The sequence below is a fragment of the Maribacter sp. PR1 genome (genome assembly GCF_028464145.1).
GTDB lineage: Bacteria > Bacteroidota > Bacteroidia > Flavobacteriales > Flavobacteriaceae > Maribacter.
In genome coordinates this window covers 115,343-199,288 of the sequence record NZ_JAQPCG010000010.1, presented here as the reverse complement: position 1 = coordinate 199,288, position 83,946 = coordinate 115,343, and the positions used below count along the sequence as shown (strand labels likewise).

Sequence of the window (83,946 nt, the reverse complement as noted above, 5' to 3'; positions counted from 1 at the left end):
TGGAACGGGTCCATGATCACCGTCAGGTACATCCATCCCTCACCGGTCCTTATGCGGGTCATGTCGGATACCCATACCTGGTTTTTCCTGTGTACCGTAAAGTCACGATCCAATATATTGGGCGCTATCGGATAATCGTGTCTGCTGTCCGTGGTGACCCTGAACTTTCTCTTTCTTTTGGCGAAAAGCCTGTTGGCCCTCACTATCCTGGCCTCCCTCGGTCTTGAGGCCCCATATCCCCTTTTCAAGAGCTCATCCTGGATCCTTGGTGCCCCGTAACTCCCAAAGCTGTCCTTGAAAATACCATGTATGGCCACCGTCAGGGCCTCGTTCTCCAACCATCTTCTGGAAGGCCCGGTTCAACCAATTGTAATACCCACTTTTGCTTATCTTGAACATTTTGCACATCTTCCCGACAGGAAATTTGAACCTGTGGTGTTTTATGAACCTATATTTTTCCTGTCGCCCTAGGAGAAGATGGCTATTGCCTTTTTTAGGATATCGCGCTCGATCTCCACGCTCCTCAGTTTTTTCTTGAGCTAGGTTTATCTCCCTTTGTTCATCAGTAAGCTTGGGGTTCCCCTTTCCGGGAAAAAACTGTTCTCCCCATTTTTTTTGGCCTCCCTGCGCCAGCGTCCCAATACCGAGGGGTTCAGCCCAAGTTCCCTACATACCTCTGCTGCATTGCCCCTTGCATGGCTCAGTTCGACAGCCTTTTGCTTGAACTCCATTGTGTACTCTCTTTTTTGTTTTGACATGTTTTCAAAGTTAATTCAAACAGTCAACATGCTCTTTTCTCAATGTCCAGTCAAATGTAGTAAGTCCAAAGCGAAAGGGAATAGAGACCAAACCCCTAGGGCAAGGCGCGTTGTTTTTCCAATATAACGGGAAATGAAGATTACGCATAGTGCCTGCCCGCATGGGGCTTGGCTCTCTCCCTGTTTTAAGTTCACTGTCTCATAAAGCCCAGCCCTATATATTTTAGAAAATCGGGGATAGAGGACCGCCAAAATGTCCAATCATGCCCACCATCAATGATGCGGAACTCATGGTCTATTTTCATGTTTCGTAATGAGACATGGGCCGCGGCATTACCTGTATATAGAAAATCATCATCGCCGATGTTAAAGTAAAGTCTTAATTTCAGGTTATCCTTTGCTATTGTATTAATCAATTTCATGGGGTTGTTGGCATCCCAATGGCTAGTATCCGGGTTTTCAGAATCTACATCCATCCCATAAAGGTTTTTAGCCAGTCCTTTCCACATGGGGTTTTTGGTCATTGGATCATCCATTGAAATAATTGCCGCACTGAGTGGCACACAGGTACCGAACATATCATGGTGTTTCACCCCATACAAAAAGGCGCCATAGCCACCCATTGAATTGCCTACAACGGCCCGGTGTTCCTTTGTCTTTTTAATCCTATAGGTTTTTTCGACCATTGGTATAAATTCTTGAAAGAACATATCTTCAAACCTTGAATTGCCTTGGAAATCATTGATGTAAAAATACTGCCCTCCATCAGGCATTATTACAATTGAAGGAGGGATTTGTGCCTTCTCAATGGCAGAATCCATGAAATGGTCTATAAGCCCATATTGTACCCAAACATTTTCATCACCCCCATAACCGTGCAAAAGATAGATTACAGGGTAGCTTCTTGTAGAGTCATCATAACCGGTTGGCAAATAAACGGTATAATCAACCTCTTTGCCCAAAATGGCGCTTTTTACCGACTGTCCTTCCAAAACTTTTCCCTGGCCAAAACAAAACATCGTGCTTAGTAGAGTTATGGCAATTGAAGTAATAGAACTTCTTGATTTTTTCATTTTTTGTTATTTATAGATTATCCAAGTTGATCTTTTTGCTGCCGAACAAAGGGGCATAGGTCCGAGCCTCGGCAAAAGTCAGTCGATTCCGCAAATAAACGATTTGGGCATGTACTCGTGTAAAAGGGGTGTCAATCTCAGGTGGGATATCATACCATTCGTCATCAAAAATCAAGATAACGCTTCTATTTCCAGGTAATGCGCCCGGGGTGAGCACTCCGTGCAACTTTGGGGCTGGGTCACCTTCGTTGGCATAATGGACATATTGGGGGCCTCGGGGGAACCACATACCTGCACCACCCGATGTTTCTACCATGAGTTGGCCCAATTGGCTGTTCGAAAGCTGGTTTTCCAGCGAACGTAGTGATCTGGCCAAGTGAAAGGCCCCCTGACTGTGTCCCAACAAAAGTACCCTGGTCTCTGTATCAATGATTTCGAGCACACTCTTTTCAATAGCGGCCTCCACGACCTCGTTGGTGGGCAAGATGATTTCAAGAGCATCCAGTTTTCCTCCTTTGGTGCCATTGTGTATGCCAACAACGGGGCGACCTGTAAATTCTGCAATTTCAAGCATGCTTTTGAACTGTCTTGTCACATCGTTGCCGGCACCGTTGATAAACCATATGGGTTCGTCGTTTGTGATTGTTTCTGGGTATACTGGGGGCACATCCAGAATACTGGTGGTCCGATAATCAAAAAGTAAGGTGTCCGCCCCTACGTAGTAACCATCAAATTGAATGTCTTCGGACATGTTGCCGAACAGCGATACTTTATCCGACTCGGTTAGGTTTTTGGAAGCATTCAGGTTTTCTTCCTCAAAAGATGTGTCCGAGCAGGAGGCGAACAATAGCAATGACAAAAATGCCGTTCCAAAAAATAAGCGATTGATTTTCTTCATAGTTAAATTGATTTATATAATTTTTGTTAAAATTCTAATATGTATAGGTCACTTCATTGGGCAAATACCCGATTCTATGGGCATTGATGATAAGTGTCTGTCCCTTTTCCAAATTAATGGTTTCTCCTAGGTAGATCTTCCATGGCTTGTGCACATCAACAAGTTCAATGGTCTTTTCTTGGTCGATTGTAAAACCAAAATCCCAACTTTTGGCCCTACGCCTTGATTTCGCGTCAAGGAGGTCACCTTGGTCAACTATGCGATAACCGATCGAAGCTCCTTTAGTAGCACATTCTATAGTAACCCCATTTTTGTTACCTATTATTTTCGGGGGAGATGTTTTAGGAGGTTCCTTTGTGTTTTTCCACCAATTGTTGAATACCATCTCTTTTTCGCCGACCGAGGATAGGTCGCCCACTTTTGTTATCCAATCAAAAAGAGTTTCTTTAAGTTCTTTCTTTTTTGCCGCATATTGGGGCTCTTCCGCAATATTTAACAACTCATTGGGATCCATTTTCGTGTGATAGAGTTCTTCGGAAGGTTTATTTCCGGCAAACCAGTCCAACAGATAGGGGTTATCTAAATTTCCCTCTTTATAGAGTTCCAATATTTCTTTCATCGTGGGTATGCCCTTTCTGTATTGCAGGTCTTGGTATTTGGGGAGTTCTGGCATAAAGTTGTACACATACCTGAAGTCACCGTCGCTCACAGACCGTACCCTATCATATTTATTTGCCATACGGTCTCTCGCCGCAAAGACATACTTTCTTCCTTCCGAAGATTTGTATGCCCCCAGAAAAGCGGTTCCCTGAAGATGGTCGGGAGGCTTGATACCCGCTATGGAAAGCATTGTTGGTGCCAAGTCCACTGCACTGATCAACCTATCGTCTTTGGTGCCGGAAAAACGGTTTTTGGGAAATTTAATGATTAAAGGTATATGCGTCCCCCTTTCAAGAATTTCCCGCTTGGTCCAAGGCATGCATCCACCATGATCGCTAAAAAATATCACATAAGAGTCATCATAGACTTGATCTTTTTTTAACTTGTCAACAATCTCGCCCACAGCCTGATCCATTTGTTCGATACGGGTATAGAGAACTGCCATATCTTTGCGCACAGTTTCGGTATCGACGTAATATGGAGGCAACTTCATGTCATTGGGGTCGAAAAAAATGCTGTCTGGCGACGCCATCAACTTTGATTCGTGTGTGACAGCCAAGTTGAACACACTGAAGAACGGAACGTTTTTAGGCCTATATTCATAAGAAGCCGCTGGGCTACTGTCATCCCAAACTGTAACCGGCACTTCAAACTGATAATCTTCTTTATAGTTGTTTGTCGTATAATAGCCCCGTGCCCTTAGATATTCAGGAAAAGCCTTTACATTGTCCGGCAAAACGGCTGAATAGCTTGGCAGGCCTTCCGGCATAAAAATTGTTGAGTTAGAAAGGGTGCGCATGTGTTGTGTGCCTATAGAAATTGCATGCATGCCGGTAATAATGGATGATCTACTAGGTGCGCATACCCCGGACGTGGTATATGCTTTTGTAAAAACAACCGCATCTTGAGCCAGAGCATTTATGTTAGGGGTTTTCGCAATTGAATCGCCATATACTTCCAAAAAAGGGGAAATATCCTCGCATACTATCCAAACTATATTCGGGCTTTGCTGAGAAAACATCACCTTACACATAAGAAAAACCAATAAGATGGCAACCATAAGCAACAACCTAGTCGTTCCTTGACCTATTTTTTTAAGATGACTTTTCATGTCTGCAGAGTTTTAACTTGTTGGTCGCCCATTTTTAGTAAGAGATGAAAACCCTTTTTTTATAGACATCATTTTTTGTTTTCTTGACACTCTTAGCCCTTTTGAGCTGGGCACCCAACTTCTCATATCATTAAAAAGTTAATTTGTAAAAAAATTTATCATTGTTATCAATTCTTTATTTTTTTTATACATTAGTTGCGATAATTTCAATAATGGGACATGATAATATTCCATTTACTAATTATGATTTTGTCAATCGGCAAATTTGCCATACCATTTGGATTACGGTATCAATGGGAAGAGAAAAAAAAATAGACCAAGTACTAGACTCTATAGAGAAACTGCTCTGGAAAGATCTGAAGAAAGGCTGTTTGGCATCTTTGGGGTCTCTATATGACCTTTACGTTGACAAACTTTTTGCCTATGGGTACAAAATCAGTGGAGATAGAGCTAAAGTTCAAGATGAAATCCACAATCTTTTTCTAGACCTTTATAGATACCACAAGAAATTATCGGATGTCAAAAACATAGAGGCCTATTTGATAATGTCCCTTAAAAGAAAACTCATTAAGCAAAGCGACCATAAGATCAAGAGTTTGGAGAGCGAATTGGAAACCTTTAACAATAGTTACTCTACTGCAGGCCTGACGGTTATTTCACATGAGGAAGAAATGATCGAAGATGAAAAAGAAAATGAACTGTCAAAGAGGCTAAAAAAAATAATGGTTAATTTAACGGATCATCAACGAAAGATACTTCGACTTCGTTTCGCCCAAGAAAAGACATATCAACAGATCGCCGGAGATTTGGGACTTTCTGTTGCTTCTGCCAGAACGCTGGTTTACAGAACGTTAAAAACGATCCGCGACACGGCCTTAACATTGTTCTTTTAAAAAAGCGTTTTTTTTTGTCTATAAATATCAAAAACTGCCCTCTTATATATGGACGGTAAGTTCCATTTACCCCATAATTACAAATAAAGTATGAACTTTAGCGAGAACGAACCACTTTCCGACTTAGAGCGGACAAAGCTTAAGAGCCGTATTATAAGATCGGCCAAACTTCTAAGAAAAAATGCAAAAAGGCAACGAAGGGCAACGTTGTTGTACGGTGCGGCGGCATCGATAGCGCTGTTGTTTGCTGTTTTTACCGTTTTTGACAAATCTAGCGAACAGTCATTGCAGGATTATATTGATGAAAATAAATCAATTGTTGACTTTGGCAGTAGCAGCCAAGTAATCGTGGTGCTCGGAGAGAGAGAAAAAATTCAACTAAATGAAAAGAACAACACATTAAGGTACTCGTCAACGGGAAAAGATCTGCACGTGGGAACAGGTGAAAAATATAGACAAACTATAGAAGATGAAAAAAAACCTGTATTCAACACGATACTGGTGCCCTTTGGAAAACGTACCGACGTGACCCTTTCTGATGGAACGAAAATATGGATAAATTCAGGGTCTAGGCTTATCTACCCTGCGTTTTTCAGGGATAAGGAGCGGGAGGTCTTTCTCGAAGGTGAGGCCATATTCGAAGTTGCACATAACCCATCAAAACCCTTTCGGGTGATCTCGACCAATCAGGAGATCAATGTATTGGGAACCGTTTTCAATGTCAGCACTTATCCCGATGATGAAATGGCTAGTACAGTTCTTAAGAGCGGCAGTGTTTTGGTGACCTATGACCATGATGACGAAAAGTCTTTTAAGATGGCCCCGGGCACAATGGCTGGCTATAATACCAAAACCAAAGAAATAGAAATGCACGATGTGAACATTGATGAATATTTTGGGTGGAGAGAAGGCTTCCTAAATCTGAAAAACCGTGATTTGGAATATATCACCACAAAATTGTCGAGATATTATGGTGTGGAAATTTTCATAAAGGAAAATCATTTAAAAACAGAAACATTTTCTGGAAAACTTGACTTAAAGGAAAATCTGGGGCAAGTCATACAAACTATAGGAGAAGCATCTAACTTTTTTGCGGAATATCAAACCGACAAAATCATACTGGCCTCCACCAAGTTAAATTTAAAAGATACAGTGCCTATGAAATAAAATATACAGAATGAAATGAAAACCGACAGATGTTGGCGCATCTGCCGGTAAAATGTATTACCGAAGTAATAACTAAACTGAACTCTAAAATTATGAATAATTACTTAAGTATTGCCCATGTTCTAGGCAAATTAAATGGTCAATCCATTTCAATAAAAATAATGAGGTCCTTTCTTTGTTACATATTATTGGGGTTAACCGCTCTCTATGCAAACCACTCTTACTCACAGACCAAGTTTAATCTTGACCTTAAAAATGTAAGTTTAGAGACACTATTCAACCAGTTACAGGATGAAAGCGAGTACATCTTTTTTTACAAAGATGGTATTTTGCCCAATGATAATTCAATTACTCTCAAGAAAAACAATATAACCTTACCTAACGTTCTTGACTCTTTATTAGAATCGTACGGTCTAGGTTACAATATTATTGGCAGACAAGTAACAGTCTTTAAAGATCAAACCTATCATATACCAAACACCGACGCCGTTTTTTTTCAAGATTTTACGGTCAGCGGAACGGTTTTGGATGATTCAGGAGTTCCTTTGGCAGGAGCAAATATCATCGAAAAGGGAACCACGAACGGCACCCAAACCGATTTTGATGGAAATTTTTCGATCAAGGTAACTGACGGTGATGTCATATTGACCGTATCCTATATCGGGTTCACTACGAAAGAAATCCCTGTCAACGGACAATCGGTTTTGAACATTGTTTTGCAGGAAAGTACTGCCGTCCTTGATGAAATCGTGGTTGTCGGCTATGGAACGCAGAAGAAAAGTGACTTAACTGGGTCCGTGGCGTCATTGGGTCAAGACGACATGAACCCGGGGGCGAACGTATCCGTGGACCAAATGATGCTAGGTAGGGCTGCTGGGGTACAGATAAACCAAGCCAGTTCAGCCCCTGGAGGTGGGTTGGCAATTAGGATCAGGGGCTCCAACTCTTTGAATGCCAGTAACGAGCCTTTGTATGTAATAGATGGGTTCCCGATTGACAACAGCCCCAACCTTGGTTCTGGCGGGGTGGCCGAAGTAGGTCAAAACCTGAGCCCTAGGAATCCCTTGAATTCCCTGAATCCAGCTGATGTGGAATCGATAGAGATTTTAAAGGATGCCTCAGCAACGGCAATTTACGGTTCAAGAGGGGCAAATGGGGTAATTTTGATCACTACCAAGAAGGGAAGCAAAGGCAAGGTAAATGTCACGTATGATGTATATGCAGGTATCCAATCGGTCGCTGAAAAAATCGATGTGCTTTCCACCTCACAATACATAGATGCCATAAACGACTTGTCAATTGCACAAGGAAACGCAGTGGTTTTCAACAATGAGGATATTTCAAGAATCGGCAGGGGGACCGATTGGCAAGATGAAGTCTTTCGCTCGGCTCCTTTGACCAATCACAACCTGGCTGTGAGCGGGGGCAGCGAAAACACAAACTATTATGCCTCATTCAACTATTTTGATCAAGAAGGTGTTGTAAAAAATACGGGGATAAAAAGATATACCGGAAGAATAAACCTTGAGACAAAAATTGGGAACAAGACCCAGATAGGCCTAAACTTCAACACAAGTTTGGTCAAGGACAACAACAATGTCGATGGCGTCAATACCAATGAGCAAGCAGGGCCTATTTATTCTTCATTGTTATATGATCCTACGGAGACCATATTTAATGACGATGGTACTTTTAGCCAGTCGGCGAATCTGACTGTCAACAATCCAGTTACCTTGATAAATGCCATCATTAGCGAGAGCGAGACCAATAGAACATTCGGAAGTGCTTTTTTGAACTACGATTTCACTGAAGATCTTTCAGGCAAGTTCAATTTCGGGACCGACAGACAAACATCGAGACGTGACATTTACAATACCACCCAGACCATTCGTGGCGGTGCCGCTGGCGGTATCGCGAACATCAACGTATTGGAACGCTCCAACTATCTGTTCGAGTACACGATGACCTATGACAAAGCTTTTAACGAAGACCATGCACTTACGGTATTGGGTGGTATCACCTTTCAAAAGTTCAGTTCGCGGTTCTTTTCCGGTAATATCAGCGGTTTTCCGACAGATGATATCAAAACTAACAATTTGGCACTGGGCGACACCAATACGGATGTACTCTCTAGTGGCAAGGAAGAAAATACCTTGTTGTCATATCTAGGCAGGGTGAACTATAACCTTTTTGACAAATTTTTATTTACCGCCTCAATAAGGGCGGATGGGTCATCAAGGTTTGGAGAGAACAACAAATGGGGTTATTTTCCATCCTTTGCCTTGGGCTATAAACTTGACCAAGAAGAATTTATTCCCGATAGTTTCAGCCAGTTCAAGCTACGGGCGAGTTGGGGTCAGACAGGTAACCAGGAAATTGGCAACTATGCATCGCAACTGACCTTTGGAACAGGACCCAACGTAGTGTTTGGTGGCACCATTTCAGGCAGTGTCTCCCCCCAGCGTATTCCAAATCCAGACCTTAAGTGGGAAACCACCGAACAACTCAACATCGGTCTTGATTTCGGTATTTCAGGGGGCAGATTCAGTGGTAGTTTAGATTATTTTTCAAAAGAATCGAAGGATTTGTTGTTTGACCTTCCATTGCCATTTGCTTCCGGTTATTCATCAATATTGACAAATGTAGGCGAAGTTAAGAACAGTGGGGTTGAGTTTCTTTTTAACTCGACCAACATAGTGACCGATGATTTTAAATGGGATACTTCATTGAATTTTTCCGCCATTAAGAATGAAGTGGTGGATTTGGGACGAATTGAAAGTATTGTGACGGGAAGTGTACAAGCAGTGGGCAACACGGCGATCATTCAAGAAGGTGATCCCCTGGCCTCCTATTATGGATATGTTGTCACCGGCATTTTTCAGGAAGGTGACGATATAGCCAATTCACCACAGCCCACAGCCCAGCCAGGCTTTCCAATTTTTGAAGATAGAAATGGAGATGGGGCCATTACGCCTACCGACCAGACCATTATAGGCACCCCATATCCTGATTTTACCTATGGTATACAAAATTCAATTTCCTACAAGAATTTGACGTTGGACTTCTTTTTTCAAGGTCAGGCAGGTGTCGACCTATTGAATATCAACCTGATAGAGTCTCTCTATCCTGCAAACTTCAGAAGAAACCGACTTGCGCACCAAATATTGGATCGATGGACGCCCCAAAATACAGGTGCTAAATGGCCATCAGGGGTAAACCCCAATGCCTATGGTGCAGGAAAAGTGAATACCCTGACCATTCAAGATGCATCTTACCTGCGTTTGAAAAATGTCAGGCTATCGTACAACGTTCCAGTTCAAAATATTGATTTTTTGAACTCACTTCAAGTCTATGTGACCGGCCAGAACCTGTTTACAATTACTGATTATGTGGGATTTGATCCTGAGGCTAATTCATTCGGTAGAAGTAACGTTAGGATCGATTATAGTAGTTATCCCCTGGCAACAACCTATATGTTGGGTCTTACTGCCAATTTTTAGGTCAAACAATTAAAAAAATCATAATTATGAAAACTTATTATTATAGAATAGCTCTCACTATAATGCTGTCTGGCCTGCTGGGCTGTGAAGAACGTTTGGAGGAAGAGGTGTTCTCTGAGCTCTCGCCCTCAACACTTTTTACCTCTGAGCAAGGTCTCAGCTCCTTATTGAATGCAGCTTATGCCTATTCGCATAGGGCTGGGGATGATGAATCCTGGTCCCCTTATTATTTGGGAACCATGCCAGCCGGTGAGGTATGGGGCGCTGGTGGGTCGATTGAAAGTGTATGGCAATCATTGATCGATTACAATTGGGACAGCAACCATGGCCAATTGATTCCTGTATGGATAGTGTACTTTAGTTCCATTCGTGATGCGAATCTGGTCCTGGACAACCTGGACAATGATTCTTTTTCGAATGATTTTAAGCAGAGAACGGAAGCCGAGGCCCATTTTATAAGGGGATGGGCCTATTCGGAGCTTTACAAGCTTTTTGGTAGGGTGCCGATTTATCGGTCTTCTACTGATGATCCTTTGCTGCCCCGATCAACTGACGAAGAGACTCAGGCCTTTATAGAGCAGGAACTGTTGGGGGCAATAGCCACTTTACCCAACCAACCTCCGGCCTTTGGAAAAGCATCCAAAGGCGTGGCCATGTCGGTCTTGGCAAAGTTTTACCTGAACACCAAGCAATGGCAAAAAGCGGCCGACATGTCCTCGGGCGTTATCGATTTGGGACTGTACAGTCTTTTACCCAATTACTCAGACGTGTTTGAAATATCGAACGAGGGCAATGCCGAGGTCATTTGGGCACTTCCCAAAGATGCTGCTGGGGCGGGCCAGTTTATGAATGCGCTGATTTTCCCACCGGATTATCCAAGACCTTTCCCGAACAATTCTGTATTTGCTGCACGCACTTACTTATTTGATGATTTTGTAAACTCCTTTGAGGCGACAGATACTAGAACCAGCCGTATAATAACCGAATGGCAGAGTACGGCAACCGGTGAACTGGTAATGGGGTTGGGCAACGATCAATCACACCCCTATAAATTACCTTTTGACCCAAATGCCGTGGGAGCGTCAGCTGGCAATGATATTATTGTCATCAGGTATGCGGACATATTGTTGACAAGGGCAGAAGCACTCAATGAACTCAATGGTCCCACCCAAGAGGCCATCGACCTGATCAACGAGGTCAGGAACCGGGCCGGTGCCACCCCCTTGAATCTGGGAAGTTTTGGCAAAGATTCCTTAAGAGATGCCATATTGAGTGAAAGGGAGTGGGAATTTTACTTTGAAGGAAATGCGAGGGAAGACCAAATAAGACACGGGGTCATGATTTCTAGGGCCCAAGCAAGGGGGAAAAATGCCCAGGATTTTCATGTGCTCTATCCGATTCCCCAAAGAGAACTGGATGCCAATTCAAATTTGGAACAAAATCCTGGATATTAAAAACATCAGTGTTCTTTTTGGGAGTCGAGAATATAATATATAATGAAAAGAAAAGTATTCCAGATTAATTTAATGGTCGGCCTACCTCAAGGTTTCTTCCAACCTTTTCGCTTTACTGAAGTCTATCTTGGTAGACTTCTGTGGATTTACCAGGCCTTGCTTGAATATTAAAAATTAAATTTAGATGAAAGTAAATACGATTAGATTCATGAACATAAAGCTGTTTTTGACACTTGCCTTCTTGTCATGGGTTGGCACCTGCACGGGACAACAAGCCAATGTCGACCAAGTTACACAGAGAGAAGACGTACCTCCGAACTTTGTTGTCATTTTTGCCGATGACCTTGGGTATGGTGATTTAAGCTCATATGGGCACCCTACAATACACACCAAAAACCTGGACCAAATGGCGGTCGAAGGCCAAAAATGGACGAACTTCTATGTTGGGTCGAGCGTATGCACACCCAGCAGGGCAGCATTGATGACCGGGAGATTGCCCATCAGAAATGGAATGACCAGTAAGGTGAACCGTGTTCTTTTTCCCGATTCCCATAAAGGATTGCCGCAAAGTGAGATAACCTTGGCCGAACAATTAAAAAAAGTCGATTATGTGACGGCTTGCATTGGCAAATGGCATTTGGGACATAAAGAGGAGTATTTGCCAACGAGCCAAGGGTTCGACTATTATTTTGGTATTCCTTACAGCAATGACATGGACAACATTATTCCATTCAGGTCAACTCAAGGGTATATTGATTTTTGGAAATCGGAAGAGAGGAAAGATATAAATACTTTCAATGTTCCACTGATGCGCAATACGGAGATAGTGGAGCGCCCAGCTGATCAGAACACATTGACAAAACGTTATAATGAAGAGGCGGTACAGTTCATAAGGAAGAACAAGGAAAAACCTTTTTTCCTTTATTTGGCCCATAATCTTCCACATGTGCCCCTTTTCGCATCAAAGGACTTTCTGGGCACCAGCGATAGGGGGCTCTATGGCGATGTTGTTGAAGAAATTGACCATGGGGTGGGACAAATATTGGCCGAATTAAAAAATAGTGGCCTAGATAAGAATACAATTGTAGTCTTCACCTCAGACAACGGACCATGGCTCATCATGAACCAAGAAGGTGGAAGTGCAGGGTTATTGAGGGAAGGAAAAGGATCTACATGGGAAGGGGGTATGCGTGAGCCATGTATTTTTTGGGGACCAGGCCGAATCCAACCTGGTTTGGTCACCCAAATTGGCACCACCATGGATTTGTTTACCACTTTCAGCAAATTGGCAAACGTGCCATTGCCCGAAGATCGACAGATGGATGGAAATGACCTTGGGCCAACACTCTTTGAAAAAAAACCAAGTGAGAGAAAAGAAGTGTTTTATTACAGGGGAGATGAGCTTTATGCGGTTAGGCTGGGAGCCTTCAAAGCCCATTTCATAACGGAAGGTGCCTATGGCCCACCGATGCGTGAAGAACATGACCCCCCACTCCTATACAATCTTGAAGTGGACCCATCTGAAAAATATAATGTTGCCGAAAGTAACCCTGATGTCATTGAGCAAATCAAAGCCTTGGTCAAAATCCATAATTTAAATTTGGTCAAAGGGGAAGATCAGTTGAAAGACAGGGGTTGACCTTTGAATTATCAATTAAATTTCAAACTAGTTTTAATTTATCAATATACAATATATATATGAAAAAACGAGGTCAAATTCAATGTGTGGTTATTTTATTGCTTCTATTAGGCGGGGGCATAGTAGCACAGGACCAAAAAAGCAACTATTCGCTGGTGGAGATTCCGGCTCCATCACTTAAGGATAATTTAATAGGCACGAAAGATGTGCAAAAGATTGGGGTTTATTTACCACCGTCTTACTTAGACTCAGATCAATTGTTTCCAGTTGTCTATTTTTTGAACGGTTATACCGTTGAGGCTGGCGAATATCCCAAAACGGAGGCTTTTGACAGTTATATGAAGAATAGTAAAGAACACGAGTTCATCTTAATAGAACTCAACGGCCATAATCTGTTTGAAGGGTCGATGTATGCCAATTCACCTGTTTCGGGAAATTGGGAAGATTTTATTGTAAGAGATGTCATTACTTATGTTGACAGCCATTACAAAACTTTGGCGAAACGGGAATCTCGTGGAATAAGTGGACATTCAATGGGCGGAGGTGGAACAATCAATATCAGCTTAAGGCATCCCGAGGTATTTTCTGTGGCCTATGCCATGAGTCCTGCCGTTTTGGCAAATGATAATTTATTGAATGGTATGTTTAAGAACGATTCGACCTTGGTGCAGGTTCAGAATTTATCCGAAAAAATGGTAAATGTGAGGGATGAGGATTTTTCTGAAACCTTGCAACAAGAATTAAAATCGTATGACCGAAAGATAACGAGCATATTTGGTATTCTTGCCTTTGGATCTGCATTCTCTCCCGATCTTTCACAACCCTTAAAGATTGCATTCCCGTTTACGATGAATGCCGATGGCACCTTTTCCAAGAAAGAAGAAGTCCTAGAGAAATGGGTAGCTGGTTTTGGGAATTTGGAAGAAAAAGTGAAAAATTACAAGAACAATTTAACCCAGTACAAAAAAATTGCATTGAGTTGTGGCTATCAGGACGAAACTCCCGGATTGCTCGAAGGTTCAGTTTATTTCTCTACATTGTTGAAAGAGGAAAAAATACCACATAGCACCTGCTGGTACACCGGCAAACATAGTGACAAGGTCAGTGAGCAACTCATCGGTGAGGTATTTCCGACTATGTCCGCTTACCTACATGGTGAAAAGTAATATGATAGGTTGATTTTGAGTTAGTTTTTTTAAGGGAGCGCAGCTTGTCTGCGCTTTTTTACTTTTGCTTCCAGTTCCTGTCCTTATGCTGATTTTCTTATTATGAACTAATACATTCACACCGTGAAACCAACAGATTCGAAAAAGACTTTTAAGTGGGATTGTAAAATGCCACACCTGAAAGTATTGGCTTTTTTATTTATTTTTTTGACATTTTTCTTTACAGTCCATGGCCAAGGTTCTGAGTTACTTTGGCTCGAAAATGATTCCATTAGGGTATCAATAAGCAAAAAAGGGGCTGAACTTCAAAGCATAAAAGGCAAAATCAGTGAGTTTGAGTACCTATGGCAGGGCAATGGTGAATATTGGGCGGACAGGGCTCCCATAATGTTTCCAGTAAATGTCAGATTCAGGGACAACGAATTTTATTTTCGGAACGTCAAATACGATATGCCGAAAATGGGAATTTTAAAAGAGCGCTTTATGACAGTAAAACATAAATCAAATGATGAGGTTACATTAAGTTTTGTTCCCAACAAAGAAATATTGCATGAAAACTATCCCTTTTTGTTCAAAATTTCAGTTCGATATAAATTGACCGATAATACCATCTTGAACGAATACGTCATCAGAAATGACGATACCCATAGCATGTATTTTGCACTTGGGGGGCATCCTGGGTTTAATCTGTCACTTGGTCAACCAAATGATAGAAAAAAGCATGAGTTGTTTTTTTATAAATCCCTTTCTGCCCAAAGAGAACTAATTAAAAATAGTCTTCTGAAAGATTCGGTAGCCCCCTTTTTACAAAATGAGACAACTCTTGGATTTGATGATGACAGGATACCTAATACTGGGATTTTCATCAAAGATTCAGTTATCACTAAAATTGGTCTGGCCAAATCTGGCCAAAAACCATACATAAGTTTGATTCTGGGTAATTTTCCGAATGTCAATATTTGGAGCCCTCCAGGATATCCGTTTGTGTGCATTGAGCCTATGGCCTCACATCATGATTTTGAGGATTCTCCAAAAGATATTGAAAAAAAGTCACACCTCGTCACATTGAAACCGGGCGAAACCGTTAAGTATTATTTTTTAATACAAATAGACCAAAGCCTTTAAACAACAATCTACATATTATCAAAACATGGTTTTGCATTTGCTTCTAATGCCTAATTATGTAACGAATTTATGGTGTTTTGTGTTTCGTTTCTGCTTTTCTAAAGAAGGTAATTACTGGCAGTGCCTGTTGTCTTTGGCGTTACTTTAAAACATGAAATATTACATTTGAGGTTTATTGAGAAAATTTGATAAGTTTTGGAATAACCATTTTTCAATATAAGTCATAAACACGACCTTGCTTCAGTAGGTTATTTTGCATATGAAGTGATTTAAACTTTTTTTGGACGAGAGATAGTGTAAGGTTCCCCTAAAGCAAAGCGTCCATAAATATACTTTCTTTTGTGAAATGGCTGTCCATTAGCAATTAGGGAAAGCTGGATTTCCCTCGGCTTTCCAAAATTTTTTCGGTGGCCTGTTGCCCAATGATTCATGTGGTCGGACATTGTTGTATTCCCGGAACCATCTCTGGGTCTGGTCCCTGACCAGATCAAGCTCCGTGAACAGATAAGCATCCAAAACCTCTTTACGGTAGATGCCGTTGAACCTCTCGACCAAAGTGTTCTGGGTCGGTTTTCCCGGTTGGAAATACCGGATCTCGACACCGTTCTTTGTGGCCCATGTATTGAAAATGGCCGAAGTGAACTCAGGGCCATTGTCCACGCGGATGGTCTCCGGTGAACCCCTCCATTCGATGAGCCTGTCCAGTTCTCTTGTTATCCTCCTCGCACTGAGCGAAGTGTCGACGGTGGACACCAGGGGTTCCCTGTTTAGGTCGTCGATTACGTTGAAGACCCTGAACGATTTTCCGTTGGTCAAGGTATCCTGCATGAAATCGGCACTCCATGTGATGTTACAGTCCACGGGGTGTATATGTGGGCTCTTTACCCTTTCGGGCAACCTTCTCTTTCGCTTTCTTCGAATGTTCAGCCCCATCAACACATAGACCCTGTAGACTTTTTTGTGGTTCCAGCCGTGGCCCATTGCCCTGAGCATATGGAACATCTTTCTGAACCCGTAGGTCGGGTGACCTTCGGCCAGCTTTTCCAAAGAATCCATAATCACTTCGTCTTCGGGCTTCCTCTTGAAACGGTAATAATAGACCGACAGACTAAGGCTCACCGCCCCACAGGCCGCCTGATACTCAACCCTACCTCTTTGGCCAGGTATCCGACAGCTTCTCGCTTCTCGGCGGGCTTAGCTTTTTTCGATAAGGTTCTTCAGGGCGTTGTTCTCAAAGGCAAGATCGGCTTACATGCGCTTGAACTCGGCAAGTTCCGACTCCATCTCCTTCATCTTCTTGAGTTGGTCTACTCCCATGCCCCCCTTATTTTGCCTTCCAGTTGTAAAAGGTCGGTTGGCTGATACCGTGCTCGCGGCATATCTCGGCAACGGTCTTTCCCTTTTCTTGTGCCGTTAGGACCTTGATGATCTGTGTCTCGGTGAATCTGCTTTTTTTCATTGCCTCAAATTTAAACGTTGAACTCTAATTTCCAACGCTTCGTTTTTCAGGGAACCTTACAGACTTCTGAGATCAGTGTTACCATACTTAAATTCCATAGTCCATGCACAAAGTACACGATAAAGATACTATTGAAATGGAGATAGTTCCGCAGATTTTTCTTTCCCAAAGTGGTTTTCCACCGACAGCCCCGATTTCTGAAATTATCAATGCCATCCTAGTCTAGTTGAAGAGCGGTGCGTAAGGAAAGGAAGAGGCGCAAAAATGACCAATGCACTTTATCTGATCGCTAGGCGAGTTTATGGGCTAGCTCGTCAAGTTTTTGTTTGTAATTGTCCCTGTCCCTGTCCTAAGGATGGGGGCAATTATAATACATGACGGTTGTCAGTCTATTTTTGGATAAACCTGTTGGTGTAATCTTCGGTTACAATACCTTTTATGGTGTTGATTATGAGATGTTGTAGAATCTCGTGCTGGGTATATTTATCAAACAGACTGGTTTTACCAAAAGCGATAGTGTTCAAATTCAAAAAGTACAGTTCACAAACCAATCTCAAGTTCACCTCATTTTGAATAAAGCCCAATTTTTGTGCATCGACAAAGAGTTCGTAAATAGTTTTATTTACCAAATCATTTCGAAAGCTATAATAGAGATCATAGGCCTTAGGGTAATATTTCTTTAGTCCGAAAAGGAACGTGGGACTGAAAAATTTTAAATGTTCGAAACCCTTTTTGTATATCAGTATTATCTTTTCCAGAGGATCTTTACAGAAAGCAATCTCCGATTCTTGGATCTCCCTTGAATATCTTTGCAGTAGATAGACCGTACTCTCTTGAACCAATTCTTCTTTTTTCCTAAAATAATTGTAGATGGTCTTCTTTGATATGCCAAGCTGATTTGCCAACTCATCGAGTGTGAACCGTTTACTCCCAAATTGAGCGAAGTTTAAGGCGGAGCATGCAACAAGTTCGGATTTACAGATCATTGGGTTAAATTATTAAGGCAACATAAAGTTACGTATTTATAACGATAGCGAAATATGATAAAGATCACCAAAATGATAAATAATATTAGGTCGTTAAACCTTTTGTTTCGGTTCTTTCTAGTCAAATATAACTGGTCTTAAATTTCAATAGCATTTTGGATAGACCAAATAATGCCGGGTACTTTAAAATCCCAAATTGAGGCACTTAACTTCCATCTTCTTTGGCTCCATAGCCAAAGTTCCGGCGATTTAAAGATCACGTTTTCCAATGCCTCTGCATAGTCTTCTATAATCCCATTGATTCTCACGGAAACGGGACTTTCCGTTATCAAACTAAAAATGTAGTCCATAGTACCCTCTTTTTATTTTTTTGTAAGAAGGGAACAAAACAACTTCACTGGTTTTTTTGGCAAGCTTTTCGGCCCCTAGAAAAAAGCTGTTTCCCTGTTCAAAAAATGGCAGCAATGTTTGGTACTGATTCTGACAGGGCTTTGATCGCCGATGATGCAGTTCAACATAATGACATTCTTTCGTTCAAGGTCGATAATGGTCCTATATCCCTTGGTGGATTCAATGCAATGGACACCAAATCGTTCTCTGATAATTTTAAATAGGCTATTGAAATAGTGGTTTTTAATTGGTTTGTATAAAGTGTCTGATCGGTAAGGAAAAAAAGTGGTAGGAATATCAACCATTCCCAATTTCCCTGATGGGCAGTGTAAAGCAAAATATTTTTATTCTCGCTTAAATAATGTTCTACCAAATCCGGATTCTCTATACGCAAACGTTTCATTGCCGACCTTTTACTGATGGTCAATGTCTTAATCGATTCGACAAGTATATCACAGAAATGCCGATAGAAGTTCTTTTCAATTTTTCTCAGTGTAATTTGTGGTTTTTGAGGAAAGGATTTTTTGATATTGTCCGAGACTAAGTTCCTTCTATACTTCATGAGGTAATAGACCACTACAAACAATATGTCCGATAACAGGTACAGAACAGGCATCGGCAGGGTCGAGATGGCATAAAAAGGCAAATATCTAATCTTGGGCAGCATCTTGTTTTTCATTACAAAAAAATTATAATGGCACAGGCAACAAATAATTAGTTTCCTTTTTTCTAAAGGCCGGCCTACGATTTATTTTTTGATTCCTTTCACGAACATTTTTAATGCGCTTTCATATTGTCTCTGCAATAGAGAATACTCAATTTCCGTGATATTTATTGTGTCTTTTTTAATAAGTACATTGTGCCGCAACCCTTGGAAAATGGCAATGAACAATTGCGAATAATAAGCAATATCAAGATTTTCAAAATCTTGGGCGGCAATACCTTTTTCCAATATTTTACTCACAAGTCGTATTTCTTCTTTGCGAAGGTTTTCGAATAGGCGGGCGTAAACGGGTTTTAAACTGTTTATAGATTCCAGGCTCAAAGAACTGAGGTGTGCAAAATCGCGAAAGTAGATCAGTCGCCTTTCTAGGTAAATATGGAATAACTCTTCTGCAGGGACAACCGAAGAAAGAAGACCTTCAATCTCGTTTAAAAATGTTTTATGTTCTTGCTTTACTACTTCCTTGAAAAGTTCTTCTTTAGTGGAGAAGTAGTAGTATAGGGATGCTTTTGATAGACCTATATCCCCGGCAATCTCCGTCATTGTTGTTTTTTTAAGGCCATAACGGCAAAATCTTTTTTTGGCGGAATCAAGTATTAACGAAAAATTATCGGTACTTTCAATATTGAACATTTGACTTTTTTAGTTAGAAAGTCTAAAATAATATTTATTTTAGCAAAAAAAAAATCTTTTAATTTTTAAAATCTGACCAATGCAGGAAATAGGGCAAGACGACTATTTGTTTTTAAAGCATGCTATTGAAAACATGATGCCGGCCAATAAAATATTCGGGTTAGAAATTATGGAAATCAGACTTGGGTACGTGTGCATCAAAGTCCCTTTTAAGAAAGAATTCATAGGCGACTATCTGCAAAAACGATGGCATGGAGGAATTTTGGCCGCTATGGCCGATACGGCTGGAGGAGCTGCCGGAGCGACGACCCTCGATTCCTTACAGGACAGGATAAATACCTTGGATATGCGGATCGATTATCTCCATCCTACCGTTGAAGGGGATATTTTGGCCAAGGCAAAGATTGTTAAAAGTGGTAAATCCATCAACGTGGTGGACGTGGAACTTTTCCAAAGTGGACAAAAAGATTTAGTGGCTTTGGCAAGATGTATATATAGCATCCATAGAAACGGCTCCTAAACTTTAGGTAATAAAGAATTATACATAAAACAAGAGGATCTTAAAAAACCCTATAGGACATCCTAAAATTTCTCCCCCATTAAATACGTATCCGTTTATGATCAAAAAAATTTTAAGCATTTCCCTTTTATGCCTTGTTTGCGTAGCCAATGCCCAGGAAATAAAGCAGCTTAGCCTAAAGGATGCCGTTTCCTATGCTCTTGAATACAAGGCCGATGCACAAAAATCGAAGCTGGCCATTGAAAATAGTGAGTACCAAATCCAGGAAGTTCGTTCGCGAGCATTGCCACAGATCACAGGAAATGGTAGTTTGGTCTATAATCCCATCCTACAGACCAATGTGATCGATGGAAGTTCCTTTGGGCAACCGGGCACCGTTATACAGGCAACTTTGGGGCAAAAATGGAATTCGGTCTTTGGTGTTTCGTTGAACCAGAACTTATTTGACCAATCGGTTTACACAGGTTTAAAAGCAGCAAAAACTACCCGTGAGTTTTATCAGATCAATAATCGATTAACTCAAGAGCAGGTAATAGAAAAGGTAGCCAATAGTTACTATCAAGTATATCTACAGCGTTTAAACCTTCAGGTACTTGATAGTACGTTGGCAAATACGATCAAGGCGAAAAATATCATTGAGGGCCAGTTTCAAAATGGGCTAGCGAAGAAAATCGATTTGGACAGGATTATTGTTAAAATTTCAAATCTAGAGACCCAACGGCTCCAGATAAACAATGCGCTACAACTTCAAGAAAATACCCTGAAATTTTTTATGGGAATGCCCATAACCGCCCAAATCGAAATTCCGGAAATCGAGTTCGAATTCAGACCAAGCGAGGTAGTTTCATCCCCGGATACCGAGAATCGATCGGAGTATCTGCTTCTCAAAAAGCAGGAACAATTGTTGACTTACCAGAAAATGGCGGTCAAGGCGGAATATTATCCAACGCTTTCCCTAACAGTTGGGTACAACTATCTTGGCCAAGGCCCGGACCTTCCCTGGTTCAAAAAGCCTGAGGACAAGGTATATTGGTCCGATTTTTCATCGATAGGATTGAATTTGAAAATTCCCATTTTCGCAGGTTTTGGTACACGTTCCAAAGTAATGCAGGCCGATATAGATCTGCGGATCTTACAAGAGGATATCAAGGATACCGAATTGGCCTTAGATCTTGATTACGAAAATGCCCGAACCCAAATAAACAATAGTATTGCGACCGTCAACAATCAAAACGAAAATGTCAGGTTGGCACAGGCAGTTTTGGACAATACCAGAAACAATTACGTCCAAGGTTTGGCTCCGCTAACGGATCTATTGGATGCGGAAAACGCCTTGACCGAGGCTAGGAACAACTTTAACTCCGCAATTTTACAATACAAACTGGCAGAAATCCTGTTGTTGAAGTCTAAAGGGGAATTAAAGTCACTAACAAACTAATAAGCACGATGAAAAAGAACATAATATACATACTTACAATTTTAGTGGTATTGGCCCTGATTGCCTTCATCTTAATGAACAACAAACAAGAAAATCAAGCAAAAACGGATATAGTTGCACAGAAAAATGCTAGTGTCACTGTAAAGGTTGATACGGTAAAGATGGAAACTATTCCCCTCAATTTTACCGCCAATGGAAACTTCGAGCCCTTTAAAGAACTGGATTTTTCTGCGGAAAAGCCAGGTAGAGTCGTTAGGGTATTGGTAGAAGAAGGTGATCATGTCAGAGTGGGCAAGACTTTGGCAGTTGTGAGAAGTGAGCAGGTATCGGCAGAACTGCACGCGGCCGAAGCGGCCTATCAGAATGCGTCCAAAAATTTCAACCGTTTTGAAAATGCCTTAAAAACCGGTGGAGTGACCGAACAACAAATGGATCAGGCCAAGTTGACCTTGGTTACTGCACAATCGAGACTGGAACAAGCGAGGGTAAATGCGAGTGATGTCAGCATAAAAGCTACGATAAAAGGAGTTGTAAATAAGCGTTTTATCGAACCAGGTTCTGTTCTGGCAACAGCAACACCAATGTTCGAAATTGTCGATGTCTCCAAACTTAAACTTAGGGTTACGGTCAACGAGTCCCAAGTGGCCAGTTTAAAAACGGGTGCCCCGGTAAATGTAAAAGCCAGTGTCTTACCAGACAGGACATTTGCAGGGAAAATCACGTTTATAGCACCGAAATCGGATAGCAGTTTGAATTTTCCTGTGGAAATCGAGATATCGAACAATCCGGACAACGCCTTGAAGGCGGGCATGTACGGGACGGCATCCTTCACCTCGTCAGACCGGGAAAGCGAAAAGATACTGGTGGCCCCTAGAAATGCGTTCCTGGGAAGTGTAAGCAGTAACCAGGTTTTTGTCGCTGAGGATGGAGTTGCAAAACTGACCGGTGTAACGGCTGGAAGAATATTCGGTGATAAGGTCGAAATATTAGATGGTCTGGACAGCAATGAACTCGTAATAGTTACCGGGCAGATCAATCTACAGAACGGTTCCAAGATAGACATCATCGACTAGAACCGGACAATAACCTGAAACATTTTATTCCATACTATGAAATTAGCGGAAATTTCCATAAAAAGGCCTTCATTGGTCATTGTGCTATTCACCATACTTACCCTTGGGGGCCTGTTCAGTTATAACCAACTGGGGTATGAATTGATACCCAAATTCGACCGAAATGTCATAACCGTCGCCACTATCTACCCCGGTGCCTCGCCCAGCGAGATCGAAAATACCGTGACAAAAAAAATAGAGGATGCGGTTGCCTCTCTGGAGAACATCAAAAAAATAGAATCCCGTTCTTATGAAAGCCTTTCCACGGTTGCGATTACCTTGACGGATGATGCCAATGTTGATATTTCCCTAAACGATGCACAACGGAAAATCAATGCCATTATCAGTGATCTGCCCGATGATGCCAAAACACCCTCCTTAAGCAAATTTTCATTGAGCGACCTTCCGATTATGACAATTGGTGCTAATGGCACTATGGATGAAATTAAGTTTTATGACCTGATTGATAAAAAAATTGCCCCTTTGCTTTCCCGGGTCAATGGTGTGGCACAGATAAATTTGATCGGGGGGCAAGAAAGGGAAATCCAGGTAAATTTAGACGCCGACCGACTTCATGGATATAACCTTTCCATACCCCAGGTCCAACAGACCATCCTGGCCTCGAATTTGGATTTCCCCACAGGAAATATTCAGACCAGGCAGCAAAAAATATTGATCCGGTTGGCCGGAAAATATAAAAATGTTGAAGAGCTGCGCAATCTGGTAGTCGCTGATAAAGATGGCATCCAAGTGAGGCTCAGTGATATTGCGGATGTTCAGGACAGTCAAAAAATACCTGAAAAAATTGCACGGGTAAAGCAAAAAAGTGCCATCCTACTGCAGGTGATCAAGCAGTCCGATGCCAATGCCGTAGCTGTAAGTGAAGATATATTAAAACGGATAGCACAGCTCGAGACCGATTATAAAACCATAGACCTCAGTCTCAATGTCGCCAATGACAGTAGTGTTTTTACCCTAGAGGCGGCCGATTCCGTAATCCATGACCTATTGATCGCCGTGTTATTGGTGGCGATCGTAATGCTGTTCTTCTTGCACAGTGTAAGAAACTCGCTAATTGTAATGGTGTCCATACCCGCATCGTTGGTTGCGACATTTATAGGCTTTTTGTTGTTGGATTATACCTTGAACTTAATGAGTTTATTAGGATTGTCTTTGGTCGTAGGCATCTTGGTGGACGATGCCATCGTTGTACTCGAAAACATTTACCGGCATATGGAAATGGGCAAAAACCGTGTCCGTGCGGCCTATGACGGTACCGCTGAAATCGGGGGCACGGTAACATCCATAACGCTGGTAATCGTGGTCGTCTTTTTTCCCATTGCCATGAGCAGCGGTCTGGTGTCCAAAATCATTACCCAATTTTGTGTGACCATAATTATTTCGACCTTGTTGTCCCTATTGGCATCGTTTACCATTATTCCTTGGTTATCGTCCCGTTTCGGAAAATTGGAGCATATCACAGGTAAAAACCTGTTCGGTAGGCTTATCATCAAATTCGAAACACAATTAAAACGTTTCACGAATTGGATCTCCGGCTTATTGACCTGGTGCCTGGATCATTATAAAACCACGCTGTCCATCGTTTTGGTTATCTTCTTTGCTTCGATCGCCTTGGTAGCGGCAGGATTTATTGGAGGCGAATTCTTTGCCACATCGGATAGGGGCGAGTTTTTGGTGCAGATAGAACTACCAAAAGATGCCTCATTGGAAGAAAGTAATTTTATGGCCCAAAAAGCAGAGGCCTTTTTGAATACACAGGAAGAAGTCAAGAGCCTTATCACCACTGTAGGCCAGACCAGCGAAGGCTTAGGAGCTTCACAGGCTACAGCTTACAAGGCGGAAATAAACGTCCAAATGGTTGATGAAAATGAAAGGCAGGACGATTCTTATGTATTTGCCGCCAAAACAAAACGTCGTTTAGAGAAAATTTTGGTCGGAGCCAAGGTGAAAACCGTCCCTATAAGTCTTTTGGGAGTGGCGGAGGAAGCCCCGTTGGCCTTGGTAGTGACCGGACCTAGTTTGGATAGTGCCATGGTCTTTGCCAGAAAGGCGGAGGCGGAACTGCATAAGATTCCTGGGGCCACGGAAATTGAATTGTCCGTAGAAACGGGAAATCCTGAAATCAATGTTCAAGTAGATCGGGATAAAATGGCCTCCCTGGGATTATCGTTACAAACGGTGGGGTTGACAATGCAAACAGCATTTAACGGGAATACCGATGGCAAATTCAGGGCAGGGGAATATGAATATGATATTAACATTCGCTACAATAGTTTTGATAGAAAAAGCATTGTCGATGTAGGGGATTTGATCCTTACTAATGACCAAGGGCAAGAGGTAAAACTCTCACAGTTCGCCGACATCACCGAAACGTTGGGCCCGAGCCAATTGGAACGCCGGGATAAGACCGCGTCGGTTACCGTAAAAGGGCAGTCCGTTGGCAGACCAGCTGGTACGGTCGCGGATGAATGGGAAGCTGCCTTCCAGGATGTCGAACGGCCCACGGGGGTCGATTACGTATGGGGTGGGGATAAAGAAAGGCAATCGGAAGGGTTCGGAACACTGGGAATTGCTATGTTGGCAGCTATTATATTGGTCTATTTGGTAATGGTTTCCCTGTACGACAGTTTTGTGCACCCGTTCGTAGTTCTTTTTTCCATTCCCTTATCGTTCATCGGAGCTTTGCTGGCATTGGCGTTAACGAACAATTCCCTGAACATCTTTACCATTCTTGGTATAATTATGTTGATCGGGCTAGTGTGTAAAAACGCCATTATCCTGGTTGACTTTGCCAACGAAAGGGTCCGGTCAGGGGAAACGGTCAGGAACGCCTTGATACAGGCCAACCACGCACGTCTCCGCCCAATTCTAATGACTACCATTGCCATGGTTTTCGGGATGCTTCCCATTGCGTTGGCCTCAGGCCCGGGATCGGGATGGAAAAATGGTCTTGCCTGGGTTATCATCGGGGGATTGATAAGTTCGCTTTTCTTGACCTTGATAATAGTACCGGTAATATACAATTTAATGGAAAAATTGGTACATAAGTTTACCAAGGGAACAAAAACTGATTATGAGGAGCTTATGGTGGCCGATTACGAGCATAAAAAATTGGTAGATGGCTTTAACCCAGACCACACGCTGTGATATGCTGGCCGTGTTCCGGTTGTTGAGCTTTATCGACATCTAAAATGCTATCCCCATGGCGGTCCTTGGCGACCTTTTTGTTAGATTTGAATCGATGTTCATCATTATAATGTACAATGATACACCAAGTGAAATCTTGGATAAGTAACTAACTACTGACCTCTAAAAATTAATACTTAATTACTTTCAGACAGAGTTTAATTTGCAGACCCGTTTTTTCTTTGGTTTTATCATGGAAATCGTGCCTCAAAAAATACAATTAAATCGATTTTGGTGATTGTTCCATTTTTAAAAAATTCTTACCCAATATAATGATTTACCCAATGGTGATTTTGATGCTAAAAAACCTTCTTTAGAAGATGCCTATTTTAAAATTTTAAGCGAACACTAAAATGAAAACAATATTTTCCATAGTAAAAAACGAGCTAAGACAGCGTGTATTTAGTTGGGTTACCCTTGTTTTCTTTCTCATGCTTGCCTTTCAGATGATATGGTATACCAAGGGATCGTTTGATTTCTTTTCCAACGAAGGGGTGCTTATGAACGCTTCGAGCATTTTGTATAGAAACTATGCGGCCATGGGTATGCTTATGATCATCATCATTGCCATAGCTACCGGAGGTGTGCTTTACAAAGAGATCAGGTATAAATCCGCGGAGTGGACCTATGCACTGCCCATCAATGAAAAACAATTTTTTATAGGCCGCTTTTTGGCCGCTTTCCTATACCTTGTCATTCTAAGTACGGGTATGATTGTTGGGCATTTGTTGGTGCCGTTTTCCGGCATTGGCGAGGCTGGTCGTTTTGGTCCGGTTCAATGGGGCCCTTTGTTTCACGGTTGGATCATGTTTACCGTACCCAACCTCTTTTTTTATGTATCCGTTGTATTTTTTGCCATTGTGTTTACCCGTAGAATGACCACAAGTTATTTGGCCGTATTCTTGGTGGTCATTCTATTTTTAATCGCCCAAACTTCCTACGAAACCGGGGGTGGGGATAATCTAATGGCTTACATCTTGGCGGATTCGGGAGGCTATGTAGCGGCACAGCACTATACCGAACTGTTGAGTCCCACACAAAAAAATACCGAACTGTTCAAACTGACCGGCTATGTTTTAAAGAACCGATTGCTTTGGATGGGACTTGCCATGGTGTTTGCCATAGCGGCATATCTACGCTTCTCTTTCAAGTACGTCATACAGGCCGGTACCGATAAATCCAAAAAAATCAAAGAAGGCAAGAAAGTGTCATTTTCTACGGCATCCATAAAATTGCCAGAGGTCGTGAAACAATACAAAGTACCTAATTTTCTCACTAAACTATGGTCACTCTCAAAATTGGAGTTCCTGAACATTGTTCGCCCTACTTCCTTCAAAATAATCCTCGGTATTATCTTATTGATGGTGTTTTTGCAAAATGTTACTTGGAATGCGGCTTATTATATTGGTAATGAATATCCCATCAGTAGCAATATGACCTATTTTAGGTTGCAATGGGGCGTTTTTATAACCATGTTGATCATGATTTGGGCCGGCGAGTTGTTTTTTAAGGACAAGACGGTCAATATTTGGCAAATAACAGATTCGTTGCCCGTTCCTGTCTGGGTTACCCAACTTTCCAGATTGGCAGCGATTATTGGACTGTCTTTTATATTAAGTGTGAGCTTTATTGTAGTATCCGTGTTTACCCAAGTGTTGTTGGGTGGAGCTTCTTATATAGATTTAGGACAATTTGCAGAGGACCTTTTGCTCTATCGTTGGGCCTTTTTGAACTTTGTACTTTGGGCGTCTTTGGTGTTTTTTGTGGGAGCTTTGACCAGCCATCGAATTTTCACACACCTTCTTTGTGTGGCCATTTTCATCTTCTTGATTGTTTCCTTTGATATGGGCATCATTGAAGATTTAAGGCTAGGATATGGTTTTACTCCTGGAGTTGAAGATTATTCGGAAATGAGCGGTTATGGTATATTTCAAGAATCGGCCAATTGGTTCTTCCTATTGTGGTTGGCTTTGGCCATTACCTTGGTCATGACCGGTGTTTGGCTATGGAAGCGGGGCTCGGATAAAAAATGGAAAAACAGACTTTCGTTGAAGAATATGCAACTTAGCATGGTTTCCAAAGGTGTGATGGTGTTGTTTTTTGGGGCATTCTTGTTTTTGATGTCGTTCATCACCAAAAATGTGTATGATAATGGCAACTTTATCCCAGATGCCGAAGAGGAACGATTGGATGCCTAGTACGAGATAAAATACAAGTATCTGGAAACCAAACCACAGCCCAAATATGAAACAATCGATGTAAAATTGGATCTATTTCCTTCAAAAAGAAGGGCAGAATTTACTGCTGATATCACATTGAACAACGAAAAGGGGGCAGATACCTTGTTTTTCAATACCAAGGATTTTGTCCAATTATCCAATGTGAAGCTGAACGGACAAGAATTGACCATGGGAAAAGGGGATGTCGAGCAAAACCTGACCGCCTATCCAATCCCGTCTACCTTACAAAAAGATAGCGTGTTGCAGCTTTCCTTGGTAGGGAGCAAACAATATGTCGGTTTTGTGCAGAGCGATTTTCAGGCAGATTTGACCAAAAAGGGAAGTTTTGGTAGTCTTCAGGATTTTTTACCTGTGAAAGGATATGATAGCGACAAGGAGTTATTGGAAAACCGGAAACGCCAAGAACAGGGATTGGAACGTCTGGATTCCAGAATGGCCACTGTTGATAATGCCTTTGCCCTTACCCAAAATGTGTTTGCTACGGATGCCGATTGGGTTACAGGTAAAATTATTATTAGTACCGAAGAAGGCCAAATTCCGTTTACGGCCGGAGCCTTACAAAAAATGGAAACTGAAGATGGTAGAACCACTTCCATCTATACCATTAAGAAACCCCAAGTGTTCAATTGGCAGGTAGGATCATCAGACTATAGCGTTGGCAAGGGCAAGGCCGGGAATATAGACTATTCCATTCTGCATAAACCCACCCATTCGTTCAATGTGGACCTCTATCAAGAAGCATTAAAAAAAGGGGTTGCTTTTATGCAAACCAACTTTGGGGCCAATTCGGTCGACAATCAACTTCAATTGGTAGAAATACACCGTTGGCAAGACGATCGGTATACCTTTGCCAATACCATTGCACTTTCTGAAAAAGAAGGTTGGGTGGCCGATACCGAAGGTTTACAGGAAAAAGCCTATCTCTATCAAACCATCGGTAGTGGATTGGCCAAACTGTGGCTGCAAAAAAACTTGACCATTGCCAATGTGCAAGGGGCGGATATGCTTACAATAGGGTTGCCAGAGGCGTTGGGACTCTTGTATGTGAAAAATGAAATAGGTGGGGAAGCGGTAATCAGCTTATCAAGAAAAGTTGGAAAAGTATGGCAAGGACAAAAATAACGAGCCCAACCAAGAACCACCATTGCTCTATGCCGATGGAGCGGAATATCTTGAAATCAATAAAGGGGCCGTGGCATTTTATAAGCTGATCCAAACCATGGGTTTTGAAGGATTCAATGGATATTTGGCAGAATGGGTCAACGGTAACCTGGACAATCCTACATTGTTCAATGACTTTTGCCAAAAAGCAGTAACTCATATAAAATCATCCGAAAAAAGGGAGATAAGGGCACTTTTTGAAACCAACGAACCGTATACAAACAATACTACAAACAGTAACTAGGACAGATTGATTTTTGGGTGATAACTTATATGCATGTGCATTACACTTATTGGAAAATTTAAGTAATGTCGATTGGGTTTCTGTTATTTCTTCTTTTTGACAGGAAAGCCAGATAAAGAATATGTCAAAGCAGAATGCAATAACAGTCCCTTATAGAATTCAGTGGGAATGTCACAGTATAGGAATATGACAAAACAGTGAGTTTGTTCCCAATTTGATATCAACATCCTCTGGATCACTCATAAAAACAAGAGGACGCTTTATCGCCCTCTTGCATTTATTCTCTCACCGCTACCAAAAAGATTTCTCCATTCCGTTAAATTGGTTGTTTCCCTACAAGAAACCATTGTGTTTTGGTCATGGAAGGTGGCGCCCTGTCGGGCGCTCTTTTGTGGAAAGGGAGAAAGAAGAAAGGATTGGAAATCTCTTTGGATTTCCTATGTTCCTAATCGTATAATCCAAATCACTTAATATTGAATTACATGTAGGTATCATGTTCTTGGGCCATTTAACCCTTGTCTTGTCCTAGAATAGGTTGTCATGATAGAAGCAATAATTTAAATTTAATCATGAAAAGTGTAAACTCCTATTCGGACGATTTTAAACGAAAGGTTGCCTCCCACTATCTGGGATCGGATCTCAGCATGGCGGCAACGGCAAAACTGTATGGTCTCAAAACACCTTCATCCGTGCAACAATGGGTGAAAAGGTTCTGTCCGGACCAGGCCCTGCCGAACGACGGTACCACCAAGGAACCGGCCTCAACTGTCCTACCGGACTCCCCGGAGGGGATGCTGGCCAGGATCAGGGAACTTGAGTCCGATCTGGCAAGCGAGAAGCTCAAAAATCTGGCCGCCAACAAAATGATAGACATTGCGGAAAGGGACCTTAAGATCAACATCAGAAAAAGTCTGGTGCCAAACAGTCCAAGAAATGAAAGAGACCATGCCCAAAACAAGTGTTGGGACGCTGTGCGGACTGTTTGGCAAAACGAGACAGGCCTATTATAAGTTTTTGAGATACGAGTACAGGACACTTGCCGAAAAGCAGTTGGTGCTCGAGATGGTTCAGAATGAACGCGCCATACTTCCCGGCGTGGGCGTGCGCAAGCTCCACAGCATCATCTTCGGGCCATCCTGCCCACAACAGGTTTCAATGGGCATGGATGCGCTCTTCGCCCTCCTGCGGGAAAACTCGATGCTGCTGCGACGCTCCAGAGGCAGGGCAAGGACCACCAATTCACACCATTCGTTTCGGCGGTACCCCAACCTGGCAAGGGAGATGACGGTCGATGCCCCACACCAGCTCTGGGTCAGTGACATAACCTATATCGACACGATGGAGGGATTCATGTACCTTTCGCTCGTCACGGACGCATATTCCAGGAAGATAATAGGATGGGACATATCCCCAAAACTAACGGCCTCCGGTGCGATCGGCGCCCTGAACATGGCCATATCACAGTTGCCGCATGGGACCGGTCCCAAACCGGTGCACCATTCGGACAGGGGCATCCAGTACTGCTGCGACAGGTACATAAGCATCCTTAAGGGTGCCGGCATCGGGATCAGTATGACAGAAAAGGTGGATCCCTTGGAAAATGCAATAGCCGAAAGGGTGAACGGCATACTGAAGACCGAATGGCTCAAGAACAATAGACCAAGGCTCAAAGTGGAGGCAATAGATATGTTCGGGGACATCGTCTCCTCTTACAATGGCCGTAGGCCCCATCTAAGTCTCAATATGCAGACCCCCGATTCGGCCCACATGTCCCACGGACCGATACCAAGGGCATGGAAAAATTATTGGAAGGAAAGACATAAATATGATCAGGGAACAAACCCCTGCATGATAACAAAGGGAACCTTGGGTGTAAACCTGACCTAAGATTATTGAAAAATGTGTAAACTCGTTATAGTATCAACCGCTTTAAGTGACAACTTTTTTCAGGACGAGACACATTTTTTGTACGATCGTACAAATGTATGATCATTTAAATGATCATGTGCTCCAAGGAAAATAAAGGAGGATTAAAGTAAAATATACAGGAAGGAAACTGGACAAAAGAACACTGGTAATCATCGTATAGAGGTAAGGATTTTTCAAAACGCTAATAAATTTGTCTTGATGATTTGCTATGTTAAGGCTGTTTGCGGATAAGGTGCCAAGCCTCATTATTGAACAATCACCATTTTTAAGTTCCCTTTCCTCAATGTCATACCCTTTCTGTTTTTTCCCTTTCCACTATTGGCCCAAACGGGCTTTAAAAATCAGTTTGGAAAATGACAATTGGACAACTGGTAAAGAGATTAAAATTAAGGGTATATTCATACATTGACCATTTTTCTCCCTTTCCATAGAAACTCACCCCTGTGATTTCGTCCAATTCCTTATTTCCAACACTGGATAAATTTACCGTACATATAACTCTGTACGGCAAATCCCTTGTAAACAATCAATAGACAATAGGTTTGTGGTATAGTTGATCGGAGGTCACGGAGCAAGTTGTGTTTTTGTAAACAAAAACTGCGCACTTCGTTTACAAATGACCTTTAGAACAATACCAAAACCATAGAAAATGGCAAGACCTAAAAAGGACATATCAAAAAAAAGGACGATTGTCATCGCCTTTAGGGTTTCACAAAGTGAATACGTGATCATTACCAATAATGCGGAGACCATTGGGCTGTCAGTCGCCGGGTATATCCGAAGAAAATGTACGGGAAAATCCCTGCCAACGAAAAAGGTAGATCCTTTGGACCGGAAACTGTTTATCGAACTGAGCCGGATGGGAAACAACCTGAACCAACTCACTAGGGTCTCGAACTCAGGTATCCGTGACCCTTTCAGCATTCATAAACAATTGGAGGAGGTAAAAATGCTATTGAAACAGCTCAAATCAAGTATCTCGAACAATGATAGGTAAGATAACAATAGGGAAAGATTTCTATGGTGTTCTGGTCTACAATGAAAAAAAGGTAAACGAAGGAGTAGGATATGTCATCGATTCCAATATAGAGCCTTCCACAGCGGTAAACATGACACAGGAATTCAATTTGATCAGGCAAATGCGTCCGGGACTTGGGAATGCGGTCCTTCATGTTTCCTTGAACCTGCCCTACTCAGATGAATTGAACGATAAGGAGTTTGCTTCATTCGGATGTGACTATCTAATGAAGATGGGCTTCGATAACAACCAGTTCATTATGTACCGTCATACGGACACGGAACACGAACACATCCATATAGTGGCCAATAGGGTCAGGTATTCAGGCAGGATAACGAGTGACAGTAACATTAAAAGAAGAAGCCGGGAAGTGCTCAATGATTTGGAGAAGAAATATGGATTGACTCAGATTTCAACAAAAATTGGTGGAAAAAAATCACTTGACCAAAAGGAAATAGAGAAAACCCTTAGAACAGGCGATGTACCTATCAAACTTGTCCTACAGGAGCGAATCGGTTCGGCAATCTCAAAAGCAATGGACACAACAGAATTTATCAAGTTGCTACAAGAGCAAAATATCTCGCCAAGATTCAACGTAAGCAAAACCACAGGCAGGGTTTCGGGGATATCTTTCAAATATCAAGATGTGGTATATAAAGGCAGTACCCTAGGCAAAAAATTCTCATGGAACAGTATTGTAAAACAAATCGATTATGAGCAAACAAGAGACCGTTCAGTTATATTATCGGCTAATGGAAAAGAACGGGGAACTGATCAAGCTCACGAAGGAAACGATGAAGGAACAGTCAAGGTTGAACCAAGAAATAATGGGACTGCAAAAGGCACTCGAAATTCTGCTCAACAATCAAAAAGTCATGTGGGAGAAATTAAGGAAAATGGAATGACCGGGCCTTTATTGGATGAAGCGGAGTGGAATCCTTTCAAACTGGAACTCAAAGATGATATTAATAAGAAGAAGTCCAAAAGAAAGAAGAAAAGGAAAGGGCTGGGCTTCTAGAACTTGAACTTATGGAAAATAACAACAAGCAAAAACCTTCAGGAATGACCCCCTCCGAGATCCAGGTATTGGAGATGATACGCAGTAAAAGGTTCCTGTCCATCAAAGTGATCATCAAGAACGGGGAGGTCGATGCTATTGAAGGTCTGGAACGATTGGACACAGGGGAGCGTATCATCGATATGTTGAAACAACATGATTTTCAGAACCTGGAAATCAAACAAACCAATGGCAAGATTGTTTGTGTAAACAGGATATTCAGGAAAAAAGTCTCCCCTCTGGCAAAAACAAAAAGAAGTTAACCAACCATTGATATTCAAGGAATAAAATTGTCATCCGATACTGGATTTAAATAGTTAAAAAGGGTAAATTAAAGCCTGCTTATGCAAATACGGTGGTGACCTTACAACATGAAGGAGCTATTGCTATTTAACGGAAATGTCAAACCCGATAATCGAGCTAAAGCGGAAAAACAGAACATTCAACAGTACATGGCTCAAGACTTATAAAGGTTTTGAAGACTGCCAGGAGGAAGAAGCGAAAAAGATCGTGGAACAACTCCGGGAATTCGCCAACATAGTTTGCCGCCATGTCCAAAAAGGGAACATATGAACTTAGAGGTATTTGATCAATTTGCCAAAAGGGAAAAGGGAAGGATTATAGGGAAAAACAATACGGCCGTTATCTACACCCGTGTTTCAAGTAAGGAGCAATTTGACAAAAATGCCAGTCTAAGCACTCAACTTAAATATTGCCAGGAGTATGCACTTCGAAAAGAATTGGAAGTACTGGAATATTTCGGGGGAACCTATGAATCCGCAAAGAGCGATGAACGTAGGGAATTCCAAAGGATGTTGAAGTATGTCAAAAGGAGAAAGAACATTGGCTATATCATTGTCTATTCCTATGATAGGTTTTCACGTACGGGCGCGAACGGTGCCTATATCAGCGAGCAGTTAAAAAAGCAGGGAGTGGCCGTTATATCCGCCACCCAGGAAATCGATGTAACCACGAGTGCGGGCACCTTTCAAGAAAACCTCTATCATATGTTTTCCCACTTTGACAATCAGGTCCGTAGGGACAAATCAATTACTGGAATGCGGGAAAAGTTACGAAGGGGCCATTGGACAGGAGCCTACCCATTTGGATACACCAATACGAACCCCGGTAAAGGAAAGACCCCCAATTTTGTAATCACCAATGAAGGAAGATTGTTGAAGCAGGCTTTTTTATGGAAGGCAAATTCCAATATGTCCCATGTCGAGATTGCAAAACGGCTCAAAGAAAAGGGTCTGGACATAAACGCAAAAAAATTGACCGATCTTTTTAGAAACCCGTTCTATTGTGGACTTATTGTCAATAGCCTAATTCCTGGAGAAGTGATTCAAGGAAAACACGAGGCCCTGATATCGAAAGAAATCTTTTTAAAGATCCATAATCTACTTCACGAGGGAGATACACCCAAGAAATATTCGTACGACGATGAAAATCTGCCATTAAAACAGTTTGTCAGATCTTCGGTTTGTGGGACACCTTATACTGGGTTTATTGTGAAGAAAAAGGGGCTATATTATTACAAGAACAGGCGTAAGGGAAGCAGGGAAAGTAGAAGCGCAAAAAAGCTCCATGAAGAGTTTATAAATGTTTTGAACAGGTATACCATAGCCGATAAAAAGTATATCGAACCTTTGACCGATATCATACACGATACCTTGTTGGCTTACAATCAAGAAGCACTTAACGACCAAAAACGATTGACCAAAGAACTCGCTCAAATCGGAGAGCAGATAAATACATTGGAAAGAAGGTATGTAGTGCTGAACGAAATCACAAAGTCCCAATATGATCTTTTTATGCCTGAACTGAAAGCTAAACAAAGGGAATTGGAGATGAAATTGGAGAATAGCGGGATAAATAGTTCAAACCTCAAAAAGTCAGTAAAAATGGCACTCGATTACGCTTGTAACTTACCGTATTTATGGAAGTTAGGGGATTTGGAAACAAAAAGGGCCATACAATATATGGTGTTCCCTGACGGGATTGTGTATGACTTCAAAAACAAAGCAGTTCAAACTTTTCGGGTCAACGAAATTTTTGGCACAATCGGTTCGTTTTCAGGTAATTTGAAGGAAATAAAAAACGGGAAATTCCACTCAATTTGTGAAAAATCCCGTTTAGTGACCCCGGAGGGATTCAAACCCCCAACCCTCAGAGCCGAAATCTGATGCGCTATTCAGTTGCGCCACGGAGCCAATGTATTCTAAGCGTTTAATTTTTGTTTTACTATGGTTGATATCATTTTACCATCGGCCTGGCCAGCCAATTCCTTCGAAACAATACCCATAACCTTACCCATATCCTTCATACCGGTAGCACCTGTGGCATCGATAGTTTGCACTACCACTTTTTCTACCTCTTCTTCTGTAAGCTGTTCCGGTAAAAATTGTTCTATAACCGCAACTTGGGCCAATTCCGGATTCGCCAAATCTTGTCTACCCTGTTCAATAAATATTGCGGCACTGTCCTTTCGTTGCTTAACCAATTTTTGAACAAGCTTAACCTCATCTTCCACACTTATTTCAGAACCTGAACCACTTGTACTGGCCAATAATAGGGCAGATTTAATAGCACGTAAAGATTCCAAGGCTACAGTATCCTTTGCCTTCATCGCTACTTTCATTTGCTCCATTACTTTTGACTGTAAACTCATGGTCTATAATTTTGGATTGCAAAGATAAAGAATAAACCCGAAAACATATTTTGTTTCCGGGTTTAAAACTTTATATATGGATTGATTTTAATCTACGTTATCGTGTAAAAATGAATTGTTGGACCTAAGTTGAATTTCATCGTTGCTATCATCGCTTAGACTCGTTCTGGAAATTTTTTTTTCCTGTGGATTATCGTTTAGGTTTACCCCTTGTCTCTTATAAGCCGGCTCCTTTTCTATCTCATCGATGTTACTCAAACTATTTTTAAATTTATAGTTAAAATCCTTAAGCTTTCTTCGACGCTCATCCGCCCTTTCCTTCAATAACTCTTCTATTGGAGTTTCCATGGGGTCAACAGAAGACTCCTGAGGTCTTGTTTCTTTCTGGGAAATGGTTTTCTTTTCAAAAATCAACTCATCCTCTACAATTTTGGGCTCAAATTCCTCAGCTTTTGACTTTGCTCCCGTCAATTTATTCTCCAATTCCATATAGTCATCCAAACTATATCGCGTCTCTCCTTTTTTGTTGTATTCCAAAACAGGTATAATTTCAACACTATCCTTAACATCCAAATCCTTTACTTCATCATCTAAATTGAATAATACGACATTTTCACTTTCCTCATCTTCCAACGGCATATCAAAACTCATGGCAACTTGATCTTCTTCCTCTTTTTGTTTTAAGATTTCCGGCTCTACTACCTCGATATCCCTCAATTGAGCAGTAGATTCAATTATTACAAAATCCTCATCCGAAACATTCTCAGCTACAACTTCATCATAGAACACGTTAAAATTCCGGATATAATTGGTAGTTGGAATTAAATCGAAATCTCCCTCATCCAGAAATTGATATCTCGCCATTGGTTTTTCAATTTCTTCCTCCTCTTCCTCAACTTCTAAGGTGTGGACCGTTTTATTGTTTGAGAGCAACTCCCTTTCCGCTTTTTGGCTATCCTCAAGGGTGTGAATGATTTTTTTTGCTTCTGTATTTACAATATCATCCTGTTGCTCTACATTAAAACCCGTGGCTATGACCGTAACAGCAATTGCTTCACCCAAAGACTCATCTTCACCAACCCCCATAATAATATTGGCTCCGTAACCTGCTTCAATTTGTATGTGATCGTTTATTTCCCCTATTTCATCAATGGTAATTTCCTGTGCTCCAGAAACGATTAACAGCAATACATTCTTTGCTCCAGTTATCTTATTATCGTTCAATAACGGAGAATCCAATGCTTTCATTATCGCCTCGTTTGCCCTTGCGGAACCGGAAGCTATGGCAGAGCCCATGATGGCCGTACCACTATTGGAAAGTACGGTTTTGGCATCACGTAAATCTATATTCTGCGTATAGTGGTGTGTGATTACCTCCGCAATACCCCTAGCTGCCGTTGCCAACACTTCATCCGCTTTGGAAAAACCAGCCTTAAAACCAAGGTTTCCATATACTTCCCTTAATTTATTGTTATTGATTACTATTAAGGAATCCACATTTTTACGCAACTTCTCTATTCCAAGTTGTGCCTGATCACATCGCATCTTACCTTCAAACTGAAACGGCATGGTAACGATACCCACAGTAAGAACGTCCATTTCTTTCGCGAACTTGGCGATAACGGGAGCAGCACCAGTCCCAGTTCCTCCGCCCATTCCAGCAGTAATGAATATCATTTTAGTGGTTTTATCCAACATACTTTTGATGTCTTCCATACTCTCCATCGCAGCCTGTTCTCCCACCTCCGGGTTGGCACCAGCTCCCAAACCTTCGGTTAACGAAACACCAAGTTGAATTTTATTTGGGACCGGACTATTGTCCAAAGCCTGTGAATCCGTATTACAGATGACGAAGTCTACCCCATTGATACCGGCCTGGAACATGTGGTTAATGGCATTGCTACCACCACCTCCTACACCGATGACTTTTATAACGTTGCTTTGATTTTTTGGAAGATCAAAAGAGATGCTATCAAATTCGTTTTGCTTACTCATACTTGCTATTGTTACTGGTTATTATGTGCTTATTCTTAATTTTTTTATTACTCGGCATTGTCTAAAAAGTCCTTTAATTTTTCAGACCATTTATCAAAAACCGATTTCCTTTCCCTTTTCAAAGGTGTTCCCATTACGTCTTCTTCGTGACCAGCCATAACGGGCTCCATTTCCTCCGAATCCATTGGTACTTCTTTAGGAGCTGCCTTTTTTTCCTGATTATTAATTGCATTCATCAATAGACCAACCGCAGTTGCATACAGTGGACTTGCCACTTCCTCTTCGGAATCACCGGCCAAATGCTCATTAGGATAACCAATTCTAGTATCCATACCGGTAATGTACTCCACCAATTGTTTCAAATGCTTTAATTGACTACCGCCTCCAGTCAGGACTATACCGGCAATCAATTTTTTCTTTTGCTCATCGTGGCCATAATTCTTTATCTCCACATATACCTGCTCAACTATTTCCACAACCCTTGCGTGGATAATCTTGGAAAGATTTTTTAGTGTGATTTCTTTAGGTTCCCTACCGCGAAGACCTGGTATGGAAACGATTTCATTGTCCTTATTTTCTCCTGGCCAAGCTGAACCAAATCTTGTTTTTAAGGTTTCGGCCTGCTTTTCTATAATGGAACATCCCTCTTTTATATCCTCTGTAATTACACCTCCACCAAAAGGAATTACCGCAGTATGTCTAATAATACCATCCTTGAAAATGGCCAAATCCGTAGTGCCTCCCCCTATATCGATTAAGGCAACGCCGGCCTCCTTTTCTTCATGGCTTAGAACAGCATCAGATGAAGCCAGGGGTTCTAAAGTAATATTACCCAAATCCAGACCAGCACTTTTAATACAGCGACCCACATTCTTGATAGAAGTGACCTGACCTACGACTACGTGGAAATTTGCTTCCAAGCGACCTCCGTACATTCCAATGGGCTGTTTAATTTCTGCTTGTCCATCCACTTTATACTCCTGCGGCAAGACGTGAATAATTTCCTCACCAGGAAGCATAATCAGTTTATATACCTGGTTACACAAAGAATCCAAGTCATCCTCATTAATAACTTCTTCGGAATCCTTTCTCGTAATGTAGTCACTATGTTGAAGACTTCGAATATGCTGACCCGCGATACCCACTACTACAGAACCAATCTTGAGTCCAGAGTTGGTCTCTGCCTGCTCAACAGCTTGTTGTATAGATTTGATTGTTTGTGTGATATTATTAACAACACCCCTATGAACGCCCAGGCTTTTGGATTTACCTATTCCTAAAACCTCGATTTTACCATATTCGTTCTTCTTACCGATGATGGCAACAATCTTAGTTGTTCCAATGTCTAAACCGACTGAATAATTACCTTGTTCCATTGTTGTTATATTTTAGTGCACACTACCTGGTTATTGAATTCCAAACTAACTACCGCAAAATCCTCTAAGGTTTTGTCCTTATTGGCTTTAGCGTAAAATGCTTTAAAGTTGCTGAACTTTGCTTCCAAATTTTCAATACCTCCTAAATTCACTACAAACTGATTCAGCCTAAATTTCAATTGGTAATCATCCTCCGCTTTGATATGAATACCAATTATATTTTTTCGTAAAAAATCGTCCTCGTTTATAAACTCCAATATTTTATATACATCCTCCAGGCTTCTACCGGTGATATCCCCTGTGATAATAGGAACCCTCGCCGAATAATTGGACGAAAACGGCATCCGTTTTCCTTCATCATCCAGATAGAATTTTGAATTCCCCTCTATGCGTCCGATTGGTTTACGTTGAACAATTTTTGACGTAAGCTTACCATCTACAGTTAGATAGACTTGGGCACTTTTCACCATTTCATTGGCCTCTAGGGCCTTTTCTATAGTATTCAAAACTAATTTTTCTTTAGGCACATTTTCTAGGCGTCCATAATTTTGTATTAACAATTTATTAACCGCTCCTTCAGTGATATACAAATTCTGATCTCCCAAAAACTCGATTTGGGTCGTGGTTACATTTTTGCTGCGATTTCTATTGTTAGAAAATGCGTAAAGACCCATTATTACTAACACTAGCGCAACCATTTTAATTAAGTTCCAATTAACGCGCATACTCTAATTCCTTTTTAACTTTAATAATTTCCAATCCTATGTCCCCGGCTCCCATCATTACAAGAACCTCAGGATTTTGGGATTTAATCTCAGAAACCAATTCACTTTTATTAATGATTTTTTTATATGAATTGGTCATTTTTTCCATCAACCAAGCCGAATCGATACCCGAAATGGGTTCCTCCCTGGCTGGATAAATTTCTAATAGGACAACACTTGGAAATCGCGATAAACTTTTAGCAAAATCATCACCGAAATCCCTGGTTCTGCTATATAAATGGGGTTGAAAAACCGCTAATACTTTTTTATTGGGATGCATTTCGCTTATAGCATCAAAAACAGCATCTATTTCGGTAGGGTGATGTGCATAATCGTCAATAAATACGAAGTCCTCATTTTTTACTCTATAGGTAAACCTTCTTTGAACCCCTTTAAAAGTGGATAAAGCCTCAGCTAGGCGATACGGTGGGGAACCTGCTTGTATCGCCATAGCAAAAGCAACCAAACCGTTCAATAAATTATGTCTTCCCGGCTTGTTGAACTTAACACCGGAATATGTTTTTTCCGGCGTTCCCAAATCAAATATGTAGGCACCATGTTCTACTTTTATATTTCGGATACAATAGTCCGAATCATCTTCTATACCATACGTAATACCTTCTAAAGGCAATCCGTTCCTAACAAACAGTTTACCGCCCGGTTTTATACGGTCGACAAACTCCAGAAACGACTTGTTTAATTCTTCGGCATCACCGTAAATATCCAAATGGTCTGCATCCATTGAGGTTATGCAAGCTACATTAGGAGATAACCTTAAAAAAGAGCGGTCAAACTCATCGGCTTCCACCACGGAATAGTCGGTTCCTTCCAATAGGAAATTGCTATTAAAATCTTCTGAAATTCCTCCTAAAAATGCTGTTAAAGGAGTTCCTGTTTCCTTTAATAGGTGTGCGAGTATACTTGAGGTTGTGGTTTTACCATGCGTACCTGCAACGGCAAAACAAAAGGAATCCTTAGTAATTAGCCCCAGAACTTCCGAGCGCTTTTTAATTATAAAATGGTTTTTCAAGAAATATTGATACTCCTTGTGGGAATTCTTTACCGCTGGAGTATATACAACCAGTGTTTCTTCAGCATTTAAAAAATGACCAGGTACAAGCGCCAAGTTATCTTCGTAATGAACAGATATACCATGACTCGATAAATCATCGGTCAGCGGTGTTTCGGTTTTATCATAACCAGCTACTTCCTTACCGATAAACTTAAAATAACGAGCCAATGCGGACATACCGATTCCTCCTATACCGATGAAGTAAACCCTATGTATGTCCGTTATTGTCATTGTAGCTAATTCAATAATTTTTCTATTTCATCACAAATGTCCTTGGTCGCGTTTGGTAAAGCCAAAGCGCTGATATTTTTAGAAAGCTCTTCCTTTCTTGCTGTTGAATCCAAAATTTCCTGAAAGTCGATTTTAAATTTTTCATCCAAATCCTCTTCCCTAATCATAATAGCTGCATCCTCCTCTACTAGAGCTAGGGCGTTTTTAGTTTGATGATCTTCTGCCACCACGGGAGAAGGAATAAAAATTGTTGGTTTACCTACCAAACAAAGTTCCGATACGGCTCCGGCACCAGACCTGGAGATAATAAAATCCGCTGAAGCATAAGCCTTGGCCATATCGTTTAAAAAGGCATGCACTTTAACGGTTTCTGAATTCAGATGTTTATAGGTTTCTATATACCCTTTTCCACATTGCCATATCAATTGAATTTTCAATGACTTGAAGAAATCCAAATTTTCGGCGATCAAACTATTTATTCTTTTAGACCCGAGACTTCCCCCAAGCACTAACAAGGTTGCTTTTTCTTGGTTTAAACCAAAAAAGTCCAAGGATTCCTTTTTATCCTCCGATAAGGAAATTAAATCTGCCCTCACCGGATTCCCAGTTTTAACGATTTTGTCTTTTGGAAAAAATTGTTCCATTCCATCGTAGGCGACACAAATCTTGGAGACCTTATCCTTCAGTAATTTATTCGTGATACCTGCGAAGGAATTTTGTTCCTGGATCACACAGGGTATACCCCTACTTGAGGCCACTTTCAATAAAGGTCCACTCGCAAAACCACCGGTACCCACCACGGCATGTGGTTTAAATCTGGTCACTATTTTGCTTGCCTTTATCAAACTACTAATCAATTTTATTGGAAACATTAAATTTTTAAGGGTCAGTTTCCGTTGTATCCCTGTTATCCACAATCCTTCAATTTTGTATCCCGCTTGGGGAACCTTCTCCATTTCCATCCTATCCTTTGCTCCCACAAAAAGGAATTCGGCATTCGGATATCTTCGTTTCAGTTCATCGGCAATTGAAATTGCCGGATAAATATGACCTCCTGTTCCCCCTCCGGAAATGATAAACCTATAATTGCCCACTCAATACTTCTAAGGGGTTACTCTCATCGATATCCACAGTACTTTCCTTGGTCTGCGCCGTATTTTTATTGCTTGCGCTCAAAATGATTCCTATGGCCAAACAGGTCATCCAGCTAGAGGTTCCGCCACTACTGATCAGTGGCAAATTCTGTCCCGTAACCGGAAACAGCTCCACGGCAACGGCCATATTGATCAATGCCTGAAATACGATGGGCAGACCCACGCCTAACACCAAAAGCTTACTGAAAATAGTGCTACATCCATTGGCCACTACCACAATCCTAAAGAGCAAAAACAGATAAAAAAACATTAATGCAAAACCACCTATCAATCCATATTCTTCTACGATGATGGCATAGATAAAATCCGAAGAACTTTGCGGAAGAAAATTCTTCTGTACGCTTTTACCGGCACCTTTACCCATAACCCCGCCAGTGGCAATCGCTATTTTTGCCTTTTCTATCTGATAGTTGGCTTCCGTATCTTCAGGATTGCTAAAACTATCGATTCGGCTCATCCAAGTATCTACCCTATTCGGAAATAAATTGGGAGCTGCTTTTGCTATGAGTACAAATAAGGTAAGACACCCTATCCCCGTACCTACGATACCTAGTAAATATTTCAATGGATAACCTCCCAAGAAACACAACATTAAGACCATGGAAAAAATAATTCCTGCCGTTGAAAAGTTGGCCGGTAATATTAGAACCACAACCAAAAAGACAGGAAGCCAAAGTGGTAAAATACTCTCCTTAAAAGTAACTTTGATTTCTCTAATTTTGGATAGGTAACGTGCAACATAAATCATTAATACTACAGCTGCCAAATTGGATGGCTGAAAACCAAACCCTACTAAGGGAAGACGAATCCAACGACTTGCATTGGTTTCACCAGAGGTAGTCCCCTGGGCCAATACAAATACCAACAATACAATTATTATAGGCATGGCAATCAGGGAAAGTCCTTTAAAGAAATGTGTAGGTATTTTATGTACACCATAAATAATCCCAAAACCTAAAAAAAGTAATAGCGCATGTTTAATTAAATGCCCCGCTGTGGTTCCATTACCCACGACGTACACCAAATTACTGCTGGCACTATATACCGGCAAAAAAGAAAACAGGGCTAGAAGTGCTGCGATGGCCCAAATGGCTTTATCCCCATTAATATTTTGCAAAAGATTACGCACTATTTATAGATTTTTTACACAATTTTTAAACTGATTCCCACGATCCTCGTAGTTGTCAAATAAATCAAAACTGGCACATGCAGGAGATAATAGCACCGTATCACCTCTTTCGGCAATCTTATAGGCCACTTTTACCGCTTCTTCCATCGCATACGTTTCAACCAAAAGGTCAACAACATTCCCAAAGGTTTCCTTGATTTTTTCGTTATCAAGACCAAGACATACTATCGCCTTGACCTTTTCTCTTACCAAAGGCATTAATTCCTTGTACTCATTGCCTTTGTCAACACCGCCTACAATCCAAACAGTTGGGGTCTTTACGCTATCCAAGGCATAATATGTAGCATTAACATTCGTTGCCTTGGAATCGTTAATATATTGGACATGGTGTATTTTTAATACTTTTTCCAAACGATGCGGTGCACCTTGAAAATTAGAGATACACTCCCTAATGGTTTCCTTACGGATGCCCACCAACTTGGCTGCCAATGCCGCTGCCATAGTATTTTTTACATTGTGCTGTCCTTCCAGCGCTAAGGTGTCTTTCATCATTTCTATAGTGTCTTCTTGAGTTGTTATTTTAATTTCGTCGTTACTTGTATAAGCCCCTTCCTCAAAGATTTTTTCCAAGGAAAAAGGTAATAATCTGGATTGTATTGGGTGCTTATCTAACCAGCCTACAAGTACTTCATCGTCCGCATCATAAATGAAATAATCGCTGGACAATTGATTCTTGGTAATTAGAAATTTAGAGGCTATATACTTCTCGAACTGGTATTCGTACCTATCCAAATGATCTGGCGTAATATTCGTAATTACCGAGATATGAGGTTTAAATTCCCGAATACCGTCTAGCTGAAAACTACTGATTTCCAAGACGTAGTAGTCAAATTCTTCCTCCGCGACCATCTTGGCGAAACTATCCCCGATGTTACCTGCCATGCCTACATTCAAACCCGCTTCCTTTAAAATATGGTAGGTAAGCATAGTCGTGGTGGTCTTCCCGTTACTTCCCGTAATTCCAATAATTTTAGCATCGGTATATCGAGTTGCAAATTCAATCTCAGAAATAACCGGTATATTCCTTTTTACCAATTCCCTTACCAAGGGAACGGCATCCGGTATACCAGGACTTTTCATGACCAAATCTGCCTTCATGACTTTATCCGCTGTATGTTTGGATTCCTCCCAATCAATCCCAAAATGTTTAAGAACGTTTTTGTATTTATCCTTTATTTTTCCCTTATCGGATACAAATACTTCATATCCCTTTTTCAATCCTAAAATGGCCGTACCCACACCACTTTCACCACCACCGAGTACAACCAAATATGGCATCTATCTAACTTTTAGTGTCACAATGGTTACAATGGCCAACATAATACCTACTATCCAAAATCGGGTTACAATCTTACTTTCGTGATAGCCTTTCTTTTGATAGTGGTGATGCAATGGCGACATTAAAAATATTCGCCTGCCATCACCGAATTTCTTCTTGGTATACTTGAAGTACCCCACCTGAAGCATTACCGATATGGATTCCGCGAAAAATATTCCACATAACAAGGGTATTAACAGTTCCTTTCTAACTATGATAGCTATCACTGCAATTACTCCTCCAATCGTAAGACTTCCCGTATCCCCCATAAAAACTTGTGCGGGAAAAGTATTATACCACAGGAAACCGACCAGAGCCCCCACAAAAGCCGTAATAAAAACCAAGAGCTCCCCAACCCTAGGGATATACATAATATCCAAGTATTCGGAGAAAATTATATTACCCGAAACCAACGCAAAAACACCGAGGGTAAATACAATTATAGCAGAAGTACCTGCGGCCAAACCATCGATACCATCAGTTAGATTAGCCCCATTGGATACTGCTGTAACTATCAAAATAATTATGGGTATGAATATTAGCCAAGCGTAATCCTGGGCTTCTTCATCTATCCACCCAATTAAGTTGCCGTAATCGAACTCATTGTTTTTAAAGAAAGGAACTGTGGTCATTGTAGATTTTATTTCCTGACCTCTTACCTCCTCAACTGTAAATTGTTCTGTGATAATGGTTTTATCATGGTCTCTCATGGTTACATCCGGATGAAAATATAGGACCGCACCTACGATTAGACCTAGAACAACTTGCCCTAACACTTTAAACCTACCCTTAAGACCTTCCTTGTTCTTTTTAAATACTTTAATATAATCATCCAGAAAACCGATAACCCCCATCCACAAGGTTGTAAATATCAATAAGATGATATATATATTTTCCAACCTTGCAAAAAGCAACACTGGAATTAAAGTTGCCAAAATGATGATTATGCCGCCCATTGTAGGCGTACCTGCTTTTTGTTTTTGACCTTCCAAGCCCAAATCCCTTATGGTCTCCCCTACTTGTTGTTTTTGAAGAAATAGAATGATTCTTTTACCATAAGCAGTTGCAATTATCAACGAAAACAAAATAGCCATGCCTGCGCGAAAAGTACTGAACTGGAACAAACTTGCTCCAGGCAGCTGATATTGCTTTTCTAAATATTCGAACAGGTAGGTTAACATATTTATTATTTCGTCTTTTTATAGCATTCTTACTTCTCCAAAGTCTGCAATAGCTTTTTTACAATTTTAAAATCATCAAAATCCACACGCTTGCCATTTGTTTCCTGATAGGTTTCATGACCTTTACCGGCAATAAGAATTATGTCGTTGGTGTTTGCTAATTGGCATGCCGTCTTTATGGCTTGTTCCCTATTTTCAATGGATAAAATCTTTTTAGTATGCTGCGGCTCCACACCACCTTCCATTTCAGAGATAATAGCACTAGGGGATTCCGTTCTGGGATTGTCCGATGTAAATATTATTTTATTGCTCATCTCCGAAGCGATATTGCCCATTACCGGACGCTTAGATCTGTCTCTGTCGCCACCACACCCCACAACGGTGATGACGTTTTCATTTCCAGTCCTCAACGTGTTGATTGTCTCAAGCACATTTTTTAAAGCATCCGGCGTATGGGCATAATCAACTATAGCCGTTATTTTATTTTCTGATATATAATATTGAAATCGTCCATCTACATTTTCCAACTCGCTTAAAAGCCGCAATGTTTCCAATTTTTCCAAGCCTAATAAATCAGCCGCCGCATAAATGCAAAGCATATTATAGGCGTTAAAGTGACCTATCAACTTGGTCCACAATTCATTGTCATCAATCTTTAATAATTGGCCATCAAATTGATTTTCCAAAATCTGAGCTCGGTAATCCGCATAATTCTTTAAGGCGTAAGTATATTTCCTGGCCTTGGTATTCTGCAGCATCACTAAACCATTTTTATCATCGATATTGGTAAGTGCAAACGCTTTTTTAGAAAGATTATCAAATAATATTTTCTTGGTATCCCTGTACTCATCAAAGGTTTTATGATAGTCTAAGTGGTCATGCGATAAGTTGGTGAAAATGGCACCTTCAAAAACTAGTCCCTCCGTTCTTTTTTGATGAATTCCATGGGAGCTTACCTCCATAAAACAAAATTCAACTCCTGCATTGTTCATCAATTTCAAATGATGATTGATTACCAAGGCATCCGGAGTAGTATGGGTAGTTGGATATTCGGTATCGTCTACCATAATTTTTATGGTAGACAGTAATCCAACTTTATAACCCGCTTTTTTGAATAATTGATACAAAAGACTTGAAATGGTCGTTTTGCCATTCGTGCCTGTTACTCCGACCAACTTCAAATTTTTAGAGGGGGTATCATAGAAATTGGAAGCCATGATTGCCAACGCCTGATGTCCATTTTCAACTTCCACATAAGTAACCTCATCTAGCATTTGCTTAGGTAATTCCTCACATACAATTGCCCTTGCCCCAGAGTCTACGGCCTTTTCAATGTATTCATGTCCATCTGTAATGGTCCCTCTGATTGCTACAAATGCATCCCCTTTCTGGATTTTTCTAGAATCGAAACATACCGATGCAACCTCACAATTAGTTGTTCCACTAACTGCAGAAATGTGTACACCGAACAATATGTCCTTTAACATTTTCATGATAACTCCAGTACTATTTTTCTAACTTTTTTCAAGTCGGTTCCTTTGGAAATTGACTGACTTTTAACCCTTCCATTCCCTTTTACCTCTACTTCCAAGCCAAGATTTTCTAAGATTGATACAGCATCCATTCCGCTCATTCCCCGTACATTTGGAACTTCCTTATGCTGTTTCTGAACACTGGCAAAATAACCTTGATAAGCTTCTTCCAACCTGTTTTCCAACGTATCCTTTACATCTACTTCATCTATTAAAGGAGATGTGGCATATATTTTTTGAGCTACCGACTTAAATACAGGACCTGACACGTCGGCTCCGTAATACCCGACGCTTTTATCGGGTTCGTGGATGACCACGATACAGGAATACTTAGGATTGTCCGCGGGAAAATAACCTGCAAAGGAGGAAATATATTTAAGTTTGTCGGGATCCTTGCTGACATAATTCTTCTGACAAGTTCCCGTTTTCCCTGCCATTGAAAAATTCGAAGAATATAATCCATGCCCAGTTCCATGTTTCTTTTCAACAACATCTTTTAATAATTGTTGAACCTTTCTTGCCGTTTCCTTGGAACATATGGAAGGATTTAATACTTCCTTATCAAACTTTTTAACTGTTTTGTTCCATTCCTTCACCTCTTTAATCAACCTAGGTTTGATTAATTCTCCATCATTTGCGATGGCATTGTAAAAAGCCAAGGTTTGCAAAGGTGTCATGGCCACTTCGTAGCCGTAGGCCATCTGAGCCAAGGACAACCCGGACCAGCCTTTATCGCCCGGATACCGTAATACCGGTTTACCCTCACCCTTTACTGGAAGCCCCAACTTCTTATGGATATCCATACTCATTAGGCGGTTCACATATTTTTCAGGGTTTTCCTTATAGTTATTGTGTATAATTTTTGCGAAAGCTGTGTTCGAAGAAACCTCGAAAGCCTTGGCTACGGATATTTCTCCGTACCCACCATTTTTGGAATCACGAACGTAATGGTTATAAATTTTCCACCGACCCTTTTCCGTATCAACAACTGTACTCGTATCTATTACTTTATCCTCGAGCGCTGCCACAAGGTTTACCAACTTGAATGTAGATCCAGGCTCATGAGATTCTCCAATAGCATAATTTAATCGCTCATAATACTTGCCTTCCGAAGTTCTCCCTAAATTAGAAATGGCTTTGACCTCACCCGTTTTTGTCTCCATTACAATAACAGACCCATGATCTGCCTTATAATGTTCCAATTGTTTTAGCAAGGCATGGTGAGCAATATCCTGAATATTGATATCTATAGTAGAATAAACATCATAACCATCTTTAGGTTCTACTATATTATCATTACCTATGGGCTTCCATTGATTCTTGGCAATTTTTACTTTCGTCCTCTTGCCTTCTACTCCACTTAAATATTCACTAAAAGCACCTTCCATACCCACTCTGGTTCGATAGCCATTTTCATCTACCCGTTCGTACCCTACACTGCGCTCCGCTATTTTTCCTAAAGGATGTTCCCTTTTGGTTCGCTGCTCAATGACAATACCGCCCTTAAAAGGTCCCTTTTCAAATAGTGGAAAGCCCTTGACGGCCATATAGTCCGAATAGTCTAAATTTCTAGCAATAAGGGCGTACCTATTTTTGTTTTGCCTGGCCTTTCTAAGAATTTGTTGATAATGTGACGATTCACTATTGAATAATTTCGCGAGTGCATCTGACAGTGGTTTTACATTTTCCGTAAAATCCTTTTCGCTAACCGTAACGGCATCAAAATGAATATTGTATTTAGAAACTGAAGTCGCCAATAAGCTACCATCATCGGAATAAAGATTTCCCCTATTCGGAGCGATGGTGAACATTTTTGTGGTCCTAGTCTCGGCCAAAGCTATATACTTCTCCCCATCCACTACTTGTATGGAAACCAGTTTAAACAGGACGGCACCCGCAAAAATCACTAAGCAGGCTGCTACAATATACAGTCTGGACAATATGGATTTTTCGGTTGCAGGCATTGTTATTCGGAAGCTTTTAAGGATTTAACTTTAATTTTTTTTGGCGGTGTTTCAGAAGGATATAAATTTTTCTTGAGCACCGTACTTGTAATGGTCGACTCCAACTTTAATTGTTGCAAGTCTGAGCGTGCATCCACGAATTCATTTTTCAACTCTTTTACGTTTTCGTTCAATGCCGCAATCTTGTGAACCTTTTTATCGGCACTATGGGAACTACTGATCATGATGGCGGCCAAAAAGGAAGTAAAAATGATAAAGCGCCAGTTTTTTAACGAATCTCCATCCACCAAGAACTTGCCCTTTAAAATATCCAGTATGCCCTTTTTTACTTTCATCCTATAGTATTATATCCGTTTCGCTATTCTTAACTTGGCACTTCTTGCCCTACTATTTATTGCTATCTCCTCTTTAGAAGGAACAATCAACTGACCTGCTTTTTTTAATGGAACATCTATATTTCCATAAAAATCCTTTTCCGGCTCCCCTTCAAATTGTCCGGATCTTATAAACCTTTTCACCAAACGGTCTTCTAAGGAGTGGTAACTAATCACGCTCAATCTTCCACCTTTCTTTAACAACTCGGGAACTTGTTCCAAAAATTCCTTTATCACCGCTATCTCTTGATTCACTTCTATCCGAATGGCCTGATAGATTTGAGCCAAAATCTTATGTTTCTTATGTTCTGGCAGGAACTTCTTCAACACCTCCTTTAATTCTTCCGTAGTCCTAATGGGGTTGATTTCCCTAGCTGAGATAATTGTGTTTGCTATGGCATTTGCATTTCGCAAATCACCATAGACAAAAAACACTTTCCTTAAATCGTCATAGGAATACCTGTTTATGACTTCATTGGCCGAAAGACTGTTTCGCTTGCTCATCCTCATATCCAATTCCGCATCAAAGCGGGTCGAAAAACCCCTGACCGCTTCATCGAACTGATGCGAGGAAACCCCAAAATCAGCCAAAATCCCATCTACTTTCCGAATGCCATAGAACTTCAAGAACTGGGTGATATATCTAAAATTCTCACCTATAAGAACAAACCTCTCATCATCTAGACGATTACTTTGCGCGTCCTCATCTTGATCAAAGGCGAACAACTTTCCTTTTTCGCCCAATCTTTTTAATATTTCCTTGGAATGACCTCCTCCGCCAAATGTCACATCAACATAAACACCATTCTCCTTAATCGCCAGACCGTCTACGGACTCTTTTAGCAATACGGGATTATGATACATCTCCCCCCGGCTTTTCAGCATACTTGACTTCATAAGCCAACTGCTCTCTTTCCTCAGGAGAAGATTCCACATCTCCGTCGTAAGTCGCCTTGTCCCAGATTTCCAGATGTCTATCCATGGGAGACAGCACCACTTCTTTTTTAATACTCACCAGCCCGATAACATCTTTAGGTATCAACAACCTTCCCGTTGCATCGATTTCTACCTGCCTAAGTCCCGAGGTGAACTTCCTCTTAAACTCACGGTCCTTTCTACTGTCACCCAGTTTTTCATTGAGTTTTTTAACCTCAGATTCCCACTCATGCTTGGGATACAATTCCAAACACTCATCGTAATAGGACTTCTTTACATAAAAACCATTGCCCAACATTGGAGCCATTTGATTCCTAAGGGATACGGGTAACATTACCCTTCCCTTGGCATCTGCCTTACAGTTATAAACACCTGAAAAATAGATTTCCAAAATTGATGGTCTTTCTTATATAACTCAAATATATAAATATTATTACCACATTTTACCACAAAAAACCACTTTGTTAATAAAATAGTAAATTTTTACCTCAATATTGTCCCAAGTTGATCTCAAAACATCAAAAAATAGGTTGCTTGGACCTAACACGATAAAGATGAATCTAGAATTGAATCTAATTTCACCCGAGTTAAATGATAGTATGTATTCTATCTATTTACCTATATTTGCCCAAATATCAGAACCCTAGTAGATGGAGGACGAAATAATCAAAGACGGAAAATTCAGGTATATAGAAAAAGGGGAAGGTTCCCCTATTATTATACTTCATGGGCTCATGGGCGGCCTAAGTAATTTTCATGGTGTTACGGACCATTTTCCCAAAAAGGGATATAAGGTACTGGTCCCTGAACTTCCCATCTATGACATGCCCATGTTAAAAACCAATGTAAAAAACTTTGCGAAGTATCTCGAGAAGTTTATTGAATACAAAGGTTTAAAAGATGTGATTCTTTTAGGTAATTCATTGGGAGGACATATTGGATTGCTCCATACCAAACTATACCCTAAAATGGTCAAAGCTTTGGTAATTACAGGGAGTTCAGGTCTATATGAAAGCGCCATGGGTGACGGTTACCCAAAAAGGGGCGACTATGAATTCATAAAAAAGAAGGCACAAGATGTCTTCTATAATCCAGAAGTTGCCACCAAAGAGATTGTAGATGAAGTCTTTGCAACAGTGAATGACCGAGTGAAATTGGTAAAAACTTTAGCTATTGCAAAAAGTGCCATTCGTCATAATATGAGCACGGATTTACCGACCATGAATACACCTACCTGTATTATTTGGGGAGAAAACGACACGGTAACCCCTCCTGATGTAGCCGAACTTTTTCACGAGCTTTTACCTGATTCCAATTTATTTTGGATCAAGGAATGCGGACATGCCCCAATGATGGAACACCCAGAAGAGTTCAATACTATTTTGGACAACTGGCTACAGGAGCGTAATTTCTAAACTTACACTCATGAAGATTAAGTCGGCAGACTTTGTGATGAGCAATTCGGACGTCGAGAAATGTCCCAATGAGCCTATTCCCGAGTACGCGTTTATAGGAAGGTCCAACGTAGGTAAATCTTCCTTAATAAACATGTTAACGGAACGTAAGAGTTTAGCCAAAACCTCAGGCAGACCTGGAAAAACCCAGCTTATTAATCATTTCAAGATAAACGAAAATTGGTTTTTGGTGGATTTACCTGGTTATGGATATGCTAAAGTTTCAAAAAAAGAGAAAAGAACGTTTCAGAAGTATATTACCAATTACTTTTTACAACGTCAGCAGTTGGTTTGTTCATTTGTCTTAATTGACATAAGGCATAAACCACAACCTATAGATTTGGAGTTCATGCAATGGATGGGGGAAAACGGAATACCCTTCGCCATTGTTTTTACTAAAGCGGATAAATTAAAGCCACAGGCAATACAAAGGCAAGTTTCCACGTATTTACAGTACTTATTGGAAGATATTTGGGAGGAGGCCCCACAATATTTCATAACCTCATCTAGTAAAAAAATGGGTAGGGATGAGCTCTTGTCCTATATAGAAGCTATTAACCTGGAATTCTTTGAAGTAAATAAAAATAGTCCGGTTTAAAGGGTTTTAAACTGCCCCCTTCACTTTTTTAAATCTAATTTTTCAGCGAAATATGCGCAGAAATCCTTCATAGTGGCCGTCATTTTTTCATCTTGGGTTGCCCTCATAAAGGTATCCGACAAGGATACCAATGTTTGATGAAAAAATATTTTCATTTCCTCTACAGGCATATCTTTTGTCCACAAATCAATTTTCAATGACTCTTGGTTTTTACTGTCCCAAACGGAAAGCAACATTGCCTTGGCCTCCTCATTATCTATCCCCCCATCCTGAGCGGACCAATAAAGCTTTTCAGGCACTCGATTTTCATCAAGTCCTACTCTCAGTTTTATTTCCGACTCATGTAAATCTGCCATTTAACTTCTTGGTTTATAATTAGACTTTTTAAATATTTCTTCAGCAGGCATGGCCAATAGTTGTTTTAGATTTACATCATTATTGTCCATAAATGCCTTAACAATCTGCCAGCCAATATATCTACCTAGGCGTCCAGGAGATTCGTTATCAAGTTCCAACCCAAATTTGGAAAATGGTGCCGGGTCCAAAAAACGTTGATTCAATTTTGCATCGGTACTATATAGATATTCATTTTCAATAAAGTTTCTCCAAATAGGTTCCTCATTGGCAACGGCCCAGTTCATTTCATTCTCGGTATAGCCTATTTTTATTTCGTCTTTTGTATCGGGCATCAACTTATCCTTCAAATACAGTTCTTTTCCAAAATATACCATCCTAGCTAAATAAGCTCTGTCCCTTGGCCTTGGAACCACCTTTTTAGCAAAGGCACTGGCAACATCGCTAACCATAAACTTCCTATCCAACACTATGGCCACGTAGCGCTGAAAACCACCGTAATACTTATGTTGTGATCCCAAATAATTATCCAGACCAATAAAAAGCAGCGTATCGGCCAGTATAATTCTATTCTCATAATCCACATCATTAGTGACCGTGATGATTTTTGGTGTTTTCTGTTCAGGGAAATAATATTTAATGTGTTTAAACAGATTTAAAAGCCCAACCTCTTCATCTTCAAAACTACTGAATGTATTTCCTACCTGCTGGAATAGTTCAATTTGAAGGGAATCGTTCATTTTGGCAATCCATACACTATCGGGAGCTGGAAACAGGTAAGGATACATTTTGCGAAGTTTGGGAAGGCCATCTTCATCAGATTCGGCGAATTGCCTATCGAACCTATTTACTTTCAAATCCAAAGGAATATTGGATATTTCTTCCTCTACCTTGTCACTGTCATTACATCCAATAAAAATCAGTAAAATTGACAATACAATAAAAATGGGTTTTCTCATACCAAGTATTTCCGGATACATTTTATTTTTAAATAAGTACAACTTATTTTTAGGCAAAGTTAATCGATCTAAACAAATATTATAAGGGTATGCAAACGGAAAAAGTAATTGATCATATTGTAGGTTGGCTAAAGGATTATGCAAACGATGCACACCAAAAAGGTTTTGTAATAGGTGTTTCTGGAGGAATTGATTCTGCCGTTACCTCAACGTTATGTGCAAAAACAGGTTTGGACTTACTTTGTTTGGAAATGCCCATCCACCAAGCCGAAAACCAATCAGACCGAGCTTCCAGACATATTGATTGGCTACAAAATAATTTTCCCAATGTTAAAAGGCAACCCGTAAACCTTACACCTGTATTTGATAGCCTTGTAGCTTCTTTTCCAAAAGTTGAAGATGAGGAAGAACGCTTTATGTCACTTGCCAATACGCGAGCCAGGTTAAGAATGACCAGTCTTTATTACTTTGCCGCACTCAATAAGTATCTGGTCGCAGGGACCGGAAATAAGGTTGAGGATTTTGGTGTTGGTTTCTATACCAAATATGGTGATGGTGGAGTAGATTTAAGCCCGATTGCAGACCTGTTAAAAACCGAAGTTTATGAGATTGCCAAAAAATTGGGGGTTAATGAGGAGGTAATAAAAGCTGCTCCAACCGATGGTTTATGGGGTGACGATAGAACAGATGAAGATCAAATTGGGGCCTCTTACCCCGAGCTGGAATGGGCCATGAAAATGAAAGACAAAGGAAAAACACTAGAGGATTTTACCGGTAGGGACAAGGAAGTTTTTTCTATATTTCTGAGGTTCAACACCATGAACCAACATAAAATGCAGCCTATACCAGTTTGTGTCATTCCAGAATCGATAAAATAACCACTCACCTAATAATCAGGTTAATAAATCGAATAATAAAGGCGATTTAATGCCCTTATGGAAAAATAGTACATCTTTGTCTTCTAATTTAGATTATTTAGTCCTACATTGCATGTACTCTTTTTCACATAGAGAAATGGCCTAAACTATCTTGAAAAATCAACATAATGATAAAAGTTTTAATTGCGGATAATCATCCTATAATCCGTATGGGTGTTAGGAATGTATTGGAATCCGCATCTGGTTTTGAAATGGTGGACGATGTTGCCACCACTGAAGAGCTTTTCAAAAAACTACAGAATGTAACCCCCGATGTTGTAATGCTTGAAATGGATATTCCTGAGATGAATGGAATAGCCGCTTTAAGAAAAATTAAAAAAGAATATCCCAACGTAAAAGTGCTGATGTACAGCGGACAATCCGAGGACGTCTATGCGCTAAGTGCTATTAGGGCAGGTGCATTTGGATACTTATCCAAATCTTCTGGCGTGGATTATATTTTATCGGCGGTTAACAAAGTTAGTGAAGGTAGTATGTTCATTACCAATGAATTGGCCCAAAGACTGGCCTTTGACGAAGGAACAAAAAAACCAAGAAGGTTCTTCAGAAAATTATCCACTAGAGAAGTTGAAGTATTAAAACTGCTTGCCAGTGGTAAACGTAACAAAGAGGTTGCTCAAGGATTAAACCTTAATGAGAAAACCGTGAGTACCTACAAAGCACGATTAATGAAAAAGCTTAATGTAGATAATATGGTAGATCTATTGCAACAGGCAAAAGCATTGGAGCTATATTAAAAATCCTTTTTAAAATAAAAATAAAAGACCCGCAATTGCGGGTCTTTTATTTTTTAAAGTGGTTACGAATGTACTAGGTGAGAACCCTATTTAACTTTTGGTTCAACAATTTATTCAATTGTAAATAGTTCATAATCTCCTCCAATATTTCCTTATTATCAACTCGCCCATTCTCTGTTTCATGCTGTAATGATTGCATTCTTTTCTTGATTAAGTAGCACCTTAATGTAAGAATTGTTTCACTGACCAATTGAGCGACCCCAATACCTTTAGTCTTGGGATAAATATCCTTCCGTTCCCAATTATCTAACGTATAGCGTTCCTCCTCCATTAAGATAGAAGACACTTCATTAGCCATATCCTGTTCTAACTCGGCAATAAAGTCACTTACTTTAAATTCCTCGCTTTCATTCAAAGAAGCAATCAATTTATAATATACATCCCTAAAATTTGTGTTTGCTAGCTCTATTTCATCTTCTTGTAAATCCAAATACACTTTTTCATAAACCTTTATTTCTAACGATTCTGGTTCCAGAACTAGGTCACCACTCTCATTTTCCTTTAAAATAAGGTCTTCAAACTCTTCCTTTTGATCACCATAAAGCAAAAGACTTTCAATAATTTTTCGCTCTAATTCATATTGCACATCTACCTTCTCACTGACGGGTTCATTCCTAACCACATCGAAAGCCTTTTGTTCCTGTCTTTCTTTCTTAATGGCATCCGCTTGATTTTTTTTACCTATTTGCGCCAATGTACTAAAAAGGACATTTTCAGAGACATTCATTATTTGGGCACATTCCTGTACGTATATTTCCTTTTTAATACGATCTGGTATCTTAGAAATACTATTGACTATATCCCGTACCGTATCGGCTCTTTTTATTGGATCGTTCGAAGCTTCCTTAATCAATAGTGATGCTTTAAACTGAATAAAATCCTTGGAATTCTCCTTTAGATAGCTTTCAACCTCTTCCAGATCATTGTTTTTGGCAAAACTGTCCGGGTCCTCACCTTCTGGAAAGGTGCATACTCTAACATTCATCCCCTGCTCCAAAATCAAATCTATACCACGTAATGAAGCTCTTAACCCAGCTGCGTCACCATCAAAAAGAACTGTGATATTTTTGGTCAAACGGTTTATTAAACGAATCTGTTCCGGCGTCAAGGCAGTTCCGCTCGAGGAAACGACATTTTGTATTCCTCTTTGATAAAATTGAATTACATCCGTATAACCTTCTACCAAATAGCAATTATCCTCTTTGGCAATGGCTTGCTTTGCAAAGTAAATACCATAAAGCACCTTACTTTTATGGTAAATTTCACTTTCGGGCGAATTTAAATATTTGGCGGCCTTTTTTTCATTCGTAAGAATACGACCTCCAAACCCCAAGACCCTTCCACTCAAGGAGTGTATAGGAAACATCACCCTACCTTTGAAACGATCAAACTTTCTGGGGTTATTTGGATTGTTTTGATCTTCTTTTACAATCGTCAGTCCAGTTTTTTCAAGATAATCCAATTTATAACCTTTGTCTAAGGCCGCCTTAGTAAATCCGTCCCATTGATCGAGACAGTATCCCAGACCAAATTTTTCAATGGTCTCATCCGTAAACCCACGTTCCTTAAAATAACTAAGACCTATAGCCTTGCCCAATTCTGAAGTCCATAAAATATCCCCAAAATATTTCGCGGCATATTCGGACACCAAATACATACTTTCGCGTTCATTGGCCTGCTCCTTTTGCTCATTGGATTGCTCTGTCTCCTCTATTTCAATATTATATTTTTTCGCCAAATATTTTATGGCCTCAGGATAGGTAAAATGCTCATGCTCCATTAAAAAAGCGACCACATTCCCTCCTTTTCCACTGCTAAAGTCTTTCCAGATCTGTTTCACTGGGGAAACCATAAAGCTTGGTGTACGCTCATCTGAAAACGGACTAAGGCCCTTAAAGTTGGAACCAGATTTTTTTAGTTGTACAAAATCTCCAATTACCTCCTCTAAACGAACAGTTTCATATACTTGGTCTATGGTGGTTTTGGAAATCATCCTTCTATTTTCATCAATGGACTACGAGCGTAAATAGCCTTTAAAATTAGTACATTTGGTGAAAATAAGGGAAAATAATGATTCTTTTCTTTGGAACACGACCTGGCAAATCCGAAACGAAATCCCTCGATGGTGTTTCTTGTCCATACTGTAACCAAACCAGTACCCTAAATGCCTTTATTTCCTCGAACTACTTTCACCTATTTTGGATAAAGCTCTTTAAAATTTCCTCATCCAAAGTAGTGGAGTGCAGTCACTGCAAACGGGTCTTTTACCCGGAAGAATTTAGTGAAGCAATGAGCACCGCCATTGAAAATTAAAAAGGACATACCTTTTCTGGATATGTCCTTACTAACTCAAATAAACAAAAAACTTAATTCTTAAAGATCAAACCTCAATCCTAGGGATACATTTCTTTGCTCAATATCTGCATTATTAAAAATAGGGTTTAAATCATATTTTAAATATAGCAGCACACCGTCAAAACCTGCATAAGCACTTAGTCCGTAGATTAAATCATTGGTATTATAGTCCCGCTTCAATTTATCCTTTACACCATCCCCATTTTGGTTATACTTAAGTTTTTGTCGGGTTCCCAGGTTAAAACCACCGTAAGCACCTATTCCCAAGCGAAACTGATTGTGCAACGAATATCTCATGGTCTTTTCCGTCTTCTTAAGTTTTGATGGACCGAATTCCAGATGAATAGGAAAAACAAGATTATCCATTCTAAACTTCGCTTTTTGCAGTTCTAAGTCAAAATCCTGTAGTTCTGCATTCCCTTCATCATTTAACACAAAATATTGGTTGTCCTTAATCTTAAGTCCATTGAACTGAAACGAAAAACCATAATTCAATCTTAGAAAATTTGTGTTCCGAAAAACGCGGGTACGCCATTGCCAGCCCATTTCAAAAAAACGACTACCCCCAATCTTATAAGGCGATTCGTCCAAGGATTGCCCATCTATAATTGCATTATTTAAGCCAACCGCAAGCACAAAATCAGAGTAAGTTCTGCGATCATATTTTATTTCCCTTTTCCAGGGCTTAGAATTAAAAATAAAACTCTCAGCAGGCTTACCCCCGATATCGATGCCAATTCGGATTTGTCCTTCCTCAACGGAATCTACTTTAATATCGGTTAATAGCACACCCTCATTTCTTTCCAAAAGAGCAATTTGGTTATCAATAATCATTAACCTATTCTCTATATTTAAAGCTCGTTTTTCAGCCGCAGCTTCTTTTAATGTTTTAGCTTCCTCTATGGATATTAGTCCATCTTCAAGGCGCTCATTAATATCGGCAACTTCATACTTTAAAGCACCTTTTTCTTGTTCGGTAATTTTTATTTTTTGACTCTTTAACGCTTCAATTTTTTTTTCGTATTCCTCTTGAGCACTTAATGAATTCACTACGAACAAAGTGAAAAATAATAAGGCAAATGTTGTAATTGTTCTCATTTTTAATTGATTTTGATTTTTGATGAATAAAACTCCAGTCCCACTCCCCATAGTAAATTATGGAGCTTAAGGTGATTTAAATGGTATTGATTATTAATTATTTCGGTCCGCGACAGCAGTCCTTACTTTTAGAAAACCGGCTTTGAGCGATTCAAAAATTTGGTCTCGGAAGGATTGATCAAGTTCATCCTCAACCTCCGTTAACAAAGCCATGGCATTAACGGTTCTATCTTGATTGAAAAGCTTTTCCCTTAGAATATCTTTTTGGGCATTTAACAATAAAGAATCTACTTCCCCATCGGATACCTTTCCATTTGCTTCAATAGCATCTACCTGTGCAATGACCTCAGCAATTTTGGCATTTAAAATATCTTTTGGCAGTACAAGCTCTAATGTTTTTTCCGGTAGTTCTATTCTATCTGTATTTGTTGCCAAAGAATTGGTGTCGCTTAAATCCTCTTGAACCAAATCCAGCTTTGGTAGTAAACCGTTGCCTTCACTTTTGGAGTTGACAGTGCCTTTTTCAGTTTCCTTTTCCATTACAACAGCATCCGGAGCTTCCTTGACCAAATTGATGGTTCTATCTTCCTCTTTAATTTTGTCATTGGAATCGGAATCTTCGGTATTTACCACTTTATTATTTTCTACACCCTCAATTTCATTCGATGAATTAAAATAAAATAAGGAAAGACTTACCAAAATCAATAAACTGGCTGCAATCCCCATCCAGAAGTACTTAGGCTTACTTTCTTTTTTTGAGCTATTAAGCTGACTGGAAATTTTATCCCATGCTTCATCCGAAGGGGAAATTTCCCGTTCTCCCATCTTGTTTTTAATGTACTTTTCGAATTTATCTGGTTCCATAACCGATGATATTTTGTTTCTGTAAATTTTCTTTAAGAATTTTTCTCGCCTTAAACAGTTGTGATTTGGAAGTGCTTTCCGAGATGTCCAACATATCTGCAATTTCCTGATGCTTATATCCCTCTATGGTATATAGAACAAAAACCATTTTATATCCTTGTGGCAGGGCATCTATGAGTTGTTGAATATGCTCCGTATCCATTTCTGTTGTTAGTCCAGAGTAAGAGCCTTGATTGTTTTCAAAAATCCCATCATCGTACACAACAAATTGCTGCTTTCTAAGAAAGGAGATACTCTCCCGAATCATAATTCTCCTAACCCATCCTTCAAAACTTCCCTGAAATTTAAACGACTCTAGATGATTGAACATTTTCACGAATCCCTGTATCATTACATCTTCAGCAAAGTGAATATCCTTTACATACTGCCTACAAACACCCAACATTTTAGGGGCATGTTTGGCATATAAAGTCTTTTGGGCTTCCCTGTTCCCATCAATGGCTTTCTTTATAAGTTGCCGTTCGTTTTTATAAAAAGGTATAATCTTCAAATCTTTTAAGGTCTTCTATTTATATAGACGCATAGAGATACGTTATAGTTGCCTAGTAATCGAAAATATTATTTAATAAACTATAAATCAATAATTTATGTGGTAAAAATAAAGAGAAAAATTATTTTTTACGCTCCACAACGTAATTCACCATAAGTTCTAGAGCGTCCTTGTAATCGGATTTGGGGTAGGTGTTGAGCAAGTATAGCGCCTCATCTTTAAACGCTAGCATTTTGGTAACCGCGTAATCCAGTCCACCAATTTTTTTCACAAAAGCAATTACCTCTTTGACCCGCTTTTTATTTTTATTGTGGTTCTTAATGGAGTTTATCAACCAGCTTTTTTCTTTTTTAGAGCAGTTATTCAAGGCATAGATTAACGGTAGTGTCATTTTTTGTTCCTTGATGTCTATCCCAGTAGGTTTTCCTATTTTCTCTTCTCCATAATCAAATAAATCGTCCTTTATTTGGAATGCCATGCCGCACAATTCCCCAAATTTCCGGAAGGTTTCTACATCATTACTATCAGGTTTAACGGAACAAGCGCCTAAACCACAACATGCGGCAATTAAGGTTGCCGTTTTTTGTCGAATGATATCATAATAGACCTCCTCGGTGATATCCAATCTTCTGGCCTTCTCAATCTGTAAAAGTTCTCCTTCGCTCATTTCGCGAACAGCAACTGATATAATCCGTAGTAAATCAAAATCACCATTGTCAATTGAAAGAAGAAGGCCCTTTGACAGAAGATAGTCCCCTACTAAAACAGCAATCTTATTCTTCCATAATGCATTGATTGAGAAAAACCCCCTTCGCTTGTCACTTTCATCCACAACATCGTCATGTACCAAAGTAGCGGTATGTATCAATTCTATGACGGAAGCCCCGCGGTAGGTACGCTCATTGACCTCTCCATCATTCAACAATTTGGCTGTAAGGAACACAAACATAGGTCGCATTTGTTTTCCTTTCCTATTGACGATGTAATACGTAATTCTATTAAGTAGCGCAACTTGTGAAGTCATGGACTCCCGGAATTTGGATTCAAAAAGTTCCATTTCCCGGTTTACCGGCTCCTTTATTTGAGATACAATTTTCAAGCAGTTTGGCTTAGACTTTCAAAATTAGGGAAAAGTGACCAGTGTACAGTAATTCGTAGCTTAGATATTAGTTGATAGGAGAATTTTTTTAGTTTTAAGCCAAATGGTATCGATAAATGGATAGGCTCCGACCACCCTGGATAATAAGCCGCACCAATTCAAATTCAGCCCTTAGGACTTATTAGCCAGTTGCCCACAGGCAGCGTCTATATCTTTTCCCCGAGAACGTCTTACCGTTACCGTAATTCCGTTTTTTTCAAGTTGATCTACATACATCTCTATGGCCTTTTTGGATGCTTGTTTAAATTGACCATCATCTATTGGATTATATTCTATCAGATTAACTTTTGAGGGCGCAAACCTACAGAAATCGACTAAAGCGTCAACATCTTCCCTTTTATCGTTGATTCCTTCCCAAACCACATATTCATAGGTAATACGGCTATTTGTTTTCTGGTACCAATAAACCAAAGCTTCCCTTAAATCTGACAATGTGAAGGTTGCATTAAAAGGCATAATAGAAGTCCTAGTTTCGTCTATGGCGGAATGCAGTGAAACCGCCAATTTAAACTTCACGGCATCATCTGCCATTTTTTTTATCAATTTAGGAACACCGGACGTTGATACCGTTATTCTTTTTGGAGACATGCCCAATCCTTCTGGAGACGTAATTTTTTCAATGGCTTTAAGTACATTGTTATAATTCATCAAGGGTTCTCCCATTCCCATAAAAACAATATTGCTTAGCGGTCTTTCAAAATATAAACGACTTTCATTGTCTATAGCAACTACTTGATCATAGATTTCGTCCGGATTTAGATTGCGCATTCTCTTTAATCTTGCCGTTGCACAAAACTTACAATCCAAACTACACCCAACCTGGCTGGACACACAGGCGGTAGTCCTTGTTTTCGTTGGGATAAGTACCGACTCCACAATTAAATCGTCATGTAACCGAACTGCATTCTTAATTGTACCGTCCGAGCTTCTCTGCATTTGATCAACCCTAATATGGTTGATTACAAAATTATCCGCTAACATATCACGTGTCGCCTTGGAAAGATTGGTCATTACATCAAAGGAATGGGCCGATTTTTGCCATAACCACTCGTATACCTGATTGCCTCGAAAAGCTTTGTCTCCGTTAGATACGAAAAACTCCCTTAATTGGTCTCTAGTTAATGCCCGTATGTCCTTCTTAGCTTTCATCCGACAGTAATATAGCTATAAAAAATCCCGCTTTTCAATATAATGACAAAGCGGGATCTATATATTTTCCTTCTCTTAAGAAGGTCATTGTAATTATCTCAAAATCAACATAGCATCACCATAGGAATAGAACCTATAGCCTTCCAAAATCGCCTCCTTGTATGCTTTTTTCATTAAATCATGACCCATGAATGCCGAAACCATCATCAGCAAGGTTGATTTTGGCAAGTGAAAATTAGTTATCATAGCGTTGGCAATACTAAATTCATAAGGAGGAAAAATAAACTTATTCGTCCACCCCTCAAAAGTATTCAACGTATGATTGGAAGATACAGCACTTTCCAGACCTCTCATAGCTGTTGTGCCTACCGCACAAATTCTTCTCTTTTCTATTATAGCGTTGTTTACAACCTCTGTTGCCTTCTCTTCTATAACTAATTCCTCACTATCCATTTTGTGCTTGGAAAGATCTTCTACTTCGACCGGATTAAAAGTCCCTAGCCCCACGTGGAGTGTTAGTTCGGCAAAATCTATACCTTTTATCTCAAGTCTTTTTAAAAGATGTTTGGAAAAATGAAGACCGGCAGTAGGGGCAGCCACCGCTCCTTCATGCTTCGCATAAATTGTTTGGTATCGCTGTTCATCTTCTGGCTCAACTTCCCTTTTAATATATTTGGGAAGTGGTGTTTCGCCAAGCTCCCGAAGTTTTCTTCTGAAATCCAAATAGGCCCCATCATACAAAAACCTCAAGGTCCTACCCCGGGAAGTTGTATTGTCTATTACCTCGGCCACTAAACTTTCGTCTTCTCCAAAATATAGTTTGTTCCCTATTCTAATCTTACGCGCTGGGTCAACCAAAACGTCCCACAGGCGTTGTTCTTCATTAAGTTCCCTCAACAAAAACACCTCAATGCGAGCACCTGTTTTTTCTTTATTTCCGAACAAACGAGCAGGAAATACCTTTGTATTGTTAAGTACCATTACATCACCTTCATCAAAATAATCGATCATGTCCTTGAACATCTTATGTTCAATCTTACCGGTACCGGCATGTACGACCATTAACTTGGATTCATCCCTATTTTCTGATGGATGCTCTGCCAATAATTCCTTTGGAAGTTCAAAACTAAAATTGGATAATTTCATCTATTTCTTTTTATGAAGCATTTTGCGGCTGCAAATATACAATCCGCAATAGGGGGTTGTCAAGTAAATGACGAATTATAATTCCTTTACCTGAAATTGAAGTTTTTGTAAGTCGCTCCAAAAATCTGGATAGGACTTGGTAACCACCATAGCATCATTTATTACAATGGAGGTCCTCATGGCCAATGGAGCAAAGGCCATTGCCATTCTATGGTCATTATAGGTATCTATAGCCACATCCATATTAATAGCATTAGTAATATTTAAAGTGAGTGATTTGTCCGTGACTGAAATATCGGCACCTAATTTGGTTAATTCTGTATGTAAGGCCTCCAACCTATCTGTCTCCTTTATTTTTAATGTATGTAAGCCAACTAAATGACAACTTAAACCTAAGCCAAAACATGTAACTGCAATTGTTTGGGCTATATCCGGAGCGTTTGCCAAATCGCATTGGATTTTTGACTGGGAAGCTTCAGCAATTTTTTTTATCGCAATTTGATTTTCTCCAAATGAGGTTTCTACTCCAAAGTCTTTATAAACTTCCTGTAGAACACTGTCTCCCTGAAGACTGTTTTCCTTATAGGCAGAAAGTATAATTTCCGTCCCTACTTTAGAAAGTGCCACTATGCTATAAAAATAGGAAGCTGAACTCCAATCGGATTCCACTACCAGAGTAGTTGAGTTTACGTCGCTTTTTGTTTCTACCTTAATAAGATTTCCTTCAAAACTGCTCTGAACTCCTATTTCGGACAATAATCCCAAAGTCATTTTTATATAGGGGACGGAGGTTATTTTACCAACCAATTCCAGTTCTAAACCATTTTTCAGACTAGGAGCAATCAATAGCAGGGAAGAAATATATTGACTGCTAACATTAGCAGGTAGGCTCACTTTGTTTCTTACAAGTTTTTTACCTTTTATACGTAAAGGTGGATACCCCGCTGCTTTGACATATGAGATATCCGCACCTAATTCTTTTAATGCGTCAACCAGAATACGAATGGGCCTCTCCGTCATTCTTTTTGAACCCGTAAGTACAATATCACTTCCTTCTAAAGCGGCGAAATAACCCGTAAGAAAACGCATGGCCGTACCCGCATGATGAATATCCACAGTACCTTCCTTTATTCTTAATCCTTTTTCCATGACTTGGGCATCATCGGAATTGGAAAGATTTTTAATTTCAATTCCTGGATACAGGGCGGACAACAACAAAGAACGATTAGATTCGCTCTTTGAACCTGTTATTTTTATAGTCGCTGCGAGTAATTTATTATTTGGTCCGGAAAGGTGAATTTTCAAGGTAATTGCTATTATAAACGAACCCCAAAGATAGTACTATTTCAGCTTTTTATTATTGTGGTGACGGTCATGATCACGCTTTGTTTTCAAATCTAACTTATTGTCAAAAGCCTGTTGTAAATCTATACCTGTTTGATTGGCCAAACAAAGCAGAACAAACAATACATCTGCCAATTCCTCACCAAGGTCCTTAGTTTTGTCCGATTCCTTTTCGCTTTGTTCCCCGTACCTTCTGGCGATGATTCGAGCGACCTCCCCCACCTCTTCAGTAAGTTGCGCCATATTGGTCAGCTCGTTAAAATATCGTACTCCATGCTCCTTAATCCATTTATCTACGGCTTGTTGTGCATTTTCTATGTTCATTATACCCGTATTTAAGACCTGTTATATTTTCTCCAAAACTATTAAAGAATGTGTTTGTATATCGACTCCTTCACTAAAAAAATCTCTAATCATTTCAAAATTTTGACTGTCAAAATGGGTTGAATTTAAAGCAAAGCTAAATACCATGTTAATTGTTCCTGAAGCATTTTCATTAATGTTAAATTTTATCGCTCCAAGATTATCGGGTAAAGCTATATTTTTGGACTTAGGTAATTCTTTTAACCTATAACCCTTCGGAACCTCAACATTAAGAAAATATTCATAATTTCTTATAAAGCCGAAATCAATGGGGTAGCTTCTTCTTGTACTTAAAAAAGGGTTTTTGTCAAAAAATTTAAATAAGAAAGGGTTTAAATAGATATTGGATGCTTGAAATCCTTCCTCAACATCAAATTCAAAACGCTCCACTAATTTTTTTTCGCCGGAGTATTCATCCTTAATAGCATATGAATTAACGTAAAACTCATTACCAATAGTTTTTTCAAATTCTTCAAGGTATTTTTCACGGCTCATAGATTCCAACAAATCCCGTCGGGATACACTTTGATAACCAGAATTAATTAAATCTAGAATCCCTTCCATTTTTCTTTCTTTAGGATTTAATTTTATCTGCATCCTAACACTTTGATTGTTTCTCCCCTCCGGTATTATATCATACCAATAGCTTTCCTTATCAAAATCCATTACTCGCCCATAATAATTTAAACAACGATAAGGTAACATCCCAAAAGGCAGATTCCTTTCCGTTGCATCCAACAAATAAGTAACCCCATCAATATCCACTTTTGCCACTATATAGTTGAAGTCTGTCATTACCGGATGGGTTTTTTTAGGAAGTCCTCTTTTTCGAGTTGCCATAAGCATTATATTGGCGTTAAATCCCCTGGCATTCAACAAATTAATCAGTGCAATGTTGATTTCAGCAACATTGCCACTTTTTTCCTCAAAGGCATCCTTAACCCTGTTATTATGCCATATACCGTACTTTTCGTTCCAAGTAAAATGATTCTGGACAAACGAATAAATCTTTTTTGCCCTATCTAATGGTTCTCCAACTGTAAACAATGTAGGGTCCACATTTTTTTCAAAGAAATTCCTTTTCCTTAACTGACTTCCAATATCCTTATCGGTTTTAAATTCTGTATCCACATCTTTCCATGTTTTTGTAAACTTTTCAGTACCTCCCCTAAACATTTTGTATTCAGATAATTCAAATTCCAATCTAGACTTATAATTATTTGAGGATAACATGAACTCTTCAGATTCTTCATATGCAGGAATATCCTTCATGATATATTTTAAAACTTCGCAACTGGCCTCGTTCGTTCCTCCCGGAATCGAAAAACAATATTTTTTCACCTTTGCCTCATTAAAATCCAGCTTCCTTTCTCCTATCAAGGCCCTGTTGTAAACCCAATTACCTGGTATCCTTGCATTATATTCCGAATAGATTTTGGGTATATCCGATTGAAAATCCCACCCTTTAAGATTAAAATGAAATGGAGACTGAATCTCATAAGTATATTCCAAAATTGACCCAACCTTGACATTAGGAAATGTAAATCTTTTTTCTGACCAATTCTCACTGACATCAATATCAAAAATTTCACTTTTTTTAACTCCCATGGAAATCCCTGAATTATGTGTAAGAGCCTTCAAATCATTGATTTTCTCGGTACTTTTATCAGTATGGTAATAAGGCACTTCAATTATGGATTGATCAATCCCTTCCAAGGTTAAAACTTTGATTTTAGCATGGTATTTTGTAATTAGCCAAATTCTATTATCTCTTACCTCAAAATAATTATCCCCGTATTCGTATAAATAAACGGCGTCGGCCAAACTATCTTTTTCGTAAGAATTAAAATTTAAATCAACATTGGAAAGCCTTCCAAATTCAACGCTATTTTGTGCAAACGAAATGGATACAACCATTAAGAAAGTACAAATTGCGAAGAATATTTTATTGATAACTGACATAGCATTTAATTTTAAAATGGACTATTCCATGGTTAAGAAGAACCTTTTAACTATTTAAATCGTTTGCAGGCTTATTTTCCCTCCTTAAGTTCATTAATTGATGTTTCACCTATGACTTTGGTTAGAACAACTTTCTCCACCTGCTTTTCAACAACTTTACTATAGAGTTCTTTTAAGCCTCCATATTGTTCAGTACCGACAACGGCCTGGTTCATCATTAAATCCACACTTAACTGTAAGCTTGTCCCCCTAAGCATTATTTGATATTTGAAGGACCCCATATTGTTTGGCATTACCAGGCTTATATCTTTAGGTTTCGAAAGAAGATGATAACCTTCCGGAATATTTACGTTGATGATGTACTTTTCTTGCCAAGGATAAGAAAAATCAACGGGATAGTTTCTTTCGTTTAGTTTGAAAGGGTTCTCTTCGGTTGCCATAAAGAACATGGGAGAAAAATAAATCTTGTCATTTATTACGTCAACCTGATTGTCCAAATTAAAGGCATAGCTCTCAGTAATAGGTTTTCCTACCGTCTTTTTGTTCTTTATTCTATAATCAGAAATTTCCATACCATGATTTCGATTTTCAAGTTTTTCCAGATAAGAATCTTCAGAAATTGCAATGTTTGTATTTCTAAATTGGTAGGCATTATACTCATTGTAAACCTTGCGTAATTTGCCATTCAACTTGCCTTCGGATGAAAGGTCTACCATCATTACAGTATTCTCCGCAGAAATGCTCTGAGGTGATAAATTTATTGTTTCATAAGTTTCATCCTTTTTTATTAACCTACCTAACCAATTCAAGGCTCTAGTAGGCAGTAAATTAGGCTTGGTATATTTGTTAGAGGCATCCAAGAGAACTGTGCCCTCTCCTAACTGAACCGAAGCAATTACATAATTAAAACCTTCCATTGTAGGAAAAAGAGGCACACCATTACTTCGCGTACTAATCAACACCGGATTAGCTTCCAAACCTGCTTCTTGTAGAATAGCAAGTAATAACAAATTAATATCTGCAATATTTCCTGTTCTCTCCTTATATGCATCTTTAATTCCCTTATCAACATAATATCCAAAATATTTGTTCCAGGTCATCCTTTCCTGTATATGCTTAAAAATAGATAATGCCAATTCAGATTGGGAGCTACTCGCATTCTTAAGTTTCTCCAATTCTTCATTGAAAAAACGGTTTCCTTTTAACTGTCCTCCAAAACTCTCACTCTTATAAATGTTCTTAATAACACTTTCCCATGTAGAGGTATAACTCTTTATTGGTGCGTTGGGAAATTTCACATATTGTAGCTCATATTTTACTGCACTCCTATAATTATCCATGTAATTTACATAGGGTTCTTCTTTTAATGCCGGAACATGCTCCACGTTATATTGAACAGTATTTACCTTATAATCAATTTGACTATTGGAATACTTGGTATTTTGTATATTACGAACCGATTGAGACCTACTTTTTGATTGGATATTTATAGTACCGCTGTTTGTGCTATATTTTGGCTGAATCATTAGATATCCTTTCATAAAAGGCTTAAATACAAAATATTCAGGTGTAGCGATACTTATTTCCTCCTTTTTTATCGGTATATCATACTGTAGCGCAATCTCGGCTATATTGTAATAAAAAGGGGAATGGATTTCATATTCGTATTCAACCACGCTTCCTTCTTTTATATTGGGTAATGTGAATTTTTCTTCATTTCTATATTTGTTCAAAGAGGTTTGAAACTGTCCTGACTTTTCCAGTTTATCCTTTACAATCTTATCATCGACCAGATTGTATGTAAATGCCTTTAGACCTGAAAGGTTTTCAGCGTCGGTGCCATTCTTATATAATTGCTCCGCTTTTGTAGCATAATCAAAACCATCCTTATTATAAATTTTTATTCTTTCATGTACATTGGTAACTACCTGAAATCCTGATTTTTGATAATACTGGAACCATATTCTTTCATTTCTATACAGAACAACTGCAGCGGCGGAAGAATCCTTTGGATAATATTTTTCTTCCAGTTCCTCTTTGGATACTTTTCCAAACTTATAGTCCTGTGCATTTAAGCAAAGACCAAATAATAGTAAGGTAATGGATATTGAATTCTTAATTTTTTTCATGGTTTGATTGGTTAATTTTTTAAAGGCGATTATTTTTTTACGAGTACTATTTGACTATTATCCATTTTGGCAGTCATTTTTCTAAACTCACGGTAATCCCCGTATTTCTCCTTAGGGTAAAATCCATTTTTGATAAATAGGCTTCTTTTATATACTATTGAATGGCCTTCTTCCTTTGGTTCGAAGCTAACCTTATAATGGCCGAATTCATTTTCTTCGTTAAACGCTTCCGGGACTGCTTCAATCTTATACCCGTCCGGTAATTTAATCAGTAGAGTATCCTCATCTAAATAACCTCGTGTAATCTCAAAAGGAAATTTTCTGTTCCTATACCTATTTGGAACAAAACTGTTATTATTGAAAGCATTTACGGAAAATAAGATTCGGTTTCCACTTATCGATGCATAATTGGAAGCTTTGAAAGTGACGGTTTCCGTAAACAGAACTTGGTCCTTATCGTTTTCAAAACTGTAGTCGTCCAATTTTAAATTATTGATATTGTTCCATGTGTTTTGATAATATTTGACCACATCCTCTGGTGATTCTTTTTCCAGCCCAAAGCGATTGTCATATTGAACTCCTTTGGTAGAGATTTTAACAAAACCTAATATATTGCCTACGGGATCCAAAATATATTCACCATTGATTCCCTGGAAATTTTGTTCGTTAAGGTAACTCGCAGTTTTTATAAGTTCACCTCCTTCTGGTTTAACTACCAAGGCTTTTCTATCGTCCGTAAAATCACCCAAAAACCCAAATGGATGAACTTGAGAAGTACAGTCTATCCAATAATATTCGTTTTTGTAAGGAATAGTTAATATGGCATGGTTACCCTGAAGACCTGCAAAATCCTGTTCAAAATCAATTTTTCCATTCCCAGCTTGTATTACAGTGTAGTAAGACTCGACTCCCGCTGCCTTTAGTAATGCACGGGTGTAGTTGGACAATCCTTTACAATCACCGTATTTGACCTTATCGACATCCAATGCACTAATCGGTTTCCAACCGCCTATTCCAATCTGTACACTTATATACCTCGTATTGTCCTGAACATATTTATAGATGATTTTTGCTCGCTCCAAAGTATCGGACACCCCACTAACAAGACTTTTTACCTTACTTGTTGTCTCCGCATTAAGATTTGACCTGTCTTTTAATAGGGAGTTATTGACCCATAAACCAAAATCTTTCCAATCATTAAATTCTGCGGTTTCACCTTTTAAACTAAATTGTTTCAGCTGCACTCTTAGTCTTGGGATTATTTTGGAAAAAGAAGGAGCCATTTGCTCTGGTCGATACGCCTTAATATCCGCAGCTTCATAGGTGATTATACCTTCACTTTCTTTTTTAGAAACTTGAATTTCTTCTAGGTTATATTCTTTAATTTGAGGTTTTATACCATAATCACTATAATTAATGGTGTATCTACTTTCTTCTACACTCACATTATAATCCGACACAAAATACCATTGAGGAAAGAATCCCGTATCACTAGTTTCAATAGTGTAATGCAAGGCTATGGTACAAGGATAACTAACAGGAGTGTATCTATTTACTAGCATCCTATCATCATTATACAGCGATATTCCGTCATTTACACTAACATCCTCAAAATCCCTCTTTTTTATATGGTCTATTTCATTACCCAGATTATCATATATGTATACCTCTAGGTCCTTTATCTTCTTCTCCTTATCATATCCAACTCTATTAACTCCAAAGCTATTCCCCTTGGAATTTAGAATAGTAACCACTTGATTAACCTCATAGGACATTTCATTATAAGATGATAAATGAATATTCATTTCATCAATTCTTACAATGGCATTTGCATTATCGGACAATGAACTATCCAATAAAAGAGATTGATATTTTTGATTTTGAGCAGTGCCTGTTAGACATAGGAACAGGAAAAAAATACGGAAAGTCAATTGCATTGGTTAGTTTAAGTAGGCTAATTTACTAACGGCAATATATTATTTTTCTTACAAAAGTTACAAAGAAAAACGTTTAAAAACTTTATTCCTTGTTCTTTGTATCTATTAAAATTGTAACAGGTCCGTCATTAACTAGCTCTACTTTCATATCGGCTCCGAAAATACCAGTGCCTACTTTTTTACCTAATTCATTTTCCAGTTTTTTTAAGAAATTTTCATAAATAGGAATTGCCACATCGGGTTTTGCAGCCTTTAAATATGAGGGTCTATTCCCTTTTTTAGTAGAAGCATGTAAAGTAAATTGGCTCACAACAATGATATCGCCCCCTACATCCATCAAGGACTTGTTCATTACTCCCTCCTCATCATTGAAAATACGAAGGTTTACTATCTTTCTTATGAGCCAATCCATATCCTCTTGAGCATCCCCATTTTCAATTCCCAATAATAGCAACAAACCATTATCCATGGATGAAATCACCTCACGATCAACAGTTACACTTGCCCTGGAAACGCGTTGAATTATAGTTCTCATTTTCTTTCTCCGTGTATATCTATTCTATAGTTCTCTTCCTCCCCGGTAATCATTTGCAAATAGCTTCGATATCGACTGTATGAGACCTTTCCTTCTTCTAATGCATCTTTTACCGCACACTTGGGCTCATCTAAATGAATACAATTATTGAACTTACAGTCTTGCTTCAACTCAAATAGTTCTGGAAAGTAATCTCCAATTTCCTCCCGCTCCATATCCACGATCCCAAATCCTTTTATACCCGGGGTGTCAATTATTTGTGCTTCAAAACTAAGATCAAACATTTCTGCAAATGTGGTGGTGTGCTGACCTTGCAAATGTTGTTCCGATATCTCCGCGGTCTTTATATCCAAATTAGGCTCGATTGCATTGATCAAAGTGGATTTTCCTACCCCCGAGTGCCCAGCGAACATTGAAATTTTTCCGGTCATCATTTCTTTTATCCTGTCAACATTCTTTCCGGTCTTGGCCGAAATACCAATACAGGTATACCCTATTTCACGATAAAGTGCTGCTAAAAATTTAACCTCGTCCATTTCTTCCTTGTTGTAGGTATCAATCTTATTAAAGACTAAAACCACGGGAACTTCGTACGCCTCTGCAGTGACCAAAAATCTATCTATAAAAATGGTGTAGGTCGTTGGGTTGTTTAATGTAATCAGCAAAAACACCTGATCAAGATTTGCCGCTATGATGTGCGTTTGCTTGGACAAATTGACCGATTTTCGAATAATGTAATTTTTACGGTCATCAATACTATGGATTACACCCACATGCTCCTCGCCTTTATCATCCAGTTCAAAATGGACCTTGTCGCCAACTGCTATTGGGTTGGTACTTTTAATGCCTTTTATCCTAAATTTTCCCTTAATTCTACATTCATAGAACAATCCATCCGTGGCTTTTACGGTATACCAACTTCCTGTCGATTTATAAACTGTTCCTTCCATTTATATACTTGTTGATACAAAGAAACAATAATACTTTCAGAATTAGAATAAAACCAAGGCATAAGGGAATTTCTAAATATGTTGCTATATATATAACAGTCGTACATTTTTATTTTAATTTTAGAAAGTAATCACTTTATCCTTTTTATAGAATTCAAAAACCATGAAGAAAGCACTAGTCACCTTTATTTTAGCCTTAACAGCAACGATTGGCACCCATGCCCAGGAATACAAAATTATTACAACGGTTGAATCCATAGTCCCCAGTGGTCTGGGCAGGTCCCGAATTATTGATGCACAGGAAGAAAAAGATTTTGAAGAATATACTTCCGAACAAACTGCCGATGACAATACCCGAAACAAATCTAAAAGAGGAGATATAAGAGTAAAGGATTTTGAAGAAACCAAACTACTTAACTTTTATAATATCGCTGGAATTAGATTTCAAAATATTGCGGCCAATGATGCCCTTATTTCTTCAAAACTCACCGCTATGGCTGCAGAAGGATGGGAGTTGATATTTGTTACCAGTGGTGTAGAAGCTGATGCTGGCGAAAAAGATGGACAGGGAATCTTTGTAACCAGATTTATATTTAAAAAATAATTAAAAGCCCCGGTTGTACCGGGGCTTTTAATTTTATCCGTTCACAATCTTTTCTTGATGATTGATGGATTCTTGATGTATTGCCTTGAACATTCTCAAAACAAATTCCTCACTAAGCCCTTTAGTCTCACCTTCCAAGATCATAGCGCCTAAAATCTGGTTCCATCTATTGGATTGTAATACGGCCACGTTTTTTTCTTTTTTAAGTTCGCCAATACCATCGGAAATCTTCATTCTTTTTCCTAAGGTTTCTATGAGCTGATTGTCAATAACATCAATCTGTGCTCTTAGGTTGCTCAATTTTGAATTGTATTCCGCTTCAGGGTCAGATTCCTTTCTAATTTTTAAATCCTTCATGATCTGTATCAATTTTTGGGGCGTCACTTGCTGGGCAGCATCGCTCCACGCATTATCTGGATCATGATGCGTTTCAATCATAAGTCCGTCAAAATTTAAATCCAACGCCGTTTGGGAAACATCAAAAATCATATCTCGCTTGCCCGTGATATGTGAAGGGTCGTTGATCAAAGGTAAATCCGGGAATTTATCCTGGAATTCAACGGCCATTTGCCACTCCGGAATATTTCTGTATTTCGTTTTTTCATAGGTAGAAAAACCTCTATGTATGGCTCCTAATTTTTTTATCCCAGCAGTGTACAGCCTTTCAATTCCGCCCAACCAAAGGGCTAAGTCAGGATTTACGGGGTTCTTTACCAGAACTATTTTATCGGTTCCTTCCAAGGCATCTGCCAATTCTTGCATAATGAACGGACTCACCGTTGAGCGCGCACCTATCCATAATAAATCAACATCATGTTCCAGTGCCAGTTCAACGTGAGCTCTGTTCGCAACTTCGGTAGCTGTTTTTAATCCAGTTTCCTCACGTACCTTTTTCAACCATTTAAGGCCTAAGGCGCCCACTCCCTCAAAATTACCAGGGCGGGTTCTTGGTTTCCAAATACCAGCACGGTAATAATTTACATCGGTATCCTTTAATTCATGTGCAATTTTTAAAACTTGCTCTTCTGTTTCAGCACTACATGGTCCTGCAATTACCAATGGGTGGTCCAATGCCATGTCGTCTAACCAGGATCTCATTTCTTTACTATTCTCCATTACTTTTTATTTAGCGGTATTCCCTTTAAAATTGATTTTATTTTATTTGTGTTGTTCATTTCATTATAAATACCCTCAAAATCATCTTCCTCCAATAGCTCTCTAAATTCCATTAGATTTTGAATGTACTCGTTCAAGGTTTCGATAACGTTCTCCTTATTCTGCTCAAAAATGGGTGCCCACATCGCTGGCGAACTTTTGGCCAAACGTACCGTACTTTCAAATCCACTCCCGGCCATATCAAAAATATCACGTTCATTTTTTTCTTTTTCGATAACGGTCTTTCCTAACATAAATGAGCTGATGTGTGACAAATGCGAGACGTATGCAATGTGCTTATCATGTGCCTTGGGATTCATGTAGCGAATGCGCATTCCTAACAATTGAAAAATCTCCAATGCCTTTTCCTGCAACTTAAAAGCTGTCTTTTCCACCTCGCAAATAATGTTGGTCTTGCCATTATACAAACCATTAATAGCCGCCGAAGGTCCCGAGAATTCGGTACCTGCTATTGGGTGACATGCTAAAAAATTTCTTCTTTTAGGATGATCGGCCAATACTTTACAGATTAGTTCCTTGGTGGAACCGGCATCACACACAACACAATCATCGTTTACGGCATCCAAAATCTTGGGTAATTCCTCGACCGTGGCATTTACGGGTATGCTTACAAAAACGAAGTCCGCTTGGTTTAGATCATCATAGGTCGCTTTATATTCAATGAGGTTCAAAGCCTGAGCCTCCTCCATATGTTCAGGATTTGCATCTATACCAAAAACTTTAGTTTCTGGCATATTAGCCTTTATATCCTTTACAAAGGAACCACCTATTAAACCTATACCCACTACAAACACCTTCATTTTATAATCTATCTATAGCTTCCTGAATTTTATTTTTTGTTACACACAAGGAAAAACGAATATAACCTTCTCCATTATTGCCAAAAATTGTACCTGGTGTGATGAAAATATCCTTATCGTGTAGAATATTATCTATAAATTCCTCCGAAGAATCAATACCCATAGGCAATTTGGCCCAAACGAACATCCCCACGGCATGCTCATCATAACTACACCCTAATTTCTTTGCAAGTTTAAAAATAAGATCTCGCCTTTCCTTATATACTTCATTGAGGTTGCTATACCATTCATCTGTACTTTCCAAAGCCGCAATTGCTCCTTTCTGTATTCCATAAAACATCCCGGAATCCATATTACTCTTCACCTTTAAAATTGCTTCAATGTAAGCCGCATTCCCAAGAACAAAACCAACCCTCCAGCCAGCCATGTTAAAGGTCTTACTTAGTGAATTTAGTTCCAAACAAACATCCTTGGCTCCATCGATACCAAGAATACTTATAGGCTTAGGATTGAGCACAAAGCTGTAGGGGTTGTCGTTGACCAATAAAATATCGTTTCTTTTGGCGAAAGCAACCAACTTTGAAAATTGTTCCCGAGAGGCCGTTGCCCCTGTTGGCATATGGGGGTAACTTACCCACATTAATTTTACTTTACTCAAATCTTGGGACTCCAAAATATCCAGATTAGGAAACCAGCCGTTCCCTTCCGTAAGATTGTAATATACAGGCTCAGCCTCAACTAATTTGGTTACCGAGGTATATGTGGGGTAACCTGGGTCCGGAACCAATACCTGATCCCCTTTGTTTAAAAAGGCCATGCTGATATGCATAATCCCTTCTTTAGAACCCATTAATGGAAGAATTTCATGGGATGGGTCCGCATTGACACCAAATCTATCCTGGTAAAAAGTAGCTATTGCAATTCTTAGTTCGGGAAGTCCTTGGTAACTCTGATATTGATGAGCTCCTTCCTCCAATATGGCGTTTTGCACACTACGAATCACCTCTGTAGATGGTGCTAAGTCCGGACTTCCAATGCCCATGTTGATAATTGGCTTACCCTGTGCCATTAAACCACGAACTTCTCTGAGTTTTTTAGAGAAATAGTACTCCTGTACGGATTTTAATCGTTCTGCCGTCTTTATCATAACATGGCATTTTTATATTCCCCTAAAATCTTCATATCCTCCAACATGATATTCAACAGCAATTTAGCTTTATCAAAATCACCATATTTATTAAAAGTAACATCTACAAAAAAGGCGTATTTCCAAGGCGTTTCAATTACGGGCAAAGACTGAATCTTCGTAAGGTTCAAATTACAATCGCTCATAACGTTAAGCACAGTAGCTAAACTGCCACGCTTATGGTCCGTGAGAAATCGCAAAGAAGCTTTATTGATTTCTTCCTTTGGAAGCTCTTTATTTTTTGTTTTTACAATGATAAAACGAGTAGAATTATTTTTAATGGTTTGTATGTTATCCGCTACGATGTCCAAATCATATAATTCCGCTGCGACCTTTGGTGCAATTGCCGCCACGTGTCCCAATTTTTGCTCGTGTATTCGCTTTGCGGTTTCAGCAGTATCCACATCCTCTACTAATCTTATACTGGGGAAATCCTTAAAGAATTCCTTACATTGTAATAAAGCCATGGGATGTGAACTGACTTCCTTGATATCCTCAAATTTTTGGCCATTCAATACCATCAAATTGTGATGGATATTTAAATAATACTCTCCAATAATATGTAAGTTATTTTGGTGTACTAGGGCGTAATTTGGAATTATAGAACCCGCAATGGAGTTTTCAATGGCCATAACACCCTTATCCGCTTTTTTCTGCAGTAATTGATCTACGACAGCATCAAACGAAAGGCATTCAACCATTTCAACCTCCTCATCAAAGTAGTTCTTTGCTACTTGATGATGATTGGAACCTTTTATTCCCTGTATGGCAATTCTCAATGGCACGATTTATACTAAAAAAAAAGTCCCGTTTTTCACGGGACCTTATGAGTTATATTTTCATCAATATACTACAACAGTCCCTCACCTCTTTGAAAAAAGAAGTAAAAATAGAAACCGTTCCAGAAATATTGCTTTATCATAATCTTTAAAACAGGGGCTAATGTAGTAATTATATTTAAATACCCAAGAAATGTCCGTAGAGTTTTTTAAAATTTTATGGCAAACATTGAAAATCTTATTTTAAAGTCTACTAAAACTTCAATGCCAATCCCACCCCGTTTTGATTGCTCGTTGGTACCAATTTAAAGGAAGTACGATTATCAAACTGTTTGTTATAGGTAAGGATGGCCTTCTTGGCGTTTTTGTTTGCCGAATGCAAAAAAATTAATGCAATCGTAGCAAAACCAAGAGTGACTCCTAGCGGAGCAATAGTCTCATTCGGATAATCTGTATTTAATTTGGATGCCAACCAAAAAGCACCAACACCTTCGCTTAGCAGGGATACATAACCCAACGTAGAATAGGTATTTGACTTTTTCCAATACTCCTTAACTTCCTCGTTTTTATCAAACATTTCCCTTAGTTCCTGCTTGGTTATTCTATTATCATCTTGATAATATTCAACACTCCATAAACCGGGAAAAAAAGTTATTTCCTGAGCCTGCGCTTCAATAAAGAGAAAGACTGAAAGGGCAATAAAGAAAAATGTTTTCATAAAATTTTTTTGGATTTAGAAATCCAATATCTGAAAAACAAATTAACTTAGGCCGACTCTAACTTAAAATTTCGAAAAACGGTTGCCTAGAATTTTAATGCCAAGCCTACTCCCCTATCTGCAGGAACCAATCTATAGGTGGTTTTACCAAGACTATCATTAAACTCTAATATGGCATTTTTCTTGCTCTTATTGGCCAGACAGTAAAAAATTGAACCTACAACAGCAGTGCTGGCAAAGCCAATGATTGGCGCCGTTGTTTCATTGTCATTATTTTCATTTACCAAGTACCAAATTCCAAATCCCAGATTTGCCGTGGCTGCTGCAAATGTTACCCCAAATTGCTTTTTGGATTTTGACCAATAAACTTCCGAGGCAGGATTTGAATCCATAGCCATACCAAATTCCTTCCAGGTCATTTTATCCTTATCCTGATAAAATTCATCTCCCCACATGCCTTGGAAGACGGTTATCTCCTGAGCATAAAATTGATTTGCAAAAAATAGTAGAGATAAAAACGATGCTAGGTGTATTACTTTTTTCATGTTATTTTTTGTTTAAATGTAAACATCATTAATTAAACAAAATAAAAATAAAGCATCTTTAACACGTTTTTAATAAGCACTTTAGGTAGAATCACAAACAGAAGCAACCCTAAGAATTAATCCTTAAAAATCAACCGACCGTTAAAAATTTCAGTAACATCGACAACTTCGGGACGGTTATAGGAAATAACATCGCCATTTCCACGAATAGTTCCAGAAATAGATGCTTGGGGGTTGACCAACATATCATTGCTTCCCCGGTGATTAATTGAAACCGTTTGGGCCAGTAACTCTTGTGCCTCAATCCTTGAATCACCCGCAGCTATATTAATATTGAAGTTTTCAGAAGTCCCTCTTAATTTAAAATAGGCAATACCATTAACAACAACTCTTAAAGTACCCGTATTTAATTCCAGATCAAATTCTCCATCGGTTGTTTCAGCTTCCGGAACTGTAAAACTTTCTGAAAGTAAAGTCAAACTTGGATAGGCCAACACACCATTACTTTTTATGGGAAGCCCAGTACTGCTTCTTAATTCAGTTATATTTGGAGAGGTGACATAAACGGTAGTTAAACCATAATCCCTAAATAAATTACATCCATTTTCATTTCTAAGGATAAGGCGGTCACCTTCCACCGAAATGGATACTTCCTCCCTTAGGTTTTCACCTGTCTCGAGTTCCACTTTTTGGGCTTCCCCTTCAGAAAGAACAAGGGCAACTTTTTCGAATACTGTTATTTTGCTGAATTCTGGGACTGCTATTTCCTCCCGAACCAAATCCCCTGCTGTTTGTAAACAATCCGATGCATTTTCCGAATTACAGGAGATATTTGTACTTAGTATCAAAACCACCACAACCTTCTGTATGGTAATCAAACCTCTTTTCCAGTATTTCTTCAACTTTCCCATGAATTAAAATCTAATTCCTACGCCAAATTCAACGGCTTCAGCTGCCGCACCATGAGACTTTAGCGTAATAGCTCCAAACAACTTGTCTCCAAAATACCGTTTTAAACCGATTCTATTATACATTCTACCTTCAAAATCAAACGGATAATATACATAATAGCCCAGTTGGGTAATGACCGACATACTGTTTATAAACAACTCATGACCCAGAAAAACACCTACCCTTTTAAAATCATCATCGGGCTGTACGCCCATTTCAGGAAATGAAGTACCTTGAAAACGAATCAGTTCCTTGAGGAAATTTGAAAAGAAAATATCACCACCCAATTGTATGGCACTCTTTCTTCCCAACCTTTTATCCGCATAAGCGGAGAAAATTAAGAATCCGTATTGTCCGGAATCGATAACATCACTCTCATTAAGACCACCCCTTAAAACTAAATTATATTTTATCGGCTCTCTTATTTTTTTCCTATCTGCATTGGTTATGTATTCAAGTTCCTGACCTCCGTCCAAATCATAGGTAAGGCCCAAATTCAAGGCAAATGTATTTGTAGAAGTATTTGGCGACCTAAAATTACCATTGGAATAATGAATAACGGACACTCCAGCCTTTAACCCCAACCCCCCAATAATGTTCTCCTTATGATAATTGAGCATCAGATAGGTTGAACTCATAAAATCAGAACCATAAGCATTGTTTCTAAAATTTTCTACTTTATCATAGGGGTTGGTCGTGTAGGCAATACCCTGACCTATTCTAAACTGTATGTTCCTTTTTAAAAAGTAAAAGTTATAGTGGGCATAGATTCCCAGGTTTTTCCCCAAAGTACTATTGTTCATGTCCTGATAGATGAACGAGGCACCGTAATCCGGATAGTTATAGAGTTCCTCCCATTCTCGGGAACCATAGGTTTTTCTATTGTAGCCTATAATAAAACCCCCGGGGTGATTGGAAATTAAGTGGGATATATCCGGATTATGAAGCAGGACCGAACCATAAAATTGACTAAAATCCAAGGTATGTTTTTTGATATCAACATTTTGGGAAAAGCCGATTGCACTAATTAAGAAAACGTACAAAAAACACCTTAGCTTCATGGAGCGCAAAAATAGGTAATAGTCCTAACTAGTCAGTAACAGATAATTGTTCTTTTTGATAGATACTTTGAACTATCTAGATTAAAAACTGGTAGTTTCGTTTAGAATACCGCTTTGGCGATCGCTTTAATATTGTCCGATTTTCCCATGGAGTAGTAATGCAGCACAGGTACACCCGACGCTTTAAGTTCTTTGGATTGTTGAATGGCCCATTCAACTCCAACCTGTCGGACCTCCTTATTACTATTACAATTTTCAACAGCATCAATCAAGTCTTGCGGAATATCGATCCGAAACACTTGGGGCAATAACTGCAAATGTCGTTTAACGGCCACCGGTTTTATTCCCGGTATTATCGGTACATTAATCCCTAAATCTTTAGCGGCCTCTACAAATTCGAAATACTTTTGATTATCAAAAAACATTTGAGTTACCACATAATCAGCTCCGGCATCCACTTTTTCCTTTAATCGCTTAAGGTCGGTTTGTAAGGACGGGGCTTCCAAGTGTTTCTCAGGATACCCTGCCACACCAATGCAGAAATCGGCATTATCATCAGAGTCGATAGTTTCATGTAAATACCGTCCACTGCTAAGGTTACGTATCTGTCCTACCAATTCTTTGGCGTAGCAATGTCCCCCCTCAGTTGGCGTAAAATATCGTTCTTCCTTCATGGAATCTCCCCGAAGTGCCATTACATTGTCTATACCCAAATAATGGCAGTCTACCAGTACATATTCAGTTTCTTCTTTTGTAAAGCCACCGCATAAAAGATGGGGTACGGTATCCACGTGATATTTATGTTGAATCGAGGAACAAATTCCCACGGTTCCCGGGCGCATCCGGGTAACTTTCTTTTCCAATAGGCCGTCTTTATCAATATAAACATACTCCTCTCTTGAAGTAGTTACATCAATAAAGGGAGGCTTAAACTCCATTAAGGGATCAATATTATCGTAGAGCTCTTGTATACTTCTTCCTTTAACGGGCGGAATCAATTCAAAGGAAAACAAGGTCTTCCCATTAGCTTGTTTAATATGTTCAGTTACTTTCATTTATGATGAAAATTATCTCAATTCAATTTAATGGCGTTACCTAAAGGTCGGGCTCTCCGCTATATTATTTCAAATCAATGATTTAAAAAAGATACCGCTTCGATACCTAACGCATTTAATCCTCGGCAATACTCGGAGCCAGCCATTTTTTGGCTTTTTCCAAACTTATGCCCTTTCTTTGGGCATAATCCGCCACTTGGTCCTCCTTAATTTTTCCAACACCAAAATATCGCGCTTCCGGATTGGCAAAATAATATCCCGAAACGGAGGCCGCTGGCCACATGGCCAGACTATCCGTTAGCTTTACCCCAATTTTTTCTTCAACTTTAAGTAATTCCCAAATGGTCAATTTTTCCAAATGGTCAGGACATGCCGGGTAACCCGGTGCCGGACGAATTCCTTTGTACTTCTCTTTTATCAATTCCTCATTGCTCAAGTATTCTTCTTTGGCGTATCCCCAATAATGCGTTCGTATCTCTTTATGTAAATATTCGGCAAATGCCTCCGCCAATCGATCTGCCAGAGCTTTGATCATGATAGAATTGTAGTCATCCAGGTTCTTTTCAAATTTGGTTGCCAGCTCTGCAGTTCCAAAACCGGTGGACACACAAAAAGCACCAATATAATCCTGTACACCACTTTCTTTTGGAGCTATAAAATCGGCCAACGCATAATCTGCAACGCCTTCCCTGCGCTGTAACTGTTGTCTTAGGGTTCTAAACACATACATATTTCCATCATCGGGATTCATGACCTCGATATCATCTGTGTTTATTGCATTTGCCGGAAATAATCCAAATACGGCCTTTGCCTTAAGCTGTTTCTTGTTCAAGATGTTCTTAAGCATATTTTGGGCATCGGAAAATAAATCGGTCGCTTGCTCCCCAACCACCTCGTCGGTTAAAATAGCGGGATATTTACCATGTAGTTCCCAACTTCTAAAGAAAGGAGTCCAATCTATATACGGTACCAATTTATCTAATTCTTGGTCTTCCAAAACATGTATGCCGCGGGCATGGGGCTCGCAAATATTTGTAGCTTCCCAATCGATTTTAAAGCTATTCTCCCTAGCTTTTTCAATAGATTTATATTCTTTTTTTACAGATCGCTT

76 protein-coding genes, 1 tRNA gene and 1 pseudogene (1 of these 78 running past the window's edge) are annotated in these 83,946 nt (G+C 39.5%); 27 read left to right on the top strand and 51 right to left on the bottom strand.

The genetic code is table 11. From position 1 onward, the window contains the following. The 5 genes from PP182_RS19195 to PP182_RS19175 form a co-directional block, all read right to left on the bottom strand. Positions 1-338: IS3 family transposase (locus PP182_RS19195; RefSeq protein ID WP_272652862.1), on the bottom strand; the 338-nt coding region annotated here is incomplete at its 3' end. Between the two features lie 207 nt (positions 339-545). Then, complete coding sequence (locus PP182_RS19190; RefSeq protein WP_220123573.1) at positions 546-758, bottom strand: transposase; 213 nt, start codon at positions 756-758, stop codon at positions 546-548. A 191-nt stretch (positions 759-949) separates the two neighbouring features. Next, complete coding sequence (locus tag PP182_RS19185) at positions 950-1,831, bottom strand: alpha/beta hydrolase (RefSeq protein WP_036379425.1); 882 nt, start codon at positions 1,829-1,831, stop codon at positions 950-952. A 10-nt stretch (positions 1,832-1,841) separates the two neighbouring features. Further along, a complete protein-coding gene (locus PP182_RS19180; RefSeq protein WP_036379423.1) occupies positions 1,842-2,729 on the bottom strand; it encodes a hypothetical protein in 888 nt (295 codons plus the stop codon). A gap of 34 nt (positions 2,730-2,763) precedes the next feature. Next, positions 2,764-4,500 (bottom strand): sulfatase family protein, encoded by a 1,737-nt coding sequence (locus PP182_RS19175; protein ID WP_081894176.1) that lies wholly within the window; start codon positions 4,498-4,500, stop codon positions 2,764-2,766. 293 nt (positions 4,501-4,793) lie between these two features. On the opposite strand from PP182_RS19175, the gene PP182_RS19170 reads away from it, so the two are divergent. The 7 genes from PP182_RS19170 (at position 4,794) to PP182_RS19140 (ending at position 15,444) form a co-directional block, all read left to right on the top strand. Beyond that, on the top strand, positions 4,794-5,393 hold the full coding sequence (locus PP182_RS19170; RefSeq protein WP_163634980.1) for an RNA polymerase sigma factor: 600 nt from the start codon (positions 4,794-4,796) through the stop codon (positions 5,391-5,393). A 90-nt stretch (positions 5,394-5,483) separates the two neighbouring features. Beyond that, on the top strand, positions 5,484-6,560 hold the full coding sequence (locus tag PP182_RS19165; RefSeq protein ID WP_036379419.1) for a FecR family protein: 1,077 nt from the start codon (positions 5,484-5,486) through the stop codon (positions 6,558-6,560). Between the two features lie 92 nt (positions 6,561-6,652). Beyond that, positions 6,653-10,060, top strand: a complete 3,408-nt coding sequence (locus PP182_RS19160) for a TonB-dependent receptor (protein ID WP_197062536.1) — start codon at positions 6,653-6,655, stop codon at positions 10,058-10,060. A 26-nt stretch (positions 10,061-10,086) separates the two neighbouring features. Beyond that, positions 10,087-11,514, top strand: coding sequence for a RagB/SusD family nutrient uptake outer membrane protein (locus PP182_RS19155; protein ID WP_036379417.1), 1,428 nt, complete (start codon positions 10,087-10,089; stop codon positions 11,512-11,514). Between the two features lie 184 nt (positions 11,515-11,698). Then, on the top strand, positions 11,699-13,153 hold the full coding sequence (locus tag PP182_RS19150) for a sulfatase family protein (RefSeq protein WP_036379415.1): 1,455 nt from the start codon (positions 11,699-11,701) through the stop codon (positions 13,151-13,153). A gap of 59 nt (positions 13,154-13,212) precedes the next feature. Continuing rightward, positions 13,213-14,319 carry an alpha/beta hydrolase gene (locus tag PP182_RS19145; protein ID WP_051947140.1) on the top strand — a complete coding sequence of 369 codons (1,107 nt, stop codon included), beginning with the start codon at positions 13,213-13,215 and terminating at the stop codon, positions 14,317-14,319. A 168-nt stretch (positions 14,320-14,487) separates the two neighbouring features. Next, on the top strand, positions 14,488-15,444 hold the full coding sequence (locus PP182_RS19140; RefSeq protein ID WP_036379412.1) for an aldose epimerase family protein: 957 nt from the start codon (positions 14,488-14,490) through the stop codon (positions 15,442-15,444). A gap of 357 nt (positions 15,445-15,801) precedes the next feature. Here the strand turns inward: PP182_RS19140 and PP182_RS19135 are convergent. Continuing rightward, a pseudogene (locus PP182_RS19135) lies at positions 15,802-16,903 on the bottom strand (IS3 family transposase). A gap of 103 nt (positions 16,904-17,006) precedes the next feature. Here PP182_RS19135 and PP182_RS19130 point away from each other — a divergent pair. Further along, on the top strand, positions 17,007-17,129 hold the full coding sequence (locus tag PP182_RS19130) for a hypothetical protein (protein ID WP_255307434.1): 123 nt from the start codon (positions 17,007-17,009) through the stop codon (positions 17,127-17,129). Between the two features lie 163 nt (positions 17,130-17,292). On the opposite strand, the gene PP182_RS19125 is transcribed toward PP182_RS19130, so the two are convergent. The 4 genes from PP182_RS19125 to PP182_RS19110 all read right to left on the bottom strand — a co-directional run bounded on the left by PP182_RS19125 (position 17,293) and on the right by PP182_RS19110 (position 19,636). Further along, positions 17,293-17,889 carry a TetR/AcrR family transcriptional regulator gene (locus PP182_RS19125; RefSeq protein ID WP_036379408.1) on the bottom strand — a complete coding sequence of 199 codons (597 nt, stop codon included), beginning with the start codon at positions 17,887-17,889 and terminating at the stop codon, positions 17,293-17,295. A 137-nt stretch (positions 17,890-18,026) separates the two neighbouring features. Further along, positions 18,027-18,239 (bottom strand): hypothetical protein, encoded by a 213-nt coding sequence (locus tag PP182_RS19120; RefSeq protein ID WP_036379405.1) that lies wholly within the window; start codon positions 18,237-18,239, stop codon positions 18,027-18,029. Positions 18,240-18,400: 161 nt separating this feature from the next. Further along, the gene (locus PP182_RS19115) at positions 18,401-18,958 is read right to left on the bottom strand and encodes a lysophospholipid acyltransferase family protein (RefSeq protein ID WP_036379403.1); all 558 of its coding nucleotides are present in this window, start codon (positions 18,956-18,958) and stop codon (positions 18,401-18,403) included. A 69-nt stretch (positions 18,959-19,027) separates the two neighbouring features. Next, positions 19,028-19,636 (bottom strand): TetR/AcrR family transcriptional regulator, encoded by a 609-nt coding sequence (locus PP182_RS19110; RefSeq protein WP_051947139.1) that lies wholly within the window; start codon positions 19,634-19,636, stop codon positions 19,028-19,030. Between the two features lie 79 nt (positions 19,637-19,715). Between PP182_RS19110 and PP182_RS19105 the strand changes: the two genes are divergently transcribed. The 13 genes from PP182_RS19105 to PP182_RS19045 all read left to right on the top strand — a co-directional run bounded on the left by PP182_RS19105 (position 19,716) and on the right by PP182_RS19045 (position 35,748). After that, complete coding sequence (locus tag PP182_RS19105; protein WP_036379402.1) at positions 19,716-20,156, top strand: PaaI family thioesterase; 441 nt, start codon at positions 19,716-19,718, stop codon at positions 20,154-20,156. A 100-nt stretch (positions 20,157-20,256) separates the two neighbouring features. Further along, positions 20,257-21,594 (top strand): TolC family protein, encoded by a 1,338-nt coding sequence (locus PP182_RS19100; RefSeq protein WP_036386003.1) that lies wholly within the window; start codon positions 20,257-20,259, stop codon positions 21,592-21,594. A gap of 8 nt (positions 21,595-21,602) precedes the next feature. Next, the gene (locus PP182_RS19095; RefSeq protein WP_036379401.1) at positions 21,603-22,667 is read left to right on the top strand and encodes an efflux RND transporter periplasmic adaptor subunit; all 1,065 of its coding nucleotides are present in this window, start codon (positions 21,603-21,605) and stop codon (positions 22,665-22,667) included. Positions 22,668-22,703: 36 nt separating this feature from the next. Beyond that, positions 22,704-25,874: an efflux RND transporter permease subunit gene (locus tag PP182_RS19090; RefSeq protein ID WP_036379400.1), complete on the top strand. Its 3,171-nt coding sequence runs from the start codon at positions 22,704-22,706 to the stop codon at positions 25,872-25,874. 392 nt (positions 25,875-26,266) lie between these two features. Continuing rightward, positions 26,267-28,111, top strand: coding sequence for an ABC transporter permease (locus tag PP182_RS19085; RefSeq protein ID WP_036379398.1), 1,845 nt, complete (start codon positions 26,267-26,269; stop codon positions 28,109-28,111). Between the two features lie 66 nt (positions 28,112-28,177). Beyond that, complete coding sequence (locus PP182_RS19080; RefSeq protein ID WP_141673284.1) at positions 28,178-29,275, top strand: hypothetical protein; 1,098 nt, start codon at positions 28,178-28,180, stop codon at positions 29,273-29,275. Then, a complete protein-coding gene (locus tag PP182_RS19075) occupies positions 29,247-29,558 on the top strand; it encodes a hypothetical protein (protein WP_036379395.1) in 312 nt (103 codons plus the stop codon). Before PP182_RS19080 ends, PP182_RS19075 begins: the two co-directional genes overlap by 29 nt. Before the next feature lie 515 nt (positions 29,559-30,073). After that, on the top strand, positions 30,074-30,568 hold the full coding sequence (locus PP182_RS19070; RefSeq protein ID WP_272652861.1) for a transposase: 495 nt from the start codon (positions 30,074-30,076) through the stop codon (positions 30,566-30,568). Then, positions 30,492-31,445 carry an IS3 family transposase gene (locus PP182_RS19065; RefSeq protein ID WP_067032276.1) on the top strand — a complete coding sequence of 318 codons (954 nt, stop codon included), beginning with the start codon at positions 30,492-30,494 and terminating at the stop codon, positions 31,443-31,445. Before PP182_RS19070 ends, PP182_RS19065 begins: the two co-directional genes overlap by 77 nt. 691 nt (positions 31,446-32,136) lie before the next feature. Continuing rightward, positions 32,137-32,484 carry a plasmid mobilization protein gene (locus PP182_RS19060; RefSeq protein ID WP_067032280.1) on the top strand — a complete coding sequence of 116 codons (348 nt, stop codon included), beginning with the start codon at positions 32,137-32,139 and terminating at the stop codon, positions 32,482-32,484. After that, positions 32,474-33,523 (top strand): relaxase/mobilization nuclease domain-containing protein, encoded by a 1,050-nt coding sequence (locus PP182_RS19055; protein WP_067032282.1) that lies wholly within the window; start codon positions 32,474-32,476, stop codon positions 33,521-33,523. The genes PP182_RS19060 and PP182_RS19055 overlap by 11 nt, the downstream gene beginning before the upstream one ends. Positions 33,524-33,534: 11 nt before the next feature. Further along, positions 33,535-33,825, top strand: coding sequence for a hypothetical protein (locus PP182_RS19050; RefSeq protein ID WP_067032285.1), 291 nt, complete (start codon positions 33,535-33,537; stop codon positions 33,823-33,825). 306 nt (positions 33,826-34,131) lie between these two features. Further along, positions 34,132-35,748 (top strand): recombinase family protein, encoded by a 1,617-nt coding sequence (locus PP182_RS19045; RefSeq protein ID WP_272652867.1) that lies wholly within the window; start codon positions 34,132-34,134, stop codon positions 35,746-35,748. On the opposite strand, the gene PP182_RS19040 is transcribed toward PP182_RS19045, so the two are convergent. The 15 genes from PP182_RS19040 to PP182_RS18970 all read right to left on the bottom strand — a co-directional run bounded on the left by PP182_RS19040 (position 35,702) and on the right by PP182_RS18970 (position 51,710). Beyond that, positions 35,702-35,775 (bottom strand) — tRNA-Arg (locus PP182_RS19040). The two genes, PP182_RS19045 and PP182_RS19040, sit on opposite strands and share 47 nt — an antisense overlap. An 8-nt stretch (positions 35,776-35,783) precedes the next feature. Continuing rightward, the gene (locus PP182_RS19035; RefSeq protein WP_272652860.1) at positions 35,784-36,233 is read right to left on the bottom strand and encodes a GatB/YqeY domain-containing protein; all 450 of its coding nucleotides are present in this window, start codon (positions 36,231-36,233) and stop codon (positions 35,784-35,786) included. Positions 36,234-36,320: 87 nt separating this feature from the next. After that, a complete protein-coding gene (gene ftsZ, locus PP182_RS19030; protein WP_272652859.1) occupies positions 36,321-38,228 on the bottom strand; it encodes a cell division protein FtsZ in 1,908 nt (635 codons plus the stop codon). A 47-nt stretch (positions 38,229-38,275) separates the two neighbouring features. After that, positions 38,276-39,604: a cell division protein FtsA gene (gene ftsA, locus PP182_RS19025; protein WP_272652858.1), complete on the bottom strand. Its 1,329-nt coding sequence runs from the start codon at positions 39,602-39,604 to the stop codon at positions 38,276-38,278. Positions 39,605-39,609: 5 nt separating this feature from the next. Beyond that, entirely contained in the window at positions 39,610-40,329 is a 720-nt protein-coding gene (locus PP182_RS19020; protein WP_272652857.1) for a cell division protein FtsQ/DivIB, read from the bottom strand. Further along, a complete protein-coding gene (gene murC / locus PP182_RS19015; protein WP_272652856.1) occupies positions 40,319-41,671 on the bottom strand; it encodes a UDP-N-acetylmuramate--L-alanine ligase in 1,353 nt (450 codons plus the stop codon). The genes PP182_RS19020 and murC overlap by 11 nt, the downstream gene beginning before the upstream one ends. A 5-nt stretch (positions 41,672-41,676) precedes the next feature. Then, positions 41,677-42,765: an undecaprenyldiphospho-muramoylpentapeptide beta-N-acetylglucosaminyltransferase gene (gene murG, locus PP182_RS19010; protein ID WP_272652855.1), complete on the bottom strand. Its 1,089-nt coding sequence runs from the start codon at positions 42,763-42,765 to the stop codon at positions 41,677-41,679. Beyond that, positions 42,752-43,954 (bottom strand): FtsW/RodA/SpoVE family cell cycle protein, encoded by a 1,203-nt coding sequence (locus tag PP182_RS19005; protein WP_272652854.1) that lies wholly within the window; start codon positions 43,952-43,954, stop codon positions 42,752-42,754. Before PP182_RS19005 ends, murG begins: the two co-directional genes overlap by 14 nt. A 3-nt stretch (positions 43,955-43,957) precedes the next feature. After that, on the bottom strand, positions 43,958-45,292 hold the full coding sequence (gene murD / locus PP182_RS19000; protein ID WP_272652853.1) for a UDP-N-acetylmuramoyl-L-alanine--D-glutamate ligase: 1,335 nt from the start codon (positions 45,290-45,292) through the stop codon (positions 43,958-43,960). Then, positions 45,293-46,513 (bottom strand): phospho-N-acetylmuramoyl-pentapeptide-transferase, encoded by a 1,221-nt coding sequence (gene mraY, locus PP182_RS18995; RefSeq protein WP_272652852.1) that lies wholly within the window; start codon positions 46,511-46,513, stop codon positions 45,293-45,295. 29 nt (positions 46,514-46,542) lie between these two features. After that, entirely contained in the window at positions 46,543-48,006 is a 1,464-nt protein-coding gene (locus PP182_RS18990; protein WP_272652851.1) for a UDP-N-acetylmuramoyl-L-alanyl-D-glutamate--2,6-diaminopimelate ligase, read from the bottom strand. Then, positions 48,003-50,009 (bottom strand): penicillin-binding protein, encoded by a 2,007-nt coding sequence (locus tag PP182_RS18985; protein WP_272652850.1) that lies wholly within the window; start codon positions 50,007-50,009, stop codon positions 48,003-48,005. The genes PP182_RS18990 and PP182_RS18985 overlap by 4 nt, the downstream gene beginning before the upstream one ends. 2 nt (positions 50,010-50,011) lie before the next feature. Continuing rightward, positions 50,012-50,344: an FtsL-like putative cell division protein gene (locus PP182_RS18980; protein ID WP_272652849.1), complete on the bottom strand. Its 333-nt coding sequence runs from the start codon at positions 50,342-50,344 to the stop codon at positions 50,012-50,014. A 9-nt stretch (positions 50,345-50,353) separates the two neighbouring features. After that, on the bottom strand, positions 50,354-51,247 hold the full coding sequence (rsmH, locus tag PP182_RS18975) for a 16S rRNA (cytosine(1402)-N(4))-methyltransferase RsmH (RefSeq protein WP_419197742.1): 894 nt from the start codon (positions 51,245-51,247) through the stop codon (positions 50,354-50,356). Continuing rightward, complete coding sequence (locus PP182_RS18970; RefSeq protein ID WP_272652847.1) at positions 51,237-51,710, bottom strand: division/cell wall cluster transcriptional repressor MraZ; 474 nt, start codon at positions 51,708-51,710, stop codon at positions 51,237-51,239. The genes rsmH and PP182_RS18970 overlap by 11 nt, the downstream gene beginning before the upstream one ends. 259 nt (positions 51,711-51,969) lie before the next feature. On the opposite strand from PP182_RS18970, the gene PP182_RS18965 reads away from it, so the two are divergent. Both PP182_RS18965 and yihA read left to right on the top strand, forming a co-directional pair. Beyond that, on the top strand, positions 51,970-52,734 hold the full coding sequence (locus tag PP182_RS18965; RefSeq protein WP_272652846.1) for an alpha/beta fold hydrolase: 765 nt from the start codon (positions 51,970-51,972) through the stop codon (positions 52,732-52,734). 10 nt (positions 52,735-52,744) lie between these two features. Beyond that, positions 52,745-53,371 carry a ribosome biogenesis GTP-binding protein YihA/YsxC gene (yihA, locus tag PP182_RS18960; protein WP_272652845.1) on the top strand — a complete coding sequence of 209 codons (627 nt, stop codon included), beginning with the start codon at positions 52,745-52,747 and terminating at the stop codon, positions 53,369-53,371. Positions 53,372-53,391: 20 nt separating this feature from the next. On the opposite strand, the gene gldC is transcribed toward yihA, so the two are convergent. After that, complete coding sequence (gene gldC / locus PP182_RS18955) at positions 53,392-53,727, bottom strand: gliding motility protein GldC (protein ID WP_272652844.1); 336 nt, start codon at positions 53,725-53,727, stop codon at positions 53,392-53,394. Further along, positions 53,728-54,684: a gliding motility lipoprotein GldB gene (gene gldB, locus PP182_RS18950; protein WP_272652843.1), complete on the bottom strand. Its 957-nt coding sequence runs from the start codon at positions 54,682-54,684 to the stop codon at positions 53,728-53,730. 89 nt (positions 54,685-54,773) lie between these two features. Here gldB and nadE point away from each other — a divergent pair, with 89 nt between their 5' ends. Beyond that, the gene (gene nadE / locus PP182_RS18945; RefSeq protein WP_272652842.1) at positions 54,774-55,562 is read left to right on the top strand and encodes an NAD(+) synthase; all 789 of its coding nucleotides are present in this window, start codon (positions 54,774-54,776) and stop codon (positions 55,560-55,562) included. Positions 55,563-55,729: 167 nt separating this feature from the next. Then, a complete protein-coding gene (locus PP182_RS18940) occupies positions 55,730-56,359 on the top strand; it encodes a response regulator (RefSeq protein WP_272652841.1) in 630 nt (209 codons plus the stop codon). Positions 56,360-56,432: 73 nt separating this feature from the next. Here PP182_RS18940 and dnaG read toward each other — a convergent pair whose 3' ends face one another. Further along, positions 56,433-58,412 carry a DNA primase gene (gene dnaG / locus PP182_RS18935; RefSeq protein ID WP_272652840.1) on the bottom strand — a complete coding sequence of 660 codons (1,980 nt, stop codon included), beginning with the start codon at positions 58,410-58,412 and terminating at the stop codon, positions 56,433-56,435. A 77-nt stretch (positions 58,413-58,489) separates the two neighbouring features. On the opposite strand from dnaG, the gene PP182_RS18930 reads away from it, so the two are divergent. Further along, the gene (locus PP182_RS18930; RefSeq protein WP_272652839.1) at positions 58,490-58,732 is read left to right on the top strand and encodes a zinc-ribbon domain-containing protein; all 243 of its coding nucleotides are present in this window, start codon (positions 58,490-58,492) and stop codon (positions 58,730-58,732) included. 60 nt (positions 58,733-58,792) lie between these two features. On the opposite strand, the gene PP182_RS18925 is transcribed toward PP182_RS18930, so the two are convergent. The 13 genes from PP182_RS18925 to rsgA form a co-directional block, all read right to left on the bottom strand. Further along, complete coding sequence (locus PP182_RS18925) at positions 58,793-59,872, bottom strand: hypothetical protein (RefSeq protein ID WP_272652838.1); 1,080 nt, start codon at positions 59,870-59,872, stop codon at positions 58,793-58,795. Positions 59,873-59,965: 93 nt separating this feature from the next. Beyond that, the gene (locus tag PP182_RS18920) at positions 59,966-60,736 is read right to left on the bottom strand and encodes a hypothetical protein (RefSeq protein ID WP_272652837.1); all 771 of its coding nucleotides are present in this window, start codon (positions 60,734-60,736) and stop codon (positions 59,966-59,968) included. Further along, a complete protein-coding gene (locus PP182_RS18915) occupies positions 60,723-61,286 on the bottom strand; it encodes an RNA polymerase sigma factor (RefSeq protein ID WP_272652836.1) in 564 nt (187 codons plus the stop codon). Before PP182_RS18915 ends, PP182_RS18920 begins: the two co-directional genes overlap by 14 nt. Before the next feature lie 121 nt (positions 61,287-61,407). After that, entirely contained in the window at positions 61,408-62,385 is a 978-nt protein-coding gene (locus PP182_RS18910) for a polyprenyl synthetase family protein (RefSeq protein WP_272652835.1), read from the bottom strand. A 171-nt stretch (positions 62,386-62,556) separates the two neighbouring features. Beyond that, the gene (gene rlmN / locus PP182_RS18905; protein ID WP_272652834.1) at positions 62,557-63,594 is read right to left on the bottom strand and encodes a 23S rRNA (adenine(2503)-C(2))-methyltransferase RlmN; all 1,038 of its coding nucleotides are present in this window, start codon (positions 63,592-63,594) and stop codon (positions 62,557-62,559) included. Positions 63,595-63,687: 93 nt separating this feature from the next. Next, on the bottom strand, positions 63,688-64,740 hold the full coding sequence (queA, locus tag PP182_RS18900; protein ID WP_272652833.1) for a tRNA preQ1(34) S-adenosylmethionine ribosyltransferase-isomerase QueA: 1,053 nt from the start codon (positions 64,738-64,740) through the stop codon (positions 63,688-63,690). 75 nt (positions 64,741-64,815) lie between these two features. Then, the gene (locus PP182_RS18895) at positions 64,816-66,045 is read right to left on the bottom strand and encodes a 3-phosphoshikimate 1-carboxyvinyltransferase (RefSeq protein WP_272652832.1); all 1,230 of its coding nucleotides are present in this window, start codon (positions 66,043-66,045) and stop codon (positions 64,816-64,818) included. A 36-nt stretch (positions 66,046-66,081) separates the two neighbouring features. Next, complete coding sequence (locus PP182_RS18890; RefSeq protein WP_272652831.1) at positions 66,082-66,408, bottom strand: nucleotide pyrophosphohydrolase; 327 nt, start codon at positions 66,406-66,408, stop codon at positions 66,082-66,084. Between the two features lie 21 nt (positions 66,409-66,429). Beyond that, positions 66,430-68,409, bottom strand: coding sequence for a DUF3857 domain-containing protein (locus PP182_RS18885; RefSeq protein ID WP_272652830.1), 1,980 nt, complete (start codon positions 68,407-68,409; stop codon positions 66,430-66,432). 71 nt (positions 68,410-68,480) lie between these two features. Beyond that, a complete protein-coding gene (locus PP182_RS18880) occupies positions 68,481-70,538 on the bottom strand; it encodes a transglutaminase (RefSeq protein WP_272652829.1) in 2,058 nt (685 codons plus the stop codon). Positions 70,539-70,567: 29 nt separating this feature from the next. Beyond that, positions 70,568-72,475 carry a DUF3857 domain-containing protein gene (locus PP182_RS18875; protein ID WP_272652828.1) on the bottom strand — a complete coding sequence of 636 codons (1,908 nt, stop codon included), beginning with the start codon at positions 72,473-72,475 and terminating at the stop codon, positions 70,568-70,570. An 82-nt stretch (positions 72,476-72,557) separates the two neighbouring features. Then, entirely contained in the window at positions 72,558-73,010 is a 453-nt protein-coding gene (dtd, locus tag PP182_RS18870) for a D-aminoacyl-tRNA deacylase (RefSeq protein ID WP_272652827.1), read from the bottom strand. After that, positions 73,007-73,960, bottom strand: a complete 954-nt coding sequence (gene rsgA, locus PP182_RS18865) for a ribosome small subunit-dependent GTPase A (protein ID WP_272652826.1) — start codon at positions 73,958-73,960, stop codon at positions 73,007-73,009. The genes dtd and rsgA overlap by 4 nt, the downstream gene beginning before the upstream one ends. Before the next feature lie 163 nt (positions 73,961-74,123). Between rsgA and PP182_RS18860 the strand changes: the two genes are divergently transcribed. After that, the gene (locus PP182_RS18860) at positions 74,124-74,564 is read left to right on the top strand and encodes a hypothetical protein (protein WP_272652825.1); all 441 of its coding nucleotides are present in this window, start codon (positions 74,124-74,126) and stop codon (positions 74,562-74,564) included. Positions 74,565-74,597: 33 nt separating this feature from the next. Here PP182_RS18860 and PP182_RS18855 read toward each other — a convergent pair whose 3' ends face one another. The 10 genes from PP182_RS18855 to metH all read right to left on the bottom strand — a co-directional run. Next, on the bottom strand, positions 74,598-75,680 hold the full coding sequence (locus PP182_RS18855; RefSeq protein WP_272652824.1) for a bifunctional 3-deoxy-7-phosphoheptulonate synthase/chorismate mutase type II: 1,083 nt from the start codon (positions 75,678-75,680) through the stop codon (positions 74,598-74,600). Next, entirely contained in the window at positions 75,680-76,540 is an 861-nt protein-coding gene (locus tag PP182_RS18850) for a prephenate dehydrogenase (protein WP_272652823.1), read from the bottom strand. Before PP182_RS18850 ends, PP182_RS18855 begins: the two co-directional genes overlap by 1 nt. A gap of 1 nt (position 76,541) precedes the next feature. Further along, on the bottom strand, positions 76,542-77,687 hold the full coding sequence (locus tag PP182_RS18845; protein WP_272652822.1) for a pyridoxal phosphate-dependent aminotransferase: 1,146 nt from the start codon (positions 77,685-77,687) through the stop codon (positions 76,542-76,544). After that, positions 77,684-78,511 carry a prephenate dehydratase gene (locus tag PP182_RS18840; RefSeq protein ID WP_272652821.1) on the bottom strand — a complete coding sequence of 276 codons (828 nt, stop codon included), beginning with the start codon at positions 78,509-78,511 and terminating at the stop codon, positions 77,684-77,686. The genes PP182_RS18845 and PP182_RS18840 overlap by 4 nt, the downstream gene beginning before the upstream one ends. 247 nt (positions 78,512-78,758) lie before the next feature. Then, positions 78,759-79,223 carry a hypothetical protein gene (locus PP182_RS18835; protein ID WP_272652820.1) on the bottom strand — a complete coding sequence of 155 codons (465 nt, stop codon included), beginning with the start codon at positions 79,221-79,223 and terminating at the stop codon, positions 78,759-78,761. Positions 79,224-79,309: 86 nt separating this feature from the next. Continuing rightward, the gene (locus PP182_RS18830; RefSeq protein ID WP_272652819.1) at positions 79,310-79,768 is read right to left on the bottom strand and encodes a hypothetical protein; all 459 of its coding nucleotides are present in this window, start codon (positions 79,766-79,768) and stop codon (positions 79,310-79,312) included. A 116-nt stretch (positions 79,769-79,884) separates the two neighbouring features. Beyond that, positions 79,885-80,679, bottom strand: coding sequence for a head GIN domain-containing protein (locus tag PP182_RS18825; protein ID WP_272652818.1), 795 nt, complete (start codon positions 80,677-80,679; stop codon positions 79,885-79,887). A 3-nt stretch (positions 80,680-80,682) separates the two neighbouring features. Beyond that, complete coding sequence (locus PP182_RS18820; protein ID WP_272652817.1) at positions 80,683-81,780, bottom strand: acyloxyacyl hydrolase; 1,098 nt, start codon at positions 81,778-81,780, stop codon at positions 80,683-80,685. 101 nt (positions 81,781-81,881) lie between these two features. Continuing rightward, on the bottom strand, positions 81,882-82,835 hold the full coding sequence (gene metF / locus PP182_RS18815) for a methylenetetrahydrofolate reductase [NAD(P)H] (protein ID WP_272652816.1): 954 nt from the start codon (positions 82,833-82,835) through the stop codon (positions 81,882-81,884). A 115-nt stretch (positions 82,836-82,950) separates the two neighbouring features. Further along, positions 82,951-83,946, bottom strand: the final stretch of a protein-coding gene (gene metH / locus PP182_RS18810; protein ID WP_272652815.1) for a methionine synthase. The gene runs 1,701 nt beyond the window's last position; only the last 996 of its 2,697 coding nucleotides appear in the window; the start codon falls outside the window, past its right edge; its stop codon occupies positions 82,951-82,953.

What these genes read in the sequence shown, in the direction of transcription:
- PP182_RS19185 (WP_036379425.1), bottom strand. Translation starts at nt 1,831, where the DNA reads ATGAAAAAATCAAGAAGTTCTATTACTTCAATTGCCATAACTCTACTA.
- PP182_RS19035 (WP_272652860.1), bottom strand. Translation starts at nt 36,233, where the DNA reads ATGAGTTTACAGTCAAAAGTAATGGAGCAAATGAAAGTAGCGATGAAG.
- nadE (WP_272652842.1), top strand. Translation starts at nt 54,774, where the DNA reads ATGCAAACGGAAAAAGTAATTGATCATATTGTAGGTTGGCTAAAGGAT.
- PP182_RS18835 (WP_272652820.1), bottom strand. Translation starts at nt 79,223, where the DNA reads ATGAAAACATTTTTCTTTATTGCCCTTTCAGTCTTTCTCTTTATTGAA.
- PP182_RS19145 (WP_051947140.1), top strand. Translation starts at nt 13,213, where the DNA reads ATGAAAAAACGAGGTCAAATTCAATGTGTGGTTATTTTATTGCTTCTA.
- PP182_RS19115 (WP_036379403.1), bottom strand. Translation starts at nt 18,958, where the DNA reads ATGAAAAACAAGATGCTGCCCAAGATTAGATATTTGCCTTTTTATGCC.
- PP182_RS18920 (WP_272652837.1), bottom strand. Translation starts at nt 60,736, where the DNA reads ATGGAACCAGATAAATTCGAAAAGTACATTAAAAACAAGATGGGAGAA.
- PP182_RS19130 (WP_255307434.1), top strand. Translation starts at nt 17,007, where the DNA reads ATGCACAAAGTACACGATAAAGATACTATTGAAATGGAGATAGTTCCG.
- PP182_RS18965 (WP_272652846.1), top strand. Translation starts at nt 51,970, where the DNA reads ATGGAGGACGAAATAATCAAAGACGGAAAATTCAGGTATATAGAAAAA.
- gldB (WP_272652843.1), bottom strand. Translation starts at nt 54,684, where the DNA reads ATGAGAAAACCCATTTTTATTGTATTGTCAATTTTACTGATTTTTATT.
- PP182_RS18940 (WP_272652841.1), top strand. Translation starts at nt 55,730, where the DNA reads ATGATAAAAGTTTTAATTGCGGATAATCATCCTATAATCCGTATGGGT.
- ftsZ (WP_272652859.1), bottom strand. Translation starts at nt 38,228, where the DNA reads ATGAGTAAGCAAAACGAATTTGATAGCATCTCTTTTGATCTTCCAAAA.
- PP182_RS19165 (WP_036379419.1), top strand. Translation starts at nt 5,484, where the DNA reads ATGAACTTTAGCGAGAACGAACCACTTTCCGACTTAGAGCGGACAAAG.
- PP182_RS18820 (WP_272652817.1), bottom strand. Translation starts at nt 81,780, where the DNA reads ATGAAGCTAAGGTGTTTTTTGTACGTTTTCTTAATTAGTGCAATCGGC.
- PP182_RS19090 (WP_036379400.1), top strand. Translation starts at nt 22,704, where the DNA reads ATGAAATTAGCGGAAATTTCCATAAAAAGGCCTTCATTGGTCATTGTG.
- PP182_RS19060 (WP_067032280.1), top strand. Translation starts at nt 32,137, where the DNA reads ATGGCAAGACCTAAAAAGGACATATCAAAAAAAAGGACGATTGTCATC.
- PP182_RS19160 (WP_197062536.1), top strand. Translation starts at nt 6,653, where the DNA reads ATGAATAATTACTTAAGTATTGCCCATGTTCTAGGCAAATTAAATGGT.
- PP182_RS18855 (WP_272652824.1), bottom strand. Translation starts at nt 75,680, where the DNA reads ATGGAGAATAGTAAAGAAATGAGATCCTGGTTAGACGACATGGCATTG.
- PP182_RS18980 (WP_272652849.1), bottom strand. Translation starts at nt 50,344, where the DNA reads ATGAAAGTAAAAAAGGGCATACTGGATATTTTAAAGGGCAAGTTCTTG.
- PP182_RS18925 (WP_272652838.1), bottom strand. Translation starts at nt 59,872, where the DNA reads ATGAGAACAATTACAACATTTGCCTTATTATTTTTCACTTTGTTCGTA.
- PP182_RS18850 (WP_272652823.1), bottom strand. Translation starts at nt 76,540, where the DNA reads ATGAAGGTGTTTGTAGTGGGTATAGGTTTAATAGGTGGTTCCTTTGTA.
- gldC (WP_272652844.1), bottom strand. Translation starts at nt 53,727, where the DNA reads ATGGCAGATTTACATGAGTCGGAAATAAAACTGAGAGTAGGACTTGAT.
- PP182_RS18845 (WP_272652822.1), bottom strand. Translation starts at nt 77,687, where the DNA reads ATGATAAAGACGGCAGAACGATTAAAATCCGTACAGGAGTACTATTTC.
- mraY (WP_272652852.1), bottom strand. Translation starts at nt 46,513, where the DNA reads ATGTTAACCTACCTGTTCGAATATTTAGAAAAGCAATATCAGCTGCCT.
- PP182_RS18825 (WP_272652818.1), bottom strand. Translation starts at nt 80,679, where the DNA reads ATGGGAAAGTTGAAGAAATACTGGAAAAGAGGTTTGATTACCATACAG.
- PP182_RS18990 (WP_272652851.1), bottom strand. Translation starts at nt 48,006, where the DNA reads ATGAAAATGTTAAAGGACATATTGTTCGGTGTACACATTTCTGCAGTT.
- PP182_RS18930 (WP_272652839.1), top strand. Translation starts at nt 58,490, where the DNA reads ATGATTCTTTTCTTTGGAACACGACCTGGCAAATCCGAAACGAAATCC.
- yihA (WP_272652845.1), top strand. Translation starts at nt 52,745, where the DNA reads ATGAAGATTAAGTCGGCAGACTTTGTGATGAGCAATTCGGACGTCGAG.
- PP182_RS19150 (WP_036379415.1), top strand. Translation starts at nt 11,699, where the DNA reads ATGAAAGTAAATACGATTAGATTCATGAACATAAAGCTGTTTTTGACA.
- PP182_RS19110 (WP_051947139.1), bottom strand. Translation starts at nt 19,636, where the DNA reads ATGTTCAATATTGAAAGTACCGATAATTTTTCGTTAATACTTGATTCC.
- rsgA (WP_272652826.1), bottom strand. Translation starts at nt 73,960, where the DNA reads ATGGAAGGAACAGTTTATAAATCGACAGGAAGTTGGTATACCGTAAAA.
- PP182_RS19050 (WP_067032285.1), top strand. Translation starts at nt 33,535, where the DNA reads ATGGAAAATAACAACAAGCAAAAACCTTCAGGAATGACCCCCTCCGAG.
- PP182_RS19170 (WP_163634980.1), top strand. Translation starts at nt 4,794, where the DNA reads ATGGGAAGAGAAAAAAAAATAGACCAAGTACTAGACTCTATAGAGAAA.
- PP182_RS19055 (WP_067032282.1), top strand. Translation starts at nt 32,474, where the DNA reads ATGATAGGTAAGATAACAATAGGGAAAGATTTCTATGGTGTTCTGGTC.
- PP182_RS19180 (WP_036379423.1), bottom strand. Translation starts at nt 2,729, where the DNA reads ATGAAGAAAATCAATCGCTTATTTTTTGGAACGGCATTTTTGTCATTG.
- PP182_RS19125 (WP_036379408.1), bottom strand. Translation starts at nt 17,889, where the DNA reads ATGATCTGTAAATCCGAACTTGTTGCATGCTCCGCCTTAAACTTCGCT.
- dnaG (WP_272652840.1), bottom strand. Translation starts at nt 58,412, where the DNA reads ATGATTTCCAAAACCACCATAGACCAAGTATATGAAACTGTTCGTTTA.
- PP182_RS19190 (WP_220123573.1), bottom strand. Translation starts at nt 758, where the DNA reads ATGTCAAAACAAAAAAGAGAGTACACAATGGAGTTCAAGCAAAAGGCT.
- rsmH (WP_419197742.1), bottom strand. Translation starts at nt 51,247, where the DNA reads ATGTATCATAATCCCGTATTGCTAAAAGAGTCCGTAGACGGTCTGGCG.
- PP182_RS19020 (WP_272652857.1), bottom strand. Translation starts at nt 40,329, where the DNA reads ATGCGCGTTAATTGGAACTTAATTAAAATGGTTGCGCTAGTGTTAGTA.
- PP182_RS18875 (WP_272652828.1), bottom strand. Translation starts at nt 72,475, where the DNA reads ATGCAATTGACTTTCCGTATTTTTTTCCTGTTCCTATGTCTAACAGGC.
- PP182_RS18985 (WP_272652850.1), bottom strand. Translation starts at nt 50,009, where the DNA reads ATGCCTGCAACCGAAAAATCCATATTGTCCAGACTGTATATTGTAGCA.
- ftsA (WP_272652858.1), bottom strand. Translation starts at nt 39,604, where the DNA reads ATGGAACAAGGTAATTATTCAGTCGGTTTAGACATTGGAACAACTAAG.
- murC (WP_272652856.1), bottom strand. Translation starts at nt 41,671, where the DNA reads ATGACAATAACGGACATACATAGGGTTTACTTCATCGGTATAGGAGGA.
- rlmN (WP_272652834.1), bottom strand. Translation starts at nt 63,594, where the DNA reads ATGAAAGCTAAGAAGGACATACGGGCATTAACTAGAGACCAATTAAGG.
- PP182_RS19095 (WP_036379401.1), top strand. Translation starts at nt 21,603, where the DNA reads ATGAAAAAGAACATAATATACATACTTACAATTTTAGTGGTATTGGCC.
- queA (WP_272652833.1), bottom strand. Translation starts at nt 64,740, where the DNA reads ATGAAATTATCCAATTTTAGTTTTGAACTTCCAAAGGAATTATTGGCA.
- PP182_RS19155 (WP_036379417.1), top strand. Translation starts at nt 10,087, where the DNA reads ATGAAAACTTATTATTATAGAATAGCTCTCACTATAATGCTGTCTGGC.
- PP182_RS18860 (WP_272652825.1), top strand. Translation starts at nt 74,124, where the DNA reads ATGAAGAAAGCACTAGTCACCTTTATTTTAGCCTTAACAGCAACGATT.
- PP182_RS19045 (WP_272652867.1), top strand. Translation starts at nt 34,132, where the DNA reads ATGAACTTAGAGGTATTTGATCAATTTGCCAAAAGGGAAAAGGGAAGG.
- PP182_RS19175 (WP_081894176.1), bottom strand. Translation starts at nt 4,500, where the DNA reads ATGAAAAGTCATCTTAAAAAAATAGGTCAAGGAACGACTAGGTTGTTG.
- metF (WP_272652816.1), bottom strand. Translation starts at nt 82,835, where the DNA reads ATGAAAGTAACTGAACATATTAAACAAGCTAATGGGAAGACCTTGTTT.
- PP182_RS18880 (WP_272652829.1), bottom strand. Translation starts at nt 70,538, where the DNA reads ATGAAAAAAATTAAGAATTCAATATCCATTACCTTACTATTATTTGGT.
- PP182_RS19105 (WP_036379402.1), top strand. Translation starts at nt 19,716, where the DNA reads ATGCAGGAAATAGGGCAAGACGACTATTTGTTTTTAAAGCATGCTATT.
- PP182_RS19065 (WP_067032276.1), top strand. Translation starts at nt 30,492, where the DNA reads ATGAAAGAGACCATGCCCAAAACAAGTGTTGGGACGCTGTGCGGACTG.
- PP182_RS18830 (WP_272652819.1), bottom strand. Translation starts at nt 79,768, where the DNA reads ATGAAAAAAGTAATACACCTAGCATCGTTTTTATCTCTACTATTTTTT.
- murD (WP_272652853.1), bottom strand. Translation starts at nt 45,292, where the DNA reads ATGCCATATTTGGTTGTACTCGGTGGTGGTGAAAGTGGTGTGGGTACG.
- dtd (WP_272652827.1), bottom strand. Translation starts at nt 73,010, where the DNA reads ATGAGAACTATAATTCAACGCGTTTCCAGGGCAAGTGTAACTGTTGAT.
- PP182_RS19085 (WP_036379398.1), top strand. Translation starts at nt 26,267, where the DNA reads ATGAAAACAATATTTTCCATAGTAAAAAACGAGCTAAGACAGCGTGTA.
- PP182_RS19140 (WP_036379412.1), top strand. Translation starts at nt 14,488, where the DNA reads ATGCCACACCTGAAAGTATTGGCTTTTTTATTTATTTTTTTGACATTT.
- PP182_RS19120 (WP_036379405.1), bottom strand. Translation starts at nt 18,239, where the DNA reads ATGGACTACATTTTTAGTTTGATAACGGAAAGTCCCGTTTCCGTGAGA.
- PP182_RS18890 (WP_272652831.1), bottom strand. Translation starts at nt 66,408, where the DNA reads ATGAACATAGAAAATGCACAACAAGCCGTAGATAAATGGATTAAGGAG.
- PP182_RS18885 (WP_272652830.1), bottom strand. Translation starts at nt 68,409, where the DNA reads ATGTCAGTTATCAATAAAATATTCTTCGCAATTTGTACTTTCTTAATG.